General features: G+C 71.3%; 102 protein-coding genes (2 of these 102 running past the window's edge). 62 read left to right on the plus strand and 40 right to left on the minus strand.

Annotated elements, in window-relative coordinates:
* Positions 1–669 carry the 5' portion of a ketoacyl-ACP synthase III family protein gene (locus ACFPCV_RS04100; RefSeq protein WP_378054598.1) on the minus strand. 369 nt of this gene lie to the left of the window's left edge, so the window shows 669 of its 1,038 coding nt (coding positions 1–669); the start codon lies at positions 667–669; the stop codon falls past the left edge of the window.
* Positions 656–946, minus strand: coding sequence for a hypothetical protein (locus tag ACFPCV_RS04105; RefSeq protein ID WP_378054600.1), 291 nt, complete (start codon positions 944–946; stop codon positions 656–658). The genes ACFPCV_RS04100 and ACFPCV_RS04105 overlap by 14 nt, the downstream gene beginning before the upstream one ends.
* Before the next feature lie 683 nt (positions 947–1,629).
* On the opposite strand from ACFPCV_RS04105, the gene ACFPCV_RS04110 reads away from it, so the two are divergent.
* The 5 genes from ACFPCV_RS04110 to ACFPCV_RS04130 all read left to right on the plus strand — a co-directional run bounded on the left by ACFPCV_RS04110 (position 1,630) and on the right by ACFPCV_RS04130 (position 4,975).
* Complete coding sequence (locus ACFPCV_RS04110; RefSeq protein WP_378054602.1) at positions 1,630–1,935, plus strand: Atu4866 domain-containing protein; 306 nt, start codon at positions 1,630–1,632, stop codon at positions 1,933–1,935.
* Between the two features lie 68 nt (positions 1,936–2,003).
* The gene (locus ACFPCV_RS04115; RefSeq protein WP_378054604.1) at positions 2,004–3,050 is read left to right on the plus strand and encodes a Gfo/Idh/MocA family protein; all 1,047 of its coding nucleotides are present in this window, start codon (positions 2,004–2,006) and stop codon (positions 3,048–3,050) included.
* A gap of 68 nt (positions 3,051–3,118) precedes the next feature.
* Positions 3,119–3,691, plus strand: coding sequence for an RDD family protein (locus ACFPCV_RS04120; protein WP_378054606.1), 573 nt, complete (start codon positions 3,119–3,121; stop codon positions 3,689–3,691).
* A 157-nt stretch (positions 3,692–3,848) separates the two neighbouring features.
* Positions 3,849–4,238 carry a DNA polymerase ligase N-terminal domain-containing protein gene (locus tag ACFPCV_RS04125; RefSeq protein ID WP_378054608.1) on the plus strand — a complete coding sequence of 130 codons (390 nt, stop codon included), beginning with the start codon at positions 3,849–3,851 and terminating at the stop codon, positions 4,236–4,238.
* 107 nt (positions 4,239–4,345) lie between these two features.
* Positions 4,346–4,975, plus strand: coding sequence for a hypothetical protein (locus ACFPCV_RS04130; RefSeq protein WP_378054610.1), 630 nt, complete (start codon positions 4,346–4,348; stop codon positions 4,973–4,975).
* 104 nt (positions 4,976–5,079) lie between these two features.
* Here ACFPCV_RS04130 and ACFPCV_RS04135 read toward each other — a convergent pair whose 3' ends face one another.
* From ACFPCV_RS04135 to ACFPCV_RS04145, 3 genes are all read right to left on the minus strand, one after another.
* Positions 5,080–6,699 (minus strand): aldehyde dehydrogenase family protein, encoded by a 1,620-nt coding sequence (locus ACFPCV_RS04135; protein WP_378054612.1) that lies wholly within the window; start codon positions 6,697–6,699, stop codon positions 5,080–5,082.
* Positions 6,696–13,976, minus strand: a complete 7,281-nt coding sequence (locus ACFPCV_RS04140) for an SDR family NAD(P)-dependent oxidoreductase (protein WP_378054614.1) — start codon at positions 13,974–13,976, stop codon at positions 6,696–6,698. Before ACFPCV_RS04140 ends, ACFPCV_RS04135 begins: the two co-directional genes overlap by 4 nt.
* A 126-nt stretch (positions 13,977–14,102) precedes the next feature.
* Positions 14,103–15,308 (minus strand): oxygenase MpaB family protein, encoded by a 1,206-nt coding sequence (locus ACFPCV_RS04145; RefSeq protein WP_378054616.1) that lies wholly within the window; start codon positions 15,306–15,308, stop codon positions 14,103–14,105.
* A gap of 247 nt (positions 15,309–15,555) precedes the next feature.
* On the opposite strand from ACFPCV_RS04145, the gene ACFPCV_RS04150 reads away from it, so the two are divergent.
* From ACFPCV_RS04150 to ACFPCV_RS04175, 6 genes are all read left to right on the plus strand, one after another.
* Positions 15,556–16,719 carry a TetR/AcrR family transcriptional regulator gene (locus tag ACFPCV_RS04150; RefSeq protein WP_378055023.1) on the plus strand — a complete coding sequence of 388 codons (1,164 nt, stop codon included), beginning with the start codon at positions 15,556–15,558 and terminating at the stop codon, positions 16,717–16,719.
* A 138-nt stretch (positions 16,720–16,857) separates the two neighbouring features.
* On the plus strand, positions 16,858–17,268 hold the full coding sequence (locus tag ACFPCV_RS04155; protein ID WP_378054618.1) for a PRC-barrel domain-containing protein: 411 nt from the start codon (positions 16,858–16,860) through the stop codon (positions 17,266–17,268).
* 123 nt (positions 17,269–17,391) lie between these two features.
* Positions 17,392–18,069 carry an envelope integrity protein Cei gene (cei, locus tag ACFPCV_RS04160; protein WP_378054620.1) on the plus strand — a complete coding sequence of 226 codons (678 nt, stop codon included), beginning with the start codon at positions 17,392–17,394 and terminating at the stop codon, positions 18,067–18,069.
* An 84-nt stretch (positions 18,070–18,153) separates the two neighbouring features.
* Entirely contained in the window at positions 18,154–18,390 is a 237-nt protein-coding gene (locus tag ACFPCV_RS04165; RefSeq protein WP_378054622.1) for a hypothetical protein, read from the plus strand.
* 109 nt (positions 18,391–18,499) lie between these two features.
* Positions 18,500–19,003, plus strand: coding sequence for a DUF421 domain-containing protein (locus ACFPCV_RS04170; RefSeq protein WP_378054623.1), 504 nt, complete (start codon positions 18,500–18,502; stop codon positions 19,001–19,003).
* 34 nt (positions 19,004–19,037) lie between these two features.
* Positions 19,038–20,498 carry a peptide MFS transporter gene (locus tag ACFPCV_RS04175; protein WP_378054625.1) on the plus strand — a complete coding sequence of 487 codons (1,461 nt, stop codon included), beginning with the start codon at positions 19,038–19,040 and terminating at the stop codon, positions 20,496–20,498.
* Positions 20,499–20,529: 31 nt separating this feature from the next.
* Here the strand turns inward: ACFPCV_RS04175 and ACFPCV_RS04180 are convergent, their stop codons facing one another.
* Positions 20,530–21,387, minus strand: a complete 858-nt coding sequence (locus tag ACFPCV_RS04180) for a universal stress protein (protein ID WP_378054627.1) — start codon at positions 21,385–21,387, stop codon at positions 20,530–20,532.
* A gap of 266 nt (positions 21,388–21,653) precedes the next feature.
* Here ACFPCV_RS04180 and ACFPCV_RS04185 point away from each other — a divergent pair, with 266 nt between their 5' ends.
* Complete coding sequence (locus ACFPCV_RS04185) at positions 21,654–23,009, plus strand: sodium:proton exchanger (protein WP_378054629.1); 1,356 nt, start codon at positions 21,654–21,656, stop codon at positions 23,007–23,009.
* Between the two features lie 72 nt (positions 23,010–23,081).
* Here the strand turns inward: ACFPCV_RS04185 and ACFPCV_RS04190 are convergent, their stop codons facing one another.
* The 3 genes from ACFPCV_RS04190 to ACFPCV_RS04200 all read right to left on the minus strand — a co-directional run bounded on the left by ACFPCV_RS04190 (position 23,082) and on the right by ACFPCV_RS04200 (position 25,894).
* Entirely contained in the window at positions 23,082–24,107 is a 1,026-nt protein-coding gene (locus ACFPCV_RS04190) for an NAD-binding protein (protein WP_378054631.1), read from the minus strand.
* Between the two features lie 160 nt (positions 24,108–24,267).
* Entirely contained in the window at positions 24,268–24,495 is a 228-nt protein-coding gene (locus tag ACFPCV_RS04195; protein WP_378054633.1) for a hypothetical protein, read from the minus strand.
* Between the two features lie 223 nt (positions 24,496–24,718).
* Positions 24,719–25,894, minus strand: coding sequence for a cytochrome P450 (locus ACFPCV_RS04200; RefSeq protein WP_378054635.1), 1,176 nt, complete (start codon positions 25,892–25,894; stop codon positions 24,719–24,721).
* Between the two features lie 87 nt (positions 25,895–25,981).
* Between ACFPCV_RS04200 and ACFPCV_RS04205 the strand changes: the two genes are divergently transcribed.
* Positions 25,982–26,578 (plus strand): TetR/AcrR family transcriptional regulator, encoded by a 597-nt coding sequence (locus tag ACFPCV_RS04205; RefSeq protein WP_378054637.1) that lies wholly within the window; start codon positions 25,982–25,984, stop codon positions 26,576–26,578.
* 52 nt (positions 26,579–26,630) lie between these two features.
* On the opposite strand, the gene ACFPCV_RS04210 is transcribed toward ACFPCV_RS04205, so the two are convergent.
* Positions 26,631–26,912: a metal-sensitive transcriptional regulator gene (locus tag ACFPCV_RS04210; protein WP_378054638.1), complete on the minus strand. Its 282-nt coding sequence runs from the start codon at positions 26,910–26,912 to the stop codon at positions 26,631–26,633.
* 205 nt (positions 26,913–27,117) lie between these two features.
* Between ACFPCV_RS04210 and ACFPCV_RS04215 the strand changes: the two genes are divergently transcribed.
* From ACFPCV_RS04215 to ACFPCV_RS04320, 22 genes are all read left to right on the plus strand, one after another.
* On the plus strand, positions 27,118–28,071 hold the full coding sequence (locus tag ACFPCV_RS04215) for a M56 family metallopeptidase (RefSeq protein ID WP_378054640.1): 954 nt from the start codon (positions 27,118–27,120) through the stop codon (positions 28,069–28,071).
* Positions 28,072–28,110: 39 nt separating this feature from the next.
* Positions 28,111–28,470 (plus strand): BlaI/MecI/CopY family transcriptional regulator, encoded by a 360-nt coding sequence (locus tag ACFPCV_RS04220; protein ID WP_378054642.1) that lies wholly within the window; start codon positions 28,111–28,113, stop codon positions 28,468–28,470.
* Between the two features lie 126 nt (positions 28,471–28,596).
* A complete protein-coding gene (locus tag ACFPCV_RS04225) occupies positions 28,597–29,136 on the plus strand; it encodes a transposase (RefSeq protein WP_378054644.1) in 540 nt (179 codons plus the stop codon).
* A 196-nt stretch (positions 29,137–29,332) separates the two neighbouring features.
* Complete coding sequence (locus ACFPCV_RS04230) at positions 29,333–30,640, plus strand: family 43 glycosylhydrolase (RefSeq protein ID WP_378054646.1); 1,308 nt, start codon at positions 29,333–29,335, stop codon at positions 30,638–30,640.
* A 468-nt stretch (positions 30,641–31,108) separates the two neighbouring features.
* On the plus strand, positions 31,109–32,533 hold the full coding sequence (locus ACFPCV_RS04235; protein WP_378054648.1) for an ABA4-like family protein: 1,425 nt from the start codon (positions 31,109–31,111) through the stop codon (positions 32,531–32,533).
* On the plus strand, positions 32,533–33,006 hold the full coding sequence (locus ACFPCV_RS04240; protein WP_378054650.1) for an ABA4-like family protein: 474 nt from the start codon (positions 32,533–32,535) through the stop codon (positions 33,004–33,006). The genes ACFPCV_RS04235 and ACFPCV_RS04240 overlap by 1 nt, the downstream gene beginning before the upstream one ends.
* Positions 33,007–33,089: 83 nt before the next feature.
* Positions 33,090–34,538: an MFS transporter gene (locus tag ACFPCV_RS04245; protein WP_378054652.1), complete on the plus strand. Its 1,449-nt coding sequence runs from the start codon at positions 33,090–33,092 to the stop codon at positions 34,536–34,538.
* An 81-nt stretch (positions 34,539–34,619) separates the two neighbouring features.
* A complete protein-coding gene (locus tag ACFPCV_RS04250) occupies positions 34,620–35,390 on the plus strand; it encodes an alpha/beta hydrolase (protein ID WP_378054654.1) in 771 nt (256 codons plus the stop codon).
* 211 nt (positions 35,391–35,601) lie between these two features.
* Positions 35,602–36,654 carry a LacI family DNA-binding transcriptional regulator gene (locus tag ACFPCV_RS04255; protein WP_378054656.1) on the plus strand — a complete coding sequence of 351 codons (1,053 nt, stop codon included), beginning with the start codon at positions 35,602–35,604 and terminating at the stop codon, positions 36,652–36,654.
* A gap of 36 nt (positions 36,655–36,690) precedes the next feature.
* Positions 36,691–37,623, plus strand: a complete 933-nt coding sequence (locus tag ACFPCV_RS04260; RefSeq protein WP_378054658.1) for a DUF6772 family protein — start codon at positions 36,691–36,693, stop codon at positions 37,621–37,623.
* A 46-nt stretch (positions 37,624–37,669) separates the two neighbouring features.
* A complete protein-coding gene (locus tag ACFPCV_RS04265) occupies positions 37,670–37,996 on the plus strand; it encodes a DUF6385 domain-containing protein (RefSeq protein ID WP_378054660.1) in 327 nt (108 codons plus the stop codon).
* Positions 37,997–38,047: 51 nt separating this feature from the next.
* Entirely contained in the window at positions 38,048–38,977 is a 930-nt protein-coding gene (locus ACFPCV_RS04270) for an ABC transporter permease (RefSeq protein WP_378054662.1), read from the plus strand.
* Complete coding sequence (locus ACFPCV_RS04275; RefSeq protein ID WP_378054664.1) at positions 38,974–39,852, plus strand: ABC transporter permease; 879 nt, start codon at positions 38,974–38,976, stop codon at positions 39,850–39,852. Before ACFPCV_RS04270 ends, ACFPCV_RS04275 begins: the two co-directional genes overlap by 4 nt.
* 62 nt (positions 39,853–39,914) lie before the next feature.
* The gene (locus tag ACFPCV_RS04280; RefSeq protein ID WP_378054666.1) at positions 39,915–41,420 is read left to right on the plus strand and encodes an ABC transporter substrate-binding protein; all 1,506 of its coding nucleotides are present in this window, start codon (positions 39,915–39,917) and stop codon (positions 41,418–41,420) included.
* Between the two features lie 64 nt (positions 41,421–41,484).
* Entirely contained in the window at positions 41,485–42,477 is a 993-nt protein-coding gene (locus tag ACFPCV_RS04285) for an ABC transporter ATP-binding protein (RefSeq protein ID WP_378054667.1), read from the plus strand.
* The gene (locus ACFPCV_RS04290) at positions 42,474–43,289 is read left to right on the plus strand and encodes an ATP-binding cassette domain-containing protein (protein WP_378054668.1); all 816 of its coding nucleotides are present in this window, start codon (positions 42,474–42,476) and stop codon (positions 43,287–43,289) included. Before ACFPCV_RS04285 ends, ACFPCV_RS04290 begins: the two co-directional genes overlap by 4 nt.
* 51 nt (positions 43,290–43,340) lie before the next feature.
* The gene (locus ACFPCV_RS04295; protein ID WP_378054669.1) at positions 43,341–45,197 is read left to right on the plus strand and encodes a right-handed parallel beta-helix repeat-containing protein; all 1,857 of its coding nucleotides are present in this window, start codon (positions 43,341–43,343) and stop codon (positions 45,195–45,197) included.
* A gap of 75 nt (positions 45,198–45,272) precedes the next feature.
* Positions 45,273–46,937: a glycoside hydrolase family 13 protein gene (locus ACFPCV_RS04300; RefSeq protein ID WP_378054670.1), complete on the plus strand. Its 1,665-nt coding sequence runs from the start codon at positions 45,273–45,275 to the stop codon at positions 46,935–46,937.
* Complete coding sequence (locus ACFPCV_RS04305; protein WP_378054671.1) at positions 46,934–48,547, plus strand: FAD-dependent oxidoreductase; 1,614 nt, start codon at positions 46,934–46,936, stop codon at positions 48,545–48,547. The genes ACFPCV_RS04300 and ACFPCV_RS04305 overlap by 4 nt, the downstream gene beginning before the upstream one ends.
* 3 nt (positions 48,548–48,550) lie before the next feature.
* Positions 48,551–49,468: a dihydrodipicolinate synthase family protein gene (locus ACFPCV_RS04310; protein WP_378054672.1), complete on the plus strand. Its 918-nt coding sequence runs from the start codon at positions 48,551–48,553 to the stop codon at positions 49,466–49,468.
* Positions 49,461–50,723, plus strand: a complete 1,263-nt coding sequence (locus tag ACFPCV_RS04315; RefSeq protein ID WP_378054673.1) for a sulfatase family protein — start codon at positions 49,461–49,463, stop codon at positions 50,721–50,723. The genes ACFPCV_RS04310 and ACFPCV_RS04315 overlap by 8 nt, the downstream gene beginning before the upstream one ends.
* A gap of 3 nt (positions 50,724–50,726) precedes the next feature.
* Complete coding sequence (locus tag ACFPCV_RS04320) at positions 50,727–51,683, plus strand: formylglycine-generating enzyme family protein (protein WP_465251550.1); 957 nt, start codon at positions 50,727–50,729, stop codon at positions 51,681–51,683.
* Between the two features lie 123 nt (positions 51,684–51,806).
* Here ACFPCV_RS04320 and ACFPCV_RS04325 read toward each other — a convergent pair whose 3' ends face one another.
* The 3 genes from ACFPCV_RS04325 to ACFPCV_RS04335 form a co-directional block, all read right to left on the minus strand.
* The gene (locus tag ACFPCV_RS04325; RefSeq protein WP_378054675.1) at positions 51,807–54,212 is read right to left on the minus strand and encodes an RICIN domain-containing protein; all 2,406 of its coding nucleotides are present in this window, start codon (positions 54,210–54,212) and stop codon (positions 51,807–51,809) included.
* Positions 54,213–54,342: 130 nt separating this feature from the next.
* A complete protein-coding gene (locus ACFPCV_RS04330) occupies positions 54,343–56,073 on the minus strand; it encodes a ThuA domain-containing protein (RefSeq protein WP_378054676.1) in 1,731 nt (576 codons plus the stop codon).
* Positions 56,070–58,877 (minus strand): carbohydrate-binding protein, encoded by a 2,808-nt coding sequence (locus tag ACFPCV_RS04335; RefSeq protein WP_378054677.1) that lies wholly within the window; start codon positions 58,875–58,877, stop codon positions 56,070–56,072. The genes ACFPCV_RS04330 and ACFPCV_RS04335 overlap by 4 nt, the downstream gene beginning before the upstream one ends.
* A gap of 1,115 nt (positions 58,878–59,992) precedes the next feature.
* On the opposite strand from ACFPCV_RS04335, the gene ACFPCV_RS04340 reads away from it, so the two are divergent.
* From ACFPCV_RS04340 to ACFPCV_RS04380, 9 genes are read left to right on the plus strand one after another with little or no spacing between them, the layout of a single operon-like run.
* Positions 59,993–60,835 (plus strand): DMT family protein, encoded by an 843-nt coding sequence (locus tag ACFPCV_RS04340; RefSeq protein ID WP_378054678.1) that lies wholly within the window; start codon positions 59,993–59,995, stop codon positions 60,833–60,835.
* Positions 60,832–61,800: a polysaccharide deacetylase family protein gene (locus tag ACFPCV_RS04345; protein WP_378054679.1), complete on the plus strand. Its 969-nt coding sequence runs from the start codon at positions 60,832–60,834 to the stop codon at positions 61,798–61,800. Before ACFPCV_RS04340 ends, ACFPCV_RS04345 begins: the two co-directional genes overlap by 4 nt.
* A complete protein-coding gene (locus tag ACFPCV_RS04350; RefSeq protein ID WP_378054680.1) occupies positions 61,797–63,035 on the plus strand; it encodes an O-antigen ligase family protein in 1,239 nt (412 codons plus the stop codon). The genes ACFPCV_RS04345 and ACFPCV_RS04350 overlap by 4 nt, the downstream gene beginning before the upstream one ends.
* Positions 63,010–64,086, plus strand: coding sequence for a glycosyltransferase (locus tag ACFPCV_RS04355; RefSeq protein WP_378054681.1), 1,077 nt, complete (start codon positions 63,010–63,012; stop codon positions 64,084–64,086). The genes ACFPCV_RS04350 and ACFPCV_RS04355 overlap by 26 nt, the downstream gene beginning before the upstream one ends.
* The gene (locus ACFPCV_RS04360; protein WP_378054682.1) at positions 64,083–65,111 is read left to right on the plus strand and encodes a hypothetical protein; all 1,029 of its coding nucleotides are present in this window, start codon (positions 64,083–64,085) and stop codon (positions 65,109–65,111) included. Before ACFPCV_RS04355 ends, ACFPCV_RS04360 begins: the two co-directional genes overlap by 4 nt.
* Positions 65,108–66,379 carry a glycosyltransferase 87 family protein gene (locus ACFPCV_RS04365; RefSeq protein ID WP_378054683.1) on the plus strand — a complete coding sequence of 424 codons (1,272 nt, stop codon included), beginning with the start codon at positions 65,108–65,110 and terminating at the stop codon, positions 66,377–66,379. The genes ACFPCV_RS04360 and ACFPCV_RS04365 overlap by 4 nt, the downstream gene beginning before the upstream one ends.
* The gene (locus tag ACFPCV_RS04370) at positions 66,376–67,824 is read left to right on the plus strand and encodes an oligosaccharide flippase family protein (protein WP_378054684.1); all 1,449 of its coding nucleotides are present in this window, start codon (positions 66,376–66,378) and stop codon (positions 67,822–67,824) included. The genes ACFPCV_RS04365 and ACFPCV_RS04370 overlap by 4 nt, the downstream gene beginning before the upstream one ends.
* A gap of 11 nt (positions 67,825–67,835) precedes the next feature.
* Positions 67,836–68,930 (plus strand): glycosyltransferase, encoded by a 1,095-nt coding sequence (locus ACFPCV_RS04375; RefSeq protein WP_378054685.1) that lies wholly within the window; start codon positions 67,836–67,838, stop codon positions 68,928–68,930.
* Complete coding sequence (locus ACFPCV_RS04380; RefSeq protein ID WP_378054686.1) at positions 68,927–70,036, plus strand: glycosyltransferase family 4 protein; 1,110 nt, start codon at positions 68,927–68,929, stop codon at positions 70,034–70,036. The genes ACFPCV_RS04375 and ACFPCV_RS04380 overlap by 4 nt, the downstream gene beginning before the upstream one ends.
* Here ACFPCV_RS04380 and ACFPCV_RS04385 read toward each other — a convergent pair whose 3' ends face one another.
* Positions 70,037–71,272, minus strand: a complete 1,236-nt coding sequence (locus ACFPCV_RS04385) for a putative glycoside hydrolase family 15 protein (protein ID WP_378054687.1) — start codon at positions 71,270–71,272, stop codon at positions 70,037–70,039. It lies immediately after the preceding gene.
* The gene (locus tag ACFPCV_RS04390) at positions 71,254–72,675 is read right to left on the minus strand and encodes a sugar transferase (protein WP_378054688.1); all 1,422 of its coding nucleotides are present in this window, start codon (positions 72,673–72,675) and stop codon (positions 71,254–71,256) included. Before ACFPCV_RS04390 ends, ACFPCV_RS04385 begins: the two co-directional genes overlap by 19 nt.
* Before the next feature lie 311 nt (positions 72,676–72,986).
* Here ACFPCV_RS04390 and ACFPCV_RS04395 point away from each other — a divergent pair, with 311 nt between their 5' ends.
* Both ACFPCV_RS04395 and ACFPCV_RS04400 read left to right on the plus strand, forming a co-directional pair.
* Positions 72,987–73,820 carry a glycosyltransferase gene (locus tag ACFPCV_RS04395; RefSeq protein ID WP_378054689.1) on the plus strand — a complete coding sequence of 278 codons (834 nt, stop codon included), beginning with the start codon at positions 72,987–72,989 and terminating at the stop codon, positions 73,818–73,820.
* Positions 73,820–75,178, plus strand: a complete 1,359-nt coding sequence (locus ACFPCV_RS04400; RefSeq protein ID WP_378054690.1) for an FAD-dependent oxidoreductase — start codon at positions 73,820–73,822, stop codon at positions 75,176–75,178. Before ACFPCV_RS04395 ends, ACFPCV_RS04400 begins: the two co-directional genes overlap by 1 nt.
* Here the strand turns inward: ACFPCV_RS04400 and wecB are convergent.
* From wecB to ACFPCV_RS04415, 3 genes are all read right to left on the minus strand, one after another.
* Complete coding sequence (gene wecB / locus ACFPCV_RS04405) at positions 75,094–76,302, minus strand: non-hydrolyzing UDP-N-acetylglucosamine 2-epimerase (RefSeq protein ID WP_378054691.1); 1,209 nt, start codon at positions 76,300–76,302, stop codon at positions 75,094–75,096. The genes ACFPCV_RS04400 and wecB overlap by 85 nt on opposite strands.
* A gap of 67 nt (positions 76,303–76,369) precedes the next feature.
* A complete protein-coding gene (locus ACFPCV_RS04410; protein WP_378054692.1) occupies positions 76,370–77,440 on the minus strand; it encodes a PQQ-dependent sugar dehydrogenase in 1,071 nt (356 codons plus the stop codon).
* Between the two features lie 122 nt (positions 77,441–77,562).
* Positions 77,563–77,895 (minus strand): DUF8129 domain-containing protein, encoded by a 333-nt coding sequence (locus tag ACFPCV_RS04415; RefSeq protein WP_378054693.1) that lies wholly within the window; start codon positions 77,893–77,895, stop codon positions 77,563–77,565.
* Between the two features lie 258 nt (positions 77,896–78,153).
* Between ACFPCV_RS04415 and ACFPCV_RS04420 the strand changes: the two genes are divergently transcribed.
* The 3 genes from ACFPCV_RS04420 to ACFPCV_RS04430 are packed head-to-tail and all read left to right on the plus strand — an operon-like array spanning position 78,154 to position 81,874.
* Positions 78,154–79,110 carry a hypothetical protein gene (locus tag ACFPCV_RS04420; protein WP_378054694.1) on the plus strand — a complete coding sequence of 319 codons (957 nt, stop codon included), beginning with the start codon at positions 78,154–78,156 and terminating at the stop codon, positions 79,108–79,110.
* Positions 79,110–80,882 (plus strand): GMC family oxidoreductase N-terminal domain-containing protein, encoded by a 1,773-nt coding sequence (locus ACFPCV_RS04425; RefSeq protein WP_378054695.1) that lies wholly within the window; start codon positions 79,110–79,112, stop codon positions 80,880–80,882. The genes ACFPCV_RS04420 and ACFPCV_RS04425 overlap by 1 nt, the downstream gene beginning before the upstream one ends.
* A gap of 41 nt (positions 80,883–80,923) precedes the next feature.
* Positions 80,924–81,874: a zinc-dependent alcohol dehydrogenase family protein gene (locus ACFPCV_RS04430; RefSeq protein ID WP_378054696.1), complete on the plus strand. Its 951-nt coding sequence runs from the start codon at positions 80,924–80,926 to the stop codon at positions 81,872–81,874.
* A gap of 26 nt (positions 81,875–81,900) precedes the next feature.
* Here ACFPCV_RS04430 and ACFPCV_RS04435 read toward each other — a convergent pair whose 3' ends face one another.
* The 8 genes from ACFPCV_RS04435 to ACFPCV_RS04470 all read right to left on the minus strand — a co-directional run bounded on the left by ACFPCV_RS04435 (position 81,901) and on the right by ACFPCV_RS04470 (position 89,633).
* A complete protein-coding gene (locus ACFPCV_RS04435) occupies positions 81,901–82,920 on the minus strand; it encodes an ABC transporter permease (RefSeq protein ID WP_378054697.1) in 1,020 nt (339 codons plus the stop codon).
* The gene (locus tag ACFPCV_RS04440) at positions 82,917–83,543 is read right to left on the minus strand and encodes an ABC transporter ATP-binding protein (RefSeq protein ID WP_378054698.1); all 627 of its coding nucleotides are present in this window, start codon (positions 83,541–83,543) and stop codon (positions 82,917–82,919) included. Before ACFPCV_RS04440 ends, ACFPCV_RS04435 begins: the two co-directional genes overlap by 4 nt.
* Positions 83,544–83,564: 21 nt before the next feature.
* Entirely contained in the window at positions 83,565–84,716 is a 1,152-nt protein-coding gene (locus tag ACFPCV_RS04445; RefSeq protein ID WP_378054699.1) for a lanthionine synthetase LanC family protein, read from the minus strand.
* Positions 84,717–84,734: 18 nt separating this feature from the next.
* On the minus strand, positions 84,735–84,893 hold the full coding sequence (locus ACFPCV_RS04450) for a hypothetical protein (protein WP_378054700.1): 159 nt from the start codon (positions 84,891–84,893) through the stop codon (positions 84,735–84,737).
* A gap of 65 nt (positions 84,894–84,958) precedes the next feature.
* Complete coding sequence (locus ACFPCV_RS04455; RefSeq protein WP_378054701.1) at positions 84,959–87,436, minus strand: hypothetical protein; 2,478 nt, start codon at positions 87,434–87,436, stop codon at positions 84,959–84,961.
* Positions 87,426–88,250: a thiopeptide-type bacteriocin biosynthesis protein gene (locus tag ACFPCV_RS04460; RefSeq protein ID WP_378054702.1), complete on the minus strand. Its 825-nt coding sequence runs from the start codon at positions 88,248–88,250 to the stop codon at positions 87,426–87,428. Before ACFPCV_RS04460 ends, ACFPCV_RS04455 begins: the two co-directional genes overlap by 11 nt.
* Positions 88,251–88,280: 30 nt before the next feature.
* The gene (locus ACFPCV_RS04465) at positions 88,281–88,520 is read right to left on the minus strand and encodes a hypothetical protein (protein ID WP_378054703.1); all 240 of its coding nucleotides are present in this window, start codon (positions 88,518–88,520) and stop codon (positions 88,281–88,283) included.
* A gap of 24 nt (positions 88,521–88,544) precedes the next feature.
* A complete protein-coding gene (locus ACFPCV_RS04470; RefSeq protein WP_378054704.1) occupies positions 88,545–89,633 on the minus strand; it encodes a polyprenyl synthetase family protein in 1,089 nt (362 codons plus the stop codon).
* Between the two features lie 594 nt (positions 89,634–90,227).
* Between ACFPCV_RS04470 and ACFPCV_RS04475 the strand changes: the two genes are divergently transcribed.
* Together ACFPCV_RS04475 and ACFPCV_RS04480 are read left to right on the plus strand one after the other, a co-directional pair.
* Positions 90,228–92,120, plus strand: a complete 1,893-nt coding sequence (locus ACFPCV_RS04475) for a 1-deoxy-D-xylulose-5-phosphate synthase (RefSeq protein WP_378054705.1) — start codon at positions 90,228–90,230, stop codon at positions 92,118–92,120.
* Entirely contained in the window at positions 92,104–92,238 is a 135-nt protein-coding gene (locus ACFPCV_RS04480) for a hypothetical protein (RefSeq protein ID WP_378054706.1), read from the plus strand. The genes ACFPCV_RS04475 and ACFPCV_RS04480 overlap by 17 nt, the downstream gene beginning before the upstream one ends.
* A gap of 1 nt (position 92,239) precedes the next feature.
* Here ACFPCV_RS04480 and ACFPCV_RS04485 read toward each other — a convergent pair whose 3' ends face one another.
* Positions 92,240–93,286 carry a terpene synthase family protein gene (locus tag ACFPCV_RS04485; RefSeq protein ID WP_378054707.1) on the minus strand — a complete coding sequence of 349 codons (1,047 nt, stop codon included), beginning with the start codon at positions 93,284–93,286 and terminating at the stop codon, positions 92,240–92,242.
* Positions 93,287–93,522: 236 nt separating this feature from the next.
* Positions 93,523–93,822 carry a hypothetical protein gene (locus tag ACFPCV_RS04490; RefSeq protein ID WP_378054708.1) on the minus strand — a complete coding sequence of 100 codons (300 nt, stop codon included), beginning with the start codon at positions 93,820–93,822 and terminating at the stop codon, positions 93,523–93,525.
* A 289-nt stretch (positions 93,823–94,111) separates the two neighbouring features.
* On the opposite strand from ACFPCV_RS04490, the gene ACFPCV_RS04495 reads away from it, so the two are divergent.
* The gene (locus tag ACFPCV_RS04495; protein WP_378054709.1) at positions 94,112–95,500 is read left to right on the plus strand and encodes a serine/threonine-protein kinase; all 1,389 of its coding nucleotides are present in this window, start codon (positions 94,112–94,114) and stop codon (positions 95,498–95,500) included.
* A 101-nt stretch (positions 95,501–95,601) separates the two neighbouring features.
* Positions 95,602–96,627: a putative sugar O-methyltransferase gene (locus ACFPCV_RS04500; RefSeq protein ID WP_378054710.1), complete on the plus strand. Its 1,026-nt coding sequence runs from the start codon at positions 95,602–95,604 to the stop codon at positions 96,625–96,627.
* A 179-nt stretch (positions 96,628–96,806) separates the two neighbouring features.
* On the opposite strand, the gene ACFPCV_RS04505 is transcribed toward ACFPCV_RS04500, so the two are convergent.
* On the minus strand, positions 96,807–98,408 hold the full coding sequence (locus tag ACFPCV_RS04505; RefSeq protein WP_378054711.1) for an alpha/beta hydrolase: 1,602 nt from the start codon (positions 98,406–98,408) through the stop codon (positions 96,807–96,809).
* Positions 98,409–98,665: 257 nt separating this feature from the next.
* A complete protein-coding gene (locus tag ACFPCV_RS04510; protein WP_378054712.1) occupies positions 98,666–99,340 on the minus strand; it encodes a helix-turn-helix transcriptional regulator in 675 nt (224 codons plus the stop codon).
* 369 nt (positions 99,341–99,709) lie between these two features.
* On the opposite strand from ACFPCV_RS04510, the gene ACFPCV_RS04515 reads away from it, so the two are divergent.
* Together ACFPCV_RS04515 and ACFPCV_RS04520 are read left to right on the plus strand one after the other, a co-directional pair.
* Complete coding sequence (locus ACFPCV_RS04515) at positions 99,710–99,982, plus strand: hypothetical protein (protein WP_378054713.1); 273 nt, start codon at positions 99,710–99,712, stop codon at positions 99,980–99,982.
* An 82-nt stretch (positions 99,983–100,064) separates the two neighbouring features.
* Complete coding sequence (locus tag ACFPCV_RS04520) at positions 100,065–101,069, plus strand: aldo/keto reductase (protein ID WP_378054714.1); 1,005 nt, start codon at positions 100,065–100,067, stop codon at positions 101,067–101,069.
* A gap of 23 nt (positions 101,070–101,092) precedes the next feature.
* Here the strand turns inward: ACFPCV_RS04520 and ACFPCV_RS04525 are convergent, their stop codons facing one another.
* From ACFPCV_RS04525 to ACFPCV_RS04545, 5 genes are all read right to left on the minus strand, one after another.
* Positions 101,093–102,439, minus strand: a complete 1,347-nt coding sequence (locus ACFPCV_RS04525) for a serine/threonine-protein kinase (protein WP_378054715.1) — start codon at positions 102,437–102,439, stop codon at positions 101,093–101,095.
* 184 nt (positions 102,440–102,623) lie between these two features.
* Positions 102,624–103,199, minus strand: a complete 576-nt coding sequence (locus ACFPCV_RS04530) for a hemerythrin domain-containing protein (RefSeq protein ID WP_378054716.1) — start codon at positions 103,197–103,199, stop codon at positions 102,624–102,626.
* A gap of 5 nt (positions 103,200–103,204) precedes the next feature.
* Positions 103,205–104,419 carry a hypothetical protein gene (locus ACFPCV_RS04535; protein ID WP_378054717.1) on the minus strand — a complete coding sequence of 405 codons (1,215 nt, stop codon included), beginning with the start codon at positions 104,417–104,419 and terminating at the stop codon, positions 103,205–103,207.
* Positions 104,416–104,817: an STAS domain-containing protein gene (locus ACFPCV_RS04540; protein WP_378054718.1), complete on the minus strand. Its 402-nt coding sequence runs from the start codon at positions 104,815–104,817 to the stop codon at positions 104,416–104,418. The genes ACFPCV_RS04535 and ACFPCV_RS04540 overlap by 4 nt, the downstream gene beginning before the upstream one ends.
* Positions 104,818–105,066: 249 nt before the next feature.
* Entirely contained in the window at positions 105,067–105,621 is a 555-nt protein-coding gene (locus ACFPCV_RS04545; protein ID WP_378054719.1) for a Rho termination factor N-terminal domain-containing protein, read from the minus strand.
* Positions 105,622–105,785: 164 nt separating this feature from the next.
* Between ACFPCV_RS04545 and ACFPCV_RS04550 the strand changes: the two genes are divergently transcribed.
* From ACFPCV_RS04550 to ACFPCV_RS04570, 5 genes are all read left to right on the plus strand, one after another.
* A complete protein-coding gene (locus tag ACFPCV_RS04550) occupies positions 105,786–106,946 on the plus strand; it encodes a hypothetical protein (RefSeq protein ID WP_378054720.1) in 1,161 nt (386 codons plus the stop codon).
* 52 nt (positions 106,947–106,998) lie between these two features.
* Positions 106,999–107,376 (plus strand): DUF1622 domain-containing protein, encoded by a 378-nt coding sequence (locus ACFPCV_RS04555; RefSeq protein WP_378054721.1) that lies wholly within the window; start codon positions 106,999–107,001, stop codon positions 107,374–107,376.
* Between the two features lie 139 nt (positions 107,377–107,515).
* Complete coding sequence (locus ACFPCV_RS04560) at positions 107,516–107,752, plus strand: hypothetical protein (RefSeq protein WP_378054722.1); 237 nt, start codon at positions 107,516–107,518, stop codon at positions 107,750–107,752.
* An 18-nt stretch (positions 107,753–107,770) separates the two neighbouring features.
* Positions 107,771–108,052, plus strand: a complete 282-nt coding sequence (locus tag ACFPCV_RS04565; RefSeq protein ID WP_378054723.1) for a hypothetical protein — start codon at positions 107,771–107,773, stop codon at positions 108,050–108,052.
* 20 nt (positions 108,053–108,072) lie between these two features.
* Positions 108,073–108,570, plus strand: coding sequence for a DUF421 domain-containing protein (locus ACFPCV_RS04570; protein WP_378054724.1), 498 nt, complete (start codon positions 108,073–108,075; stop codon positions 108,568–108,570).
* Between the two features lie 50 nt (positions 108,571–108,620).
* On the opposite strand, the gene ACFPCV_RS04575 is transcribed toward ACFPCV_RS04570, so the two are convergent.
* From ACFPCV_RS04575 to ACFPCV_RS04590, 4 genes are all read right to left on the minus strand, one after another.
* Positions 108,621–109,559 carry an ATP-dependent DNA ligase gene (locus ACFPCV_RS04575; protein ID WP_378054725.1) on the minus strand — a complete coding sequence of 313 codons (939 nt, stop codon included), beginning with the start codon at positions 109,557–109,559 and terminating at the stop codon, positions 108,621–108,623.
* Between the two features lie 12 nt (positions 109,560–109,571).
* A complete protein-coding gene (locus ACFPCV_RS04580) occupies positions 109,572–109,751 on the minus strand; it encodes a hypothetical protein (protein WP_378054726.1) in 180 nt (59 codons plus the stop codon).
* A 450-nt stretch (positions 109,752–110,201) separates the two neighbouring features.
* The gene (locus tag ACFPCV_RS04585) at positions 110,202–110,732 is read right to left on the minus strand and encodes a hypothetical protein (RefSeq protein ID WP_378054727.1); all 531 of its coding nucleotides are present in this window, start codon (positions 110,730–110,732) and stop codon (positions 110,202–110,204) included.
* Positions 110,733–111,073: 341 nt separating this feature from the next.
* Positions 111,074–112,318, minus strand: a complete 1,245-nt coding sequence (locus ACFPCV_RS04590; RefSeq protein ID WP_378054728.1) for a cytochrome P450 — start codon at positions 112,316–112,318, stop codon at positions 111,074–111,076.
* Between the two features lie 332 nt (positions 112,319–112,650).
* Between ACFPCV_RS04590 and ACFPCV_RS04595 the strand changes: the two genes are divergently transcribed.
* On the plus strand, positions 112,651–112,905 hold the full coding sequence (locus tag ACFPCV_RS04595) for a hypothetical protein (protein ID WP_378054729.1): 255 nt from the start codon (positions 112,651–112,653) through the stop codon (positions 112,903–112,905).
* 548 nt (positions 112,906–113,453) lie between these two features.
* On the opposite strand, the gene ACFPCV_RS04600 is transcribed toward ACFPCV_RS04595, so the two are convergent.
* On the minus strand, positions 113,454–114,668 hold the full coding sequence (locus ACFPCV_RS04600) for a tetratricopeptide repeat protein (protein WP_378054730.1): 1,215 nt from the start codon (positions 114,666–114,668) through the stop codon (positions 113,454–113,456).
* Positions 114,669–114,752: 84 nt separating this feature from the next.
* On the opposite strand from ACFPCV_RS04600, the gene ACFPCV_RS04605 reads away from it, so the two are divergent.
* Positions 114,753–115,343, plus strand: the 5' end (the start) of a protein-coding gene (locus ACFPCV_RS04605; RefSeq protein WP_378054731.1) for an ATP-binding protein. It continues 660 nt past the right edge of the window; 591 of the gene's 1,251 nt are visible here — the first part of the coding sequence; it begins with the start codon at positions 114,753–114,755; its stop codon lies beyond the right edge, outside the window.

The raw sequence follows: 115,343 nt of genomic DNA on the forward strand, positions 1-115,343 counted from the left end.
CCACTGCCGCTTGCGGCGCCGGATGTCGATCGCCTGGTGCGCCGCGATGCTCGCCGTGCGGAACGGCTCGTCACCGCGTTGCAGGCCCTCCAATGACGGGTCGGTGAACGAGGCGATCGCCCGGATCCGCGCGATGCCCGGCCTGCGGGACAGGACCACGGCACTGCCGGCGTCGCCGTACACGATGCCGATGTCGGTGCTCCAGTGCGGGAAGCCGGGTGCGCCGAACCGGTCGCCCGCGGTGACCATCGCCGCGGCGTGGTCGGGACGACCACGAAGGACACTCGCCGCCAGGTCCATGCCCGCGACCGCACTGTTGCTCATCGCGTTGATCTCCAGTGTCAGCCCCGCCCCGGCGTCCATGCCCAGCTCGTGCCGGACGTAGGAGGCGGCGTGCCAGAAGTCGATGCCGGAGTGGTAGATCCCGGCGTGCAGGCACAGTGACGGCCACACCGCCTCCCCCGCCGTGACGCTGGCCTGCCGCAGGGCCTCCCTGCCCGCCCGCACGGCGAGCTCGGGTCCGTGCAGCTCGGCCACCGCCGTGGACTGCTGGCCGGTGCGGGCCGCTTCGTCCTCGGTGAACTCACCGGCCGCGAGCGGCACGGCGACGGGGGTCAGAGTGCCGATGTCGCAACCGATCCCGTTGAGATGCACGTCATCGAGCAGCATCCGCGGTCACCTCCTGCCACGCGAACACGGCGTGGACCTCCATGAGGTCGTCGTCGCGACGCGGCTGCGAGGTCGTGACACAACCCGAGGCGACGAGCTCGGCGACCACCGCGGCCGGATCGCCCCCCGCGAACTGGTGGAAACCCGTGAAACGGGTTCGCCCGGTGCCCGGTACGACCGTGGCCACGTGCGCCCAGCCCGTCTCGCGGTCCCAGCGGACGACGAGCCGGACCGCGGCCCCGGCAGAGGGGACAATGTCCGAACCATGGCGAAGCACTGGGGTCAACGTGGTGTCGAGCAACGAACTTCCCTTCCCGCACAGCGAACAGCGCGTCCGCACGGACGCGCTCAAAGGACGATGTGGACAGACCGGGCCCCCGCTGGTCCAGTCCGCCGGTGAAGGCGGGCCGCTTCGTCGGGGCCCGCCGGACGCGGCAGAACCTATCTCGATGATCATGCGGAAGCTCGGGCACACCCAGTACCGAAAGTGATCATCCCGGCTGATATGGCGACATCGACCGATCGCAGCCTTCCCTTGTGGCACACGACAGTCACGCCACCCGACCCGACACGTTCGTGTACGACTTTCACGCACAGTGATCATCACCGCAAGCCAGGAAGATCGACATACCGCATCCTGCTCACCACTGTCCTAGAAGGACAGCCCGGACGTCGGGCCACCTATCGGGTGACCACACTCCGCGGGTCCCCCGCGCGGGGGACCACAAGGCCAACAGTCCCGACCTCACCGAAGCCCTGCGGCGGACCGAGAAGCCGGGTGGGTGCCGCACACCCAGGAACGGCACGGCCTGTTCGCCGTCCCGGCGCCAGGCCATGCTCGGTGGCATGACAGGCCGCAGGTCGTTACTGGCCGCCGCCGTGGTCCTCGCCGCCAGCGCGGGCTGCGGGCGGACGGCCCGGGAGGTACGAGACACACCGGAAAGTGAGGAGGCGTCACCGATGCCCCAGCAGCAATCCCAGCAGAAGCACCCCTACGTCGGCATGTGGGTGACCGCGGACAACCACATCCGCCAGGAACTGCTGCCCGACGGCCGCTACGACGAGGCCCGCGGCCGGCGCGCGAGCGCCTACGTCGGCCGGTACTGGGTCGAGGGCACACACATCGAGTACAAGGACGACACCGGCTTCACCGCCGACGGCGAGTTCGACGGTGACGTGCTCCACCACGGCGGGTACGTGTTCTACCGGGAGGGCAGCCAAGCGCACCGGGAGGCCGTCGCGGCGACCGCGGTGCGCGGCGGCTGACCGCGACGTGCCGCGGATCGCACCCGGCCCGGGTTGCCCGCGTCCCTCGCGCCTGACAGGTTCCTCACATGCGCCCACTGCGAACGGCCGTCATCGGCTTCGGCACCGCCGGCCGGGTGTTCCACGCCCCCTTCGTCGACGCGAACCCGGACTACGAGCTGACCGCGGTCGTGACGGGCAACGAGCAGCGCCGGGCCGAGGTGCTCGCGCGGTATCCCGGCACCCGGATCGTGGACCGGGCGGAGACGCTGCTCGACCTGAGGCCGGACCTCGTGGTCGTCGGGTCGCCGCCCGCGTCCCACGCCGAGCTGGCGCACGTGTTCCTCGACGCCGGTGTCGCGGTCGTGGTCGACAAGCCGTTCACCGTCACCTCGGCGCAGGGGCGGGAACTCGTCGAGAAGGCCGGCCGGGCCGGTGTGCCGCTGACGGTGTTCCAGAACCGCCGGTGGGACGGCGACTTCCGCACGGTGCGGCGGTTGCTGGCCGACGGCGCGCTGGGCACGGTGTGGCGCTTCGAGTCCCGGTTCGAGTGGTGGAAACCGGACCGTGGTTCGTCGTGGAAGACCGAGACGCCCGTGGCCGGGGGCGGCGGCATCCTGTACGACCTCGGCACCCACGTCATCGACCAGGCCGTGCGCCTGTTCGGTGACGCGGTACCGGTGCACCACGAACTGTTCACCCGCGGCCCCGGCGCCGCCCCCGACGACGCTTTCGTCGTGCTGCGGCACGAAACCGGTGTCGTCTCGCACCTGTGGATGAACGGTCTGGCCGCGCAGACCGGGCCCCGGTTCCGGGTGCTCGGCTCGCGGGCCGGGTTCACCAAGCACGGCCTCGACCCGCAGGAAGCCGCGCTGCGGGGCGGTGCCCTGCCCACCGACCCCGGGTTCGGACACGAGCCGGAGCCCGCATGGGGCGTGCTGGGACTCGACGGCGCGACCACGGCGGTGCCGACGGAACCCGGTGGGTACGCGGAGTTCTACACGCTGCTGGCGGCCGCGCTGCGCGACGGCGCGCCGGTGCCCGTCGACCCGGCGGACTCCGTGCGGGTCATCGAGCTGATCGAGCAGATCTCGGCAGACCGGGCCGGTCTGTCCGGTTCGGACCCCTGGGCATAATGTGGCCGAGCGGCACGGCCGGGAGGCCAGTCGCGCAGCCGTGACCAGAGGACACCGCGGGAGCGCACGTGACCGTCGCCAGGCCGCACCGGCCACCGACCCCGATGGAAACCGCGAAGCAGCACGTCGAGCAGGCGCTCGGCACGAAGATCGCGAAACGACTCGACACGTACGAGGACGGGACCTTCTTCGTGTCGGCGGGCGAGTGGGCGCGGCTGCTGGCCTGGTTCGTGGACTTCCTCGTCTACCTGTTCTGCGCGGTGGGCGGTTTCGTCGCGCTCGCGGTCGCCAAACCCGACGTCTCCGACGGCGTGGCGGCGCTGGCCATGCTCGGTTTGCTGGTCGGCGTGCCCGTGCTCTACGGCCTGTTCTACGGCAACGGCCGGGTGCTCGGCGCGCTGCTCACCGGGACCCGGCTCGTTCGCGTCAGGAACGGCGACCGGATCGGCGCCTGGGCCTGCTGGGCCATGCTCGTGCGCACCCTGCTGTTCCCCATCCTGCTCGTCGCCCTGACGACGACCGGGTCGGTCGGCGTCGGGTCGCTCAGGAGGATCAGCGTCGACGACGCCGCCACCCGGCAGCTGCACGTCGCGGGGTTCCTGCGCCTCACCACCCCCGGCTCGGTCGACCAGCGCCGCTGAGCACCGGTCAGGACGTCCCTGGGCGTCGCGTGGCCAGTTCCCGCGCGGACGCGGTGCGCAGCCCGCCATGGGCGGCTGACCGGCCCGTGTGACACGGGTGCACGCATCCGGTGCTCGGTTAGGCTGGCGCGGACGCGATCACCTCGGGGGGCGTGGCATGGGTTCGGCGGCGGCACCACCACCTGATCAGCGGCCCGCGTTCGTGCTGCACGACCACCGGCGACCACGGCCACACTTCGACCTGCGACTCGAACAGGACGGTGTTCTGCGCTCCTGGGCGGTCCCGCGTGGGCTGCCGGACACGCCACGGGACAACCGGCTCGCGATCGCCGTGCCCGACCACGACCTCGACCACCTCCGCTACGAGGACGAGCACAAGAGCATCGCCGACATCGGGTGGTGGGAGGAACACGACCGGACGCCTCGCCGGTTCATCTTCACCCTGCACGGGCGGCGCGACGACGTGCGGTACGTCCTGATCGACACCGGCAGCGACTGGCTCCTGCGGCGCACGAACGACCAGGGACCCGGTCGCCCACTCCCCTGATGTGATGGCGCTGTTCCCACTTTCGAGTTAGGAATCGTTGTACCGCCTCACTTCTCCTGCTACTGAGAATCATGACGGTCACTCGACGATTGTTTGTCAGCGGCGCGATGGCGGCGCCACTTCTCGGGCAGCTGGGCGGTACCGCGGCTGCCGCGGGGTCGGCAGCCGACCCGGCGTTCGCCCTCCTCGACGGGCTGAGTGAGCTGCGGGTCACCGACCTCGCGCTCACGCGGCTCGCGTCGGAAGGGATCGCGATCCAGGCGGTCGAACCCGCCGTGCCGATCAGCGGTGCGGACGGCGCGGTGGTCGGTGTGCGGATGCCCCCGGAGTACGCCACCGGGACGATCGCGCTGACCGGCGAGCCCGGCACCGGCGGTGCGCGGCTGCGGGGCGGTGTCGTGCTGGTGTCCGCCGATGCGCGCATGGAGATCACCGGCATCCGTGGTTCCGTGCCGGACAACCGGGTTTTCGCCTTCCTGCAGGTGAACGACGAGTGGGTGGGCGAGCTGCCGCTGTACACCTGGGACCCGGCCGCGGTCCGGCTCAGTGTCCTGCCGGGGGCCCCGGGGAAACCCACCGTCATCAAGGGCAGCGGCATCCCGGTCACCGCCGCCCAGGAAGGGCTGGACGCGTTCGCCGAGGCTTTCGGCGCCACGTTGTTCGCCCCCACCGACGTCGTGTTCACCACGTCGGTCGAGGGCAACGCGTGGCCGCTCCCGTATCCGCCGAACAGTTAGTTCGGTGTCCACCACCACCCGCGGATGTCCTGAACGACGCTGTCGGGACGCTCGACGTCCCGACAGCGTCGTTCAGGACATCGCAGATGCCGTCGACGCGCCTTTCACAGCGCCAACCCCGGCTGGTGGCCGCCCGTGATGGCGTGCCAGGGGTGGGTGCGTGTGGTGGCGACCGCCACCGCCTGCAGGCGGCTCGCTCGCAGGAACGGATAGGCGGCTTCGCCGTGGGTGCCGCCGCTCTGGCCGGTACCGCCGACGATCGGCAGTCCAGGGACCTGTGCCGTGTGTGAGTCGTTGACCTTCAGCAGGGCGCCGTTGGCGACCTCGGTGGTGAACCGGTCGATCACGCCGGTGTCCGTGGCCCACAGGGAGTTCCGCAGGCCGTAGGGGTTGCCGTCGAGGAACGCCAGGCACTCGTCCAGCAGGTGCGGGCCATCCGCCGGCACGACGACGAACAGCATGGGGAAGAAGGCTTCCCCTCGTACGGCGGAGATCCGCTCCGCGGCGGCGAAACCGTCGACGCGGAGCACCGTCGGCTCGACGAACATCCCGTTCTGGTCCGGCTCGCCGTCGACGTTCGTCCTGGCGCCACCGCACATCCTCGTCGCCCCGGCGGCGACGGCGCCGGTCAACGTCCGCTGGAAGGCGGTCGCGCGCAGGACCGGGCTGAGGACGGTGTCCGTGTCGGCCGGGTCGCCGGGCCGCAGCGCACCGGCCGCCGTCACCAGACGGTCGAGCAGTTCGCCAGCGATGGCGGGATGGGCGATGACGTACTTCGGGCTGATGCACACCTGCCCCGAGCCGTAGAAGCACTCCACCAGCGCCGCGGTCGCGTGGTCGAGGTCGGCGTCGTGCCACACCAGCACACCGTCGTTGCCGGACAGTTCGAGAATCGGTTTCTTGCCCCGGGCCACGCATTCGCGTTCCAGGGCGAGGCCGTTCTCGCTGGAACCGAAGTAGTAGACGCTGTCGACCAGCGGGCTGTCGAGCCACTGGCGCATCGTGACCTCGTAGTCGGCGCACACCACGTTGAGCATCCCGGGAGGAGCGCCCCGGGCCTCGAGCGCGGGGATGACGACGGTGTGCAGGACGTAGCTCAGCGAACCGACACAGCTCCGGGGCACCCGGATCACCACTGCGTTTCCCGCGAGCATGACCATCATGGCCATCACGGCGAACAGCGGCGCGTTCGCCGAGGGATCGACGCACACCACGCCGTCGGGCTGGCGGCGCAACACGATCCGGTGCCGGGGCGTGCTGATCTCCTGCCGCAGCAACGAACGGGCGAGGTCCAGGTTGTCCTGCCGAAGGACGTCCAGCACCCCGTTGAAGACGGCACTCGCCAGCACCCGGGGGCATCCCTCGAGATGCATGATCGTGGCCAGTTCCTCGTGGTGCGCCAGGAAGCGTTCGTGGAGGTCCCGGACGTAGGACAGCCGCTCGTCGACCGACATCGCACGCAGCCGGGGCACGGCGGCGGCCGCCGCACGCAGGGCCGCCGCCCCGTGCTCCGGTGTTGACAACGCCACGGAGCATAGGACGTGCGGGTGTGCGTGCAGCTCCTCCTCCGTGCCTTCGCGAAGCAGGCGGTACAGGTTCGCGGTGTCCTGCCCGCCGGGTGCCAGGACGGCGCGCACACTCATGCCGTACGCCCGTTCCTCGGTGTCCACCCGCTCGCCGCCGATGTAGAGCGGAAAGTGGCGGACGGATGTCGTCTGTGTCATGTGGACTGGACGCGCCCTTCCTCTGCCTTGAAATGGGTGGCCAGCGACCGGGCCAGGTCGTCGATGCCGCCGCTGGAGATCACCCGCATCACCGGGATCTCCCGGCCCAGCCTGCGCCGCATCTTGGCGACCAGCTCGGCGCCCATCAACGAGTCCACGCCGACCTGGTCCAGCGGTTTGTCCCGGTCGATGCGCTCCGGCGCCACGGCGAGCACCTCGGCCAGCGTGTTCACGATCGTGTCGGCGGTGAGCACGATCGCGTCCTCGACCGACGCCTGCCGCAGGCGCTCGGTCAGGTCGTCGTACTCGTCGTCGGCGACGTCACCAGCCCCGACGAGCTCGCCGAGCCGTCGGGTGGTGAGATGCGGGTAGATCCGCCGCAGGAACTCGCCGTCGTGGCTCCACACCATGGCTACGTCGGGACCGCCGACGAGCTCGTCGAGTGCCGTGCGGACCTGCTGCGCGGACAGCAGTCGCAGGCCCGCTCGCGTCACGGTGCGCGTGAGGGCCTCGTCCCTGGCGACGAAACCGACCTCCCCGACGATGCCCCACGCGATGGCCTGGCCCGGCAGGCCACGTGCGCGCCGGGCCCGCGCCAGCGCCTCCAGGAACAGGTTGCCCGCGCAGTACGGTGCCTGCCCCGCGTTGCCGAACAGCGCGGCGACCGACGAGTACATCAGGAACAGGTCGAGGTCGTGTCCCCCGGTGAGGCGGTCGAGGACCAGCGCGCCCGCCATCTTCGGCGCGAGCACCGCCTGGAACCGCTCCGGGGTCAGCTCGGTGCTCAGCGCGTCGTCGAGCACCATCGCCGCGTGCACCACCCCGCGCAGCGGGGCGTCGCCGTCGTCGATCGCGGCGATCAGCGCTCGCATCGCGGACTCGTCCGTGACGTCGGCGGCGTGCACCGAGACCGTCGCGCCGCGCCCGGTCAGCTCGGCCACGACCTCCCGCGCCCCGGGCACCTGCGCACCACGCCGGTTGACCAGCACGAGGTGCCGCGCGCCGCGGTCGACCAGCCAGCGGGCGGTTTCCGCCCCGAGCCCGCAGGCACCGCCCGTGACGAGGTAGGTCCCGGCCGGGTCGCACGCGACCGTCCTCGGGGTCCGCCTTTCGACCGGGGGCCGCTCGTCGAACCGCACGATCAGCTTGCCGATGTGCCGGGAGTGCTGAATGCTGCGGAACGCCTCGGCGATCTGCCCGGTGGAGAACACCCGCTGCGGCAGCGGGCGGTGGACGCGCGCCCGCATCAGGTCGAGCAGCTTGTCGTACTCGGCCGCGACGGTTCCGAGGCGGTGCTTGCCGAGCTGGTCGATGTCGAGTGCGAAGTAGCTGATGTTGTTGCGGAACGCGTGCAACGACACGTTGCGGTCGCTGTAGATGTCCCGCTTGCCGAGTTCGACGAACCGGCCACCGAGCCGCAGCAGTTCCAGGCTGCGGCCGATGAACTCGCCGCCGAGGGAGTTGAGCACGACGTCGACGCCATGGCCGTCGGTCACCTCGAGCACGTCGGTGACGAAGCCCAGGCTCCGGGAGTCGAAGACGTGCTCGACGCCGAGCAACCTGAGGAAGTCACGCTTCTCCTCGGTCCCCGCGGTGGCGATCACCGTGGCGCCCACCGCCCGGACGCACTGGATGGCCGCCAGCCCGACCCCGCCTGCCGCGCCGTGCACCAGCACGACCTCGCCCTCGGCGAGCTGCGCGAGCATGCGCAGCCCGTAGTGCACGCTGAGCAGCGCCACGGGTGTGCCTGCCGCGGACACCAGGTCCAGCTCGGCCGGCACGGCGCCGACGAGGCTCTGGTCGACCACCACGTGCGAGGCGAGCGAGGCGGGGATGAACCCGTACACCTCGTCACCGGGACGGAACCGGGTCACGCCAGGTCCGACCTCGGTGACCACGGCCGCGCACTCACCGCCCAGCCGGGCACCCGTCGACCCCCGTTCCACCACCCAGTCCGGCAGCATGCCCACCGCGATCAACGCGTCCCGGTAGTTGATGCCGGTGGCCTTCACCTCGGCGACCAGCTGCCCCGGACCCGGCCGGGGCAGGTCGGTGGCCTCCCAGGCAAGCCGGTACGTCGGCCCCGCGGAGCGGGTGACGAGCCGGTAGGACGTGGCCGGGTCGTCGGCGACCGCCGGGGGCAGGTCCCGCAGCCGCGGCACGAACCGGCCGGCCGCGGTGAGCACGACCTCGTCCTCGTCCTCGGGTTCGAGCAGCTCGCGGACCAGCTCGGTGACCGGCACGTCACCCGCCAGCGCGACCCGCCGGATGCCGAGCCCGCCTGCTTCGGCGGCGGCCACGCGTGCGGCCCCCCACAGCGCGGCGTCCACCGGGGTGGTCGCCGGTGCCGGTTCCGGGATCGCGCCGGTGGCGCTGGTGACCAGCCACAACCGGGTCACCGTGCCCGTGTGCAGCTCGGCCGCCGCCGACACGAACGCGCGGATGGTCCAGAACCGGCGCGTCGTGACCGCCAGCGCGTCGGCCGGGTCGGCACCTGACTCGGCCAGCACCAGCACCACGTCGGTCGACGGCCCACCGAGCCAGCAGGCCGCGTCGGTGTGCGGGTCACCGCGCACCACGTCGGCGCCCTGCTCGGCCAGCGTGTCCGCGACCGCGGCGGCGACCCCGGTCCTGCTCCCGTCCTCCGCGACCACCACGAACCGCCCCGACGGCGCCGCCAGTGGGACGGGCGGCAGGGGCTCCGCCCGTGGTCCCCTGCGCGTGATCGCCACCGAGCACATGCCGGTGTCGACGACGTGCGGTGAGCGGAAACCGTTCGCCGCCAACAGCTCCCGCCACCGTGCCGGCGGCAGCAGCGGGCTCGTCGGACGCAGGTCGCGGTCGGTCATCGACCAGAACCCGGGCACCAGACCGAACGGCAGCGCGACCATCGGCAGGTCATGGTTCTCCACGAGCAGCAGGAGCCCGTGATCGGTCAGGGCCGCGCCCAGCGCGTGCAGCGCGGCACGGAGGTCCGCCGCCATGTGCAGGGCGTTCGCCGCCACGACGACGTCGAAGGTGCCCGGTTCGACGTCCGGTGAGTCCAGGTCGAACGTCCGGTACTCGACGAAGTCGTACCGGGCGAACCGCGCCTGGGCAGGCACCAGGAACGACGGCGAGGCGTCGGTGAGGACGTACTGCGTGCGCTCCGGTGGCAGCACCGGCAGCAGCGCGGCGGTGAGCGCTCCGGTGCCCGCGCCGACCTCGAGGACCCTCAGTGGCCGGTCCGGGGGCCACGCGGCCACCAGGCTCCGCATCGTCGCCGCCGCCGCCCCATGCGCGGGACGCGTGGTCGGCGACAGGCCGTGGAAGTGGGCGAGGGTGTCGCTGCCGTGTGTCGGCAGCAGGATCTCCTGCACGTCCCGTTCACCGCGCAACAGCCCGGCCAGGTGCAGGCCGGTGCGGCAGGCGAGGGTGAGGTCTGGGACGCGGTCGGGGAACTCGTCGAGCAGTTCACCCAGGCCCGGTCCGGTGACGTCGGACCGGATCGCCCACCGGGCGCGGCCCTGGAACTCGCCGAGCCACTCCAGGTGGCCGTGGTCGGCGGCGATGTCCAGCAGCAGGTCGAGCAACGGGACGAACTCGGGACGCACTCCCGCGGCGACGAGGTCGTCGGTGAAGAAGGTCGCCGCGCCGCCGAGGAGTTCGGCACACGCACCGGTGGCGAACGCGGCGGTCAGTGCGATCCGCCTGCGCCGGTACCTGTCGTGTCCTGGTTCCGGCGGCACCACCGGCTCCGGCGGTGTCCACGCCACCTCGGTGGCCGCGGCCCTCCCGCGCGGCGCGGCGCGCAGTTCGACGCGCTGGCGCCGGACGGCGTGCCGGTCAGCCACCTTGACGCGCAGGAACCGGCAGTCGAGCAGCTCCAGCAGCACCTCACCGGTGTCGTCGGCAAGCGTGATGTCGGCCGTCGCCGCCGTGCTCGAGACCGTCCTGGCGCGGAAGTGCACGACGCCGGTGGTGGCCGGTTTCCGCCAGAGGCGCGCGGAACCGACGGACACCGGCATGTACGCGTGCTCCTGCGTGACGTGGCCCGCCACCATCCTGCCGAGTTCGATCGCGGCCTGCAGACCGGCGTCGGTCCACGCCGGATGCGCGTGGAACCCGGTGGTGTCGAGGTGGCCGCAGTCGAAGTCGGCCAGCACCGCCATGCCCGCCACCCACGCCTGCCCGATCACCACGAAGTCCGGCCCGTAGCCCAGGCCGAGCTGCTCGCCGTCCGCGTAGAACGTCCGCCGGTCGACATGCGTGCCGTGCTCGGTGAACCGGGCTCGGAGCGCAGCGAGGTCGAGCGGGGCCGGTGGCGTGGCCACCCGGCGCCGGACCCTGCCACGCGCGTGGCCCTGCCAGACCTGACTGCCGGCCGCGCGGGTCGCCACCCGGAACACACCGTCCTCTTCGGACAGCGACACCTGCAGCTCTGGCAGCGCCATCTCGTCGTCCGGCTGGACCACCGGCTTGGTGATCTGCAGCTCGTGCACCTCGACCGGACCGTCGTGGACGAGCTGCCCGGCCGCCCAGCCCATCTCCAGGTAGCCGGCGGCGGGCATGATCGGGGTGCCCGCCGCCCGGTGTCCCGACAGCCATGGCAACCTGGCCGGATCCACTGTGGAGCGCCACGTCGGGTCCGCGACCGCGACCCGGTCGCCGAGCAGCACGTGGTCCGGCGGCACCGTGTTGCCGCTCCACGTGTACTTGTTGCCAAGCCAGAACCGCTCCCGCTGCCACGGGTAGCCGGGCAGCCGCACCATCCGGCCGCCATGCGGGAAGAAGCGGTCCCGGTCGAACGCCGCGCCCGCCGCCAGCGTGGCTTCGACCGCGGTCCGCAGCGCCCGGGGTCCCGGCTCCGACCTGGTGAGTGTCGGCAGGACGAGGACGGTGCCCTCGGCGTGCCCCTCGGCGGCCCGCTTCAGGTACGTCCGCAGCACCGGGTGCGGGCCGATCTCGACGAAGGTGTCGAAGCCGTCGGCGAGCAGGTGCTCGGTGGCCGAGGCGAACCGGACGGGTTCGCGGACGTTGCGGCACCAGTACCCGGCGTCCAGCTGGTCCCCGGCCAGGTGCTCACCGGTCACCGTCGAGACGAAGTCGACCGAAGCGGCCTTCGGGGTCAGGTAGGCCAGTGCGTCCCGCAACGAGGGCAGGAGCGGGTCCATCGCGGCGCTGTGGAACGGGTAGTCGAGGTCGAGCACGCGGCAGAACACGTCGCGGTCGGCGAGCACGCGCGCCAGGTCCCGCAGGTCCTCGTCGGGACCAGCGACGGTGACGTCCTGTCCGCTGTTGACGCCCGCGATCTCCAGGCGCCCGTCGTACCGGGTGAGGAGCCGCCCGGCCTCGTCCGGCCCGAGGTTGACCGCCGCCATCCGGCCGAGCCCCTTGGCGCGGGCCTGGGTCTCGCTGCGCACCACCGCCAGCTCGACGGCCTGGTCGAGGTCGTGGATCCCGGCGGCGTGGGCGGCGGCGATCTCGCCGGAGCTGTGCCCGTAGACCGCGTCCGGGAGCACGCCGTACTCGGCGAGCACGGCGGTGATCGCGGCCTGCACGGCGAACGTCGCGGGCTGGATCACCCTCGTGTCGTGCATCCGCGACTCGGTGGCCGGCAACTCGTCGCCGACCGTCCAGCCGACCCGCTGGCGCAGCAGGGCGTCGATCTCGGTGATGACGTGGGTGAACACCGGATCGGTGCCCAGCAGGTCGGCGGCCATGCCCGCCCACTGCGCGCCGTGCCCGGAGTAGACGAACGCCACCCGGCCGCGCTCCGCGGCACGCCGGGCGGGCACCTGCTCGGCCAGCCGCTCGCGTGCCCGCTCCGCGTCGGCGGCGAGCACGACCCGCCGGTAGGGGTGCTGGGCACGCCGGTGCCAGGAGGAGTAGGCGACGTCGGCGAAATCCGCGCACCCGGTCAGCCGTTCGTCCATCCTTGCCACCGCGTCGGCGAGTGCCTTCCCGGTGCGGGCCGACACCACCAGCGGCACCTCGCGGTCGGCGGCGGTGCCCGCACCGGGGACAGGGGGCTTCTCCAGCACGATGTGGACGTTCGTCCCGCCGAAGCCGAACGAGTTGATCCCCACCAGCCGCCCGGCCGAGGGCAGTGCCGTGGGCACCGGGGTCAGCGCGAGCCCGTCGAAGTCGATGTCGGTGCTGCGCGGCGCCGCGTTCGGTGTCGGCGGGACCATGCCGTGCCGCAGTACGAGGATCGCCTTGCACAACCCGGCCATGCCCGACGCGGGTTCGAGGTGGCCGAGGTTCGCCTTCACCGAGCCGATCGGCAGCGGTCCACCGGTGCGCGGCACGCCGAGCGCCCTGCCGATCGCCCGGCACTCGATCGGGTCACCGATGGGTGTCCCCGTGCCGTGCGCCTCGAGGTAGGCCAGGTCGTCGGGGTCGAGCGCGAACCGGTCGTACACCTGGCGCAACAACGCCTCCTGCGCGTCCGCGCTCGGCAGCACCAGCCCGGTGGTGTGCCCGTCGCTGTTCGTCCCCGAGCCCGCGACCACCGCGTGCACCCGGTCCCCGTCGGCGATCGCGTCGGCGAGCCGCTTGAGCACCACCACCCCCGCGCCCTCGCCACGCACGTAGCCGTCCGCCGCGGCGGCGAAGGGACGGCACTGTCCCGTCCGCGACAGGAAGCCCGCCTTGGCGAACCCCACCGTGGTCAGTGGGTTGAGCAGGACGTTGACGCCCGCGGCGAACGCGACCCGCCCGTTGCCTGCGCGCAGGTGCTCGCACGCCAGGTGCACCGCGTTCGACGACGAGGCACACGCGGTGTCCACCTTCAGGCTCGGACCATGCACGTCGAGGTGGTAGGACAGCCGGTTCGCCGTGTTGGACAACGCGGCGCCGGAGTTGGTGTACGGGCCGATCGTGCCCGGCGTCCCGAAGTGCTGCCCGCCGTAGTCGGGCGCGGACACGCCGACGAACACCGCGGCGTCCGTGCCCGCCAGCGACGCGGGGTCGATGCCCGCGTCGTCGAGCGCCTCGAAACCCAGCTCCAGCACCAGCCGCTGCTGTGGATCGATGCTGACCGCCTCGCGCGGGCTGATGCCGAAGTACTCGGCGTCGAAGCCCGCGATGTCGTCGAGGTAGCCGCCCTGGAACGTGTAGGACTTGGCGGGCCGCATCTGGTTGGTGTCCCAGTACCGCTCGACGTCGAACCGGTCCGGCGGCGGCTCGCCGACGGCCGTACGGCCCGCCGAGAGCAACGACCACAGCCCGTCGAGGTCATCGACCCCACCGGGGAACCGGCATCCCACACCAACCATCGCGATCTCATCGGCCACCTGGCGATCTTCCACCGGCCGGCGGCATCCCCCGGAACACCGGACCGCATTCACCCGAATTGCGAACCCGTCGGGTGTACGTGGCCGCCGCGAACACCGTCCGAGGTGGGAGGTGGCCGCCGCGGCTCAGGCTCCCGGCCGGTTCCCGGTTGGAATCGTGATGGGTGTGGTGGTCGGTGAGGTGACCTTGTTGAGGAACAGCATCGCGAGCGCGCGGATCAACTGGTCGAACAGGTAGAAGCCGACGGGCATGACCGGCAGCAGCCCCTCCCGGAACGCGACGTACGCCGGCCACCCGGTGCGGACGAGTGCCGCGGCCGCGTGGTCGCGGCGCAGGCCGAGCCAGTCGCCGATCGCGTCGCTGAGGACGTAGCGCACGAACTCGTTGAGGAAGCCGCGGGTCACGCCCAGGTCGACCTGGGCGGTCAGCCCGAGCAGGTCCTCCGCGAGTTCCCTGCCTTCCCGCGTCGGGGCGAGGACCGGGGTGAGCACCTGCTCCGACTGCGCGTGGGCGGCGGCCCACGTCCTGGGGATGAACTCCTCCCGCACGCCGAGCAGGTGCATGGCGACCTGCCACGAGTGCAGGAAGGCCGCCTCGTCCTGGGCCGACATCGGGACGCGCCACTCGCGCAGCTTCTTGTGCACGAAGGTGCCGAGACTGTGGAAGGTGACCAGGATGTCGCCGTTGCTGATCGGGATCCGGTTCGGCTCGTCCGCGACCGCGATCCAGTGCGGCGACCTCGGCAGCAGATGGCGCACCGCGGCGTGCACCAGGCGCGTCTTGTTCGCCGTGACCACGAACTGGCCGGCCGGTTCGAACCCGTTGTGGTCGCTCAGGTCGTAGCCGAACGTGAACGTCTTGGCGGCGCGATCCTGCATGTCGGCACCGCCCGCCGACCAGTAGACCGACTTGGCCTCGCGCGGGATCACCGTGCTCATGATGCCGCTGCCGAGGCCGTACAGCATGAACAGGTAGGTGTCCTTGCGCCGGTTGAAGTCCGCGGCGAGACGCAGCTTGGCAAGGTCGGCCCAGGAGGGCAGCCTGCTGACCTTCTGGAGGTAGGTGGAGAGGCCGCCCGGCAGGCCGCCGGGCACCGGGTCGCCGTTGTTCACCCACGACCGGATCGCGGTGTTGACCGAGGGAACCTGGCCCGCCTCGAGCACCGCCGCCATGATGCGGTCCACCTCGTCGTCCCAGACCCACCACGGGTCGGCGCCCGGCGCGGCCGGGCCCGCGGCCGCCGACGCCCAGGCAGGAGCCGCGCTCGCCGCGCTCACCAGGCCCAGTGCGACACCAAGGGACAGGACATTCCTTCTGCTGAGATTGCTCATTAACTTACCTGGCTTCCTTGGTAGGCGAGGTAGCAAACCAGCCGGTTCCCAGATGATCACGGTGCGTGATTTCTCATTAACATATCGAGCGAATTGCGCACCGGCAAGGGAATCCCCGACCTGAATCGGTCCGCACCTCGGCGCTGGTCCCGCGCGGCTCCGCGCCCGGCTCGGTCACCGAGCGGCGGTCGCGTGGTTGACTGGCGCGCATGGCCCTGTTCCCGCGTACGCCGACCCGGGCACCGAGGTGACCGCCGAACCGACCGCGGCCGTTCGACCGCGCAACCGCAGGCAACTCATCGTCGAAGCGGCGGGCCGGGTGTTCAGCGAGCACGGCTACCACTCGGCGTCGATGGAGGAGATCGCCGCGAACGTCGGCATCACCGCGGCGGCCCTGTACCGGCACTTCCCGAACAAGTACGCGTTGTTCGCCGAGTGCGCGAACGTCATGGCGGACCGGCTCGTCGCCACGCTCGACGAGGTGCCAGGGGAGGCGTCCGTGGCGGACGTGCTCGCCGCCATCACCAGGGCCACCACCGCCCATCGCGCGTCGAGTGGCCTGTACCGGTGGGAGGCTCGGTACCTCAACCGCGAGGACCGCCGGGTGCTCGGGGCGAAGTTCGCGCGCGTCGTCGGCCGGGTGACCGACGTGGTGCGGCGCGAGCGGCCACTGCCCGGCGAACACCTGCGCGCCGTGGCCGCCCTCGGCGCGATCGGGTCGATCACGATGCACCGCACCTCGATCGCACAACGCCGGGTCGAGGAGCTGCTGGGGTCGGCCGCCATGCGGGTGGTCGCGACCGACCCCACGGCGGCCACCGGGAGCGCGCGCCTGGTCGAACTGCCGACCCGGCCCGTGCCACGCACCCGGCGCTCGGAAATCCTCGCGGCCGCCATCCCACTGTTCGAACGGGACGGTTTCGCCAACGTCACGAACGGCAGGATCGCCGAGGCCGTGGGGCTGGTGCCCTCCGCGCTCTACCGCTACTTCCCCGGCAAAGCCGACATCCTGGCGGCGGCCTGCCTGCAGGCCGCCGCACTGCTGAGCCAAGCAGTCGAACAGAACCTCCTCGGCGTCGCCGACCCGCACGACGCCCTGGTCGCGCTGACGGCGACCTACGTGGCGTACAGCTTCGAGCACACCGCGCTCACGAGCGTCGCGAACGCCGAACTGGTCGGCTTGCCCGCCAACCTGCAGCGGCCACTGGTCATCGCGCAGCGCGAGCACATCGCCGTCTGGGAGCAGCAACTGCGGTCGGCACGTCCGGAACTGGATTCGCGCCAGGCCAGGGTGCTCGTGCACGCGGGCTTCGGCGTGGTGGTCGAGGCAGGCCGCAGGCTGCGCTGGCAGGACAGCCCAGGCCACCGCGACGCCGTGGCCGCCCTGCTCCTTGGCGCGCTGGGCCTTTGAGCCGACCCCGGCCACGACGGGAGGCCGCTGCCGGTGGTGACCGCGTCGAGGTGCGCAACCTTGCGATCGGGTGACGGCGGGGTTCCCGCACCGGCTACCGGGTAGGCCCCGCTCTGGGCTACCGAAGGGAGCATTGCGATGAACGAGGCAGCCACGCTCGTTCGGCTCGATGACACCGACCTGGCACTCGCCGACTCGGGCGACGACGTGCGGGGGCGGACCGTCGTCGACGCCAACGGGGACGAGGTGGGTGAGGTCGACGGGCTGATCGTCGACCTCGATGAGCGGCGGGTCCGGCTGCTCCAGGTCGCCTCCGGCGGGTTCCTGGGCATCGGCAAGCAGATGGTTCTCGTCCCGGTCGACGCGGTCACCGCCGTCGACGACACCGTGCACATCGGCGCAGAGCGCGAGCACGTCGCGCGGGGGCCCGCCTACGACCCTGAACTGGTCCTCGACCCGACCACCACGACCGGGTTCTACGACTACTACGGCTTCGCGCCGTACTGGAGCGCCGGCTACATGAACCCCGGGTTCCCGTACCGGACATGACCGTGCCACGCCTCCGGTGGGAGCCGCGAACTTGCCGTTTCCTGACATCCGCGGTCGGTGCGTGTCCCTCGGCGGGGGGCCGGGTACGTGCGGAGGGGTGGAACGCCGACCGGGGAAGGACACATGGGGCGGACAGACGAACCTGCCGGTGCCGACGTGATCGAGGACGGAAGGCCGCGGTCGCGCAGGCTGCTTCCCGGGCTCGTGACGATCTTCGCGCTCGCCGTCGCCGCGACGGTCGTGTGGGTGGACGTGCTGCGGTCGGAGACGCCCGTCGACAGGGTGCGCTGCCCACGGGCGCCGGAGGCCGCCCACCTGACACCGGTGCCGCAGGACACGCTGCGGGCGGTCACCCCGGCGCCACCGGGGCGGGTCGCGGTGCTCGTGCGGAACTCGACCGACCGCCAGGGGCTGGCCACCCGGGCCGCCGCGCGACTGGAACTCCTCGGTTTCGCAGAGGCCGCGCCACCGGACAACGACCCGGTCTACCCGACGGACACCATGGAGTGCGTCGGCCAGATCCGGTTCGGTGCCGACGGGCGCGCCGCGGCACGCACCATCCGGCTCGTGGCACCGTGCGCACAACTGGTCCGCGACGACAACCGCACCGACGGTGTGGTCCACCTCGTCCTGGGCACCCACTTCACCACCCTCACCCCCACCAGCGAGGCACGCGACGCACTCCGCACCCTGCGCGCCGGGGAGGACGACCCGGCCGCGCACGCGGGCGGGCTGCAGTCGATGTCCGGCACCGCGACGTCGGCCCCGCTCCCGGCCCCCGCACAGCCGCCGGTGTGCTGACCGCCCTGGACAGGGCTTCGCGTGCACCCGCTTCCGGCCACGACAACCGCGTGGTCGGCTCGGCAGGCTGAAAGGAGACATCCCGTGCGGGACAAGGCCACACCAGACCAGAAGACCCCGGACGAGAGGCTGTTCCCGGCGAAGGTGACCGCCGCGATCGGAAGCGTGATCGTCATGATCGGGTTCTTCGTCATCACGTTGACGCGCGGCCCCAACGACGTCTACACGGTCGTGGTCGGGGTGATCACGGTCGGGCTCGCGGCGGCGGTCGCGGCCACCCTGGTGCGGAGGCACCGACGGCGCGCGGGCCTCCGGCGATGAACCCCGGGCCACCGGTCCCACTCCGCGGTCATGCGTTCGCACCTTGCGGGTTCCTGACCTTCCCCGGCCGGGAGCGGGTAGACAGCGCGTGACCGGGTAGTCGTTCGCCATGTTCTTCGACACCTGGTCCGCCGTCGGCAGGATCGCGCTCGTCGGCACCATCGCGTTCGTCGTCGTGGTGGCCATGCTCCGCCTGTCGGGCAAGCGGACGCTCGCGAAGATGAACGCGTTCGACCTGGTGGTCACCGTCGCCCTCGGCTCGACCCTCGCGACCATCCTCCTCTCCCAGCGGGTCGCGGTCATCGAGGGCGTGACCGCGTTGGCCGTGCTCGTCCTGCTCCAGTTCCTCGTCGCGTGGCTGGCCGTGCGGTCGACCACCGTGAAGAAGGCCGTCAAGTCGTCACCGACCTTCCTCGTCCGCCGGGGACAACTGCTCACGGCGGTGCTGCGCGACCACCGGGTGAGCGCGGAGGAGGTGTACCAGGCGGTCCGCGCCAACGGGCTGGGCGACCTCGAGTCGGTCGACGCGGTCGTCCTGGAGACCGACGGCAGCTTCAGCGTCATCACCGTCGGCAGCGCCGGGTCCCGCGGCGCCCTCGCCGACGTGCGGTGAGCCCGCCGGCCACGGTCCACCGAAGGAGGCAGCGATGAGCGCCAACGCCGAGACGGCGAAGCAGGAAGACGGGTTCTTCGGTCATCCCCGGGCCCTGGGCACCCTGTTCGGGCTGGAGATGTGGGAACGCTTCTCCTTCTACGGCATGCAGGGCATCCTCACGATCTACCTGTACTACGCGGCCACCGACGGCGGTCTCGGGCTGCCGGAGGGGACGGCGACGAGCATCGTGGGCGCGTACGGCGGCCTGGTGTACCTGTCCACCGTCGTGGGCGCGTGGCTCGCCGACCGGGTCGTCGGCTCCGAGCACGTGTTGTTCGCGAGCGCGGTACTGATCATGCTCGGGCACATCTCACTCGCCCTGCTCCCCGGGTTCGTCGGCCTCGCGGTCGGGCTGTGCTGCGTCGCGTTCGGCAGCGGCGGGCTCAAGGCCAACGCGACCTCGCTCGTCGGCGGCCTCTACCGGCCGGGCGACGACCGCCGCGACGCCGGGTTCTCCCTGTTCTACCTCGGCATCAACCTCGGCGCCTTCGTCGGCCCGCTGCTGACCGGCCTCGCCCAGCAGCGCCTCGGGTTCCACTACGGCTTCGCGCTGGCCGCGATCGGCATGGCCGCGGGCCTCACCCAGTACATGTTCGGCCGCAGGAAACTCAGCCCCGACGCGAACGTGGTGCCCAACCCGCTGCCCGCGGGCAGGCGGCCGCTGGTCGCCGCGGCCGCGGTGGGTGCCCTCGCCATGGTCGTCGTCCTCGTCATGACCGGTGCCGTCACACCGGCGAACCTCTCCACGGTCACGGTCGCCGTGATCGCCGTCGCGGCCGCCGCCTACTTCGTGGTCATCCTCACCAGCAAGCGAACCGACGCCGACGAACGCAGTCGCGTGACCGGCTTCATCCCCATCTTCCTGGCCAGCTTCGTGTTCTTCGCGCTGTTCCAGCAACAGTTCACCGTCGTGATCCTCTACGCCGACCAACGACTGGACCGCACACTGTTCGGCTGGGAGATGCCCGTCGCGTGGGCGAACTCCATCAACCCGATCTTCATCATCCTGCTCGCGGGCGCCTTCGCCGCCCTGTGGACCAAACTCGGTCCCCGCCAGCCATCCAGCCCGGTCAAGTTCGCGCTCGGCACCATCGTCATGGGCCTCGCCTTCCTGACGTTCCTGCCCTGGTCGGGCGGCACCGGCAACTCCACCCCGCTCCTCGCGCTGGTCGGCATCCTGCTCCTGTTCACCGTCGCCGAACTGCTGCTCTCCCCCGTCGGACTGTCGCTGGCGACCAAACTTGCGCCCGCGGCGTTCCGCACCCAGATGGTCGCCCTCAACTTCCTGTCCATCGCGCTGGGCACCGCCGTGGCGGGCAGCCTGGCGAAGTACTACGACCCCACCGACGAAGCGCCCTACTTCCTCGCCGTCGGCGGCGCCGCGATCGTCTTCGGTGTGCTGCTCGCCATCGCGAGCCCCCTGATCCGCAAGCTCATGCGCGGGGTCCGGTGACCGCCCCGCCGCTTCCCGGTCCGCGAGGACCTCATGGCACGACGGCGACGGAGCACTTCGCGTGGTGCAGCAGCGTGTGGGCGGCCGAGCCGGTCAGCAGCCTGCGGAGGACACCGTGGCGACGGTCGCCGACCGCCACCAGCGGCGCATCGGCCGAGAGGTCGAGTGCCGCCAGGTGTGGCTGCGTGCCCGCGGCGGCCACGTCCACCCGCACCCCCGGGTACCGGCTGCGCGCGTCCGTCAGCCACCCGCGCACGGCAGCCGGGACGACCCGGCCCGCGTGCACGACCGTCACGCTCGTACCCCACCGGTGCGCCATGTCGCACGCGAAGGCGAGCACCCGTGCGCTCGTCGCCCGATCGTCGACCATGGCCACGACCGGCGCGTAGCCCGTCACCACCGCCGCCTGCTGCACCGGCGTCAGGTCCCGGACGGCGACCACGACGCGCCTCGTGGTGCGGATCAGCTCCGCCCCGGTCGAGCCGAGCAGCAACCGCGACACGGCACCGAGATCCGACACCCCCACGGCGACGACGTTCGCGCCGACGAGGTTCGCGTGCTCGGCGAGCCGGGAGTGCGGCCTGCCGTCGTGAATCGCGCCGTGCGCCTCGAGACCGGGGGTGGCGGCGCGGCACGCGTCGATCTCGGCGACCACCTCGTCCTCGATGAGGCATCGCTGGTCCTCCGACGGCCCGCTGAGCCCCGGCGGCACCCATCCGGTCGCCACGGTCGGCGGCACCGGTTCCACGACACGCACCACGTGCAGCGGGCAACCGCGGACCGCGGCCTCGGCCGCCGCCCAGCGCACCGCGCACCGGGCCCGGTCGGTCCCGTCGAACCCGGCGACGACGCCGTGCCACAGGTCCACCGTCCGCTCCGCGGGAAACATGAGCCACTCTCCTCCCGAGCCACAGGTCTCGGACGTGAGGTACCCACCATGCGACGGCAAGGGCGGCACCGAACCTTGCGACTGCCTTACCAATCCGACACGAGCGCGGCGGCACGTCGCGGAATACCCGGCTCGGCCCCCGGGTAGCCATGTCGAGAACGTAGTCCGGCGGGCCGAGCACCCGAGCCGAGAGGAGACCCCGTGCACGCGTTGCTTCGCGGAGTAGTCGCAGGTGGGGCGGCCGTCCACCGGGCACGCGGGTAGCCATGCCGCACTCGTCCGACGTCGAGCGGCGGCCCTCTTCCGCGACCGGTGAACGGCGTGGACCGCCCGTCCAGCTGCCGTTCGCGGTGACGGCGGCCCTTCCCGGTACCTACCTCGGTGCTGCCGGGTACCTCGGTCTTCCGCATCCCGACCTGGCCGCTCCCCTGGCCGCGGCGGTGTTCGGCATCGCGATCATCGGTGCCGCGTTCGTGCTGTCGTGGGCGGCCGAGGCGGCGCAGGTCGACATCAGCGCGGGTCTCGCCATCGCCGTGCTGGCGGTGGTCGCGGTGCTGCCCGAGTACGCCGTCGACCTGGTGTTCACCTACCAGGCCGGGCAGCTCTACGCCGAGCAGGGCACGTGCGTCGCAGGGGATGGCGGTGCGAACCCGTGCTCGCTGGCGCTGGCGAACATGACCGGCGCGAACCGGGTCCTGGTCGGGTTCGGCTGGCCCCTGGTCGTGCTCGTGGCCAGCATCGCGACGCTGCGCGCGCACCGGGAGAGCAGGTCGACCCATCCCGGCCGCGTGGCACTCGCCCCCGCGATGTCGGCGGAGGTCGTGTTCCTCGGCATGGCGACGCTGTACTCGCTGACCCTGCCGCTGCGCAGCTCACTGACCATGATCGACGCCGCGGTGTTCGTCGCGATCTTCGCGGGCTACGCGTGGCGGCTGTCCAAGGCACCGACCGAGGAACCCGACCTGGTCGGCGTGGCCGCGTGGCTGGGCCACAAGCCGAAAGCGCGGCGCCGAGGCACCGTCATCGGCCTGTTCGCCGTCGCCGGCCTGTTCATCCTGGCCACGGCCGAGCACTTCGCGGAGAACCTGGTCGACACCGGCAAACACCTGGGTGTCGACGAGTTCCTGCTGGTGCAGTGGGTCGCGCCGCTCGCGAGCGAGTCACCGGAACTGATCGTGGCCTGCCTGTACGCGGTACGGCTCAAGGCATCGCACTCGCTTGGCACGCTGCTGTCCAGCAAGGTCAACCAGTGGACACTGCTGGTCGGCACGATCCCCATCGTGTTCGCGCTGTCGGCCACCACGACCGACGGGCTCCCGCTGGACACCCATCAGCGTTTCGAACTGCTCATCACCGCGGCGCAGTCGCTGTTCGCGGTCAGCGTCCTGGTCAACCTCGGGCTCACCGCCAGCGGCGCGGCCACCCTCTTCGTCCTGTTCGCCGTCCAGTTCACCGCGAGCATCGTCCTGCCGGCCGACACCAACCGCGTCATCATCGTCGTCCTGTCCGTGCTGTACGCCGTACTCGCCGTTGGCCAGTTCGTCCGCAGGCGACGCGACACCGCCCGCATCGTCCGCGACGGCATCGCGACCCCGTTCACCGACCTCACCGACGGGCGGTGACGCCGCCCGCACCGGGCCGACCACCGCGTGTCCCTCGGACCGCGGTCGCGTGACCTGCCGCGGCGCGAGCACTCACGTCCGCAGTGCTTGTTCGACCTGTGCCGCGGTGAGCGGCCGCGGGCTGACGTAGTACAGCACCGAACCCGCGGGCAGTTCGGTCTGCCACGGCGGGTTGACGAGCAGCCGGCCATCGGTGCGCGCGGCGAGCACGATCGCACCGTGCTCGCGCCCGAGCGCGATCTGGCACCGCTCGACGAGCACCGGTCCCAATGCTCCCGGCAACCGCATCGAGTAGGTGTTGGCGCCTCCGAAGGTCATCAGCTCCGCGTACACCTCGGCGATACCGGGTGTGGTCAGCTCCTCGGTGATCATCCGCGGGGTGTGCCACTGCACGCAGCGGATGTTCTCGTTGATCCTGCGCAGCAGGGTCGCCCGGTCCATGTCGCGCAACGGAACGACCAGGTGCACGTCCGGGTTGACGTGGTGGACGGTCACCGCGATCGCGAGTGCCTCGTTGTCGTCGCGGGCGTCGATGAGGACGGTGGCCGCGGCCGGCACGGCGGCGCGGCGCAGCGTCTCCTCCTCGGTCAGGTCGCCCCGGACGAAGTCGATGCCGTGTTCGGGCATCGGATGGGTACCCACGTCGTCCCACGCGCACAGCACGACCGTGCAGTCGTCGGTCAGCAACTGCCCGACGATGCGTTCGGTGCGCCCCGGCACGTAGCCGAGCACCACGACGTGATCGGACGCGGTCACGTCGATCGCCCCTTGCATGCGCAGTCCCTTCGCCTGTTCGATGACCGAGGCCAGCTTGGTGAACACGGTCGTCAGCGTCGCGATGCCACCGATGATGACGTAGGAACCCACCACGTGGCCGAGACCCGTTTCCGGGAAGAAGTCGCCGTAGCCGACGGTGGCCGCGGTCACCACGAAGTACCACCAGTAGTTGCCCGGCTCGACCAGCGCGCTTCCGGCGGGCTCGGCGAGGACCATCAGCGGCCAGCTCGTCACGAAGACGAAGACGACCACGGCCATCGGGGTCGCCCACTTCGTGAGCACCGACAACCGCGCCAGCAGCCGCGAAAGCAGGAACGGCACGCTCACACTCCCGTCAACATCGCACCGCGCCCACCCCGGCCGGTGGGCGTGCCGACCGGACTTCCCGGCACTCCGCGGGCAAAGATGCCGCAAAGACGCCGTTCACGCAAACGACCATGACGCGGTCCGCGTGATCTGATCCACAGTGGATGAGCCGGGCTCAGCGGTCCGGTCTGCCCAGCCCGACCAGTGCGAGCCCGACCACGGCGACACCGACGACGGAGTCGTTCACCGTGGCCCGGAGCGGGACGTCCCCGGCTTGGTACTCCAGCGCGAACGGCGCGATGGACAACCAGACACCGAACGACAACAGGCCCGCCAGCACCCATGTCCGCACGGATCCGGCGCGGGGAGCACGAACCCTGCTGCGAGCCTCGCGCGTCGGCATGACCCTCCTCTGTCGGTCTGCTTCCCACCAGTCATAGGGGGTCCTCGGGGTGGGACACCACTCCACGCGAGCACCTGGCAGTGATCGTCAGGCAACCGTCAGTTCGGATCGAACGGGCTCCGGGAGGTCCTGGCGGCGCGCTTCCGTTCCCGGGCCGTGGTGTCGTCGGCGGTATCCGGCGCACCTCCGTGCCGCGCCTCCGGACCACGCCTTGTACGCGTGCTCACCAGCGCACCGGGAGTGCGGCCAGGCCGCCGGTCAGGACGTCGCGCCGCATCGTCAGCTCCTCGACGCCGACGGCGAGCCGCAGGGTCGGGAACCTGGCGGCGAGCTGGGTGAACACCACCCGCAGCTCGGTGCGTGCCAGCGGCGCGCCGATGCAGTACCGCATGCCGTGCCCGAACGTGAGGTGACCGGCGGCCGGGCGGGTGACGTCGAACCGGTCGGGATCGGCGAACACGGCCGGGTCGTGGTTGGCCGCGCCGGTGTCGAGCAGCACCAGGTCACCCGCGCGGACGGTCACGCCGTCGACCTCCAGATCGCTGCGGGCGTAGCGCGGGATCCCGCCGCCGCTCCTGGCCGGTGCCCGCAGGATCTCCTCGACCGCGCCGTGGACCAGACCCGGCTCGTCCACCACTGCCCGCCACTGCCCCGGGTCGGCCAGCAACAGCAGCGCGCCAAGACCGATCTGCACGACCGTGGTCTCGTGCCCGGCGAACAGCAAAGCCATGGACAATCCGGCGGCCTCCGCGTTGGAGACCCCGTCCTCGGCGCACAGCCGGGAGATCACGTCGTCGCCCGGCTCGGCCCGCTTGGCGGCGACCAGTTCCTGGCCGTACCCGAACAGTTCGCCCAGCCCCCGCTCGGAACGGGCGTGGTCGCGGGTGTTGGCGGCGTCGGCGGTCCAGGCCCGGAACTGTTCGCGGTCGGCGTAGGGCACGCCGAGCAGCTCGCAGATCACCAGGATCGGCAGCGGCACCGCGAGCGCGGCGTGCAGGTCCGCCGGCGGGCCCTGCTCGGCCAACTCGTCCAGCAACTCCGCGGTGAGGGCCGCCACTCTGGGGCCGAGGGCACGCAGGTGCCGGGGTGAGAAGTGCGGCTGCAACAGGGATCGCATCCGTGCGTGGTCGGTGTGCTCGGTCGCGAAGTCGCCCAGCGGGCCACCGAACAGCGCCGACTCCCCCGACCGGGCCGCCGTCTCCGGCGCCGGGTGGGCCCGGCCCAGCCGCTCGTCGTCGAGCAGCCGCCGCACCTGTGCGTGCCCGGTGACCAGCCACGCCTCGTCACCCACCGCCGTAAGGACCCGGTGGATCACACCCTGGGACCGCAACTCACGCAGCCCGGGCGCGATCAGCAACGGATCCACCTGCTCGAACGGCAACCGCACCGGGGCACTCATCGCGGCCTCCAAGGTTTCGTTCCACTTGTATAAGATGACTTGAACAAGTTACTTGTATAGTCGCCCCTTGACAAGAGGAGGTTCTCGATGGCACCCGAGCGGGTCCGGCGCATGCCCCGCGCACAGCGGCGCGAGCAACTACTCGACGCGGCCACCCGCGCGTTCGCCCGCACCGGGTACACCGCCACCAGCCTCGAGGACGTGGCCGCCGAAGCAGGCATCACCCACGTGATCCTGTACCGGCACTTCGAGTCGAAGAGCGACCTGTACCGGGCGGTGCTCGACCGCGCCTGCACCAGGCTCGCGGACGCGGTCGGGGCCGAGAACTACGACGAGAACAGCATCCCGGCACTGCTGCGCGCCGCGGCCACCGACCAGGACGGGTTCCGGCTGCTGTTCCGCCACGCCGCCAGGGAACCGGAGTTCCGCGACGTGGTCGACACGATCCGGTCGGCGTCGACCGACATCGCCCACCGCCACCTCGACGACGCGATCCCCACCGGCCCATGGCAGGACTGGGCGGCACGGCTGATCCCGGCCCTCACCCTCGAAGCCGTGATCGCCTGGCTCGACGCGGGCCGACCCGACCTGGAGCAGGCCGCCGGGCGCATCCAGCACGTCATCGACGGGGTGGTCCAGGCCGCGCGGACCGAAACGAGCGACCCGCGGACGAGCAAGCCCTGATCCGCGAGGCCGACAGCGCCCTTCGATGCGGGCACGCCGGCCGGCCGGTGCCTCAGGAACGGACCAGGCGGGCGATCGCGTCGCTCGCCTCACGCACCTTGACCGCCGCGGTCTCGCCACCCTCGGCGACCGCCTGCGCGACACAATGCCTGAGGTGCTCGTCGAGCAGGCCGATGGACACCGCCTGCAACGCCTTGGTGGCGGCCGAGATCTGCGTGAGCACGTCGATGCAGTACTCGTCGCTCTCGACCATCCGCTGCAGCCCGCGGATCTGGCCCTCGACCCGCCGCAGCCGCGCCAGGTAGCCATCCTTGTCGTCGCTGTATCCCCGCATGCCTCTCCTCACCCCCGCGAATGTCCGAACCCTATACCCATATGGGGTATGAACGCCAGGAGAGGCACGTCACCAGCACCGACGGCATCGGGAAGGAGGGGCCGGATGGTCCGTCCGCTACCGTGAGCCGCGTGCGACCGGGCATGGCTTCACGCGCGCGGCAGGCTGTGCCGCCGCGCGCGCTGACGCGCTCCAGGGGCCGCACATGACCCCCGCCCTGGCACTGCTGGCCGGCGCGGTCGTCGCCGCGTGGCTCGTCCCACGCCTCCTCCACCGGATGGACCGCCGACGCCGCGACCCCGTCCCGCTGATCACCACCTGGTTCGTGTCGATGGCGGGAGTGCTACTGGCGGCCGTCGCGGCGGCACTGGTGTTGCTGCTGCCCGACCACGGACCGAGCGGACGGCTCCTCGCCGCGCTCCACCACTGCTGGTCGGCCGTCCAGCACGGCTCGCCGCCTCGCGTCGAGGAGGCCGCGGGCATCGTCGGCATGACGTTGCTGGCCGCATTCGCCTGCCGGCTGCTGGTGGTCTCGGTACGCGGCCTCCGGTGGCGCACCCGCAGGTGGCAGGAGAACCTGGCGGTGCTGCGCACGGTCGCGCGCCCGACCTCCGGGTCCGCCGACGTCCTGTGGCTGGCACACGAACGACCACTGGCGTTCAGCATGTCCGGCCGTCCCGGCGTGGTGGTCGCCACCGACGGGCTCGCCCGACACCTCGCCCCCGACGCGGTCGCCGCGGTGGTGGCGCACGAGCGCGCACACCTCTCCGGCCGCCACCACCTGCTGGTCGCCACGGCCGACGCTCTGCACAACGCGTTGCCTTTCGTGCCGCTGTTCCGCAGGGCGCCACAGGCCATCCGCGAACTCGTCGAACTGGCCGCCGACGTCGCGGCCGTACGGGCGTGCGGGCCCGCCGCCGTCCATTCCGCACTGCTCAAGGTGACCCGGCACGACATGCCGGGCACGGCGCTCGCGATGGCGCAGGACGCGGTGGAGCTGCGTCTGGCCCGCCTCCGCCATGGCACCGCGCCGCCCGGCGGGCTCCGCCGGGCGGTCTCGTGTGGACTGGCCGGGATGGCCGCGACCACGCTGCCGTTCCTCACCGCCTTCGGCATCCTGATCGGCATCGCCGTCCTCACCTGCCCGCTGACCGGCTGACGCGCGCACCCCTACGATGACGCCGAACAGGGAGGTCGAATGCACGGTCTCGGCGAACTGGAAGCCGCGGTGATGGACGTGCTGTGGCGGGAAGCCACTCCGCTCAAGGTGCGGGACGTGCTGGAGCGGCTCGACACCGGACGACAGCTCGCCTACACCACGGTGATGACCGTGCTCGACAACCTGCACCGCAAACAGTGGGTCGAACGCGAACGGCAGGGCAAGGCATACGTGTACGAGACGGTGACGACCCGCGAGGAGGCGGCGGCCCGCGCGCTGCGCGACATCCTCGACACGTCCGGCGACCCGCACAGCGTGCTGATGCACTTCGTGGCATCGGTGTCCGACGAGGAAACCGACATCCTGCGCGGTGCGTTGCGCAAGAAGCGCCGCCGCTGACCCATACCCTACCCTGGTACGGAAAATCTACGAGGTAGCCTAGTAGCAGACCAGGACGTGGCGGTAGCCTCCGACCTACGGTGCGCGATAGTAGATGTGCTCCGCGCTCAATGGTTGGAGGAGTGCATGGCGACCCACACCTTCCACGTCAGGAACATGCACTGCGACGACTGCGCCACCCTGATCGACGACACGCTCCGGGCACTCCCCGGCGTCCGCGACGCGCGCGCGGTGCTGCGAACACACGAGATACGCGTAGAGCTGGACCCGCGAAGGACCAGCCCGGACGCCGTGAGCGCGACGATCACCGAACTGGGCTTCCAGACGAAGACACCGCCCACCTCCTCCTCGGTCCAGCCTGCCGAGCCCGTCGAACCGCAGGTGTCGGACCCGGCGTGGCGACTGGTGGAGCCGTTGCTGCGGGACGGAAGACCGAACCGCACCAAGGGCGCACGTGACGAGCGGCAACTCTTCGAAGGCATCGCCTACAAGCACCGGGCGGCCGTGCCGTGGCGGGAGGTCCCCACGACGTTCGGGCCGTGGCAGACGCTGTACGCGCGCTCGGCGCGCTGGCGGTCCGACGGCACGTGGACGAAGGTCGCCGCAACCGCGCGACGCAGCCCCTTCGCCGCCGAACTCGCGTGGATCGACTCCGTCGGCGACTGACTCCCTGCTCGACCGGCTGGCCGGTGCCGGGCGCGCCCGGCGTTGCGACCCGACTGCGACCTGGCGTGCCGTGAACGCGTCTTTCACGGACACCGGAGCCGCGGCCGTTAATCCGTTCGCGGGACAACTCTGGTGTTCCCGGACGGGGTCCGGTACGTCTCGAAGGAACGGGATTGGCCAACCGGTGGGAGACGAAGTGAATCGGTCACGTTTTGTTTCCCTCCCGCTGGCGATCGTGGTGGCCTGCGGGCTCGCCGCGCCTGCCGCCGCCGACGTTCGGACGGTGCCGCCGCCGGCGGTGATCGGCCAGGACTTTCCCGACCCGGAGGTGCTCCAGGTCGGCGGGACCTACTACGCCTACTCGACCAGTTCGTCCCCCGGTCGCGTGCCGTACGCCACCGCGCCCGCGCCGACCGGGCCCTGGACCGTCCGCGGCGACGCGCTGCCGCAGAAACCGGCATGGGCCGGCAACGGCGGGTTCTGGGCGCCGGACGTGTCGCGGCGCGCGGACGGTCGGTTCCTCATGTATTTCACGGGTCCGAGCACGGCAACGGGGCGGATGTGCATCGGCGCCGCACTCGCGGACAACCCCGCCGGGCCGTTCGTGCCGACCTCCGGGCAGCCACTCGTGTGCAACGCGTGGGAAGGCGGCGACATCGACCCGTCGAGCTTCGTCGACGGGAACGGCGCGCGGTACCTGCTGTACAAGAACGACGGCAACGCGATCGGTCAGCCCACGATCATCTGGCTACAGCCGACCGCCGCCGACGGCGTGACGTTCACCGGCAACCGGGTGGAGCTGCTGCGCAACAACCGGCCAGAGGACGAGGGCGTGATCGAGGCGCCGGTGCTGGTACGGCGGCCGTCGCACTACGTGCTGTTCTACTCCGCGGGCGTCTACACCACCGGCAACTACCACACCAGCTACGCGGTCGCCGGCTCGCTGACCGGTCCGTACACCCGCGCGTACCGGCCGCTGCTCACCACGGCTTCGGTGGACGGGACCGTCAACGGACCGGGAGGGGCGGACGTGGTCGGCACCCGCATCTTCTTCCACGGTCACCTGCCCGGCGGGGGCCGCGGCATGTACACCGCACCCCTCGGCTGGGCCGACGACTACCCGGTGGTGCGGGGCAGCCGCGTCCGCTACGAAGCCGAACGCGGCACACTCAACCACGCCCACGTCCGCAACGGCGCGGCGGGCGCGTCGCAGGGCGCGGTGGCCGCCGGGATCGACCACGCCGACAGCTGGGCCGACACGACCGTGTTCGCGGCGGCGGCGGGGAACCACACCGTCCACATCGGATATGCGGCGGGCTACGGCGACGCCCAGCACACGCTCACCGTGAACGGCGGCGCGGCACTGGTGGTCAACTACCCGAACCGCGGGTGGGACAACTGGACGCAGGTGTCGGTCGACGTCCACCTGGCGGCCGGCTTCAACACCGTCCGGCTCCAGTTCCGGAGCCGGTGGGCGGAACTCGACTACCTCGAGGTCGCGTAGCGCCCGCTGCACGGCAGGAACACCGCCGCCTCGATTCGCGGGGAACCACCGCTGTTCCCTGTCGCGCTGCCGAAAGCAAGTCGACCGGCGATTACCGTGCGGGAATTCCCGGGTGATTCCGTGCGACCATCCCCGATTTCCCGCTGATTTCTTCTGGCGCGCCGGACAGCCGCGCGCACCGCCTCGGCGGCAATCGCGCCAATCCGCCGGATCACACACAATCCGGACGGAACCAATTCGTCCAGTACAACCCAGGATTTCGACTCACGTCCGACCACGGGTCCAGTTCTGGCTTACTCGCCGGTGGGTGAACAGTGGGCGTTTCGATGAACAGGCAATGGGATCCTGGTGACCATCGGCACGGCGCAGCGTGCTGGGGAAGTGCAACTACGCAGGCACCGTTCGAGGTGGTACTGGTCCGCCGAGGAGGTACTCGTCCCGATGTCGTTGGCATTCATCCTGGTTTTCATGGCGTGCGCTTCACCCTTCTGGACATTGATGATCGTGGCCCCGGGGTGGAAGTGGACCAAGCGGATCATGTCGTCACCCTGGAGCGTGACGCCGCCCCTGATCTTCTGGTTCGTTTTCGCGCTACCGAGAATGGCGGAGTTAATTCCCGCGGTCCTCAAACCCACATTGGGCGGGTGGCAGGCGCTCATCGCCGATCCGGCCGCGCTGACCTTCGTGTGGGCACAGATCATCGCGTGGGACCTGTTCATCGGGCGGTGGATCTACCTGGACAGCCGCAAGCGGGGCATCAACCCGCTGGTGTCCAGCCCCATCATCGCGCTCGCGATCGGGTTGTCGCCGATCGCGGTGCCGCTGTACCTGCTCATCCGCAACCGGCCAGGGCTCCGGTTCACGGTCTTCGAGCCCGAGGCGCGGGCAAGGACCACGATCCCGGCGCACCTCGCGGACGCCGGCCCCGTCCGCAGGGCCGTGTTCGGCTGGCACCGGCCGCTGATGGTGGCGACCGGGTTCTCGTTCGTGGTCTGCGCGATCTCGCTGATCGGGATGGCCGTCGACGACCGGGAACTGCTCGGCCTGCCGATCTGGGCGAAGGCCGCCAAGTTCGGCCTGTCGTTCGGGCTCTACACGCTGACACTGGCGTGGATGCTGTCCCTGCCGCGACGGCACGTGAAGCTCGGCCAGAAGCTCGGCACGATCGCCGCCGTCACCACCATGATCGAGGTGGGGATGGTCGCGCTGCAGATCATCCGCGGCACGCGCAGCCACTTCAACATCGCCACCGCGTTCGACACCACCGTATGGGTGATCATGGCGGCGGTCGTGCTGGTGTTGTGGGTGGCGAACCTGCTCACCGCGGTCTTCATCTGCCGGGAGCGGATCGCGGCGGCACCGGAGCTGTGGGCGTGCCGGCTCGGGACGGTCATCTCGCTCGCGGGCATGGCGGTCGCGTTCTTCATGACCACCAGCACCGCCGACCAGCGCACACAGACGCCGCGGCTCATCAACGGCGCGCACTCCGTCGGCGTACCGGACGGCGGGCCGGGCATGCCCGTCACCAACTGGAGCACCACCGGCGGTGACCTGCGGGTGCCGCACTTCATCGGCATCCACGCACTGCAGGCGGTGCCGCTGTTCGCCATCCTGCTCACCATCCTGGTGGTCAAACTCCCGGTGCTGCGCGACAGCCTGGTGCGCGTCCGTCTCGTGTGGACCTTCTCCGGCTTCTTCGCCGGGATCTTCCTGCTGACCACCTGGCAGGCGCTGCGCGGTCAGTCCGTCATCGCGCCGGACGCGGCCACCCTGGTCGGCGTCGCGGTGCTCGTGGCCGGCACGGCGGTCGCCACCACGTGGTCGTTGCGCAGGCAGGCCGAAACCATGCCGGAGGTACCGGCGCAGAAGGACGTTGAGGAGGTACTGGTCTGATGTCGACCTCGACCGCGTTCGTGCTGGTCTTCTTCGTCGGAGCCGCACCGTTCTGGACCCTGATGATCGCGGCCCCGAACTGGCGCGTCACCCAGCGGGTCATGTCCAGCCCCTGGAGCGTCACGCTCTCGCTGGTGTTCTGGTACATCTACGCGATCCCGCGGCTGCTCGACCTGCTGCCCGCGGTGTTGCGGCCGACGCTGGAGAAGTGGCAGGAACTGACCGCGAGCCCCGAGGCGCTGACGTTCACCTGGGCGCAGATCATCGCCTGGGACCTGTTCGTCGGCCGCTGGGTGTACCTGGACAGCCGGGAGCGCAACATCCACCCGGCAGTCATGGCGCCGATCCTGCTGCTCACCATCACGCTGTCGCCGATCGCGGTGCCGCTGTACCTGCTCATCCGCAAGCCCCTCACCCGGTCGACGCCCACCGAGGCGATCGTCGAGCCCGCGATCCCCGTCGGGACGCGCTGAGGGCCGGCCGTCCGCCGGGTCACCGCGGCGCGGTGACCCGGCGGGGTCTTGTTCCCGGCCGACCCGCACCCACTGGAGGAACGATGGCGAACCAGAAGGCACTGCCTCCGTACTGGGCGGTGGTGCTGACCGCGTCCGGCGCGAACTTCCTCGCGATGCTGGACTCCACGGTCACCATGCTCGCCGTGCCCGCACTGCAACGGGACTTCCCGTCCTCGTCCCTGCCCGAGCTGGCACTGGTCGTCGGCGCGTACGCGGTCCTGTTCGCCGCGCTGCTCGCGCCGGCGGGCCGCCTCGCGGACACCATGGGCCGCAAACGGGTCCTGCTCGGTGGTGTCGCACTGTTCACCATGGCGTCCGTGCTGTGCGCGCTGGCGCCCACCGTGCCGCTGCTCGTCGCGGCAAGAGCCGTGCAGGGCATCGGCGCCGCCGTCATGGTCCCGGCGTCGCTGTCGGTGCTGTTGCTGGACACCCCGCCGAAGCGGCGGATGATGTCGATCTCGTTGCTGAGCGCGGCCGGTGCGATCGCCGCCGCGGTCGGCCCGAGCGTTGGCGGGCTGCTCGTCGAGGCCTTCACCTGGCACGCGGTGTTCCTCATCAACGTCCCGCTCGGCATCGCCCTGATCGTCGTCGGCGCGAAGGTCCTGACGCCCACGCCCGCCAGGTCCGGGCTGCCGGACCCGGTCGGGGTGCTGCTGCTCGTCCTCGGGGTCGGCGGGCTCACCGTCGGCATCACCAACGGGTCGAGCTGGGCGTGGACCTCCGGGCGCACGCTGGTGTGTCTCGGCGCGGGGGCCGTGTGCGTCTGGCTCGCCGTGCGCCGGTCGCTGCGCCACCCCAGCCCGGCGGTCGAGCTCTCGCTGTTCCGGCGCAACCGGATGTTCACCTCGGCGAACCTCGTCGCGCTGCTGTACGGCACCGTCATGTACACGTGGCTGCTGGTCAGCGTGCTGTTCCTGACCGACGTGTGGCAGTACTCGGAGCTGGCCGCGGGGCTCGCGCAGACCCCCGGCGCGGTCGTCGCCGCGATCGCGGCGGTGGTCATGGGCAAGGTCATGGGCCGGTTCGGCGGGCCGAGGTACGCGGCCGCGGTGGGTATGACCGCGCACGCGCTCGTGCCGGTGATCCTGTTCGTGTTCCTCACCGAGGACAGCGCGTTCGCCGCGCTGTGGCTCCCCTGCAGCGTCCTCGTCGGGTTCGGGATCGGCGCCACCATGACAGCCGTCATGACCGCCGGTGCGATGTCCGCGCCGCCGACGGAGTTCGCGAGCGTGAGTGCTGTCAACAACACCGCCCGCCAGATCGGCGGGGCCCTCGGCGCCGCCGTCGTCGCGACCATCCTACGGACCACGGCGGTCGGCGACGAGGCGGGCGGCGCGACGCTGGACTCCTATCTGGACGTCTACGCGTTCTGCCTGGTGCTGACGGTGGTCGCGATCGCGGTGGCCGTGTTCGGGCTGAGGACGCGGGGGCCGAGCGCGTCCGTGCCCACCGAGGACGCGAGGAGGACACCGGCGCGAGTGGCGGACTGACACCTGTACGAGGCGGCCGGGGCACGACATGCCCCGGCCGCCTCGTCGTGCCCGTGACCGCACTGCGCATAATCGACGATCGTGCGGAAGATCCCCTACCGGTCCGTCGGCGGCAGGACGCTGTTCCTTCGCGTGTCGGCACCGGCCGAGCCACCAGGGTCGCCGGTGCCGGTGGCCGTGTTCTACCACGGCGGTGGCTGGGTGAAGGGGGACTGGACACAGTTCCGGCCGCAGGCCGAACGCCTCAACGCGCTGGGCATGCTCACCGTCCTGGTCGAGTACCGCACGGCGGGTCCCGTGGCGGCGACCGAGGACGCGGTGGCCGCCATGAACGCGGTTTTCGAGATGGCCCCGGACCTCGGGGGCGACACGGAGCGCGTCGTGGCGATCGGCGGGTCGGCCGGTGGTCACCTGGCGCTGGCGACGGCCGTGCTCGACCTGCCGAACACGAATCCCGGCCATCGCCCCTCGGCCCTCGTCCTGCTGAACCCGGTGACGAACACGGCCGGTGAGTTCCCGCTCGGGTTCGGCCGACGGCATTTCGACGACGACGAGCACGCACTGCGTTATTCACCGTTGCGGCACGTCGGTGCGACCACCCCGCCCATGCTGGTCATGCACGGCACGGCGGACACCGCCGTCCATTGCGACAACTCCGTGGAATTCGTCGGGACCGTGCGGCTGCACGACGGGTACGCGGAGATCGTTCTGTACCCTGGCCAGCGGCACGGGTTCTTCAATCCGCGTGACGATGATCCTTCCGGGCCCGGCGACGGGAACGGTACTTACTTCGACCGGACGACGCGGGAAATGATCCGGTTCATCCAGCTCACGGTATTCGAAAAACCGTAATCCAAAGACCTCCTCCCCCACCTCGGCGGTGCGTCGGGAAGCACACCGGTGGTGACCCGGAGCGACGACCGGCGCGGCCACGCCGTCCGTGCCGTGGCCGCGCCGGGCTCGTGGTGCCCCGCCGCGAGCCGTGCCCAGGGCTCTTGACGACGCGTGACATCGGCCCGTAACGTCTCGCCCCATCGGAAATCAATACGTATTAAGGACGGCAATGGCAGGCCAACGACGGTCCCCGACCCAGGTAGACGTAGCCCGTCGCGCCGGCGTGTCCCAGGCAACGGTCTCGCTGGTCATCAGCGGTGGCACGTTGGGAAACCAGGTCGCGGAGAGCACGCGGCAGGCGGTGCTCCAGGCCGCCGCGGAGCTCGGGTACCGGGTCAACGCCGTGGCGCGCAGCCTCAAGGGTGGCCGCAACCGCATGCTGGGCCTGTACACGTTCGAGCCGGTCTTCCCGGTGGACCAGCGGGACTTCTACTTCCCGTTCCTGCTCGGGGTGGAGGAGGCGACCGCCGCGTTCGGGTACGACCTGCTGCTGTTCAGCTCGGCGGGCTCCGGTGGCGACCGCCGGATCTACGCCGGCGGGGTCAACAGGCTGAAGGTGGCCGACGGGTGCGTCCTCCTCGGCAGGCACCTGCATCGCGACGACCTGGCCGAACTGGCCAAAGAGGACTTCCCGTTCGTGTTCGTCGGGCGCCGCGAGGTGCCCGGCGTGGAGTTGTCGTACGTCGCCGCCGACTACGTGGGCGCCACGAGCGAGATGGTGCGGCACCTGGCCCGGCTCGGGCACCGGCGCCTGGCCTATCTGAAGGTGACCGACGACAGGGAATGGACCCGCGACCGCGAGGCCGGGTTCCGGCAGGGCCTCGCGGCCGCCGGGATCCCCGACGACCAGGTCCGCGTCTTCGCGATGGACGAGAGGGCCGCCCTCTCCGCGGTTCGCCTACAGGAGTGGCTCGCGGCGGGGATCACCGCGGTCCTGGTGGAACCCACCGACGACGACGGCGCGATCGTCGCACTGGAACACGCGGCCGCCGAAGCGGGCGTGCGGATCCCGGACGACGTCTCGGTCGCCGTGCTCGGTGACCCGCCGCTGAGCGAGGCGACCGCACGCGACTGGACCCGGTTCACCCTCCCGCGCGAGCAGATGGGCCGCGAAGCCGTCCGGATTCTCCTCGAACTGCTGAACGACGACATGGGCGCGCGACAGCTGTACCTGGACTGCACCCAGGTCACCGGTGACTCGGTGGCAGCGCTCCCCGAATAGCTCGCACAGCCGAACCTCACCTCTGATGGAGGCACGATGCAACGGGTCATCTCCTATGAACGCGGCCTGGAGAAGTTCAAACCGCTACGCAACGTTGTGACCTACGACGACTTCGACCACGGTTTCAACGGCTGGCTGGACCTGACCCCGAACTTCGTCAACGACGACTACCGCCACCACCCGTCCGAAGTGGACCTCGCGAGCTGGGCGCCGACCATGCTCAGTGCCGCGCCGATGCGGTTCGCCGCCACCCACGGGTCGATGGAAGGCACGTACTCGCTCAAGCTGAACACGAAACCGGTCGCCAACCGCTACGAGGAGAAACCGGCGAACGGAAGCATGGGCGTCGCGCTCAAGCGACTCTCCAACTTCGACCCCACCATGCGGTACATCCAGATGGAGGCGTGGTACGCCTACACCCCGCAGCAGGACCGGCTGGGGTTCGGCGAAGAGGACATGCGCGCGTTCGGGTTCTACTTCGACCTGCAGGATCCCGAGTACCGCTGGATGCCGGGCGTGCGCTACGTGAACTCGGTCAACGGCGAGCTCACCAAGAAGTGGCAGTACTGGAAGGTCGCCGACGGAGTGACCAAGAAGGACTGGTGCTACGGCCGCGAGGACGGCTGGCAGCGGCCGGGTATCGACAACCTGTGGTACGGGCGCCGCTTTCCCGACGGCTCGGCGGATGCCTTCCAATGGGTACCCGACGGTGCGCAGGACCTCCTCTACAACGAGAGCCCTGACAAGATCAACTGGTTGTACTTCCGGCTGCTGGTCGACTACCGGCGGCGCGAGTACGTCGAGTTGCAGAGCATGGACCGGACCTTCGACCTGCGCGGACTCACGCCGACCCTGTCCGAGCCGTACAAGAGCATCAACAACCTGATAAATCCCATCTTCTTCGTCGAGACCGACACGAACCGAAGCGTCAACCTCTTCCTCGACTCCGTCGTGTACTCCACGGAATGAGATCGTCCAGCCCCACGGACAAAGCCACTCGAGAAGGATCCGATCCGTGCTCACCTTCGCCACTTCGGTAATCGAACGCCGACTGCAAATCAGGACGGCGCACACCACCCACCCTTTCGAAGCCGGCTGGGCCGGCGAAGCGGTCTTCTTCATCCAGGCCGAGGGAACGCACCCGGAGTTGTCCATCCAGGCGCAGATCTCCCCGGACGGGCTGCACTGGGTCGACCGGGGTGCCCCCTGTGTGTTGTCACCACAGGCGGCGATCACCGCCATCGACCTGGAGAACTTCGGCGGATGGCTGCGTCTGGCCATCACCGGGGCGACGGGGGAACAGCCCGCGACCGTCCTGGTTCACCTTGCACTGAAGGGATGACCCGTAGCAGAGCAGCTTCGGGTTCGTTGCGATCGAGAGGAGGGCGGTTTGATGCTTCCCCAACTCGGGCGTCGACTCGGCCTCATGGTGTTCACCGTGTGGGGCGCGGTCAGCCTCACCTTCGTGATCCTCCGGCTCGCGCCGGGGGATCAGGCCACCGTGCAACTGGGGCCGGACGCGACCGCCGCCGATGTGTCCGCGTTGCGCGTGGAACTCGGCCTCGATCGGCCGATCTTCGTGCAGTACCTGGACTATCTCGGCTCGGCGGTCACCGGTGACTTCGGTGAGTCGTACCGGTTCCGCGAGTCGGCGATGACGGTCATCCTCGACCGGTTCCCGGCCACCGTCCTGCTGGCGCTCACCGCCACGGTGCTGGCGCTGACGGTCGGTCTGCTCCTCGGGATCATGGCAGGCCGTTCACCAGGACGGCTCACCGACCGCGTGATCTCCGGTGTCACCCTGGTCATGCAGGCCATACCGCCGTTCTGGTCGGGCATCATGCTGATCCTGCTCATGGCGTTGACCCTGCGGCTCCTGCCGAGTGCCGGGTCCGGCGACCTGGAGCACCTCGTGCTGCCCGCGGTCACCCTCGCGATCCCGTTCACCGCCCTCGTCGCGCGGATCACCCGCAGCAGCGTCGCGGAGGTCACGGCCGAGCCGTACATCCTGACCGCACGGTCGAAGGGCCTGTCCGAGCGCGCCGTGCTGGCCCGCCACGCCGTGCGCAACTCGGTGATCCCGGTCGTGACCATCGTGTCGCTGCACATCGGCACCCTGCTGGGCGGCGCGGTCATCGTCGAGCAGGTCTTCGCGTGGGAAGGGGTCGGCTCACTGCTGGTGAGTGCGGTCGGCAACCGTGACTACGCCATCGTCCAGGGCGCGACCGTGCTGTTCGCCATCGTCGTCGTGACGATGAACCTGCTCGCCGACGTGCTCAACTCCCGGCTGGATCCCCGAATCCGAGCGGGGGTCACGACATGACGACGATGGGACTGGTGCACACCCCGGTCGTGCCGGTGCGCACCGGGCGGGCCGCGGTACGCCGGATCGTCGGAGCCTTCCCGGTCGTGCTCTTCGGCTTGTATGTCGTCGCGGGCGTGTTCGGTCCGCTGTTCGTCGACTACTCCCCCGTGGGCGGAGATCTCGACGACCGGCTCCTGTCCCCCGGCTCGGTCACGAGCGATGGCAGCACGGCCGTGTTCGGCACCGACGCGCTCGGCCGGGACCTCTTCGGCCAGGTCCTCTACGGCGCGAGGACATCCGTGTTCATCGGCACGCTCGTCGTGCTGTTCAGCGGACTGGTCGGCATCGTGGTCGGTACCGCCGCGGGCTACCTGCGCGGCAAGACCGATCTCGTGGCGTCGCGCGTCATCGACGTGCTGCTCGCCTTTCCCGGCATCCTGCTCGCCATCGTCATCGCCGGGGTGTTCGACCGGAGCCTCGCGATCGTGGTCATCGCGCTCAGCGTCACCAACTGGATCGGCTTCGCCCGCCTCTCGCGGTCGATGGCCATGACGTTGCGGGAGCGCGACTGGGTCAAGTCGGCGACGGTGATGGGAGTCCCGCACCGACGCATCATCGCGCGGCACATCCTGCCGTTCATCGCCGGTCCGACACTGGCGCTGGCGACCACCGAGTTCGCGGGCGCCATCCTGGCCGAGGCCGCACTGAGCTTCCTCGGGCTCGGCCTGCCGTCGGCGTCGGTCTCATGGGGACAGACGATCGCCTCGGGCAAGGAATACCTCGCAAGCGCCTGGTGGATCGCCGCCATTCCGGGAATCGCCCTCGCGGTGCTCGTCATCTGCGTCGGCTTCACCGGCGACCGGCTCACCCGCTACTTCGGCCGAAAGCAATAGCGAAACGGCAGCAGGCCGCATCCCGCTACCACCCCCGAGCACAGCTCAGTGAGGAGCAAGGCATGAGATCCCTACGGCATTCCGCGATCGCGGTGACAGCACTGGTGGGCCTGGTCGTGACGACGGCATGTGGCGCCGACTCGACGGACGGTGGCGGCGATGCGGGCGGAGGGGAGATCGCGGTCGCCGGTCAGTTCCCCACCGAATCCATCGACCCGAACGGGCCGCTGGCCATCGACGGCGGCACCCGCGTCGCGGCGGTGCAGTTGTACAGCCCGTTGCTGCAGACGATCGGCCCTGGCGAGTTCGAACCCAAGGCCGCGGAGAGCTGGGACAGCAACGACACCGCGACGGAGTTCACGTTCACGTTGCGCGACGGGATCACCTTCTCCGATGGCTCCCCGATCACCGGCCAGGACGTGGCCACGTCGTTCGAGCGCACGGTGGCGGCCGACAGCCCGTTCTCGGCGAACTTCGTCGACGTCGGCGTCACGGCGACCGACGACACGGTGACGTTCACCCCGGCTGCCCCCGACCCGGCCCTGCCGGCCAAGCTGACCGGGGTCATGATCACCCCGGCGGGTGCCACCGAGGACAGTTATCTGGACAAGCCGGTGACGTCCGGCCCGTTCAAGGTGGAGTCGTTCACCCCTGGCGGCGACCTCGTCATGGTGCCCAACGACAAGTACTGGGGGGACAAGCCGAAGCTCGACCGGCTCACCATCCGGTCCATTCCCGAGGTCGCCGCGCGGGTCACGGCCCTGAAGACCGGTGAACTCGACGTCATCTGGGGCATCTCCGACGACCAGGTGACGCAGCTGAACGGCAACTCCGAGGTCCAGGTCGTGTCCGCGACCGGTTCCGCCGTCATCACCATGTGGATGAACGCCTCGACGCCCGCGTTGGGCAAGGCCGAGGTGCGGCGCGCCCTGTGGCAGGCGGTCGACTTCGACAAGAAGATCAAGGCGCTCTACCCGGAAAGCGGTGCGCCCGCGGACTCGGTCGTCGCCCCCACGGTGTTCGGCTACGCACCGCAGGAGCCCGTGACCTACGACCCCGACGCGGCCAGGCAGGCGCTCGTCGACGCCGGGTTCGACTTCGACACGACGTTGCGCTTCCACTTCTCGCAGGCGCAGTTCCGGCAGTGGGTGGACTCGGTCGTGTCCGATCTCGCGGCCATCGGTGTCAAGGTCGAAGCGCTGGAGAAGGAACAGGCCGTCTACACCGAGGACCTGCTGGCCCTGAACTGGGACATCAACATCCAGCAGGTCGGCACGCTCGGGTTGGACGCCTCGTACAACCTCGGCAGGCTCTACACCTGCGCCGCGGAGCGGACCGGGTACTGCAACCCGGAGCTGGACAAGATGCTGAAGCGGGCCGGGACCGCCAACGACCCCGCCGAGCGGGAGGCGGCCTACGCCGAGGCGACCGAGCTGATCTGGAACGAGGCGGTGGGCATGTACCCGATGTTCGTCAAGAACCTCTTCGGCACCCGTACGTCGGTCTCCGGCTTCGAACCGGACGGTGAGGGACTGCCGCGATTCGACACGGTTTCGGTTGATGAGTGACAGGCGCCCCGCGCGGCCCGGCACGGCCGTGATGCCGGGCCGCGCACCGGAGGGAGCTCGGCGAGTGGCCGCTGGGCCCCTCCGGGTCCGGGGTCTGACGATCGCGCTGCCCGGCCCACGTGGCATGGCCGACGTCGTCGACGGTGTCTCCTTCGACATGGCCGAAGGGCGCACGACCGGCCTGATCGGTGAGTCCGGCAGCGGGAAGTCGCTCACGGCGATGGCGCTGGTGGGCCTGATCCCCGACACCGGGGTGGCGAGCGGGCAGGTACTACTGGGTGAGGAGAACCTGCTCACCGCCGGCCGGGCACGGCTCCGGCAGGTCCGCGGTGCGGAGATCTCGGTCGTGTTCCAGGACCCGTCCACCGCGCTCAACCCGACCATGACCATCGGTGACCAGGTCGGCGAGATCCTGCGGGGCCGGGGTCTGTCCAGGAGCCAGGCGCGGGAGCGGGCCGCGGACCTGCTCGACCACGTCGGAATCCCGGACGCGGCCGGACGCGTCGGCGCCTACCCGCACGAGTTCTCCGGCGGGATGCGGCAACGCGCGATGATCGCCCTGGCGCTGGCCGGCGGGCCGAGGTTCGTCCTCGCCGACGAACCGACGACCGCGCTGGACGTCACCGTGCAGGCCAGGATCCTCGCCCTGCTCGGCCGCCTCCGCGACGAGGACAACCTGTCCATGCTGCTGGTCAGCCACGACCTGCGGGTGATGTCGCACGTCGCCGACGACCTCGTCGTCATGTACGCGGGCCGGGTCTGCGAGCGCGGCGGGGCGAAGGCGGTGCTCAACCGGCCACTCCACCCCTACACCGACGCACTGGTGCGCAGTGTGCCCTCGGTGCGGGTCAGGTCGGCGATCGCCGACCCGCTGCCTGGCAGCCCCGCCAACCCGTTCGACCGGCCGGCGGGCTGCCCGTTCAACCCGCGCTGTCCGCGCGCGGAGGACCGGTGCAGAACGGAGGTGCCGCCGTTGCGGGAGGTCGAGCCTGGGCGCTTCAGCGCCTGCCATTTCGCGGAGCAAATATCGGGCACAGTCGCGGAGGAACCGCGATGACGACCGCCACCGGGCTGCGGATCACCGATCTCACCGTGACCTATCCAGGGCCCCGCACCAGCGGATTCGGTCGACGGTCCCCCATCGCCGCCGTACGCGGCGCGAGCCTCGACGTCGCACCGGACGAAACCGTCGCGCTGGTCGGTGAGTCGGGGTCGGGGAAGTCCACGATCGCCCGCGCGGTCGTGGGGCTCGTGGCGGCCTCCGGCGGTGCCATCGAGTTCGACGGCACGTCGCTGACGAGCCGGCGTGACCGGTGGGCGCGGAGGAACATCGCGATGATCTTCCAGGATCCCCGCTCCGCGCTGAACCCGCGGATGTCGGCCGAGGCCTCCATCAGCGAGGCGTGGCAGGCACACCCCGAAGCGGCGCCGGAGGGCGTGCGCCGTGATCCTCGGCGGCGCCGGGCGGCCGTGGTCGACCTGCTGGCCCAGGTCGGGCTCGATCCCGACGTCGCGGGGAAACGCCCGACGGCGTTGTCCGGTGGGCAGTGCCAGCGGGTGAGCATCGCCCGCGCGCTGGCGCTGCGTCCTCGGTTGCTCATCTGCGACGAGGCGGTGTCGGCGCTCGACGTCTCGGTCCAGGCACAGGTGCTGCAGCTGCTGGTGAGCGTGCGCGAGGCGCGCTCGCTCTCGATGCTCTTCATCACCCACGACCTCGGCGTCGTGCGCCAGGTCGCCGACCGCGTCGCGGTCATGCGCCGCGGCGAGCTGGTCGAGAGCGCCGACGTGCAGACGCTGTTCACGGACCCACAACACGACTACACCAAGGAACTTCTCGCTGCCGCCGTCGACCTCGACGTGAGCGGCTGACTCCACGGCACGTCCTCGTCCGCAGACAGACCACCGTAAGGAGAAGGACACATGTCCGATCGAATCAACAGACGCGCGATGATCCGCACCGCCGCGGGTGCGGGTGTCGCAGGTGTCGGCGGGCTCGCACTCGGCGGCTCGGCGCAGGCCGAGTCGGCACCACCGAGCCTGGTCAACGCCGATGGCTCCCCCGTCCTCACGCCCCAGCAGTTCGGCGCGGTCGGTGACGGAGAAGCCGACGACACCGCCGCCATCCAGGCCGCGATCGACGCGGCCGGTCCGCAGCTGAACAAGATCGTGGTGTTCCCGCCAGGGCAGTACAAGGTCACGTCGACCCTCGTGGTCCCGGACAACGAGTACGAGTTCCCCGACTCGAACCTGAACCGGTTCGTGATGCGCGGATACGGCATGTTCGGTGAGGAGCCGTCGAAGATCCGCTTCCACCACGACGGTGTCGGCATCCGGTGGGAGGCGTCACTCGGCGGAATCCACGGCATGGCGTTCGACGCCCCGCAGAAGACGTCGAGCAACGTCGGCATCCACGTCGAAAGGTCCGCGAACACCGACGACACCGACATCACGATCGTCGAGTGCTCGTTCCTGCGCTTCAACCGCGCGGTCGTGAGTGTCGGCCGCGGCTTCCTGTTCACGAAGAACAAGGTCGCCGTCTGCACGACGGGCGTCGACATCTCCTGGCCCACGGAAGGGACGGCGGGGGGAAGCGGCTCCGTCCACCTCCCGCCCTACGGCCTGCGCAAGTGGCTCATCACCGACAACCACTTCCACTCGAACTTCGACGCCATCGTGTTCAACGCCGCCCCCGACGCCGACTTCCGCGGCGCGGTGATCAGCAACAACCTGCTCGACATCGGCCGCAGGCTGTTCAAGGGCAGCCTCACCAACTCGACCATCAGCGGCAACGTGGTCGAGAACGGCACCGGGAACGCGATCATCCAGATCGACTCCGGCGGCCACAACCTCACCGTCACCGGTAACGTGATCGGCGGGTTCGACACCACGCCGGGGGCGTGGGAGCCGCCCCGCTACGCGATCCTCTTCGCCAGCGGGGTGTCCGCGAGGAACGTCACGATCTCGGCCAACTCGTTCAACTGGATCCGCGGCTCCGCGATCGGGTTCGAGCAGTCCGCCGACAAGGTCGGCATCACGGACAACTCGTTCGACAACTGGAACCTGAGCAAGTCGACGGTCCACGGCGCCGTCATCGTGCACGCCGACGCCACCCGGTTCGCGATCATCGGCAACGTCTTCTCGGCCAATCCGAGGCCGGACGGGCTGCCGGTCCGGGTCACCGGCACGCTGGGCGGGTCCAACGTGGTCGGCAACGTGTCCACACAGGACGCTGTGGTGGCCGCGGGGGCGATCGGCGCCGACTCGTTCGTCGAGTCCGAGCCGGGCCGGTTCACGAGGGTCGAACTGGCCGCGGCGAAGGACGCCGCGGTGCGCGTCCTCAGCACGGCAACGGAGGGTGTCGCGGCGGGCAACACCTACGGCGGCTACCTCGTCCAGAGCGCGCTGCCGGACGGGTCGGGACCCGGCGTCAAGGGCGGCGTCGAGGTGGTCGCGGTGAACGCGTCCGGTTCGGCGGCCACCAACCTCCTGTGTGCCACGAACTCCACGAACGAGGTGGTCGCGTTCCAGGCCAGCGTGGCGGGTCTCGTCCCGCCTGTGGACAACGCCCGGGACATCGGCAGCGCGGACGCGAGCATCCGGACGGTGTTCGCCCACAGCACCAGCCTGCGTCCGTACAAGGCCGGGAAACTGCCCCCTGCCGCAGACGCGCGTGGCACGCTCATCAGCGTGGACGACGGTCATGACGGCAAACCTTGCCTGGCCATGTCCGACGGCAAGTCGTGGCGCCGCGTGCCCCTGGGCAACTCGATCGCATAGCCCTGACCGGGGCGCGGAAGCCGCCGGGCCTTCGCGCCCCGGTCACCACCGAACCAGGAGATGGAACCTTCGAGCATGGGTGATGATGTGACCTCGGCACCGTGGTGGCGAGACGCGGTGATCTATCAGCTCTACATCCAGTCGTTCGCCGACGGCAACGGCGACGGCATCGGCGACATCGCCGGGCTGCGCGGCAGGATCGGTTACCTGTCGAGCCTCGGCGTCGACGCCATCTGGATCACGCCGTGGTTCCGCTCACCACTGCGCGACGGGGGCTACGACGTCTCCGACTACCGCGCCATCCATCCCCGGTACGGGTCCGTGGCGCAGGGCCGGGAGCTGATCGAGGAATGTCACGGCGCCGGGATCCGGGTCGTTCTCGACATCGTCCCCAACCACACCTCGTCGGACCACCCGTGGTTCGCCGAGGCGCTGCGCTCGGCGCCCGGCTCCGCGGCGCGGAGCCGGTATCACTTCCGCGCCGGCCGGGACGACGGACAGCGTCCGCCCAACGACTGGCTGAGCGTGTTCGGCGGTCCCGCCTGGACACGGGTCGATGACGGTGAGTGGTACCTGCACCTGTTCGACTCCTCGCAGCCCGACCTCGACTGGGACAGCGAGGAGGTGCGGTCGGAGTTCGAGGACATCCTGCGGTTCTGGTTCGACCTCGGTGTCGACGGGTTCCGGATCGACGTGGCCACCGCGCTGGTCAAGGCGCCGGGGCTACCGGACCTCGGGTATCCCGACGGCGCTTTTCTCGCCGACCTGACCCGCCCGGACCACCCGCACCGGGACCGCGACGAGGTCCACGACATCTACCGCCGCTGGCGGAAGCTGGCCGACTCCTACGATCCGCCGCGCATGTTCGCGGCGGAGGCGTGGCTCGACGACGCGGACCGGCTGTCCCGGTACGTCCGGCCCGACGAGCTGCACACCACGTTGAACCTCCACTACCTGAAGTCGGCGTGGGCCGCGGCGGACATGCGCCGCGCCATCGACGCCTCGATCGCGGCGACGTCGTCGGTCGGGGCCCCCACCACCTGGGGCCTGTCCAACCACGACGTCGAACGGGTCGCCACCCGGTACGGCCGTGCCGACACCAGTCGCCGCGCCGGTGTGTCCGGGCCGGATCTTGGCCCGGTCGACGAACAGCTCGGCCGCCGCCGGGCACGGGCCGCGGCACTGCTGACGCTCGCACTGCCCGGCAGTGTGTACCTCTACCAGGGCGACGAACTCGGGCTGACCGACGCGGACGTGCCGGAGCACGCACGGCAGGACCCCATCTGGTTCCGGTCCGAGGGCAGGCGCCCCGGCCGGGACGGCGCCCGGGTTCCGTTGCCGTGGACCGAGGACGGCAGCTCGTTCGGGTTCGGTGACAACGGGGCGTGGCTGCCTCAGCCCGCGGACTGGGGAACCCGTGCGGTGTCGGTCCAGGACGGCGACGACTCGTCGTTCCTGGAGCTGTACCGGACCGCGTTGGCACTCCGGCGCTCCCACCCGGCGCTGGGTGGCACGAGCGAGGTGCGCTGGTGCGACGCGCCACGCGACGACGTTCTGGTGTTCACCCGCGCGCCCGGCTTCGGCTGCGTCGTCAACTTCGGTTCGGCACCGGTGCCGAACCCGCTTCGCGGCCGCGTCCTCCTGTCCAGTGACAACAGCGATGTCGATGGCGAGATCCAGCCGGACGGCGCGGTCTGGCTGGCGCTCGACCCCACCAGCGAGGAAAGCAGCACGACGTGACGGATGAACATGGGACCAGCACGGACGTTCTGATCGTCGGGGGCGGTGTCGGCGGTGTCGCCGCGGCGCTCGCGGCGTTGCGTCGTGGCCGGTCGGTGATCGTGACCGAGGAGTACGACTGGCTCGGTGGCCAGCTCACCAGCCAGGCCGTCCCGCCGGACGAGCACAAGTGGATCGAGCAGTTCGGCTGCACACGCGGCTACCGGGCGTTCCGGGAGGGCGTGCGGGACTACTACCGCACGTGGTACCCGCTGACGGGGCCCGCGCGAGGGCAACCGGACCTGAACCCGGGGCTGGGCCGGGTGAGCCGCCTCTGCCACGAACCGAGGGTCGCGGTCGCGGTGCTGGAGGGAATGCTGGCGCCGTACCGCTCGGCCGGGAAACTGCGGGTCCTGACCGGTCACCGTGCCGTCGCCGCACACGTCGACGGCGACCGGATCACGGCCGTGACGGTCGCGTCCCGCTCCGGTGAGGAGTCGACCATCGAGGCGCCCTACGTCCTCGACGCCACCGAACTCGGTGACCTGCTGCCACTGGCGGGCATCGAGCACGTCATCGGCTTCGAGTCGCGGGCCGAGACCGGCGAGCCGAGCGCGCCGAGCGAGGCGGCGCCGCTCAACCAGCAGGCGTTCTCGTGGGTGTTCGCGGTGGAGCACCACGACGGCGCGGACTTCACCATCGACCGCCCGGACACGTACGGCTTCTGGCGGGAGTACCAGCCCGGCTACTGGCCCGACCGCATGCTCAGCCTCACCGCGCCGCACCCGAGGACGCTGGCCGCGACACCGAGGACGTTCGTGCCGCACCCGGAGGCAGGCCCGATCGTCGCCGACCAGAGCAAGGACGGTGGCGACCTCGACCTGTGGCTGTTCCGTCGAATCTTCGCGCGGGAGCAGTACGCGCCTGGCTTCGCTGCCAGCGACGTCACCGTCGTCAACTGGCCGATGATCGACTACCTCCCTGGCCCGCTGATCGGGGTCACCGACGACGAGCGCGTCAAGCACCTGGAGGGCGCCCGGCAGCTCTCGCTGAGCATGCTCTACTGGCTGCAGACCGAGGCGCCGCGGCCCGACGGCGGCACCGGCTGGCCGGGGCTGCGCCTGCGGCCCGACGTGATGGGCACCGACGACGGCCTGGCCATGGCGCCCTACATCCGCGAGTCCCGCCGGATCCGCGCGCACACCACGATCGTCGAGCAGGACCTGTCGGTGACGGTGCGCGGCGACGCGGGCGCGGTGGCGTATCCGGATTCGGTGGGCGTGGGGATGTACCGGATCGACCTGCACCCCTCCACGGGCGGCGACAACTACCTCGACGTGCCCAGCAGCCCGTTCCAGATCCCCCTGGGCGCGCTGCTGCCGGTGCGGATGCGCAACGTCCTCGCGGCGGGCAAGAACATCGGCACGACCCACATCACCAACGGCTGCTACCGGCTTCACCCGGTCGAGTGGAACATCGGCGAAGCCGCGGGTGCCCTGGCGGCGCACTGTCTCACGAACTCGCTTACACCGGAGCAGGTCCGAGCCGACTCCCGTCTGCTCGAGACGTTCCAGAGCGAGCTCGTCGCCGACGGGTTCGAGCTGGCCTGGCCCGAGATCCGGGGATACTGAGTCATGATCGACGGGTCCGCACTACTCGGCGGGGTGACCGTTCCGCTCGTCACCCCGATGGACGAGACCGGCCGCCCGGCCGCGGAGCACGCTTCGGGGCTGCTCGCGGCGCTGGCGGCTGCCGGGGTGGAGAAACTGATGCTGCTGGGCAGCAACGGCGAGGGTCCGCTGCTGCCGACGTCGGTGATCGGGCCGTTCGTCGACGGGGTGATCGCGCGGTGGCGGTCGCTGACCGGCGGCGGCGTGGTCACGGTGAACATCACGGCGGCGGGCACCCGCGAGGCGCTCGAACGGGCCTCGATCGCGGCGAACGCCGGCGCCGACGCGCTGGTCATGAGCCCGCCGATCTACTTCCACCACCGCGAGGACGAGATCCTCGCCCACTACGCGGCCCTCGCCACGGCCGGGCTGCCGGTGATCGCGTACAACGCACCGCGCTACAGCAACCCGCTGACCCGCGACCTGGTCGGCGCCCTCCGCGACCTCGACCACCTCGTCGGGATCAAGGACAGCTCCGGTGACCTCGGGTTCCTCGCCGACCTCGTCGAGCTGAGCAGGCCCGGCTTCGCCGTCGCCCAGGGCGCGGAGACCCAGCTCGACGCCGCCCTCGGCCTCGGCGCCGAGGGCATCGTCCCCGGCGTCGCCAACATCGCCCCCGCCCTGTCGCTCCGGTTGGTCGCCGCGCACGAAGGCGGCGACCACGACGAGGTGCGGCGACTCCAGACGATGCACACCGAGCTCACCGGGCTCCACGCCATCCGCCGGGGAACGGCGGGGGTCAAGGCGGTCCTGGCACTGCGGAACCTGTGCCCGCCCCACGTGGCGCCACCCCTGCTGCCGAGCGGGCCAGCCGAGCGCGACGCGTTCCTGGACTTCGTCGCCACGCACGACGGCCACCTGCTCCGGGAGCACCATGAGTGACCGGCACACCAAGCCGAACATCGTCCTGGTGGTGATGGACGACCTCGGCTACGGCGACCTCAGTTGTATGGGGAACACGATCCTGCGCACCCCGCGCATCGACTCCATCGCCGACGACGGGGTCACCCTGCGGCACATGTACGCGACCTCGTCGGTGTGCACCCCGTCGCGCGCCGCGTTGATGACCGGCCGGTATCCGCAACGGGTCGGGCTGCCGAAGGTGCTGTCCCCCGAGCACGGGACCGGGTTGTCGTCCTGGGAGTACACGCTGCCGCGGATGCTGCACGACGCCGGTTACCGCACGGCGATGTTCGGCAAGTGGCATCTCGGGTGCCGGCCGGAGCACTACCCGACCCGGCACGGCTTCGACGAGTACGCCGGGCTGCTCTACAGCAACGACATGCATCCGGTCGAGATGTTCGAAGGGGACCGGATCTCCTCCGCCGACGTCGACCAGGCGACGCTGACCAGCACCTACACCGACCACGCCATCGACTTCGTCACGCGCAACGCGGACGTGCCGTTCCTCGTCTACCTCGCGCACACGATGCCGCACATCCCGCTGCACGTCGAGGACGAGTTCCGCGGCCGGTCGGCAGGCGGCCGGTACGGCGACGTCGTCGAGAGCCTGGACCATCACGTCGGCCGCCTTCTCGACACCCTCGGCGACCTCGGACTGGCCGACGACACCGTCGTCATGGTGACCAGCGACAACGGGCCGTGGTTCGAGGGCAGCACCGGGGGGCTGCGTGGCACCAAGCTGCACACCTACGAGGGCGGCATCCGGGTCCCGTTCGTCGCGCGATGGCCGGGGCGGATCCCGGCGGGCTCGGTGTCCGACGAGCCCGCGTGCCTGTTCGACCTGCTGCCGACACTGGCCGCGCTGGGCGGCGGCGCGGTGCCGAGGGACCGGCCGGTCGACGGTGTGGACATCTCGGCCGTCCTCACCGGCGGGCAGGCGCCGACGCCGCGAACGCTCTACTTCTTCCACTGGTGGACGCTCAACGCGGTCCGGGAGGGCCCGTGGAAGCTCCACCTTGACCGGCACCCGCGTGACCTGAACCGGGCGCAGGGCAAGGAACTCCCCCAGCTGTTCAACCTCGAACTGGATCCGGCGGAGAGCTACGACCTCAGCCACGGCCACCCTGAGGTCGTCGAGCACCTCGCCGGGCAGGCGGCACGTTTCGAGGCCGAGATCGCCGAGCAACGCCCCGCCGCGGAGGCCCGCGCCGGGGGCCGGGCGACGGTGGGGTGAACGATGCCCGCGTGTTGCGGACCTGACCGGCAGACCACCGGTGCGCCCATGCCCGTCGAGCCGCCGGTGCGGTCGCCGTCGGCGGACACCCGGGGGATGGTGCGGATCGCGGGCGGTCCGTTCCGGATGGGCGGCGCCGACGAGGACGCCAACCCCGGGGACGGCGAAGGCCCGGTGCGCACAGTGACCGTGTCGCCGTACCTGATCGACGAGACGGCCGTGACCGTCCGCCAGTTCGCGACGTTCGTGAAGGCCACCGGCTACGTCACCGAGGCGGAGCGGTTCGGCTGGTCTTTCGTCTTCCACCTGTTCGTCGGAGCGGCGCAGCGACGGCATGTGCGGGACGCTTCGGTGCCCGGCGCGCCGTGGTGGCTCGCCGTCGACGGCGCCGACTGGCGCCACCCGGACGGCCCTGGGTCCACAGTGGAGGGACGCCAACGGCATCCGGTGGCGCACGTGTCGTGGCACGACGCCGCCGCGTACGCCGCGTGGGCGGGCAAGCGGCTGCCCACCGAGGCCGAGTGGGAACTCGCCGCCCGCGGCGGTCTGGACCAGGCCCGCTACCCGTGGGGTGACGAGCTGGCGCCCAGGGGCCGGTGGCGGTGCAACATCTGGCAGGGAACGTTCCCCACCGACAACACCGGGGAGGACCGGCACATCGGCACCGCACCGGTGAAGTCCTTCCCGCCCAACGGAAACGGCCTGTACGAGGCCGCAGGCAACGTGTGGGAGTGGTGCGCCGACCGCTGGTCGTCGACCTGGCACACCGAGGACCGCGACGACACCCGCATCGACCCGCAGGGCCCGCCGGCCGGCGACACCCGAGTCATCCGCGGCGGCAGCCACCTCTGCCACCACAGCTACTGCAACCGCTACCGCGTCGCCGCCCGCACCGCCAACACACCGGACAGCTCCTCCGGCAACACCGGCTTCCGCTGTGCCGCGACGCCTCCTGGCTGAGGTGACGGCGGTTCGGTGCTCGCGAGAAAAGCCCGGCCATGCCCCGAAAGCGTCGTTCGGGGCAGGTGCGGTGCCGTCGTGGCCACCGGCCGCTGGGAGCGAGACCGGTGGCCACGACATCTGTCAGGCCGGGAGGGCCCAGCGTTGGTTGGCCGCGCCGTTGCAGTCCCAGATGTGGATCTGGGTACCGTCCGCCGTGCCGTTGCCAGACACGTCGAGGCACCGGCCCGACTGCGGGTTCACCAGCGACCCGTTGGCCTGCACCGACCAGACCTGGGCATCGCTGCCGTTACAGGTCCACAGCTGCACGAGGGTGCCGTTGGCGGTGCCGCTGGTCTTCACGTCCAGGCACTTGCCCAGTGCGCGGAACGTCCCGTCGCCGCCGATGGTCCACTGCTGCGCGGCGGTGCTGTTGCACGTCCAGATCTGGATCTTCGTCCCGTCTGCCGTGGCGCTCCCGCTGATGTCCAGGCACTTGTTCGTCGCCGCGCTGACCACCGGGCCGGTCCGGCTGCCGCCTGCCCCGACCATCGCGTTGAGCGTGTACCAGGCCTCGGTGCTCCACAGCGACTGCCCGGACTCGGACGAGAACGGGCGCGGTGACCGGAGGTGCACCACGCGGCCCGGCTGCAGACCGGGGACCGCGAGCCGGACCTTCTTCCGGTCGGTGGACAGGGTCGCCGACGCCACGGTCAGCGTCTGCTCGTCGACCTTCGGGCCGCCGTAGGCCGCGGTCGGCACGTACCGCCACTGCGTTGCCTTGTACTTGGCCGCCAGGTTCTGCGCCGTGCCCGCCGACAGCGGCTGGGTGTACTCCAGCTCGAAACCACCCTCGACCGCCCGCATGGCCACGATGTCGAACGCGCCCGTGCCGGTCGGGGCGAGCTTCTGCAGGCCGTAGGCGAGCTTGCCCTCCTGGCCCCAGTTGCCGCCGCCGTGGATCCCGCCGGTGTAGATGGCGCCGTCGGGACCGAGGCTGATGCGGTTCACCCCGGACTCCAGTCCCTGCGTCATGCGGAACACGGCGCCCTGGTACTCGCCGTTCACCTTCTCCAGGAAGCCGCGCTGCAGCCCGCCGTAGGTGACGTCGCCGAACACCAGCTGCCCGGCGAACGGACCCGACGTGAGCTGGACGGGGTTGCTCGGCGAGTTCGCGATCTCGTTCTGCGGCAACCACAGGACCGGCTGCGTCACCGGCCGCCCGTCGAACGGGCCGTCGGGGTTCATGTAGTGGTTGAAGAACCGGTCCTGTTTGACGTGCACCAGCTTCGACGACGGCAGCCAGCCACCCTGGTTGTCCGTGACGAAGATGCCACCCTCCGGTCCCCAGCCGATACCGTGCGGCGTCCGCAGGCCACCGGCCACATAGGACACCGCACCGGTCGCCCTGTTCACCTTGATCGTGGTGCCCCGGTTCGGCGCGGGCTGCGGATCCGTCGTGGCGCCACCGTAGTTGATGGCGACCGACAGGTTCAGGTAGAAGAACCCGTCCTGGTACAGCAGGCCGAACGCGAACTCGTGGAAGTTCCCGCCGAACGGCCACGTCGCCACCGCGCGGTAGTTGTCGGTGACCTCGTCGCCGTTGGTGTCGTTCAGCTCGACGAGCCGGTGCTTCTCCGACACGTACAGCTTGCCGTCGACGTACTTGATCCCCATCGGCTCGCGGAGGTTGCTCGCGATCTTCTTCGCCTGCACCTGGGCGGGGCTGGTGTTGCCGGTGACGCCACTCATCAGGTACACCTCGCCGAACTGGTTGTTCGAGCCTCCCCAGGTCGCGATCGCGAGGCGGCCGTCCGGCAGCCAGTCCATGCCGGTCACCTGCGGCTGGAACCCGGCCGGGCGCAGGCTGGTCAGCGTGTAGTTCGGGTGCACGGCCGTGAGTGGCAGGCCGTCGCCCGGTGAGTCGGCGCCGCCCTCGCACTCCTTGCGGCCCGGCGCGGTCACCCGCACGACGTCCGCGTCCGTGCTCAGCACCGAGTTCGGCACCACGACGAAGCCCGAAGCGCCCGGCGGCTGCCACTGCAGCGTGATCTGCTGGTCCACCGTGTTGTCGAAGTGCTCGATGCGCAGGGCGTGGTAGCCCGTGGTGAGCTGGACCGAGCCGTCCTTGGCGGTCGGCCCGTGCAGCCCGTCGTGGTCGATCACGACCCGGTCGTCGAGCCACAGCCGGGACCCGTCGTCACTGGTGAGGCGGAAGTTGTAGGTGCCCGCCGTCGCGACGTCGATGTTGCCGGTGACCTCGGAGACGAAGTGGTCACCGACGCCGAAGTCGGTCGTGGCGGTCCAGTTGATCGTGGGCATCAGCTTGTCGACGTTCGGCGTCTGCCCCGGCTTGAGGTTGCACAGTCTGCTCAGCGACGTCTGCAGGTCGAAGACCCGCAGTGTCACACCGGGTTGCTGCGGTGGAACCGCCGCGGCCTGTGCTGGCGCGACGAGCAGGCCTGCCACGGCGACGAACAACGCGGTGGCGGCGACGAACAGCCTGTGGCGGCGCGGCGGTCTGGTTCGGCGGTGAACCGGCGATCGCATGGGATTTCTCCTTGGGGACCGTCAGGACGGCATGGTCCGGCTCGACCACTCCGTCCGGAGTGGACATACGGGGATCTCGCAGGGGGCGCCCGCCACGCCTGCGCGTGGCGGGCGCGTCGTCACCGTCCGGTCACGGCAGGGTCCACTTCTGGTTCGCTCCGGTGTGGCAGTCCCAGATGTGCAGTTGCGTGCCGTCCGCGCTGCTGTTGCCCGAGGCGTCCAGGCAGCGACCGGACTGCGGGTTGCGCAGCGTGCCGTCGGCCTGCGCCGCCCACTGCTGGGCACCGGTGCCGTTGCAGGTCCACAACTGCACGATCGTGCCGTTGGCCGTGCCGCTGCCCTTGACGTCGAGGCACTTGCCCAGCGCGCGGAGCGTGTTGTCCCCCGGCAGGGTCCACCGCTGCGCGCCGGTCCCGTTGCACGTCCAGAGCTGGACCTTCGTGCCGTCCGCGGTGTTGGACCCGCTGATGTCCACGCACTTGCCGCCGAGACCCCTGATCTCACCGGTGCGTGTGCCATCACCACCACCCAGTTCCTTGACCCGGATGTCGCGGAACGAGGCGTCGTCGCCGTTGCCGTGGTTCTGGAGGCCGACGTGGCCCTGCACCAGGCTCCGGTTCGGGTCGGTGTTCGTGAAGTCGTTGACCTTCACACCGTTGAGGAACACCTGCACCCGTTCGCCCTCGACGAGCAGTTCGAACGTGTTCCACTCCCCCGGCGGGTTGAGCGCCGCGTCCCTGGCCGCGATGTCGGCCGACTTGAACCCGTACACCGCGCCGGTGGTGCGGTCGGCGGCGTCGGTGGCGTCGATCTGGATCTCGTAGCCGTTGTTCACCGCCGACCACGGGTCGCTGCTCGCCGGGAACCCGATGAACACGCCGGAGTTGTCGTCGCCCGCGAGTCGCCAGTCCATCTTCAGCGAGTACGAACGGAACTCCTTCGCCGAGTACCACAGCATGCCGAGCCCGCCGAACGAGGTGAGCGTGCCGTTCGCGAGCGTGAACCCGCCGGGGCCGGCCTGGCTCCACCCGTTGGTGTTGGCACCGTCGAACAGCGGCGTGTAGCCGGTCTCCGGGCGGCAGTCCGCGTCGGTCATGCCCGCCGCGTAACGGATCCCGCCGAGCAGGTGGCTGCGGAACGAGGGCTCGGTGTAGCTCTGCTCGGTGTGCCCGCCCGCGGTGTACCAGGAACGGCCGCCCTGGTAGGTCTTGCACCAGGCGATCGGGTGGTCACCCATGTTGCCGCCCGAGTAGGTGCCTTCGTCCAGCCGCGCGAGCACGTGCGCGTCGCCCCGCGGATTGGCCTGGAAGTTGTACCACTCGTCGGTGCGCACCCAGTCGTCGCCGAGGTGGGACGTGGACGCGTGCGCACGGTCCTCGACCCGCAGCGTCGCCTGCTGGATCGCGGGGTGCGAGTGGAAGTAGGCGCCGACCACACCGCCGTAGAACGGCCACTGGTATTCCGTGTCGGACGCCGAGTGCACGCCGACGTAACCGCCGCCGGACCGCACGTACGACTCGAACGCGGTCTGCTGCCCGTCGTTCAGGACGTCACCGGTGGTCAGCAGGAAGACCACCGCGCGGTACTGGGCGAGGTTCGTTCCGCTGAAGGCGGCGGCGTCCTCGGTGGCGTCGACGGTGAAGTTGTTGGCCGCGCCGAGATCACGGATCGCCTGGATGCCGTTGGGGATGGAGGAGTGCCGGAAGCCGGCGGTCTTGGAGAAGACCAGGACCTTGTAGGCCGGATCAGCCGCCGGGGACCACCCCGGCGCCAGCGCCAGCATCACCACCACCGACATGGCCAGCGCCAGGAAGGCGGTACGCAGTCGGGATCTTGTCGGAGTTCTGGGGATTCTGGTCATGGCAGGGTCCATTTCTGGTTGGCTCCGGTGTGGCAGTCCCAGATGTGCAGTTGGGTGCCGTCCGCGCTGCTGTTGCCCGAGGCGTCGAGACAGCGGCCGGACTGCGGGTTCCTGATCGTTCCGCCGGGTTGGGGCACCCAGAGCTGTGCGCCGGTGCCGTTGCAGGTCCACAGCTGCACGACGGTGCCGTTGGCCGTGCCGCTGCCCTTGGCGTCGAGGCACTTGCCCAGCGCGCGCAGGGTGTCGTCGCCGGAGACGGTCCAGCGCTGGGCCGCCGTGCTGTTGCACGTCCAGAGCTGGATCTTGGTGCCGTCCGCGGTGGCGGCACCGCTGACGTCGACGCACTTGCCGCCGAGGCCCGTGATCTGGCCTGCGCGGGCACCGGTGGCGAAGGTGAACTCGTCCACGTCGAACAGCGAACCCGCGCCGCCGGAGAACACCAGGTACAGCGTGGTCGTGCCGGACGGCTGGCCGGACAGCGTGGTGGTGACGTCGGTGAACGTCTCCCAGCCGCCGGTCACCGGCACCGGGACCGAGCCGAGCAGTGTGCCGGTCGCGGAGCCCGCCCGCACCTCGATCGTGCCGCCCGCACCACCGGAGGACACGCGGGCCGAGAACGACGTCGCGTTGGACAGCACGTAGGGCTGGAACGCGATCCAGTCACCGTTCTCGATGTGGCCGACGGTCTTCCCGCCGTGCGCCGGGCCGTGGTCGACGACCTGGACGCCGTTCGACGAGCCGTAGTGCTCGGCCTGCCTGGTCCTGGGTTGCGTCACGTGCTGGGTGTGGGTGGTGATGCCGCCGTTGTCGGTGTACTCGGCGTCCCAGACCCCGTAGATGTTGGCGTTCGGGTCGTGCTCGCCGTCCGTGGGTGTCTGGATGACACCGGAACAGCCGGTCGCCTCGGTGAGCTTGTGGCCGTGCGAGTCGTGCCCGAGGATGTAGCTGATCTTGACCCGGGCACAGTCGATCGCGCCGTCCTCCGGGTCGGTGACGCTGATCCGGAACGGGACCGCGTCGCCGAAGCTGAACAGCTGCCCGTCCTGCGGCAGGTTCACCGTCACCTTCGGCGCCGTGTTGCCGACCGTGATCTGCACGCTCGCCGTCGCGGTCTTGCCCGTGCTGTCGCGCACCGTCAGCGTCGCGGTGTAGGAACCGTTGGCCGAGTAGGTGTGCGACGGGTTGGCGGCCGTGGACGTGCCGCCGTCACCGAAGGTCCACGAGAACGTGATGGCGTCGCCGTCCGGGTCCGACGAGCCTGCCGACGAGAAGCCGACCGTCAGCGGCGCGGTGCCACTCGTCTTGTCCGCCGCCGCCTTCGCGACCGGCGCGAAGCCGTCCGCGACGTGCTCGATCCGGTACAGCGCCGAGTTCTCGTCGCCGGCGAACCAGCCCGTGCCGTAGTCCAGCACGTACAGCGCGCCGTCCGGGCCGAAGGCGGCGTCCATCACCTGGGTGCCGGTCCACGGGAACGGGTTGATGGCACCGGCCGAGCCGTCCGCGTTCACCGCGACGTCCTTGATCCAGCGCCTGCCGAACTCCGTCGCGAAGAAGTGCCCGTCGTAGGACTGCGGGAACTTGACCGCGGAGTTCAGGTTGGGGTCGTACCGGTAGACCGGGCCGCCCATGGGCGACTCGCTGCCGCAACCGAACGCCGCCAGCGAGCACCCGTCGTACTTCAGCCACGCCGGTTTGGCACCGGGCAGCTTCTGCTGTCCGGTGTTGTGCGGCGAGTTGTTGGTCGGCCCGCTCGCGCAGTCGAACTTGCCGCCGGAGGCCCCGGTGGCGAAGTTGTGGTCGTTGTAGGTCTCGTTCGTGGTGTTCGAGCCGGTGCAGTAGGGCCAGCCGTAGAAGCCGGGCCCGGTGATCCGGTTGAACTCGACCTGCCCGGCCGGCCCGCGTGTGCCGCTGGCCGAGCCCGCGTCCGGCCCGTAGTCGCCGAGGTAGACCACGCCGGTGGCCTTGTCGACGTTGAAGCGGAACGGGTTGCGGAAGCCCATCGCGTAGATCTCCGGCCGGGTGTTCTGCGTGCCGGGTGCGAACATGTTGCCCGCCGGGATCGAGTAGCCCCCGTCGGCGTTCACCTTGATCCGCAGTAGTTTCCCGCGCAGGTCGTTGGTGCTGCCGCTGGAGCGCTGGGCGTCGAAGGCCGGGTTGCGGTTGGTGCGTTCGTCGAGTGGGCTGAACCCGTCGGAGGCGAACGGGTTGGTGTCGTCGCCGGTGCTCAGGTAGAGGTTGCCCGCGGCGTCGAAGTCGATGTCCCCGCCGACGTGGCAGCAGATACCGCGGCTGGCCGGCACGTCCAGGACCGGCTTCTCGCTGGACAGGTTGAGCGTGCCGTTGGTGTTGAGCACGAACCGGGACAGGCGGTTCACGCCGTTCCAGGCGGCGAAGTCGGTCCCGTCTGACGGCGCGTCACCGGCCGGTGTGGACAGTGGCGGCGCGTAGTACAGGTACACGTGTCGGTTGGTGGCGAAGTTCGGGTCGGCCGCGATGCCCTGCAGGCCTTCCTCGTCGTGGGAGTAGACGGTGAGCTTCCCGGACACCGTGGTGTTGCCGGCGGCGTCGGTGCGGCGGACCGTGCCGTCGCGGGAGGTGTGCAGGACAGAGCGGTCGGGGAGCACGGTCATGGACATCGGTTCGCCCATTTCGCCCGCCCCTTTGGCGAGCGTGACCTGTTGGAACTCCGGTGCCGCCTCGGGTGCGGCGACGGATGCGGGAGGGGATGGGGACAGCGTCGCTGTGGCGGCGACGAGCAGAGCGGCCGAGCCGAGATGGATGAGAGCGCGCAGGGATCTCAGCATGTCGCGTCTTTTCCTTTCAGACGTCGATGTCTGACTGGACCGATACTGAGCGGAGCATTCAAAAGGTAGCGACTTTCGAACATCAACGACAAAAGTTCGCTGAATCGGAGCAAACTTTGTCCGAGGCTCAACAAAATTAGCGCCAGCCAGTCACCCGTCCGGTCCAGTCGACTAGGAAGAACGGCAGCAGCGCGCCAAGCCAACGGACGCAGGACGGTCGAGCGGGCACACTTCGTGCGGCGGCCGATCGAAGTCGGCTCCGTCACCCGGGCGGATCTCGCGCACTGCTTGGAGGACCGGGCAGGTGGCCGGTCGACGATCGGCGCTGGATTCCGTGAAGTTCGCGTGAGGTGAGTCCGGTGCGGGGCGTCGGCGGGTGGTTCGGTGCTGTGACGCGCTTTCAGAACAATCCACCAGGTTCTGCTCGTTGGTGGTGGGCGGTCGTGTGGGGTAGGGGTCTTTGCCGGTCGGTGCCGGCTTCTTGTGGGGTTGTCCTCGCCGGACGGGCAGGTCTCCGGGGTGACTGTCTGGTGGTCTTTGTCCTCGCCGGACGGGCAGGTCTCCGGGGTGGCGAGGAGCATGTCGGCTGCGGTTTGGGCGGGTCTGCCTGCCAGGTCGACGGGATGGCAGGGAGCCCCTTGGTGGTGGGCTTACGCCACCGTCAGGGTTGCGTGGGCAGGGCCCGCTTCGCGGGCCCGGGGCGCGTAGCGCCCTGGCTTTGGCGCTAAGGCGCGTTGACGGCGTGGCAATGCCCTGAAAGGCGCGTTCAGGGCGCTGAGCGCCCTGAAAGGCCCATTCACGGCACCGGTTGTGCCGTGAGCGCGCCTTTCACAGCACCGGGCCCGCCTTGCGGGGTGCCTGCCGGGCGTTGCGGGTCCGGCGTCCGCACGACACCAAGGGCGATTTGACCCGACTTTCCTTGTTACATCTCGGAAGGGTGATCATCACTCCACTTTCGAGTGTGCTGCTCGCGCTTGGTTGCCACAGACGGTCAGAAGGTTAGCCGCTATGTCCTTCTGACGGGTTTGGAAGATCCGGACCGTACGATTCGCCTCCGTCGAAGCGACGAACGCTCGAAAAGTCGGGCGGTGCGGGTATTCCCAAGGGGTTGTTGCGTGCTCGGACACATCGAACTCGCGGTGTCGACCGCGATGTACGGGATGGGAATCGTCGCGCAGAGCGTCGCGGCCCGGCGCGCTGACCGGCCCGGGACCGGGCTCGGGCTGCTCGCCCGGTTGGCCACCGACCGGCTGTACCAACTCGGGTTCGCCGGTCAGGTCGGCGGTTTCGCGCTCGCCTTCCTCGCCCGCGCGGAACTGCCGCTGTACCTGGTGCAGGCCGGCACCTCCTGCGCCGTCGGCATCGCGACCGCGTTCGGGGTGCTGGCGCTTGGCTGGCGGGTCCGTCCCGTCGAGGTCGCGATGCTGGGGGTGCTGGCCGCCGGGCTCGTACTGCTCGCCACCGCGTCGGTGCCCTCGGTCGCGCACGACATCCCCGCCGGGCTGGGATGGGTCCTGCTCGGGTCGCCCTTGCTGGTCGGCCTGGCCGCGACCTGGGCCTGTCGGCGGGATTCGGTCCTGTTCCTGGCGCTGCTGGCCGGTTCGGCGTTCGCGGTGGTCGCGATCAGCGGCCGGTCGCTGGCCGACGAACCGCTGCACCAGCTGCCGCTGAACCCGCTGACCTGGCTGATGTTGCTGGCGGCGCTGCTCGGCCAGGCGTGCATGTCCGTGGCACTGGCCAGGGGATCCGCGACCTCGACGGTGGCGACGATGGACGCCGCCACCATGGTGCTCACCTCGGTGGTCGGCATCGCCGCGCTGGGTGACCGGATCGCGCCGGGCAGGGAGTGGTCGGTCGTGCTCGGTCTCGCGTTCGTCGTGCTCGGGGTGCTGGTGCTCGGCTCGGCCGCACGCGTTGCCCCGGTCGTGGCACACCGGCCCGCGCGGGAGGCCGTGTGACCACCCCGCCGATCGCCAGCGTGTCGCTCGACCTGGACAACCTCTGGGCGTACCTCAAGACCCATGGTGACGCGGAGTGGGAGCGGATGCCCAGCTTCCTGCCTGCCGCCGTGCCCCGGCTGCTGGAGCTGTTCGGGGAGCACGGCGTGACCGGCACGGTGTTCGCGGTCGGCGCCGACGTCGAACGCGAGGACGGTGCGAAGGCGGTCGCCGCGTTCGCCGCCGGGGGCCACGAGGTCGCGAACCACTCCTACCGCCACGAGCCGTGGCTGCACCGGTACTCCCACACCGAGCTGGAGACCGAGCTGGCGCGGACCGAGGAGGCGATCGTCGCCGCGGGCGCGCCGGCGCCGGTCGGCTTCCGCGGCCCCGGTTTCAGTGTCTCGTCCGCGCTCGTCGAGGTGCTCACCGAGCGCGGCTACCGCTACGACGCGAGCACGCTGCCCACCTGGACCGGTCCCCTGGCCCGTGCCTTCCACAACCGCACCGCGCCACCGGGGGACCCCCGCCGCGACGAGCTGTTCGGCGGCTTCTCCCAGGTCTTCGCGCCCAACACCGCATACCGCTGGCGGACCTGCTCCCGCGCGGAGCTCGTCGAGCTGCCGGTGACCACGATGCCGCTGCTCCGCGTCCCGGTCCACGGAGCATACGTGTTGGCGCTGCACCAGATCTCGCCGCGGCTGGCCAGGCGCTACTTCGCGACGGCACTGCGGCTGTGCCGGGCACTTGGCGTGTCCCCGTCGCTCCTGGTGCACCCCACCGACGTGCTCGGCGCGACGGAGGCGCCGGGCATGGAGTTCTTCCCCGGCATGGCGGTGCCGACCGAGCGGAAGGTCGCGCTGCTGGGCTGGATGCTGGCCACCGTGCGTGCGAGCTTCACCGTCGTCGGCACCGGCGAGCACGTCACCCGCGTGCGCCCGCTGCGCCGCGATCGGGACGTCCGAGGACTGGATCGCGGCAGATGACACCGCGGGCCGTCGTTGCGCCGGTCGGCACGATCGGCCGGGAGACCCGGCTCCTCCGCGTGCTCGCCTGCGCGACCGTGGCACTCGCACCCGTCGAGGGCTACCTCACCTCGGTGCACGGCCAGCTCGCGAAACTGCCGCCCGCGTTGCTGATCGTCGCGTGGGCGGCGGTCCGCCTGCGGCGCCGGGAAACGCCGCGGCCGCACCCGGCCCACGCGGTCCTCGGCGCCTTCGCGGTGCTGGTGCTGGCATCCGCCGCCGTGCACGCGGACGGACCGTTCACCGTCGAGTACACGGCGCGGTGGCTGCCGTTCGTCGCGGTCGCGGTGGTCCTGATCGACGTCGCGGCGACGGAGGTGCCGGTCAGGACACTCCTGGTCGCCGCGGTCGCCGGCGCCACGGCGGCCGGCGCGGGGGCGCTCCACAGCCTGGCCGTGGCCGGCGCGGCACGCGCGACCGGGCCCCTGTCCGACCCGAACGACCTCGCCTTCGTCCTGGTGACCGCGTTGCCGCTGCTGGTCGCGGTGCTGCCGGCCGAACCGGCACCGCGCCACGTCCTCGCGGTCACGGTCGCGGCCGCCGTGCTGGTGGCCGGTGCCGCGGCGACCTTTTCGCGCGGTGGGGCGCTGGCCCTCGCGGCGGCGGTCGGCTGGCTGGTGCTGCGCCGCGCGCTGTCACCGAAGGTGCTCGCCCGCGCGGCCGCCACGGCAGCGGTCACCGCGGGGGCCGCCCTGCTGCTCGCCGGACCGCACCTGGCGCGGTCGTTGCGGGAGAAGAGCTTCATCGCCGGATCCAATGTGGACACCAGGGAGCTGCGCTGGCAGGCCGCCGCGCGCATGCTCGCGGAGAACCCGGTGCTGGGCGTCGGCCCCGGCGGGTTCCGAGCCGAGTACGCCGCCGCGTCCCACAACGCCGAGATCGCCGAGCAGACACCCGTGGCGCACAACATGTTCCTCGAGGTGGCCGCCGAACTGGGCCTGCCCGCGTTCTGCCTGTTCCTCGCGCTGATCGCCATCGCGGTGGTGGCGAGCGAACGCGTGCTGCGGTCGGCAGCGGACCACCGGCCGATGGTGGCGGTGCAGGCGAGCCTGATCGCGGTCGCGATCGGGGCGGTTTTCCTGTCCGAGCAGTACTACCTGCCGCTGTGGCTGCTGATCGCCGTCGCGGTCGCGGCCGCGCTGCGTGCTCGTGGAGAAGGGAGGAGCGGCGATGCGGGTGCTCCACGTGATCAGTGAGATGGGCAGCGGCGGCGCCGAGACGCTCGTCGCGGGCATGGCGATGGCGAGCGGTTCCGTCGGTTGGGAGTCGGCGGTCGCCAGCGGCGGCGGGCATCGCGCGGACGCGCTGCGGGCCCGCGGTGTGCCGACGTACACCGTCCCGGTGGCCCGGCGCAGGGCCACCGGCGTACTGCGTGCGGCCGCGGCGGCGCGGTCGGCGGTCCGGCGGTTCGGCCCGGATGTCGTGCTGGCGCACAACGTCTCGGCGACACTGGTGGCCCGGCTGGCGGTCGCGCCGGGCCGCGCGCTGCCGGTGGTGACGGTGTGCCACGGGCTCGCCGACGCGGACTACCGCGGTGCCGCCCGGATACTCCGGCACACCGCGCGGACCGTGGTCGCCGTCGCCGACGCGACGGCCGACCGGCTGCGGGCCGCCGGTCTCCCCGATCCGGTGCTGATCCCCAACGCGGTCTTCCCCCAGCAGGCGACGGCCGACCGCGCCGCGGTCCGCGCGGCACTCGGCGTGCCCCAGGACGTGCCGGTGGCGCTGTGCGTGGCCCGCATGGAACCGCAGAAGCGGCACGACGTCCTGCTCGACGCCTGGGCGGCGCTGCGCGGCGACGCGGTTCTGCTGCTGGCCGGGGACGGCAGCCTGCGCGCCGAGCTGGCACACCACCGCGCCCGGCTGGCCCTCACCGACCGCGTCCGCTTCCTCGGCACCCGCGCCGACATACCCGACCTGCTGGCCGCCAGCGACGTCACCGTCCTCACCAGTGACTGGGAGGGCATGCCGATCGCGGTACTGGAGTCGATGGCGGCCGGCCGCCCTGTGGTGGCCACCGACGTGTCCGGGGTGCGCACCGTGCTGGGGAACGGCGGGCTCGTCGTGCCGCGCCGCGACCCCCGGGCGACCGCCGAGGCGCTCGGCACCTTGTTGTTCGACCCGGCCGCCAGGGCCACCGCCGCGGCCGCGGGGCTCGCCGCCATCCGCAGCGGGCACGACCCGCACAAGTTCATGAGGTCCTACGACGAGCTGCTGCGGGCCGCGATCCGAAGGAGACGACGGTGAAGACCACCACCACCACGAAGAAGCGACCGCCGAACGGCACCTCGGTCCGCAGGTCCCCGGGCACCGGTGCGAAACCGGCCACCCCGGAACCGGCGGCCACCACAACGGCGAGCGCCACCACCAGCACCGCGACGACTGTCCACACGGCACTGTCGGTCCTGCGGCGGCCGATCGTGGCGGGTCTCGTGGCCGCCGTGCTCGTCGGCGGGCTCGTGCTGCTCGTGACCTGGCTGCGGGGCGACCGGTTCGAGGCCAGGGTCGGGCTGCTGGCCGGTCCGGCACCGGACACCGCCGCCGGTTCGCAGTACGGCGAGGTCGTCTCCCTCACCCTGCCCGCGCTCGTCGAACTGGCGCGCAGCCCCTCGGTGATCCGGGATGCCGCCGCGGCCACCGGGCTCGCGCGGGACGAACTCACCGACGGCGTCTCCGTGGAGCTGGTGCCCGCGTCGGGGCTCGCCCGCCTCGCGGTCACCGGACCGTCGCCCGAGCAGTCCGGTGCCGCGGTCACCGCGATCGCGCGCGCCATGATCGACGCCGACCTGCTGGCCCCGGCGGGTGCGCTCCGGCTGCTCGACGAGCGGCCCGACGTCACCAGGGTGGCTCCGGACCGGCCGCTGGGCCTCGGGTTGGCACTCGCCGCCGCCGCGGTGGCCGGGGTGTCGGCCGGCGCGCTGCGGCACCTGCGCCGGGGTCCGGCCGGCGAGCCGGCCGTGCGCAGAGCCCTTGCCGCCGCCGGCGTGCGGCAGCCGGTGACCACGCTCAGCGCGGCCGACCCGGAGCTGACCGGACGACTGCGCACGCTGTGCGACGCGGCCGCCCGGCCCGTCCGGGTGCTCCCGGCGGCGCCGGACCTCGGCGAACGGGCCGAGGAGCTGGCCGCCCGGTTGCCTGACACAGCCGGCGAACGGGAGGCGTCGGACGCGGTGGTACTGGTGGCCCGCGCCGGCGGGCGGCAGGAGGAACTGGCGGTGGTGGCGGGCGTGCTGCCCGGCGACGTCGTCGTGGTCGCGGTGGTCCTGGCGTGAACACCAGGTCCCGGATCGCGTTCGCCGTCGCCGCCGTGGCCGGGGCGTTCGGCGCGTGGTGGGCGCTGCGGCCGTCCTGGCAGGTACCGCTGCCGACGGCGGCGACCCGGGCCGAGGTGCGGATGCAGGACTTCCGCGACGCGCTCTACTTCCCCGTCCGCGAGTTCCTCTCCGGTGGCAACCCGTACGACCCGGCCGCGATGTTCGCGCACTGGCCGGTGCGGCAGAGCTTCAACCTGTACCAGCCCTACCACCTCGCGCTGCACCTGCCGTTCGCGCTGCCCGGCTACCGCGCCGGTGCGCTGGCCTTCGCCGTGGTCTCGTTGCTGCTGCTGGTGGTGCTCGCGGCCATGGCGGCGAGCCGGATCCGGTCACGGGTGCCGCTGGCGCTGGGTACCGCGGCGCTGGCCGCCCTGCTGGTCCTGAGCCAGGTCGGCAAGGCCCAGCTCTACCTCGGCCAGGTGAACCCGCTGGTCGCGGTCGGCGCGGCCGGCGCGTTGCTGACCCGGTCCAGCCATCCGCGCCTCGCGGCGGTGGCGCTCGCGCTGGCCTGGCTCAAACCGCAGTTCGGCCTGCCACTCGCGATCCTGCTGTTCGCCAGGGGTTCGCGGCGGGTCGCGCTGTCGGGCACGGCCGTCGCGGCGGTCGCGAGCCTGCCGGTCGTAGCGCTGCTGGTCGCGCGGGGCGGCGGCCTCGGGCCGTTCCTCGACACGATCGCCGCGAACCTCGCCCACGCCACCGGCACCGACTACGGCGCGGTCGACTCCCCCACCGCTCAGCGCGTCGACCTGGCGGCGGTGCTGTTCCGGCTCACCGGCTGGCTGGCGCCCGCCGCGGAGCCGCTGGCGCTGGCGGGCGTCCTCGCCGTGAGCGTGCTGCTGGTGCGACGGCTCGACCGGGCCGGGGACGCCGACGCCACCGCCGTCGCGGACCTGCTGACGTGCCTCGCCGTGGTCGTCGCCGTCGTGCACCAGCCGGGTGACGTGCTGATCGCCGTGCCCGCGGCGACGCTGGTGGCGGTGGTGTGGTGGCGGCGCAGGCGGGAGCACCGCTGGCCGTTGGCCGGGTTCGCGGTCGCGGCGCTCGCCGTCCCGTTCGCGCACGTGCACGTCGTGGACTCGGCGGTGCGGGCACTGTTCTCCGTGCGGGCGGCGGTCACCCTCGACGGGGTGGCCGTCGTGGCGGCGTGGCTCGTGCTCGTGGTCTTCGCCGCCAGGCACACCGCACGGGCGGCCCGGCCGGAGTTCGTCGCGGGACGGGCCGGGTGACCACCGGCATCGGCGGCCGCGCGGTCCGCGGCACGCTGTGGCTCGGGCTGGTCAACCTGGTGAGCAAGGGCAGCCAGGTGGTCGTCACCCTGGTGCTGGCGGCCACCCTCACCGAGGGCGGCCTCGGCTCGGTGGCCCTGGCCGTCGCGGTGGTGAACATCGGGCAGGTCATCCAGGCGATGGGTGTCTACGACGTGATCGGCCGCACCGAGCGCGACCCGGACCGGGTGGCGGGCACGGTGCTGACGTTGAGCGTGGCCACCGGGCTCGGGCTCGCCGTGGTGCTCGTGCTCGTGGCGGCGCCGGTCGCGGCCCTGGTCGGCGCACCGGACGCGGCCCCGCTCGTGCGGCTCGCGGCGGTCAGCCTCCCCTTCACGGCGGTAGGCGGGGTGCAGATGGCCGTGATGCACCGGCGGCTGGACTTCCGCCGCAGGCTGGTGCCCGACGCGGGGAGCGCGGTGCTCGGCGCGGTCGTGACGGTCGTGCTCGCCGCGACCGGCGCCGGACCCGTCGCGCTGGTGGCGGGCCTGTTGTGCACGGCGGTCGCGCAGCCGGTCCTGGGCACGCTGGTCGGGGTGCCGCCGCGCCCGTCGTGGGACGCCGGGGCCGCCCGCGAGGCACTGGGCTGGATCGCGGTCGTCGGGCCCGCGGCGCTCGTGGCGATCCTGCTGGTGAACGTGGACTACCTGGCGATCGGGCACGTACTCGGCCCGGCGGCGGTCGGGGTGTACTCGCTGGCCTACCGGATCGCCTGGGTGCCCTACATCATGGTGGCGATCGTGGTCGCCGCGGTCGCGTTCCCGGTCTGCGCCAGGCTGGTGCGGGAGGGCAACCGCGGCGCGCTGCCCGCGGCCACCGCCCGGTTCACCCGCGCGACGCTGGCGGTGACCGGCGGCCTGTACCTGGTCACCGCGCTGCTGGCCGACCGGGTGGTGCTGCTCGGGGAGCGCTGGGCACCCGCCGCGCCGGTACTGGTGCTGCTGTGCGCCTACGGCCTCGCCATCAGCCTGCTGCAGACCTGGTACCAGGTGCTCAAGGCCGCCGGGTACGCGCGGTGCTACCTCCTGCTCGAGGTCACCCACCTCGTCACGCTGGGCGGCGCGCTCGTGCTGGTCACCCGGTCCGGCATGGTGGCGGTCGCCGCCGCGCAGGCCACCGTGGCGTGGTCGCTGGTCGTGCTCGCCTGGTGGGTGCTGGCGCGGCGGGCGCTCGCCTTCCCGGCCGCGGAGCTGGCCGGGATGGCCGCCGCGGTGCTGGGTGCCGCCGTGCCGTGTGTGGCGGTCGCGGTCCTCGCCGACCGGTTGTTCGGGCCGCGGGAGACCGTGGCGGGGGTGCTGGCCGAGGCGCTGGCGCTGGCGCTGGCCTACGCGGGCGGTTGCCTGCTCACCCAGCGGGCCGCGGTCCGCGAGCTGCGCGCTCTGGCGCTCTCCGGGGGTGTGCGGTGAAGGTCGCGCACGTGACCCAGCCGGTGACCGCCGGGGTGGCCAAGGTGGTTCTGCAGCTCGCCACGGCGCAGCACGGCCGCGGCTGGTCGGTCACCGTCGTCTGCCCACCGGGGGGCTGGCTCGCCGACCGGGCCCGCGCGGCCGGGATCGACGTGCGTGCCTGGCGGGCGGGCCGCGGTCCTGGACCGGCCACGGCGAGCGAGGTGATCCGCCTGCGCCGGATCCTCGACCGGCTCGCGCCCGACGTCGTGCACCTGCACAGCTCGAAGGCCGGTCTCGCGGGCAGGCTCGCCGTGCGCGGTGCCCTGCCGACGATCTTCCAGCCACACCTGTGGTCCTTCCAGTCCGCCAACGGGCCGTTGCGGGCGGCGGCCGTGGCGTGGGAACGGTTCGCGTCCCGGTGGACCCACCAGCTCGTGTGCGTCAGCGACGACGAGCTGGCCGCCGGCCGGGCCGAGGGGGTCACCGCGGCTGCCGAGGTGGTCTGCAACGGCGTGGACACCGACCGTCTGCGCCCTGCGGACCGGTCGGCCGCCCGCCGGGGGCTCGGTCTCGCGGAGCACGCGCCCACCGCGGTGTGCGTCGGCCGCCTTGCCGCGCAGAAGGGACAGGACCAGCTGTTGTCCGCGTGGCCCGCCGTACTGGCCGAGGTCCCGGCGGCGCGTCTCGTGCTCGTCGGGGACGGGCCGCTCGCCGAGCGCTGGCAGACCACCCTCCCCGTCGCAGCGCACCACTCCGTGCGGTGGTGGGGACACAGCGACGCGGTCGCCGAGCACTACGCGGCCGCCGACGTGGTGGTGCTGCCCTCCAGAGCGGAAGGGATGGCCCTGGTGCCGCTCGAAGCGATGGCCTGCGCTCGCCCGGTGGTGGCCTTCGACGTCGGCGGGGTGCGGCAGAGCGTCGGTGGCGCGGGCGCCGTCGTGCCCCCCGGTGACGTGGTCGCGCTCGCCGGGGCGATCGCCGCCCGGCTGGCCGACCCCGCGCTCGCCGCCCGCGAGGGCCTGCTCGGCCGCCGCCGCGTCGACGACCTGTTCGGCGGCGACCGCGTGCACGAGCGGATCGCCACGCTCGTCGAGAAACTCACCGACCCGGAGGTGGCACGATGACCCGCCGCATGCGCATCGCGTACGTGCTGACCCAGGACCGCGGCGGCCCGGTCGACACCACGGTCGCCCTCGCCGCGGCGCTGCTCGCGACCGGCGATGCAGACGTGCGCGTGTTCGGCCCGGTGCCGAGCCGCGGCGCCGCGGCGATCACGGCGCACCACGTGCCGGTTCTGGTGGCACGCAAGGGAGATCTCCGCGCCGGACGGGCGGCGCGGGCCGCGGTGCGCGCGTGGCGCCCGGACGTGGTGCACGCCCAGGACCGCCGGGCGGGGCTGGTGAGCGCGCGTCTCCGCGCGTGTTGCCCCGTGGTGCACACCTACCACGGTGTGCCGGACGATCTCACCGAGCCGTGGTTCCGCGGTGCCCCGGCCGCACCGGGGCCCTCCCCCTACTCCAGGGCCGTGCTCACCGCGGACGCCGTGCTGGCGAGAACCGTCACCCGCACGGTCGTGCCCGCCCCCGCGATGGGTGAGTTCCTGCGCAGGCGTCTCCTGGTACCCGGCCGCCGCCTCACGCACATCGACAACGCCGTCCACCTGCCCGAGGCGCGACCGCCCGCCGGGCCGGTGCGCAGGCTGGTGTTCGCCGGTCTCCTGGTGGCACGCAAGGGATTGCTGCCGCTGCTCGACGCCCTGGCCATGCCCGGTGTGCTGCCACCGGACGCGACGCTCACGGTCATCGGCGACGGCCCGCAGCGGGCGGCGGCGGAACGGTCCGCGTGCCGGGCGGAGCTGGCCGGCCGCGTGCGGTTCCTCGGGTTCCGCGCCGACGTGCCCGCCTTGCTGTGCGAACACGACGCGCTCGTGCTGCCGTCCACGATGGAGCAGCAGCCCCTCGTCGTCGCCGAGGCCATGGCCGCGGGCAAACCGGTGGTGGCCACCGACACCGGCGGTGTCGCCGACATGCTGGACGTGCCGGGCACGGTCAGCAGGCTCGCCCGGCCCGGTGACATCGCGGGGCTCGCGGCACGGCTGCGTGAGCTGTTCGCCGACCCGGACCCCGCGCGTGCCGGGCGGCTGCTCGCCGCACGCGCGCGGGAACGGTTCGCCCCGGAGGTGGCGGCGCGCCGCCACCTCCAGCTGTACCGGGAGCTCACCGGCCGGTGATCATCCCGCCGGTCTGACCAGCACCGCGCCGTCCGCGGCGGCGAGGTCCATCTGGGACACCGGATTTCCGGTCAGGTCGACCAGTCCGGCGGGCGGGGTCACCGGCACCGCGACGGCGGTGGGGTTGACCGCCACCCAGCCGTTCGTGAACTGGCGGGTCCAGACGCCGGTCGACTGCCGGGTCGCCGCGTCGACAGCCTCCCCGAGCCCCGAGTCCTGCAGCTTCGACCACTCGGGATTCAGGTAGGTCGGCGTGGTGGCCGGGGTCCAGCAGGTGTACGGCCCGGCCAGCAGGGCCGCGCTCGCATAGCCGGCACGCTCCTCACGAGCGCTCCGCGTGCGGGTGAGCAGCAGCAGCCAGGACTCGCCGAGCGCCGCCTGTGCGCGCAGTTCCTTCCACTCGTTGCCCTGGAACGTCAGCAGCTCACCGGTACCGCCGTCGTCGCGGAAGCCGAAGTTCTCCTCCATCGCGCCGCTGAACCGGGAGTGCGCCGTCCACCGGCCGGGGATCAGGCGCGTCTCCGACACGTTGGGCACGAACATCTTCCCGGCCTTCTGCAACGACTCGCCCGCCATCGTCAGGAACGCGTCGAGCCCGTCACGCAGCAGCCGGTCGGTCTCCTCGGCGTCGGCGGTGCCCGCGAGGACCGCGGACGAGTAGTGGCTGAGCGAGTTGAAGTCGTTGTCCGCGAGGACCCCGTCCCAGCCCTCCCTGGTGACCTCCTCGGTCACCGCGGTGGTCCATGCCTTCTGGTAGGCGGCGGTCCACACCGTCATCTGCCAGTGCTTCGGGTAGCCGCGCCACTCGATGCGCCCGCCCTTGTTGTCGAGCGCGAACCAGTCCGGGTGCTTGTTCTGCGCGGCGTGGTAACCGATGCCGCTCGGCAACCAGGTGGCGTCGGTGTTCCCGTTCACGGCGCCGGGATAGTTGCGGGTGCTGGACAGATCCTTGTACACCAGGATCTTGATCTCCGGGTTCAGCGCGCGCAGCTTGCGCATCGCCGCGGTCTCGGTGGCGTTGAGGACCACCACGTCGTAGCGCTCGGCCGCGATCTCCAGGTCGGCGGCCGTCGGCGGCTCGCCGATGCCGTACCACCACGCACACGGCGCGAGCGGTTTCGGCGGCGGCGCGCTGGTGTCCGTCGCCCAGCCGGGCGTGCACGAAACCACGAGAACCAGCGCGGCGGCGCCGGCGAGAACACCGCGCGCTCGCCGGTTCAACGCTTTCGCCGGCACACCAGTTCACCCACCGTCAACAACACGATTTTCACATCCAACCACAAGGACCAGTTCGCGATGTAGTAATTGTCGTACCGGGCCCGGTCGGCGATCGAGGTGTCGCCGCGCAGCCCGTGCACCTGGGCGAGCCCGGTCAATCCGGTCGGCACCCGGTGCCGGGCCCAGTACAGGTCGTGAATGGCGGAGAACTCGCGCACGAAAGCGGGCCGCTCGGGTCGTGGCCCGACAATGGACATGTCACCACGCAGAATGTTCCACAACTGCGGCAGTTCGTCCAACGACGTGCGGCGCAGAAACCGGCCGACCGGGCCGACCCGCGCGTCGCCAGCGACCGACCACCGGCTCTGGGAGTCGTCCACGTCGCCGATGCGCACGCTGCGGATCTTGTAGAGCAGGAACGGGCGGTCGTCCATGCCCACCCGCACCTGACGGAAGATCACCGGGCGGCCGCTCTCCACCAGCACCGCGAGCGCGCACAGCGCGATCACCGGGAGCAGCGCCGCGAGCGCCACCGCGGCGAGCAGCACGTCCAGCCCGCGCTTGACCCACCAGGCCGGCCTGCTGGTCGGCGCACTCCTCAGCCGGACCAGCGGGTAGCTGCGCAGCCGTTCGATGTGCGGCCCGTCCTCGTGCAGCTCGAACATCCTCGGAACGACGAGCGTGGTGCAGCCGAGGCGGTGGGCGGCGATCGCGGCGTCGACCACCGGGGAGTCACGGGCGTGGGAGAAGGCCAGCACGACGGTGCCTGCCCGCAGCCGGGTGATCGCCGTCGACAGGTCCTCGTCGAGCAGCTCGACCGGCAGGGACGCGGCGTCGGGCTGGGGTTCCGAGTCGACGAAGGCCACCGGCCGCAGCCCGAACTCGGGGTGGCGCAACATGGTCCCGACGAGGTCGACGCCGACCTTGCCCGCACCGACCACGATCGTCCGATCGCAGCGGCCGAGCCTGCGCCGGCACCAGCGCCCGAACGCGAAGACGGCCAGGCGGGCCGGTTCGCCGATGACGGCGAAGGCCAGCACCGCCGACTGCACGGCCGTGGTGGTCGCCGGGTCCTGCCCGGTGAGCAGCGCGACGCACGTGAGCAGCGCGAAGGCCGTCATCGTCGAGGCGACCGACCGCGGCAGGTCGTGCAGCCACGACAGCCACAGCCGCCTGCGGTAGAGCCTGCTGCTCGCCCGGACACCGAGCAGTGTGGCCGCCAGTACCAGCGCCGCACCCCGGTGGGCCGAGACGGCCGTGGCCGCGGCGGCGACCGCCAGCACGTCGACGGCGACCAGCAGCACCGCGACGGCGTTCACCCGGCTCAGCACGTCCGTGACCGCCACCCTGTGCACCAGGCCGCGCCGGGCCGGGCCGCGCTTCGCCGTCGCGGTGCCGGCCGGCCACATTTCGGTCAGCACGGTTCACCCTTTCGGGTCACGCTCGGCCGACCCACGCTCATGCCATCGCGAGCACCCGTTCGAGTACACCCGAAAGAGACCTTCGGTGACAATGCCGGACCTTTTCCGCGCAATTGCGGCCCGTGCAATCTGTTCGAGGTCAAGTTATTACTCCCTTGAGCGAATCTGGTTGTGCTCACGCCGGCCTTTCAGCGCCGCCACGGCCAGATTTTGACAAAACTGCGGGGAAAACGTCCAGGTGACACGAGAACTGCCGGTCCCGGATTGATAATTTTGCTGCCGCCCGAACCAGAGCGACAATGAGGGGTCCCGTGGCACTCGAAAAGGTCGAGGTGCTCGACACGCAGAAACCGGCCGCCCTGCCCACGGCCCGCACGGCACCGGAGCCGACCATCGGCAGGGCGCACGTCGTGCTGCCCGCCTACAACGAGGCGGCCGCGCTGCCGCCGCTGTTCGGCAGGCTCGCCGAACTTGCCAGGACCGAGGAGCTGACGGTCTGGGTGGTGGACGACGGCTCGACGGACGCCACCGCCGAGACCGCGGGCACCGGAGCGCCCGGCCTCGACGTGCGACTGGTGCGCCACGAGGTCAACCTGGGCCTCGGTCAGGCCGTGCGATCGGGGCTGCGCGCGGCGCTGGCGGCAGCGGACGAGGACGACATCGTGGTCGTCATGGACGCCGACGACACCCACGACCCGGCGCTGATCACCCGGCTCCGCGCGGAGATCTCGGCGGGCGCGGACGTGGCGATCTGCTCGCGGTTCGTCGCGGGCGGGGACGACACCAGCGCCCCCTACGGCAGGCGGCTGTTGTCCCGCGGTGCCGCGGTGCTGTTCCGTCGCACGCTGCGGCTCGACGGGGTGCGGGACTTCACCAGTGGTTTCCGCGCCTACCGGGTCAGCCTGCTCGACCGGGCCACCTGTCACTGGGGCGAGCGCCTCATCGAGGAACAGGGATTCGCCTGCATGGTGGAACTGCTGCTCAAGCTGCGCCACTGTGGACCGGTGATCAGCGAGGTGCCGCTGTGCCTGCGCTACGACCGCAAACCGGGCGCCAGCAAGCTCAAACTGGGGCGGACGGTTCTGCAGTACCTGCGGCTGCTGCTGCGTGACCGGCTCGCGCCCGCGCCCTACCGGACGCTGTGATGGCCGGGACGAACCCGACGGGCCGGCATGTCGCGGTCCTCGGCGGCGGGATCTGCGGCCTGGCGACCGCGTACCGCCTCACCAGGAGCGGGCACCGGGTGACGCTGATCGAGGGCAGTGACCAGCTAGGCGGTCTCGGCACGTTCTTCGCGTGGCGGGACGGGTGGGTCGAACGGTTCTACCACTGCGTGATGCCGTCCGACGACGAGCTGCTCGGCCTGCTGGCGGAGCTGGGTCTCGCCGACGAGGTGCGCTGGCGCAGGACCGAGATGGGCATGATCGTCGACGGCCGCCACCACGCGTTCAACACCGCGCGGGACCTGCTGCGGTTCACGCCGCTGGGGCTGCCCGACCGGATCCGGTTCGGTGTGGTGTCCCTGCTGTTGCGCGGGCTCGGCCGCGGCAGGGACCTCGACGACACCCGCACCGAGGACTGGTTGCGCGGGCTCTACGGCAACGCGGTGTGGGAAACCCTGCTCGCCCCCATGTTCGGCTCGAAGTTCGGCCACTCCTTCGGGGACGTACCCGCCCTGTACCTGTGGCAGCGGCTGGGCCGCGAACGCAACGTGGCCACGCGCGGCTACCCGGCCCGCGGCTACAGGTCCGTCATCGACGGACTGCGAGCCGCCATCGAGGCAGGCGACGCGACGGTGCGCCTGTCCACACCGGTCGAGCAGCTGTCCGTTGTGGACGGACGAGCGAGCGTCACGCTGCCGGGCGGGGAGATCGTCGAGGCCGACCAGGTGGTGTCCACGCTGCCGCTGCCACAGCTGCGGCAGCTCGCCGACGACGACCTGGCCGCTCGCCTGCCGACCGTGCGGCTGCCGTACCAGGGTGTGGTGAACGCCCTGTTCTTCCTCCGCAGGCCACTCGCCGGACACTACTGGACCCCTGTGGTGCGGTCGGGAACCGAGTTCGACGGCGTCGTGGAGATGTCCGCTCTCGCCGGGACAGCTCCTTACGGCGGCAGGCACCTGGCCTACGTCATGCGGTACACCGACCGGGAGTCCACGCTCTACCAGGAGGACGGCGACAGTATCGCCGCGCGCTGGACCGGGCAGCTGCGCACCCTCTACTCAGGACTGCCGCTCACCGATGACGACATCGACGAGGTCCACGTCTTCAAGGCACCCTTCGTGGAACCGGTGTACCCCCTCGGCTACCTGCGGCAGCGGCCACCCGTCGAGCTGCCCGGCACCCCGGTGCTGCTGGCGACGACCGCGCACGTCTATCCCAGGGTCACCAGCTGGAACTCGAGCGTGCGCCTCGCCAATCAGGTCGCCGCCACCATCGACCGCGCCGCGGTCAGCCCCCGGACCGCGGCCGCGATGCGTGCCGAGGGCGAGCCCTCCCCGTAGGGCGACGGGATGCCGGCCAGCCGGGCGCGGTGACCTGCCACGTCGTCCAGCCACCTGACGACCTCGCTGTAGATCCGTGGTCCGGCCGGTACCAACGTGCCGAACGTCCCTTCGATCTCGGGGCGTTCGGTACTGCGCCGCACCACCACGACCGGGCGCTTGAGCACGCTCACCTCCTCCTGGATCCCACCCGAGTCGGACACGACGACCGCGGCGCCGCACACCAGGCCGAGGAAGGCCGGGTACGCCTGCGGTTCGATCACGCGAAGCCCGTCGAGCAGCGGAAGCATGCCGAACTGCTCGATCCGCTTGCCCGTCCTCGGATGCAGTGGCAGGACCACCGGCAGCGGCAGCCGGGCCAGCTCCCGCAGTATGCACGCGAGCCTGCCGGGTTCGTCCACGTTCTCCGGCCGGTGGATGGTGGCCACGACGTAGCCGTCCACCACCAGGCCCAGCGCACACAGCGCCGCGCGCTGTTCGGCGGCGGTGGGGACGGCGGACCGCAGTGCTTCGACGACCGTGTTGCCGGTCACCGCTATCCGGTCCACCGCGACCCCTTCGGCGAGCAGGTTGTCCCGGTTCAGTTCGGTCGGCGCACAGCAGAGGTCGGCCAGGTGGTCGATCACGACGCGGTTGTGCTCCTCCGGCATCAACCGGTCGTAGCTGCGCAACCCGGCCTCGACGTGCACCAGTGGGACGTTGTTCGCGTTGGCCGCCAGCGCTCCGGCCAGCGCGGAGGTGGTGTCGCCCTGGACGAAGACCGCCGACGTCGGGTGGTTCGAGAGGATCTCGTCGACCGCCGCCACCGACAACCCCAGCTGCCTGCCCCGACCGGCACCGCCGCAGGCAAGCTCGTGGAACCGGCCCGGCTCGGCGATGTCCTGCCGGATGAGCGAGTACATCGACGTGTCGTAGTGCTGTCCGGTGTAGACGACCGCAGCTCGCCTGCCGAAGTACCGGATCAACGGCGCGAGCTTGATCAGCTCGGGCCGGGTGCCGCACACGAGCGTGGCCGTGTCCCCGTCGTTCCGGTCGGGCGGGCCGGCCGATCCGGCGCGGTCCAACTCCGGCGCGATCCGCCGCCCTGCCACGGGAAGCACGGGAAGACCAACGCTGAAACCCACGTACAGCATCCTTTCGACACCTGACACGTGTTCAGGTCACTGCGGTTTCCGGTGCCAGAACGGCGGATTACGCGCCCTGCGGGAAGCGCGGCGGCAGGACGATCAACCGGTCGTCGCCCAGGCGTGTCACGCCGACGCCATCGGTGTTGTTGGTGAGCAGCCACATGGCACCGTCGGGCGCGACCACGATGTCACGCATCCGCCCGTACGTGCCGACGAAGTGCGAGACGGGCCTGCCAGGACGGCCGTCACCGCCGAGCGGGATCTGCCAGAGCCGTTCGCCACGCAGCGCGGCGACCCACAGCGAACCACCGGCGAACGCGACGCCCGACGGTGACGCCTCGCCCGTGCGCCAGGTCAGCTCGGGGTCGGTGAACCGGGGGTCGATCGACGGTCCCTCGGCGTGCGGCCACCCGTAGTTGCCGCCCCGCCTGATCCGGTTCAGCTCGTCGAACGTGGCGTCGCCGAACTCGGTGGCGTAGAGCCGGCCTCGGAGGTCCCAGACAAGGCCCTGGACGTTGCGGTGGCCCAGTGTCCACACCACCGAGCCCGGGAACGGGTTGCCCGGTGCCGGGCGGCCTTCCGGTGTCATCCGCAGGATCTTCCCGCCCAGCGAGGCGGGGTGTTGCGCGTACTCGGGCCGGAAGTTGTAGCCCGTGGTCGCGTACAGCATCCCGTCCGGGCCGAACTTCAGCCTGCCCCCGTTGGCGTCGTCGGCGACGGGAATGCCCGCGAGCACGGTCTCGACGCCCCTGATGCCCCCGGCCGTGCCCTCGTCGTAGCGGAAACGGACGATCCGGTTGTCCTGAGCGGCGGAGAGGAAGACGTAGACGAACCGGTCGACGGTGAACCGCGGCGACACCGCCACCCCCAGCAACCCACCCTGCGAGCGGGGCACCACCCCGGGCACCACCCCCACCAGGGACACCCGGCCGGTCGGCATCACCCGCAGCAGCCGGGCACTGGCCCGCTCGGTCACCAACGCGTCCCCGCCAGGGAGGAAGGCGATCGCCCACGGGGTACGAAGCCCCTGGACGATCGCCCTGGCAGGCCCGTCCGCGTGTGCCACGAGCGTGCCGCAACCCAACGCCGAAACGAGCGCGCACAACAGCGCGACGGCGGTCCTGCCGAAGTTCATGGAGCCATAGTTCAGCAACCCCGGCCCAGGATCGCGGCGGAACGCGCAGGTGCACCCGATTCGGTGAAGGCGCGGCGGGGCCGCGTCAGCCGCGAACCCCGCCGCACCTCACGTCGAAAGACTCACCGCCGACCGTGCGACGGTGTCTGGTCGGCCTGGCCGTGCCGCAGGGGCGCCGTGGGCTCCGCGGCGGTGGACTGGTCGACGGGCGAGCGGCCGGCCGGCCGGGACGCCTCGGGGATCGCCCGCGGGTCGCCGGGCGACGGTTCCGCACCGCCGCGCAACTCCGCCAGCCGTGCCCGCAGCACCTCCAGGACCGGTACCCGGTCACCGTGCTCGCGTTCGTGGTCGACCAGCACCCGCAGCTCCGGTTCCGCCAGTGAACGCACCCGGTGGCGCAGCTCGGTGAGCGGCAGGTGGTCGTAGTCCGGTACAGGCAGTTCGTGTTGTGCCATCGATCATCCCTCCAACGGACCGGCTACCCGCCCAGCTGCCGGCGAAACGACGCGGACCCGGCGGTGAGCCACACGCCTCGGTGGTCGTTGCGCCTTCGAGGCCGTCGCGCGCGTCGACCGCCGGCTCCGGGAGGGCGGGCCGGTATTTGTCCGGCGTGGACAAGACGGGAACCTGCTTTTCGTACTCCGGTGAGTGCTTTCTCCCCCGGTGTCCTGTTCGTTCTGCGTCCCGGCACGGGACCTGGTGACCATGGCCAGGTGCGTGCGAACCCAGACCAGGGCAGTTCCCCGCCCCCGCGAGAACTCTGTCGTCGTGACCTGCTTGTCCGTGCCGGTCTGCTCGGTGCGGCGGTGGCCGCCGGTGGGGTGTGGTCCGCCCCCGCCGCCACCGCCGACGTGCCGGAGGCGCTCGAACCGCTGCTGGAGCTGGTGGCCCGGCCCGCGCTGAACCTCCTCACCCAGGACACCTATGGTGGCCTCGCGGCGTTCGGGGTGCCGGGACCCGACCGGTACTCGGTGGCGCAGGGGCTCACGAGCCCGACGCCCGGTGGGGTCGCGGCAGGCGCGCCCGCACTGCTGCAGCACACCCTCGACTTCTTCCTTTCGTGGCCGGACTCCTACGTACACGCGTTGACCGCGGCGTTCACGACCGGGGTCAGCGAGTTGCCGATCCCGTCGTCCCTGTTGGGCGGCCTGCTCGCGCCGCTAGAGGCGGTGGGCGCCACCCTCGACGACGTCATCCGGTCGGCGCTGCGCAACGACCGGACGCTGCCGATCTCGCTCACGCTGGCACTGCTGATGAACGTGGCCGCCACCCAGGTGCGCCCCACCGCGGTCGTCGGTCCGGTGGCCGGCTCGCCCTTCGCGAACCTCAGCCACGCCGAGAAGGCCGCGGCGTTCCAGCGCATCGAGCAGGCCGACCCCACGCTCGTCGGGCTGATCGACGCACACGCGCCGGAACCGTTGAACGAGGGCGCTTCGGGACTGCTGCGTTTCGCGGGCGGTCTGCTCCTGACCTTCTGCACCTTCACCGCCTACACGGAGTTCGCCGTGTTCGACCGCGGCAGCGGGCGAGCGGTCCGCAGGCCGGTCGGCTGGGACCGGTCCCGTTACATGCCCGGTCGCACCGTTCCGGCCGACGGCTGGGCCGAGTTCCTCGGCTACTACCAGGGACGTCGCGCGGTCGAGACCGCGCCCGAGTTCGGAGCGAGCTGATGCGTGACGCGATCGTGGTCGGAGCAGGCGGCGGTGGGCCGGTCCTGGCGAAGGAACTCGCCGGGCGGGGCCTGGACGTGCTCGTGCTCGAGGCCGGACCGTTCCACCGTGATCCGGAACGCGAGTGGTCGCGGTACGAGAACGACTGCAACAACCCCGCCGACGGCTACTTCCGCTTCGGCTCGTCGGACCGGTTCGAGCAGCCGCCGTGGTACCGCGAACAGCCGCAGTACTCGTTCGTGTTCCAGCTGGCCGGGACCGGCGGCACCACACAGCACTACTTCGGCAACTCGCCGCGCGCGATGCCCGGCGTGTTCGCCGGCTACACCGGCGCCGACCGCGCCGCCTACGACGTGGCGCACCGGTTCCCGTTCGGCTACCGGGACCTGATCCCGTACTACGAGTGGGTCGAGGCGACACTGCCGGTGCAGACCGCCGCGATGGGCACCAAGGAGGCCCTGTTCTTCCACGGGTGCGAGCGCGCGGGGCTCCCGGTGAACACCACCAAGGACATCCTCCGCGAGAGCTTCCGCCCGCAGGAGAACGCGATTCTGCAACCGGGTGGCACGGCGGGCCGCACCGACGACAGCGCCCGCCTGCTGTTCCCGCAAGCCACCGGCTGCACGTTCTGCGGCTACTGCTTCCAGGGCTGTCTGGAACCGCGGCGGGCTTCGAGGAACCTGAAGGCCAAGCGGCAGACCGACAACTCCTACGTGCCCATGATGCTCACCGCCCACCGGTGGGGCGGCAGGCGGGCCACGCTGGTCCCCGACGCGTTCGTCACCGAGGTGCTGACCGAGCAGCGCGGCGGCCGCACGGTCGCGCGCGGGGTGCGGTGGCGTGACACGCGCAGCGGCGCCGTGCACGAGGAAACCGCGGCGGTCGTGGTGCTCTCCGGTGGCTGCACCGAGAACCCGCGTCTGTGGCTGAACAGCGGGTTGCCGAACCCCAACGGCTGGGTCGGCCGCGGCTACACCGACCACGCCATCGACTGGGTGATCGGCGTCTTCGACTCCTACACCGGCAACTCCAAGGGTGCGGCGTCCTCGGCCCGCGCGGACTTCCCCGGCCGCGGCGCCATCGAACAGGTCGGGCTGCCACCCGCGTTGCAGGCACTCAGCCTCGGCCTGTCCGACAGCGGTGTCCGCGGCGCCTACGACAACGGTCGCGGCCCGGTCGGCGCCTGGGACGGCCGCGCGGGGCGGGTCGTCGGCGCGGAACTCGAGGCTGTCCTGTCCGATGTGGACCGCCTGGTCAACGTCCTGGTGCTGACCGACGACGACGTCGAGCCGGACAACCGGGTCCTCCGCTCGGTCTTCCCACCCGACGAGCACGGCCCCATCCCGAAGGTGGTGTTCGACCAGCGCACCCGCAGCCTCCGGACCCGGCGCAACCGGGAGTTCCTGTGCGACCGCGCTGCCACCGTCCTGCGCGCCGCGGGCGCGCGGACCGTGCTGCGGATGGACTTCCCTCCGGTACCGCTGCACGTGCACTCCACGATGCGCACGGGTACCGACCCGGCCGACTCGGTGCTCGACGAGCACGCGGAAGCACGCTGGGTCGACCGCCTGTTCGTCGGCGACAACTCCGCGCTCGCCAACGCGCTCGGCGGTCCCAACCCGACGCTCACCACACAGGCACTTGCCACGCGCACCGCGGAACGCATCGTGGCCAAGTACTTCGGCGGCGACCCGTGGGTGCGCTCGGAGACCCCGGTGAGCTCCCTCGACGACCGCGTCACCCAGGGCGTCCTGGACGGCGCCCTGGACTGACCGTGTCGTTTCGCGGGCTCGGTGCCGGGTAGCCGACGGCCATGGTGACACGAGCAGTGGTGATCGAGGAGTTCGGCGGCCCGGAGGTACTCACCCTCAGCGAGGTCGAACGGCCGGCGCCGGGGCCGGGCCAGGTGCTCGTCCGGGTCATGGCCTCGGGCACCAATCCGGTCGAGGCGAAGATCCGCCAGGGCAAGGCCATCCCGGACCTGCCACTGCCCGCGGTGCTCGGCGGCGACGTCTCCGGGGTGGTCGAGGCCGTTGGCGCGGGGGTGTCCGGCCTGTCCCCCGGCGACGAGGTCTACTACACGCCCGAGATGAACTCCCGAGCCGGCAGCTACGCCGACTACAACGTGGTGGCCGAGGACATCGTCGCGCAGAAGCCGCGCAACCTCAGCCACGTCGAAGCGGCCGCGATCCCGCTGGCGGGCGGCACCGCGTGGGAGGCGATCGTGCGCCGCCTGGCCGTCCGGCCCGGCGAGACCGTCCTCGTCCACGCCGGCGCGGGCGGGGTCGGGTCGTTCGCCGTGCAGTTCGCCGTGGCGGCGGGCGCGCGGGTACTCGCGACCGCGGGCCCCGGCCACCGGCAACTGCTCACCGACCTGGGCGCCACCGCCATCGACTACAAGAGCGAGGACGTCGTCGACGTCGCACTCGGCCACACCGGCGGCACCGGGGTCGACGCCGTGCTCGACCTCGTCGGCGGCGAGAACGTGGTGACCAGCGCGACCGCAACCCGGCCGTTCGGCAGGATCGCCACCGTGCTCGCCCCCTCCGGCGATCTCACCCCGCTCTACCAGCGCAACCAGCACCTGCACGGCATCATGCTCACCCGCGAACGCCGCCGTCTCGACGAGATGACACCGCTGTTCGAACGCGGCCAGGCCCGTCCCGTCGTCGCCGAGGTGCTCCCCCTCGAGGAGGTCCGCCGCGCCCACGAGCGCCTCGACTCCGGCCACGGCACCGGCAAGACCGTCCTCGACCTCACCTGACCCACCTCGGCGGCGGGATGGCCGCCTCACCGGCGGTCGCCCGCCGTCGCCGGGGTGTTCGCCAGCCCCACCGGGCTGCCCGGCTCGATGAACTCCAGGGCCAGCCGGCTCACGGGGACGACGGCGGGCTCCTGCGGTGGGTCCGGCTGTGGTCCCAGGTCGTGGGGGCAGTCGTGGACCACCACGGGACCGGTCGCCGAGTGGATCCGGAGCCTTCCCTCAGGGGTCAGGCTCACCACGACCGTCGCGGAGCGGTCCTGTTGCGGGCGCGACATCGCCGAGTCCACCCTGGCGATGTGGTCGCGGGTGCGGCGGTGGAACACCACCAGGCCGATCACGGCCGCCCCGGCCAGCCAGAGCAGCCCGAGCAGGAAGTAGCCGACCGACAGGTCACCGGTGAACGCCGCGCCGACGGCGTTCTGCATGGCCCCGTAGGTGGGCAGCAGGGTGACCGCGCCGGACCGGCTCGACGGGGCGATGATCGGGTTCTGCACCATCACGTCGACCAGGCTGATCATGATGATGAGGAACATCCCGGCGAGCTCGGTGCGGAACAGGACGCCGAGCAGGATGCCGATGCCGCCGTAGGTGAGCCCGCTCAGCGTGAGGCTCAGGTAGAACTGGACGACGAGGTCGGGTGCCCAGAACAGGACCAGCACCACCGTCGCGTACAGCGAGACGACCGCCGCCGCCAGCGCGAGCGCGATGAGCTTCGCGAGCAGCAGCGCGGACCGCGTGTAGCCGGCGAGGACGAGGCGGCGGTCGAAGTCGCTCGACCGCCGCACCGCCGAGAACATCATGAACCCGACGATCAGCGTGACGGCGTTCATCGCGCCGGAGACCATCGAGAGCCGGTTGGCGTCGAGCGTGACCGCGCGACCGGTCACGTTGTGGTAGAAGGACACCTCGCCGGCGGGGATGATCACGTGCACCAGCGTCAGCCACACCGGGATGAACGCGACGACGAGCGCGAGCGCGACGCGGTTGCGCGCGTGCTGGGCGATCTCGTACCTCGTCGCGTCGGACAGCGACTCGTTCCCGTTCACGCGCCGGTCACCTCCTCGATCACGGCCGACTCGTCGAGCTGCCCGTCCCGCAACCTGCGCAGGCGGTCGAACCGCTCGATGTCGTGCGCGATGTGCGAGATGATCAACACGGTTCTGCCCCGGTCCCGCAGTTCCCCGGCGATGTCCCAGAAGTTCAGGTAGTTGTCCCAGTCGAAGCCCTGGTAGGGCTCGTCCATCAGGACGATGTCCGGGTCGTGCATGAGCGCGATCGTGAGGTTCAGCTTCTGCCTGGTACCACCGGACAGCAGGCCCGCCCGCGTGCCGCGGTGCTGGTCGAAACCGAGCCGTTCCACCAGTTCGTGCGCGTGCAGCAGCCCGGGCAGCCGGTAGGCGCGCTGGAAGAACCTCAGGTGCTGCTCGACGGTCAGGTCGTCGTTCAGGACGATGTTCTGCGGGCAGTAGCCCAGCGTGCCGGCGTAGATGATGTCGCCGCGGTCGGCGGGCAGTTCGCCTGCGAGGATCCGCAGCAGCGTCGACTTGCCCGCGCCGTTCTCGCCGATGATCCCGAACAGTTCGCCCGGCTGGAGCTCGAACTCGATCCCGGACAGGACCGGCCTGCCGCGGAACGCCTTGTGCAGGTCGACCACCCGCAACGGATTCATCGTATGTCTCCTGTGGACTCGCTAGTACATGGCAAGACATGACAGCCAGCCACGGTCGCCACCCGCCGCGGTGAGCAGTGCGGCGAGCACGCCGGTGGCACCGGTCAGCAGGCCGGCGTCGAGGCGCGTGACCTCGTCGAGCCGGCCGGTCAGGTGACCGGTCAGGTCCTCGCGCAGCGCGGCGGCGGCCGGCAGCCCGGCGTGGCGGGCGAAGGCGTCGGCGACGAGCAGCACGCCTGCCGCGCCGTGGCACACGGACAACGGGTCGTGGTCGAGGTGGCGGTCCGGGTCGTAGGCCGCGCACAGCGTGCCCATCGCCTCGGTCGCGGCCGCGCACAACAGGTTCCCGTCCGGATTACCGCTCCGGACGAGCGCGTGCCCGGCCGCCCACAGCGCCCACCCGACGCCTGGCGTCCCGTAGCACCAGCCCTGCCTGCGCACCTCGCCGCCGTGCTCGGGTGCGGGCACCCGCTCCGGCCACGACGCCACGTCGAGGGCGTCCACGAACCGCTGGGCCGCGAGCCAGGTCGCGAGGCTGTGCACGGCGTCGGTGACCCGGTGGTCGCCGGGCAGGCGCGGCACCACCACGCTCAGCGCTGCGAGCGGCCCGGCGACGCCGTGCGCGAGCCCGGTGACGACACCGCCTTGCGCCCACCCCGCGAGCGGATGCCCGGCGAGCGCGCCGATCCGGAACCCGGTCGCGCTCGTGGCGAGGTCGACGAGGTGCGTGACGGCGGGCATCAGCCACTCCCGCCGCACCGGCTGGGTTCCGGTCAGCTGTGCGAGCACCACGCCGGCGGGGCCGCCGACCACGTCGTAGTCGTCGAACCCCACCGCGGCGGCACGCCACCGGCACGGGGTGGCCGCGATCGCGGCCGCCGCCCGTTCCGCGGCCCGTTCCGCGCACGGGCGTCGGCCAGCGACGAGCCGCAGCCCGGCGAGCATCCCGCTCGCACCGCCGAACAGCCCGAGCCCGCCACGGCACCGGGTGCCCGCGCGCAGCCAGGCGCGGCTCGCCTCGTCCGGCACCTCGCCGTCGGGCACGAGCGTCGCGAGCACGATCGGCCCCAGGTCGGGACCGGTCGTGCTCGCGACGGCTGAGGCGGTCCAGGAGGCGAGCACGTGCTCAGCGGCACCCACCAGATCCGACGTCGGTCCCGCCGACACTCTCATGTCCCCGCCTCCGTCGGCTCACCAGCAGTGGTACCAGGAGTGACCGCCGCCGCAACCGAGGCTGCACAGGAGCAGCGACGGGGTCTGCGCGTCGTCGACCACCGTGACCTCGCTGATGTGGGTGTCGAGGTTCGCCACCAACTCGTCCAGTTCCTCGAGTTCCATCGTGGACTGCATCGTGTGTCTCCTTCGGTTGTTCTGACCTGCGTCCCACCGGAGTCCCCGGTGGTGCTTGTGGGGGGTCAGCGCGCCGCGACGGCCACACCGTCCACAATGGACGGTTCGGGTTCGAGCCAGGCACGGGCCGCCTCGTCGGCGAGCCGGTCCGGGCTCACCCGGTGCGGCAGGCGCAGCAGGACCTGCGCGGCGAGCGGCTCGCCGGCCTCGTCGCGCACGGTGAGCTGGTCCGGGTTCGGCGACATCTCCTCGAGCACGAGGGCCGTCGCGGCGGGATCGGCGAGCACCCGGTCGAACACGCGGAGCGCGGTGACGCTGTCCAGGTCGACCGGCCGGGGGCGGCCCGCGCCGCGCACCCGCAGGAAGTTCCAGCGGGGGAGCCCGCTCGCCGCGCGCAGCCGGGCGAGGGCCCGGACCCGGTCCTCGGCCTGCGCGCCGGGGCGCGGCAGCTCCTCCCGGTGCAGGACCACCGACCGGGGCGCGAGCACCAGGCCGCTGTCCACGACGAGCCGGGGCAGGCACCGCCTGCCGGGGAACGCGGTCATGGGGTCCCCGGGCAGGAACGGGGCCGCCAACTCGCCGACCGGCGCCGCCGCGGTGAGCAGCGCCAGCACGACGTCCCACGGCGGCGGTGGCACCCGGGTCGCGTGGCAGAGCGGCCACAGCGGGCGCCCGGACCGGTCCTCGGCGACCAGCCGCTCGCCGTCCCGGCGCAGGGTGATGTGTGCGAGCGGCAGGTACCGCCCGGTGGCCCGGTGGTCGCCGAGGTAGGTCGCGGAGTCCGCGTCACCGGTCCACACGGGGGTGTAGTGGGGGCGGCGCACGGCGTTGGCGCCGCGCGTCCCGTTCGGGGGCACGAGCACCTCGACCACCTCGGCACCGCAGCGTGCGGCCGCCAGGTTCAGGAACGTGCGGTACGCGTCCACGTGCGAAATGTCCTCGTGCAGTTCGCGCAACGCGTCCGCGAACCGGGCGTCCGCCACACCCGCGGGGAGCACCGCCTCCAGAACCGCGAAGGGGTGCCCGCCAGGCAGCGGCCGGACGAGGCAGTCGACCGGCCACGGCCTGCGCCGCGCGGGCGGCGCCCCGATGCCGTCGAGCACGGCGGGCGTGAGGTCGACCTCGTCGAGGTCGGCGTGCTCGTCGAGCCAGGCGCACAGCCGGTGGTGGGGCGTGCCCGGCTCCGGGCGGCGCCAGGCCGGGTGGTGGCGCTCGGGCGGCTGGGGCGAGCGGCCGTCGAGGAACCGCGCGACGAGCTCGGTCACGGGACACGGACGCGTGTCGACCATGGCGAGCACCGGGTGCGGTCGAGCGGGCGGCGCGACCACGGCCTGCACCCGCCCGGCCTGGGCGACCAGCTCGGTGAGCCGGCCGAGTGCCGCGTCCGGCACATGTCCGCCGCCGCGCCGGTACACGTCCACGAAGCCACCGCCTGCGCCGTTGCGCGCGGGCTGCTCCGCTCGCGGCTGGGCGTACCAGCGCCGCAGGCGGGACTCGGGACACGTCGAGGCCTGCACGACGCCGAGCCGCACGAGGTGGTGCAGGAAGCGGCGCACCACGACCCTGCCGCTGTCGTCCTCGGCAGGCGCGAGCAGGGCGGCCACGTCCGAGGCACGCACCACCCCGCCCCCGAGCACCTGCCGGACGACGTCGACGGGCTGGGTGCGGCGCACCCGCACGAACCGGGCGCCTGCCTCGCTGTCCGGGTCGGCGACCCAGCAGGACAGCCGGTCGTCGTCGACCCAGTGCAGCCCCGTCATCGACAGCCACGCGTCGGGCAGGTCGGCTGCTCCGGACAGGGCCCGCCGGTGCTCGCCGATGTTGTCGACGGTGTGGACGGCGTAGTCCGCGACGTGCGCGTCCGCGAGCAGCCGGTCGCCGGGGCCTGGCCCGGTCCGCGCGACGGCGACGTGCCCGAGCCAGCCACGCGGCGTGGTCTTGCACGCCGCCCTGGCGAGGATGCGCAGCAGGTAGTCGGCCCGCTGCCGCATCCGCTTCCCGGTCCATCCGGGGTCGTCCCCGAGCCGCTCCTCGATCTCGGCCGGGAGGTTCGGGGCCGCGTCCGTCACGACCCGGAGCGCGCCGGGGCAGCTCGTGACCAGCTCCCACGGCAAAGTCGCGATGCGCGACCTCTCCTGCGCGATGGCCCTGGACAGCCGCCGGTCCTCGGCCGCGAGGTCCCGCGACCACGCGGCGGCGCGCAGCAGGTCGCCGGTGAGGCTGTCCTGCCCGTCCAGTACCGCGTTGACCACGGCGAGCCTGCGGCAGTCCGCCGCGTCGACCGGCTGTCCGCGCAGCAGCACCCGCCGCGTCGCGACCGCGAGACCGCGTACCGGGGCGGGCAGCTCCGGGTGCGGCACGAACTCCGCGGTCAGCCGGTCGGCGAGGCGGGCCGCGAACCCGGCGTAGTCCAATTCGGACCGCTGCCGGGCCCGGATGCGCTCGAACAGAAGGGGGTTCCCCGCCCGCGCGAGCACTGTGACGGGAAGGCCCGCGACGCGCAGCAGACCGACCGGACCGGTGAGGATGCCGTCAGCACACATCGCGGCGGCTCCAGTCGACGGCGGAGAGCGCCTCGGTGAGCAGGGCCTGCCTGCCGAAGCTGAGCGCGCCCCGGTTCCAGTGGAACACCACGTACCACGCCAGGGCCTCGTCCACGTCTCCGTCGCGCAGTGCGGCGGCCCAGGCCGCCGCGAGCGGGGTCACCTGCGCGGCGTGCGCCGCGGCGAGCCGCCGGACCTCGTCCTCCCGGAGAGCGCCGGGCCGGTGCCACCAGGCACGCAGCCCGGCCACGACGGCCGCCGCGCCGGTCACCTCTCTCGGGACCAGCCTGCCCGCCGCGGCGATCCGGGCCCCGATCGCCTGTTCCCGCCCGCTGTCGACGGCCATCGCGTCGAACACCGCGCGCAGCATGGCGAGCGAGAGCGCCCATGCCGGCGTCTGCCGCGGCCGGGCGTGGAACTCCAGCCAGGTCACGGCGTCCACCGTGAACATCCGGTGCGCGTGGTCCATCGGTCCCGGACCGCCGAACCGGGCTTCCTCCGGCTCGTAGACCCCCGGCTCGACGCCTGCGACGAGTCCGGTGGCGCACCAGCCCCGCACCAGCCCGCGAAGCTCGGCCCGGACGATGGCCGCCCGCCCCGGCGCAGGGGCGAACCGCGCCCGGATGCCCGGTGGTTTGTGCATGAAGAAGAAGTCCTCGACCACCTGTCGAGCACGCCATTCCCGCACGAGTGCGGCCAGGTCGCCGAACAACGCCCGCGGTGGCGAGCCGGTCGGCGCGAGACCGAGCTGGACCCAGTGGCCGGTCACCGGTCCGTGCCGCTGGGGCAGGACCTGGCCCACGGGAGCGCGCATGTCGTACTCCAATCGGACAGGACGGGAGGGTCAGCTCTTCGCCGGCGGCTGCACCATGAGCCAGCCGCTGTCACACTTCCAGCCGCCCGGCGTCAGCACGCCCGTCTGCTCGCCCAGCGCGCCGGCCTTCATGCAGTAGGTCTGGGTCCCGAAGTAGAAGACGGGAATCCACTGGGGCGTGGGGGGCTGGGCCTGCGCGGCCGCGGTGGGCGCCGCGCCGAGGGTGAGCAGTCCGGCGATGGCCGATGCCACGATGGTCTTCCTGATCATGTTCTTCTCCTCTGTGTTGGGTTTTCAGTGATCGCGTGCGCCCACCTGTTCGGCGAGTTCGGTCAGTGCCCGGCGGACGGGGCCAGCGATCGGTGCGGCGGCCAGTGCGGCCAGTGCCTGGCCGATCCGCGTACTGACGAGCCGCTCGACGGCCGTGTCGGCGCCGGTGGACCGGACGATGCCGCGCAGTACCTCGGCGCCGGACTCGTCGAGGCCCGGGTCGCCGTGCAGGGCACGCAGCGTGCCCCGCTCGGCCGCGGAGGCCCGCTGCCAGGTCAGCGCCATCAGCACGGTGGCCTTGCCCTCGCGGAGGTCGTCCAGCGCGGGCTTGCCGGTCCGGGCCGGGTCGCCGAGGACGCCGAGCAGGTCGTCGCGGAGCTGGAACGCCTCGCCGAGGGGGCGGCCGTAGGCGGTGCACGTCCTGAGCAGCGCCCGCTCGCCACCGGCCAGCGCGGCACCGAGCTGCAGTGGCCGCTCGACGGTGTACCCGGCGGTCTTCAGCCCGATCGTGCGCCACGCCCGCGAGAGCCAGTCACGTTCGCCGGGCCTCTCCAGGTCGAGGTACTGCCCGGCCATCACCTCGGTGCGCATGGCGTCGAGCAGCGGCCGCGCCGCTGCGAGCCGCGCCGGGGCGAGCCCGGCGGCGTGCAGCAGCTCGTCGGACCAGACCAGGCACAGGTCGCCGACGAGGATGGCGGCGTTGACGGCGAACCGGCCGGCCGCCGCGGGGTCCGCGCCGTCCTGGCAGAGCGCCGCCAGCCGCACGTGCATGGCGGGCCCGCCCCTGCGCAGCTCGGAACCATCCATGATGTCGTCGTGGATCAGGGCGAAGGAGTGGAACAGCTCCAGCGCCGCCCCGATCCGCGCGACCGGGGGCGCGTCCGGTTCGCCGCCCGCGGCGAGCCATCCGCAGTGGCTGAAGACCGGGCGCAGGCGCTTGCCGCCTCCGACGTACTCCCGCACCGCGGCCACGACCGGAGGCAGGCACTCGTCCGGCGCCTGCGCCGCCTTCGTCGAGAGGAACTCGTCGAGCACGGCGTCGACACGGGTCCGGGCAGCTCCGATGATGCGTTCCGCCTCCGACGTGACCGGGGCCGGTGCCGTGCTCGTCATCGTTCCTCCGTATTCGTCCGGCTATTTCCAACCGAACGTAACACCGGCGCCGGGACCACTGAGGAATTAATACAAACCGGGGACCGGATGCTCGTCCTTCGCGGGACGATAATCACCGGACAGGGCTGTCAATGCGCCGTTCCGCCACGCTGGGTGGCGGACAGGAACCCCCCGTCGGGGCGTGTTCACGGAGTGCCACCTGGGTAACCTCACTGCGTGATCATCGGAAGTCAGCCAGGTCACGGGGGCAGATCCCAGCGGCCCGGTCCCAGCCCTTCGAGTGACCGGACCCCGCTCACTCACCTTCCCCCTTGAGTTCCGGGAACCGGTCCGTATGGTGGAGCGCATCCGTACGTCTCCGAATTGTTCGGATGATGTCCCACGCATTCCATAAAGTCTTCACAACTGCCCACGGCCTATTTGTCGCCAATTCCTGAAGGTGGGACAGATGACCAGTCCGGAGCCAGCCGGATCAGCCCTCCCCCGTGCCAGACGCGTCGTGCCGGCCGCGCCGAGGTCGATCTGCGCGGGGGCGGAGCACGTGACCGCGGTCGAGGACGCCCGCTTCAACCCACCAGCGATCGGAGCCCCTCGGTGATCGCCCCGCTGCTGCCGTCCTACCCCGCACCGGCCCTCGACCGCCTGCGCGACCTGGCCGACCTGCGTGCGCTGCCAGCCGAGGACCTGCCGGGACTCGCCGAGGAGATCCGCGACGTGGTGGTCTCGACGGTCACCCGCACCGGCGGGCACCTCGGCCCCAACCTCGGCGTCGTCGAGCTGACGATCGCACTGCACCGCGTCTTCTCCTCACCGGAGGACGCGATCGTGTTCGACACCGGCCACCAGAGCTACGTGCACAAGCTCCTCACCGGGCGCAGGCACGAGTTCGAGCAGCTGCGCCAGCCTGGCGGGCTCTCCGGCTATCCCAGCCGCGCCGAGTCGCCGCACGACCTCGTGGAGAACTCGCACGCCTCGACCGCACTGTCCTATGCCGACGGCCTCTCCCGGGGGTTCGCGCTGTCACCGGGACGGCACCGGCACGTGATCGCCGTCGTCGGCGACGGGGCGCTCACCGGCGGGATGTGCTGGGAGGCGCTCAACAACATCGCGACGGCCGACCGGGCGGTGGTGATCGTGCTGAACGACAACGGCCGCTCCTACGCGCCGACCGGCGGCGCGGTGGGCCGCCACCTCGCGGACCTCCGCGGTGCCACCGGCAAGTTCCGGATCTCGGTGTTCGAGAACCTTGGCATCACCTACGTCGGTCCGGTCGACGGCCACGACATCGACGAGCTCGAACGCGCGCTCCGCAAGGCACGGGCGCTGTGCCGCCCGGTGGTCGTGCACTGCGTGACGACGAAGGGCAGGGGCCACGAACCCGCCGAGATCGACGAGGCCGACCGCATGCACGCCGTGCCGCCCGCGCCCAGCACCGCAGCGGGCACCGCCTCGGCGCCCACCGCCGCCCGGCCGCCCGCGTGGACGTCCGTCTTCGCCGACGAGATCGTGCGGCTCGGCAGACGAAGGCCCGACCTGGCCTGTCTCACCGCGGCCATGCTGCGGCCGACCGGCCTGCACCGGTTCGCCGAGGAGTTCCCGGAGCGGGTCATCGACGTGGGGATCGCCGAGCAGCACGCGGTCACCTGTGCGGCGGGCCTCGCCATGGCGGGCATGCACCCGGTCGTCGCCGTGTACGCGACGTTCCTCACCCGCGCCATCGACCAGGTCCTGCTCGACGTGGCCCTGCACCGCCTGCCTGTGACGTTCGTGCTGGATCGGGCCGGGGTGACCGGTGACGACGGGCCGAGCCACCACGGCATGTGGGACCTGTCGCTGCTCCAGGCGGTGCCGGGGCTGCGCATCGCGGCACCCCGCGACGGCGCACGGCTCCGGCAGCTCCTCGCCGAGGCCGTCGCGGCCGACGGGCCGACCGCGCTGCGGTTCCCGAGGGGCACGACCGGGCCGGACGTGCCGGAGCTGCGCACCGAGGGCGGCGTCGACGTGCTCTACGAGACCGACCGACGGGACGTCCTGCTGGTCACCATCGGACCGATGGCGGCGGTCGGGGTGCGTGCGGCGCTGAAGCTCGGTGAGCACGGCACCGGTGTGACCGTGTGCGACCCGAGGTGGGTGAGCCCGCCCGGCCAGGCGCTCGTCGACCTCGCCGCCCGGCACCGGCTGGTCGTGTCCGTGGAGGACAACCTCCGGGTCGGCGGCGCGGGCGCCCACCTCGCACTGGCCGTCACCGCGGCCGGCGTGCGAACGCCGGTGCACGCGCTCGGCCTGCCCGCCGAGTTCCTCCCCCACGGCCCCCGCCCGGACATACTGCGCCGCAACCGGCTCGACACCGCGGGACTCACCAGGACCATCACGGCACTCATGGCTGGAGTCACCGGTGCCGCCCGCCACACCGGGCACGCCGAGCCCACCGGCCGCACACCGCGGGTCCCGTCACCTCGCGATCGGGAACGTGCCGGTCGGCGGTGACGCACCCGTCGTGGCGCAGTCGATGGCGCGGGAGGCCGTCCTCGGGGTGGCGCCGGTGCCTGAGCACCGGATCGTGGCGACCCCGATCGAGGAAGCACTCGCCATGACCGGTGAGTGAATCACCCGGCCAGCCGTTCCCACCACCAGGAGACGGCCGGGTAGGGCAGCGGGTCGGGGTTCGTGTCGTGCGGTTCCTCGCTGATCTCGACCCGCAGTGGGCCGCCGCTGAGATACCGGGGAACGTTGCCCGCCCAGTCGATGTTGCCGCGGATGGCGTGGCCGAGACCGGCCAGATAGGTCCGCAGCTCCGCACTCGCGGTGGCGCGCACCTGGTCCCGCAGCTCCAGGAAGCGGATCATGGCCCGGTCCCGGATCGAGACGGCTGCGTCGAGCGCCGCGGCCGGGCTCAGCCCGTCGTGCCCGCGGAGGACGCTGAGGATGTTATGGGCGGTCTGGTTCTCGACCAGCTCCTTCCGGAAGGAATGCAGGTCGTTGTCGAGCGAGGCGATCAGCTGCGTCATCTCGGTGAGCGCCCGGACCGCGGGAGAATCCATTTCCCGCGACGGGACCTCGATTCCGTTGGCGATCTCCAGCAGTTCGACCGTCGGCGGTCCACCGGCGCTGCCGGCGCGCATGGTGAGATATTCCTGAACCGTGGGCATGCGCCCGGCAGCACAATTCCCGATCTGCCACGCCACGCAGTGCAGCCAGTGCCGGTGCGCTTCGACGAACCGCCGGAAGACGGTGGCGGTGACCTGGGTGCGCATCCGCGCGGCGATGTCGTGCAGCGCCGCGGCGTAGGGCTCGGCGGGGCGGACGGTGCCCTCCATGGCGCGCTGCACCATCCCTGACAACGCGAGGAACGCGGACGGGTCCATGCTGTAGGGCCCGCTGTCACACCGGGCGTCGTCGAAGGCGAATCCCCAGTACACCCACAGCGCGGCGGTGAGGATGTGGGTCGGCACCCCGTCGGGGGCGAAGCGCGCGTAGAACTCCGCGCTGTGCGTGCCGAGCAACCGGTCCCGCTCCCGGTCCGTCCGGTGCAGGTGAACCCGGTCGAGCCACTCGATCGCCACCGCCTCGATCTCCCCCACCGCCGGGTGGACAGCGGCGGGAATCGGACAGAAGAACGGCGGGGGAACGACGTCGACATCCACGAGGGTCACGGTTTCTCCACATCTTGGAGCGGCTTTGACGGCCATTCTAGGAGAATTCGAAAGGGAAACCGTGGCGTGCACACGAAAACGTGAACGTGCGGTTGACGGATCGCGTTCGGTGACGTTCACCGGCGTTCTTCGTCACTGTTCCGGGCCTGTAATCACCGTCCTCGACGTAGCGGCCCCGCCGGTGGTGACGGAGCCCGCGCGGCCATCGTCGACTTGCCTGCGCCGTCGCCACCCGGTCAGGTGGTCCTGGCGATCTCGGAGCGCGCGAGCGCGATCGCGTCGGTGACCCGGCTGCGGGCGACCCCCAGCCGGCGTGCGAGTTCGGTGGCGCCGATGGGGTCCGGGCCGGTGTTGGCCCGCAGCAGCGCGTGGCGGCGCTCACGGGAGAGGACGGCCTTGGTGACCTCGATCAGCTCCCTGCAGGCGCGGGCCCGCTCGACCGGGTCGAGATCGGGGAGTTCGGCGAGGGCCTGGAGCAGCTCGTCGAGGGCGACTGGTTCGCCGCCCCGGGAGGGACGGCCTTTGGCGGTGGTCATCGGTTCGGCTACTCGTTTCGGTCCGCGTCGGCGTTGTCGTCGACGATCTCGTACAACTGTACCCCCTAAACAGGGCAACGGCAATCCTAGGGAGTACACCGTCAGCAGCCAGCCGGTCCGGATCGTGGCCGTCAGGACGGCCACGAGCGGCCATGTTTAGTTTCCCCTCGAAGTTGACACCCTTGGGGCGGGAGGCACCTGGCGAGAGCGAGTTGCTGTGGCACCTGAGATTGGCCTGCCGGCCGATGAGACCGTCCGTGCGAACGAGAAAGGCGACGAGGGGCAACTGGTGGCTGGGCGTTATCGCCTTGTCCACCGGCTCGGGACTGGCGCGATGGGCGTGGTCTGGCAGGGCCACGACGAACGGCTCAACCGCGCGGTGGCGGTCAAGAAACTGCTGCTGCATCCCGGTCTTCCGGCGGACAAGACCGCCGAGGCGGTGGCCCGCTGCCTGCGTGAGGGCCGGATCGCCGCCAAGCTGCAACACGCCAACGTGGTCACCGTGTTCGACGTCGTCGACGAGGACGGTGTGCCCTGCCTCGTCATGGAGTACCTGCGGTCGCGCAGCATGGCCACGGTCATGGCCGAGGAAGGGCCCCTCGCGCCGGACGAGGTGGCAGGTATCGGTGCGCAGGTGGCCACCGCGCTCGCGGCCGCGCACGCCGCGGGCATCGTGCACCGCGACGTCACACCGGGCAACATCCTGCTCGGCGACGACGGCTCGGTGAAGCTCACCGACTTCGGCATCTCCCGGGCCGCCGACGACGGCACGGTGACCAGGACCGGCCTGTTCGCGGGCACCCCCGCCTACCTGGCGCCGGAGGTGGCTCTCGGCGGTGAGCCCACCCCGGCCTCCGATGTCTTCTCGCTGGGCTCCGCCCTGTACGCCGCGATCGAGGGAGAACCGCCGTTCGGCCTTTCCGCGAATGCTCTCGGCCTACTGCATGCCGTGGCAGGCGGCAGGATCAACCCGCCGCAGCGGTGCGGCCCGCTGACCGACGTGCTGACCGCCATGCTGGCAGCAGACCCGGCAGTCCGTCCGACGGCCTCGACGGCAGCGGATCTGATCGCCGCCGTCAGCCGGGGCGAGGTTCCGGAGTCGCCGCTGCCGGTCGTGGTGGCCGCACCGACCACGCCGACCCCACCGGACGGTTCGGAACCAGCGGACGACGGCATCACCGGGTCCACCGAGCTGATCCGTTCGCCCGCGCCGGAACCGAGTGCGCCCGCTGCGCCGCAGCACGTACGTGGACCCCTGGTACTCGCCGGAGCCTTCGTGGTCGCACTGGTCGCCGTGGGCCTCTGGCTGCTGGGCAGCAGCGCGGGCCTGGATCCGGCGGACGAACGGGTGCCGGCGAACGGGACCATCGACGGCAGAGCGACACCGACGCCGGTGTCCGCACCGGTGGCCCCGGTCGCGGTCGAGCAGACGGACAGGGGCGAACGGACCGACACGGGCGAGGGGCGGACCCCCAAGGCCGACACGAGGCAGACCGGCACGCCGACGACATCCACGAGCAAGTCGCCGCAGCCGACCCGGACGGCCTCGACCACCCCGCCGCCGACCACGACAGACAGCGCACCGGCGTCGACGACCACCGTCACGTCACCCCCGCCGACGACCAGCAGCGAGCAGACCACCACGGCACCGCCCTCCACCACCGCCAACGCGGACTGAGGAGGACGACCGGCCGCTCACGACGCACGCGACCGGCCCCGGGGGTCCGGTGTCGCGGGTCGGCTACCCAAACGTCGCCCGACCCGGCACGATGGCGTGTCGTGACCGACTGGACCGGCTTGACGAAGCAACTGCTCGAGGGTGTGCGCGACTGCGACGCGGTCTACCGCCCGACGAACTTCTGGACGCCGGGGCTGCGAGACATCCTCGCCGACCTCGAGCAGCGGGGCATGGAGGGGTTCAAGTCCTGGCCGACGGCCGGCTACTGGTTCTACCCGAGCTACCACACTCCCCTGCCGCCCCGGACCTTCGAGAAGACCTTCAAGCTCGCGCTCAAGGAGAACCCGGACCTGTCCAAGTTCTCGTGGATCCGCACGACGAACGGTTTCCACGAGGCGCGGCGGGACTTCGACGCCGCGCGGCTGACCTGGGACCAGTCCCGCTGGCCGTTCGACCTGGAGGGCTTCGGCGAGAGCGCGGTCGGGCAGCCCCCTCGGCACTACGCGCTGACCGACGAGGACTCGGTCCGGTGGGGCAAGCCGTACCTGAACTACCTGCTGTGTCTCGCCGCGCTGTCCCGGCACGTAGACGAGCCGCCCCGGCACTTCCTCGAGATCGGCGGCGGCTTCGGTGTGCTCGGCGAGATCCTGATGCGGCGTGACGAGCAGGCCCGCTACGTCAACCTGGACATCCCGCCGCTGCTCACGGTCTCCTCGTTCTACCTGACCACGTTGTTCGGCGACCGGGTGCGGATCCCGGACGCGCTGGACGTCGCGGGCCCGTTGGACCCGCCCGCGTCCGGCTGCCTGCCCAACTGGCGGCTGCCCGACGTGCGCGGCCCGTTCGACGTGTTCGTCAACTCCTTCTCCTTCCAGGAGATGGAGCCGCACGTGGTCGACCACTACGTCGGCATGGTGGCCGACCTCGGCGTGACCCACGTGGTGTCGCTGAACTCCCGCGAGGGCAAGCGCCGCGCCACCAGCGACACCGAGGGCGGTGTGCTCGACCCCGTCACCTCCGACCGGATCGTCGAGATGTTCGGCGAGCGGGGGTACACCGTGAGCGGCCGCTACGGCAGGCCGCTGATCTACAGCGCCGGTGAGCTGGTGGTGCTCAAGCGCACCTGACCGGCACGGACACCGCGCTGGAGGTGACCTTCCAGGACCCGAGACACGCCGAATGGGCGCCGCGGCGGTCGCCACCCGCTACGAAGGGATCTCCTGAGTTCGATGGGCGGTCCAGGTCCGCTTCGGGCATGGCACCGGCCGGCGGGAACTGTTCCCACCGGCCGGTTCTCACGCCGAGATCAGCTGCCGATCGCGGTCCTTGCCTCCGCGGCCGGGTCGAACGGGCGCACGTCCGGGTAACAGACCGAGCCGGGGCCCGGCACCTTCAGGTCGACCATGTACTCGGCGGCGATCTTGTCGACGCAGGCACTGTCGCCCAGGATGCAGTGGCCGAAGGAGTCGACGCTCACCAGCCGCGCGTTGCCCAGCTGCCTGGACATCCGCTTGGCGAACTCGTACTGCGTGGCCGGGTCGTAGTAGTTGCCGACCACCAGCACCGGGTTCGGGGTGCGGGTGTTCCACGGGCCGCGGAACGCGTCCGGGTGCTTCACCGGCCAGGTCGGGCAGATCGCCGGGTCACCCCAGGCGAGGTAGCGGCCGAAGGAGCGCATCTGCCGCTCCCAGCGGTCGGCGATCCCCGGCATGTCCTGCTGGGTGTTGTTGAACGGCTTGTCCGAGCAGTTCACCGCGGCGTAGGAGTCGTCGGAGGTGTACGGCGCGTCCGGCGGCGCGTCCCGCGTGGCCTTGCCGGCACCGGCGATCAGCTCCTTCACCGCCGCGAGGTCGACCGGGGCCGACCTGCGCTGTGCCGAGGGGTGGCTCGCGTCCCACACGGCCTGCAGCAGCTCGGCCAGTGCCCGGAACCTGGCCGGGCTGTAGAGCGCGCTGGCGGTGGTGCCGACCAGCGTGGCCTCGTCCACCTCGGTGCCGTCGGGCAGCGTGACCGTGGCGGTGTCGCGCAGGTAGTCCAGCGTCCGGTCCCACTTCGTCCTGGCGTCACCGGAGAACGCGCACGCGTCCCCGACGCGGTCGCACTCGGTGAGGAACCCGTCCAGCGCGATCTCGAACCCCTTGGTGCGCTGGCGGTCGTACTCGACGCCGTCGAGCAGGCGCAGCGTCGGGTCGACGTTGCCGTCCAGGATGATCGCCCGCGACTTCTTCGGGAACATGTTCACATACGTGGCGCCGAGCAGGGTGCCGTAGGAGAAGCCGATGTAGTTCAGCTTGTCCTCGCCCGCGGCGGCGCGCAGCACGTCGAGGTCCTGCGCAACGTCCTCAGTGGACATGTGGTTGATCAGCGGGCCCGCGAACCGCTTGCAGAACTTGCCGTAGTCCTTGTTGGCCTTCAGCGTCGCCGTCTCCTCGGCCGAGGTGATCGGCAGCGGCTCCATCCGGCCGAACACCGCGTCGGCGTCCTCGTCGGTCGCGAAGCAGCGCAACGGTGTGCTCCGCCCGACCCCGCGCGGGTCGAAGCCGATCAGGTCGAACCGGTCCTGGATGGGCCCGTCGAGCCGGCTGGTGGTCGGCCACCGGTAGCCGCTGCCGCCGGGACCGCCCGGGTTCAGGAACACCGCCCCGACCCGGTTCGCCTGGTCGTTGGCGGCGCGCTTCATCAGCGCGATGTTGATCGTGCCCTGCCTGGGCCGCTCGTGGTTCAACGGCACCGCGTAGTTGCCGCAACTGAACTTGTCGCGCTCCTCCGGGGGGACGTTGGCCAGGTCCTGCGCCGCGCACTCGCCCCACTCGATGGGCGCGACCTTCGCCTGCGCCGAAGGCGCCGCCGCGGCCGGGCTCGCCGCCGCGGGCACCACCAGCCCCGCTACACCTGTCAACAGTGCCATGCCCAGCACGGCACCACGTCTTGTCGATCGCGTGGATCTCACGTCGAGACCGCTCCTGTTCTCCCGATGAGAGTGGCGATGGGCCACCCCACCGGGCGAACACTCACACAAGCGAATGCCGACCGGTATCGGCGAATCAGGCGTTTTCACTGCGACATTCGGCCGCCGACTTTCGTCGGGTGCCGACTGCGGCGACAGGACAGCCACTGGACCGCACTCGGTTTCCTCAGTCCTCCCACACCCGGTGCCGGGGCAGCTCACGGGCCCTGGTCATCCGCAGCCAGCTTGATCAGGGCGAGGCGGTTGGTCAGACCGGTCTTGGCGAGCAGGCTCGACACGTGCTTCTCCACGGTCCGGCGGGACACGTGCAGACGTTCGGCGATCTCGTGGTTGGCCAGCCGGACGCCGAGCAGGCACAGGACCTCGTACTCGCGTGCCGTCACACCGGCGAACCGCAGGCCGTCCGGGACGTCCTGCACCCCCGGCCTGCGCTGGGCCACCCGGAAACCCGTCTGCCGCAGCACCGCGCGGCACGCACCGGCCACCGCGGGGATCCCGGCGTCGTGGAAGTACTGCTCGGCCGCACGCAACCACCGCTGTGGCTCGCCCCATCCGTCGCGGGCAGCGGCCGCGCCGACCAGGCGCAGGCCAAGGTGGCGGGCGACCGGGTACAACTCCCCCGCTTCCTGGCTCGCCGCCAGGCACGCCGTCGCGTTCTCCGCGTCGCCGTGCTGTCCTGCCAGCACGGCGGCGGCCAGCAGGGCGAAGTGGCGGTCCCAGCGCAGTCCGGCCGCCGGCAACGAGGTCACCCGCGTGTACTCCGCCCAGGTGAGTGTTCCGTCCAGCGCCCGCAACAACAACGAAAGGCCGTGCCGCCCGGTGAGGTGGAACGTCGTCGGGTTGGCCTGCTCGGCACGCAACGCGGTTGCCATGTGCTCGCGTGCCTGGTCCGGGTCCTCCGCCAGCCGGCCGGACCTCGTGGCTGAAGCCCATCGTGGGAGGGCACCTGTACAGACCCTGAACGTCCGGGGCCCCGGCACCGACCGGGTGCACCGGCCACCGCCGCGGCGATCCACGACGTCGAGGGGCCCGACGCGAATCCGTGGGCCTGGTGGGAACGATTCCCGCCACGGCGACAAGAACTCGTCGGAACAATCCGATCACCCGCTTCACGAGAATGGCAGAAGCAGAAATCGGCATCCCTCGGCCGGGTCACACACCTCTCACCGAGTGACCGGCGGGTGGTGTGAACCGTGGTTTCCGCAGGCGTGAAGCCCGTCGGTGCCGGGTACCACCGCGGCATGAGTGAACCACTGGACCTTGGAGCCGGCGACCTCGACGAGGCGAAGGCGCGCGAGGAGCACGACCTCGACCGGCCGGAGGAGTTCGACCGCAGCACGGGCGTCGACGAGCGGACGGAGACCAGGGCCGCGCTGCTGCCGGAAGAGGAGGCGGCGGGCAGCGCGGACCCCGAGTCACAGGCGCGGGAGGTGCTGCGGGACTCGGAGGTGCGCACCGAGGTGCCCGGCGCCGCGCCCGGCACCGTCGCGGAACGGCGGCCCTCTGGCCCCTGATCCACGCCGCACCGACCTCGTCGTCGCAGATCGTCGTCCGGCACTTGAGCTGGAGCGCGCTCCAGGGCCTAGCTTTCACACCATGGACTATCGATTCCTCGGCAGGTCGGGTCTTCAGGTGAGCGAGTTGTGCCTCGGCACGATGATGTTCGGGGAGCGGACCGACGAGCAGACGAGCCACCGGATACTGGACGCCTTCGCCGAGGCGGGCGGCAACTTCATCGACACCGCGGACGTCTACGGGCGGGGTCGTTCCGAGGAGATCCTGGGTAGCTGGCTCAGGACGCGGCGTCGCGAGGACTACGTCGTCGCGACGAAGGCGTTCGGCGAGATGGGACCGGGACCCAACGAGCGTGGCCTGTCACGCAAGCACATCCTCGACGCCGTGCGGGCCAGCCTCCGCAGGCTCGGCACGGACCACATCGACCTGTACCAGTTGCATGTCTGGGACGACGGCACGCCACTCGAGGAGTCGCTTTCCACCCTCGACGGACTGGTGCGGGCGGGAACGGTCCGCTACCTCGGGGTCAGCAACTTCACCGGTTGGCAACTGCAGAAGGCCGTCGACGTCTCGTTGCTGCGTGGCTGGGAAGCCCTGGTGTGCCTGCAGCCGCTGTACAACCTGCTCGACCGGGAGGCCGAGTGGGAGCTGTTCCCCGTCTGCCGTGGGGAGGGCCTCGGCGTCATCCCGTGGTCCCCGCTGCGGGGCGGCTGGCTGGCCGGCGCACACCGGCGCGGTGCGACCGCCCCGGTGCCGGGCACTCGCGTCGAGGAGGCGGCCGAAGCCGGGACGATCCCGTGGAGCGGCTACGCCACCGAACGCACCTGGCGGGTGATCGACGAGGTGTCCGCGATCGCCACCGAGACCGGGCGCACCGCGGCACAGGTGTCGCTGCGTTGGCTGCTGCAACGCGCGCCGGTCACCGCCCCGATCATCGGCCCACGCACCCTCGATCACGCGCGGGACAACCTGGCCGCCGTCGACTGGGCCCTCACGCCCGAACAGGCGGAGCGCCTCACCGCGGCGAGCGAGACCGAGACACCGCCCTACCCGTACGGTCTGCTGTCCGGCTTCGTCCGACGCTGAGCACCGACATCACCTGGTCCAGGTCAGCCACAGCTGACGGTGCGCTCCGGCGACGAGGTGCCGTCGAGGCGCCGGACGAACGACTCCCCGCCAACGACAGCGCGCTTGTCGCACGCCTGTTGTATGTCGGGGAAAGGGCCGTAGTAGACGGCGTAGATGTCGGCGTCGTCGAGTCGGTGCCGGAGCGAGTGGCATCCGGTGGTCGGGGCGTGCAGGTAGTTCGCGTCGGGATTGGCGTCGAGAAAGGCCTGGACGTCGCGTCCGTACTTGCTCGGGTCGACCGCCGAGCCGACGATGAGGAGGTAGCTGCCGTCGCAGTCCGGCGTGCTCAGGGGAGCCGAGACCGAAAGGTCCGCGTCCGGGAGCTTCGTGCCGGACGGTGCTGTCGTCGTGGGCCCCTGGTTCGCGGTCTCGTCACCACGCCATTGCGGCAGCCAGATCAGTGCTGCCGCCGCCGCCAGTACGACCGATCCCGCGAGCGCGGCGCCGACGAGCCAGCCACGGTTTCTGCGCGGTGCTCTCCGCTGACGGGCGGGCACGGGCATCGGGTGTGTGCCTGGTACCGCCTTCGTCGCAGGGGGCTGCCGCAGGGCGAACCTGGCCGCCGAGGCCAAGGCCGTCGCACTCTCGTACCGCTCCTCGGGCCGCTTCGCCATCCCGGTGGCGATGACGTGGTCGAACGCAGGCGACACGTCGGGCCGGTGTCCGGTGAGCGTGGGTGGTTCCCGGTTGAGGTGGGCCTGCATGAGGGCGAGCGGGTTCTCGTCGGGGAACGGCGGGGCCCCGGCGAGGCACTGGAACAACAGGCACGCCAACGAGTAGACGTCCGACCGGTGGTCCACCCGGCCGTCGGGCAGGAGACGTTCCGGTGCCATGTAGGCAACGGTGCCGATCGGGATACCGGTGCGGGTGATGTCGGCGGTCTTCGCCATCGAACGAGCGATGCCGAAGTCGACGAGGTAGACGAAGCCACCGGCGTCGATCAGCACGTTCGACGGTTTGACGTCGCGGTGGACGAGCCCCTCGGCGTGCGCCGCGTCCAGCGCACCGGCGACCTGGCCGATCACGTCGACAGCGGCCGAGGGCGACATCGGCCCGCGAGCGGCCAAGGCCGCGCTCAGGTCCTCCCCGTCGACCAGGCGCATGTCCAGATACAGCCGGCCGTCGATCTCGCCGTAGGCGTGGATGGGAATGACGTGTGGCTCCCGCAACCGGGCCGCGGCACGCGCCTCCCGGTCGAACCGGCGCCGGAACTCGGCGTCGTCGGCCAGGTGCGCACCGAGCAACTTGATCGCGACCACTCGATCGTGCTGAGTGTCGTAGGCCCGGTGCACCTCGCCCATGCCCCCGCGCGCGATCAACTCTTCCATCCGGTAACGCCCGAACTGCCACACGAGGCCCACTCCAGATCACGACCACCCAACACCCGCGCTCATCCTATGGAGGAGGAAGCAGGCAGGGATGGCGGCCGCGGCCACGCGTGCTGCTCGGTGGCCGTAATGCGGAACGAGACTCCGGTGGGCGGGTGGGGCAGCCCCCCACCCGCCCGCCGGTTCACTCCTTGTCCGACATCGCCTTGCGGAGGGTGTCCCGAGCGCGGTCGAAGACCGCGAGCACCGGACCGGCGACGAGGTTCTCCGTCGCCGTCTCCGCCCCCGGGTGCGGGTGCGTCGGCGCGGTCTTCTCCGCCGCCCGCAACGCGGTGGCGAGGGTCCGCAACCGGTCGGCGTCATAGTGCTGGCGCAGGTAGCGGAACTCGTAGACTTCCTCGTGGTGTGCGTGCTCGAGTACCGACATGCGCAGCGTGTCCAGCAGGCTCCCGAACTCCTCGCTGTCGGGGTCCAGTTCCTCGAGCCTGCTCAGCACCTCCTTGGCTTCCCGTTCCTCGGCCAGCCGGTCGTCGACGACACCGTCACCACCCGCGATGGCCGTCCTGGCGAGCGGGTGCACCACCTCCTCCTCCGCGGTCTCGTGTACGGCCAGCAGCCGGACCAGCCGCGCGAACGCGTCCCGCCGCCCGGCTCCGGCGGTGGACTGCACCTCGATGAACAGGTCCCGGATCTGCTGGTGCTGGCCCAGCAGCAGGTCGACGACGTCGTGCGTGGTCTCGACCTGGTCCTCCACGGCCATCCCGGTCAGCTCCTCTCGGCGTGCTGCTCCCGCAGCCGCTCCACGGGGTGCTCGCCTTCGGTGGAGAGCCGGTAGTCGTCGCCGAACTGCTCCCGGTGCATGTCGATGACCCGCTCGCTTGGCGGCTCCTCGCCACCGTGGATCTCCTCCTGCATCCGCTCGAACCGTTCGTGGGCCTCACGGACGTAGCCGGTGCCCAGCGTGGTCAGGTCGATCTGCGTGTCCAGCAACTCCCGCAGATACGCCTTGTTGGGCTCGAACGTCACCGGCTGGGGAAGCTCGGGTGCCACGACCTCCTCCGGCTGGCGGCCGTCGTGCTGCCGCATCAGGTCGCAGGCCACCCGCAGATGTTCCAGCTCCATGTTGAGGTGCAGCTCCCAGATCGCCTTGATCCGGGGGTCGGACTCGGTCTCCATGAACGAGTAGTACAGGTAGCACTCGTTGTACTCGTGGTTGACCAGCCGTTCCCACCACGTCTCCCCCGGGTCCACAAGGGACTCGTAGTGGGTGACGTGTTCCTCCTCGATCAGGCCGATCTCCTGGTAGAGCTGGCGGGCGATGGGCTCCATGTACTCGGGGCCCACGTTCATGTAGAAGTTCATGGTCTGCTGCTCGGCCGACATGATCGTCAACGCGTGCAGCTTCGAGATCGGCTCAGCGGTGTTGCGGTCGTAGGGCTCACGCACGTTGTCGTGCGGGTGCCGGTGGTGGTACTTGGTGGGGCGGCCGGGAATCACCTCGGTCAGCCCGTCGACGATCTTCTCCGCCTTGCGGTGCTGCACCATCTCGTACAGGTTCGAGTAGCGGTAGAGGTGGTCGAAGTCCTCCAGGACACCGAACTGGTAGGCCTGCTTGAGGTACGGGTCCGGCTCCATCCTCGCCACCCACGCGGTAAGGTCCACCGCGACCTGCTCGTAGGCGATCGTGGTCTCCAACGCCGAGGAGACCCCCGGCAGCAGCCAGTTCACCGACTTCTGTTGCTGCTGCTCGAGGTAACGCACCTCGGCCAGCTTGCGTTTCACCTCCATGTCCGGGCAGTGCCGCGCGAACTGGTGGCTGAACAGCAGCGCCTCGACCTCGATACCGTTCATGGTGATGATCCGGCACCGGGTGTACGGATCGGCGTTGTCCGGATCGATGGGCGAGACGTCGAGCTCTCGCCAGTTGCGCAACTGCTTGTCCAGGGGAATGCCGCGGTGTTCCAGGGGGTTGAAGGTCATGAGACCCCTCTTCTCTCGAGTTGTTGTGCCGCCGGCCGGAAGGAACCGGGCAACGAGGGACCGCACACCGTCGCGAGCGCGTCGTCCAGTGTCGGCCACGCTCCCCGCAGGAGGTCGGCGTCGGCGAGCTGGATCGGCTTGGCCACCTCGTAGCGGGACACCACGAGTTCCACGGCCACCCGGCGCCGACGGGCCTGCCTGCTCACCGACACCAGGACCCCGGCTGCGCCCTCGTCGAACGTCATCACGTTCGACAGGTCCAGCAGGAGCACGGACGGCGCTGTCACGACGTGCTGGGCCAGGCAACGGATCAGCGGCCCGTGGGTGGCCGGGGTCAGCGCCCCGTCCACCGCGAGCACGAGCACCCCGGGGTCCGGCGTGCTTGACTCGACCCTCAAACCGTTGCAGGACAACACAGTTTCCCACTCGCCAGTACGTACAACCGTCGTCATCCCAGGTCCTTCCCTTCTCCGCATGCCCGGGCACGACCGGATCGGTTGCGTGCACGGACAGTGGTGCTCAGATTCCCGTGGGCAAGCAACCGAAACCACTCGCCACAGGAAAGACCGCGCATGACGGATTCGTCATACGGATGGGTGGAGACGTCTGGCGCGGTGCCCGGTCGCCTGCACGAGCATCAGAGCTCCTCAGGCGTCCTCACGGCCGGGGTTCTCCAGCCGGAAGAAGTTGCTCTGCGAACCGTCGCCGCGCTCCTCCTGGTAGATGAAGTTGAGCCCGCGCTCGTCGAAGGTGGCGAACCACTCGTCCCACTCGACGTGCCGCAGGTCCTCCCCGCCGTACCCGGGGAAGTCGAACCGCAGCACCCCGAGGTGGTCGTCGTGCTCGGTGCCCTCGACCGTGGCGGGCGCGGCATCGCGTTGCTCGGCCCACTGCCGGATCACCTCGTGGCCGGTGGTCACGAGGCTGCGTCCCGGCCGCTCCGGATCGTCGTCGGGGGAGGTGATCTCCTGCGAGTACTTCAGCGATTTCGAGGACTCGGGGCCGGTGCGCACGCCGCCGCTCTCGCCCTCCTGGGTCGCGGTCGCGACGGCGTGCACGAGTTCCTCCTTGCGCATGTCCGACGCGCCGGAGACGTTCAGCTCCCTGGCCCTGGCCCGCAGCTCGTCGGCCTTCATGCCGCGCAGCTCGGTCTCGTCCACGTCCGGTGTGTCCGGTGTCTGGTTTCCTGGTTGTTCAGCCATGCGGGCCGCGTACCCTCGGTTGCTGCCGGCATTCGCCGCGCCAGGAGAACCGCCTGTGTGAGGGACCAGAACTGGTGTCCCGCTGGTCAGGGACGGCAGAAGTTTTCCGGCCGCGTCACCGGGTAGTGCCATGACATCCGAAATCCGACAGCTGACTGGATGGCATGACCGCCGAACATGAGACGCCCGCAGGCGAACCGGAGGCACAGGACGAGATCGTCGTCGGCCTGCTGACCGACCCCGACCTGCCCGCCGCTCTGGCCGACCACCTGGGAGCCGTGCTCCCGGACGAACTCGGCGAGCGCTGCGGAACGGGCAGGACGTGGCGGGTCGAGGTCGTCCAGGACCCGTTCGAGTCGATGTACCCCGACTACCGCAACCTGGTCGACAAAGCCCGTCACCACGTGCACGGAACCCGCTGGGACATCTCCGTCTGCATCACCGACCTGCCCACCCGCCGAGGGTCGGACGTCGTGGTCGCCACAATCGACGAACAGGACAGGGTCGCGGTGGTGTCGCTGCCCTCTCTGGGTGGGGTTTTCCTGCGCCGGAAGCTGCGAGCGCTCGTCGTGTCGATCGTCGAGCACCTCGCGGCGCGCGGACACGACGGGTCCGCCGCCACCGCCGCCATGCGCGCGGCGCTGTCATCGAACGCCGGGCGCCTGGTGCGCCCCGCCCCGGACGACACCACAGTGGACGTCGTGCGGCAGGGCAGGCTCGCGACACCGCGCCTGGTGGCCGGAATGGTGCGGGCGAACCGGCCGTGGCAGATGGTCCTCGGCCTGTCCACCGCGCTCGCCGGCGCGATGACCGGCGTGGCGTTCGGGGTGCTGTACTCGTCCATCTGGGCACTGGCCACCTCGCTCAGCATCCCGCGACTGGTCGCGATCACCGTGGGCGCGATCAGCGCGATGGCCGTGTGGCTCGTCGCCGGGCACCACCTGTGGGACGACGGCAACGGATCGATGGGCACCCGGCCTCCTGAGGTGCGGTTGCGCAACGCCAGCACGGTCACGACCGTGGTGGCGGGCACCACGATCTTCTTCCTCGCGCTGTTCGCGATCGCGGTCATGACCGTGTTCGTCGTCGTGCCACCCTCCTACCTGGCCGAGAACGTCGGCAGCGCAAGCCCGCGCAGCTACCTCACCATCGCGCTGATGGCGACCGTCCTCGGCACCATCGCGGGCGCGGTCGGTTCCGGTCTCGAGGACGACACCACCGTGCGCCGGGCCACCTACGGCTACCGCGAACACGAGCGCCGGCAGCGGGCAGAGCACGAAACCGACAACCACACCACCCCCATCAGGCAGTTCCGCCGCGACTGAGCACCACGTCAGCCGTCGCGCGCCTGCCACGGACCGGGAGGGACGACGTGTCGTGAACTTCGCCGACGTCATGGAAATCATCGGCACCACGATCGACGCCGCGGGCGTCGCGGTCATCGTGGTGGGAGCGCTCGTCGGCACGATCCGGTTCCTGCGGAGCCTGGCCGCCCGGCAGGACTTCACCGCCGGTTACCGCCGCTACCGGCAGGGCCTTGGCAGGGCGATCCTGCTCGGCCTCGAGTTCCTGGTGGCCGGGGACATCATCCGCACGGTCGCGATCTCGCCGAGCTACTCCAGTGTCGGCGTGCTCGCGGTGATCGTGGCGGTGCGGACGTTCCTCAGCTTCTCGCTGGAGGTCGAACTGGAGGGCCGCTGGCCGTGGCAGGCCCGCCGGGACCGGGAGACGACCCAGGGTGCCGGGTCGGCGTGACCGCGCCTGCCACCGCTTCTCCTGGTCCGGCTCGGCATGTCGGCCAGCCCGCGTGAGGTCACCAGAGTGACCGCTGCCGGCGTGGCCCCGTACGGATGACAGCAGGTTTGGGGCCGCGCGGCCCGGGAACCACGAGGCGATGAGCAGCAGGGGGGAGAGCGACCCGGTTGATTCGGACGTGGCGAAACTGGTGGGCGAGGACCGTGTCACCCAACGGCGGGAGTGGCTGGTCAACCGCGTCGCGTGGATCGTCACGACGCTTGTCGTGCTCGCCGGTCTGCTGGGGCTGTGGGGCGGCGGTCCGCTCAGCGAAGCCGAGGCGACCGGCGCCGAGGGGCAACTGCGGGTGAGCTACGAGAGGTTCGTGCGCCACTAGGGCGCGACCCAACTCGAAGTGCGGGTCGAACCGGGCCTGGCCGCCGACGGCACGTTCCGGATCGGTGTCGATCAGGACTTCCTGCTGAACAACGAGGTCACCGCCACCACACCCGAGCCGGACTCGGTCAGCGTCGACGGGCGCTACCTCGTCTACGAGTTCCCCGCTGAGCCCTCCACCGGCATGGCCATCCGGTTCGACCTGCGTCCCAGCCTCGACAACTGGGTGGGTGTGCAGCAGGGGCAGGTGCGAGTGGCCGCCTCGTCGCCGGTGCGGTTCTCGCAACTGGTGTACCCGTGAACCGGGGCTGAGGAGGTGCCATGGACAGCGTGTTTCGCGCGCTGATCATCTACCTGGTCATCGTGGTGTTGTTCCGGATGATGGGCAAACGGACGATGGCCGAGCTGTCGACCATCGACCTGGTGCTGCTGCTGATCATCAGCGAAGCCACCCAACAGGCGCTGCTCGGCGACGACTTCTCGGTGACGACGTCGATTCTGGTCGTCGCCACGCTGGTGCTGCTCGACCGCGCCGCCGACATCCTCAAGTTCCACTCCCGCGGGTTCTCCAAGGTCACCGAAGGCACCCCCTTGGTGCTCGTACAGCACGGCAGGCTGCTCATGGACCGGCTACGCAAGGAACACATCGCCGTCGAGGACGTCCTCGTCGCCGCCCGCAGCTCGCAAGGGCTGCTGAAGCTGGAACAGATCGAGTACGCGATCCTGGAGACCTCCGGCACCATCAGCATCATTCCCGCCAGTGAACGCACTGCCCTGGACCGAGAAGCGGACCACCGGGACACCGACGAGGGCCGTTGACGCCCGACCTGGGCTCGGTCGTCTGCATGACCCCTCCGGAACCGCGCCGGTCACCTCGGCGCGGGCGGCAGATCCGAGGGCACCAGATCCGCGCGCAGCCGGTGGATCCGTGGCCGAAGGCGCGAGCTGAACGTGACGACCGTGGCTTCGGCTTCCGCTTCGACGACCAGTGTCGGCTCGACCGGCTGATACTCGGTCCCCCGGTGGCCGAGGACGGTCGTTGGCAACCGTCTGCGCGGCTCACCCGTCGGGCGTACCCACGCGGCAGTCTGGTCCCGGAGCTGCGGCGGCAGGGGCAGCGAGAGCCCGATCGGATGAAGGGCTCCATCGGTGCAGGGCCGGGCCAGCACCAAGGCCTCCGGTCGGGCGACGGGGCCGGCGACACCGACGACCACGGCGTCCACCATCACCTTCTGCCGGATCTTGACCCAGTCCCCCGTTCGCCCGGCCTGGTACGGCGACCGGCACCTCTTGGCGACGACCCCCTCGATCCCCAGGTCAGCGACCTCGGGCCGCATCCACTGCGCCGCGAGGGCGAGGTCCCCGGTCGAAGGCGCCAGCTGCAGTGGCGGCACGGCCGAGGAGAACACGTGCACGAGCCGCTGCCGCCGCACCACGTGCGGTGCCGCGCGCAGGTCCTCGCCGCCCTGCGCGAGCAGGTCGAACCCGATGAAGTACACGATCACCCCCGCCTCCACCCGTGCGCGGGGCATGACGGCCAGCGACCCGAAGTCCAGTCGCCCGTCTCGCAGCGCCACCAGCTCGCCGTCGACCACCACATCGCCGACCACGCGCGCCGCGGCGGCGATCTCGGGGAACCGCCGCGCCAGGTCGTTGTTCCGCCGCGACTGCACGATCCCGTCGGCGGCGAACAGCGCCGCCCGCCACCCGTCGAACTTCGGCTCGTACACCCAACCCGAACCGGGCGCGGGAAGCTCACGGGCCTCCCGAGCCAGCACCAGCCCGACCGGCGGGCGCAGCACCGCCACCGCGGCGCTCCCCTACCCGTCCGCCTCGCACGAGCACCGGATCCGCAACGCCCAGTAACCGTCGTCGCGCGGCACCCACTCGCCGACCCGGATCGAACGACCGGCATCGTCCTCGACCTCGACGAACCGAGGCCCCTCGTGCGACGGCGGCCCGTCGAACACGATGTTGATCGCCCTCGCCTCGTCCGCCATGTCCGCTCACCTGCTCGCAGTGTCCCAAGTAGACATACTGCGCTCAGGAGGCGCGGACCGCACCTCGAAACCAGCCTCGCCATCCTCATTGGACCGTCGGCGCGGCTCCGTGGTCGGCGCTTGGTCTGGAGGGCGTTCGCTGGTCTCGTCGGATCCCTGGTCCGGGTTGCCTGTTTGGTGGGTTTGGTCCTCGCCGGACGGCAGGTCTCCGGGGTGGCGGAGGGGCTGTTCGCGGCGGTTTGGGCGGGTCTGCCTGCCATCCCGTCGACCTCCCTACGGGCTATCACACCGCGCCAAGGGGGCCGATTCCCGCTTCGCGGGGTCGGGCGCGGAGCGCCCTGGTTCGCGTTGACGGCGTGGCAATGCCCTGAAAGGCGCGTTCAGGGCGCTGAGCGCCCTGAACGGCCCATTCACGGCACTGCCATCCTGCGGCGGGTGCGGGCGGGCGCGTTACCTGTTACGGGTGCCGCGCGGCAGTGGCCCCACGTTCGCGTGGCGGCCGGGGCGCAACGCGGCGTGCCTGCCACCCGGCCCAGGTCCGCTCCTGGCGGCCAGTGCGTCGGCGACGGCACCGGTGGCGACGGCGTACACGGTCTTGTGCAACAGGTCCACCACCAACTCCTTCCGGGGCCACGTCGGCGGCGGGGCGCCCACCCCGGTCATGTTCTCGAGGATCTGGTCGTTGGTCAGCCGGACGACGGCGAACTTCGCCGACGCCCATGGCCCGCGCAGTCCGGCGTGCGCCATCACCGAGCGGAGCACACCGAGCACGATGCCCTGCCCGAAGTGCATCGCCCAGTTCACCGGCACCGGCTGCCGCCCCGGCCGTTCCCGCATCCCGGTCAGCCGCTGCAGCACCCGCGCGGGGACGTGCGAGTCCGGGCGTCGGGTCAGGCCCTGCTCCACCTTCTCCCCCAACGTCATCACCAGCACCCCGGCACCGCCTGCGACCAGGCCCTCCCACAGGGCTCGTCTCATCATGCGCCCGGATACCCCGCCGCCCGGGGTCTACCCGCGACGACACCGGCGTCGCGTTCGGTCGCCCTCCTGCCAACCGGCCATCGGCGGGTGCGACCCCGGCCGGACAGGAGCAGAGACTCGCGGGCTGCGACCCGCGCGCGGGTCATTCCGCCGCGTCGTCCTGCTGCTGTTCCCGTACGCGGGCCTCGGCCTCTTCGCCTTCCTCGCGGCCGCCCTCGGCGGGTTCTTCCGGGTGCTCGGTACGTCCTCGGTCGTGTGCCATGGGGGTGGGTGCCCGGTTCTGGGTCGCTCAACCGAGATGGCATCCGGCTCGCCGTTTCGGCACCCCCTGACCGATCCCGTCAGGAGCTGACCGGGCGGCCGGGGGCGAAGACGAACCCGCTCCTGATCCGTGCCGGGACGCGGTGCAGCGAGATCGTCAGGTCCTGCTCGGGCACGTCGTGGTGCAGGCGGGCCAGGCGCACCGCGAGGGTGCGCAGGACCGAGACCGTCGAGGGTTCGCCGGGGCAGCGGTGGTTGCTGTGGGGATCACCGGCGCCCTGCGGCACCAGCTCGAACGGACCGATGTCGTGCCCCATGAAGCGTTCCGGCCGGAACGTGTACGGGTCGCCCCACAGCTCCTCGTCGTGGTTGTGGCCCCACAGGTCGAGCAGCACCATCGCGTGCCTCGGGATGTGCTCGCCGCGCCACGTCAGATCCCGGGCCGCCCGGCCGCCGACGAACGGCGCGAACGGGTAGAACCGCCGCAGCTCGTGGGCGAAGGCCGTGGCGAACCCGGTGTCCCCGGCCAGCAACCGCTGCCGGTGCTGCGGCCACCGGTGCAGTGCGTGTCCCGCATAGGCGACGAACCAGCAGACCGCCACGGTCGGGCGGATGACGTTGAGCAGTTCGACCGCCGCCAGCCGGGGCGACAGCTCCTCGCCGTCGACCTCCCGGTGCCTGCTCACCACCTCGAGCGCGGAGCCCGCGGTCGGACTGATGCCCCCGTCGCGGACACCGGTCACCAGCCGGCTCAGCCAAGCCTCCCGCCTGCCCCTGGCCAGACGGGCTCGCCAGTGCCGGGGACCGGGGGTGGCGAAGCCGTCGACCATCGCCACGAGGTCCCCCGCGACGGCCGGGACGTCGGGCTCGGTGAGCGGTATCCCGGCCCAGCGGCACACGCCGCGGGTGATCATCCGGCTCGCCTCGTCGAACAGCACCACCGGCCGTCCCGGCTCCCACGATGCCGCCGCGTCGTCCCACGCGGTGGCGACCATGCCGGCGAGTGTCTCCGCGGACTCCCTGGTCACCACCTCGAGGAAGATGTTCTTGCGGGCGCGGTGCCGGTCACCGTCGAGGGTGTGCACCGCACCCCGGCCGAAGAGCGTGTTCTGCACCGGCCACGGAATCGCCGTGTGCCTGCGGATGTGGTCCTCGTCGTAGAAGAATCGCGCCGCGTCCGGGCCGCACAGGCCCACCGCGCGCTGACCCAGCACCCTGGTCCGCGCCACACCGGACGCGGACCGCTCCCGGCGGACGGGAAGCCAGCTGTAGCCCTCGAGCAACGCGGCCATCGAACTGTCGAGCACACCACGGGAACGTCGCATGCGAGGCGGTGTGCCCCGCACGGACACCGCCAAACGAACGGAGGCAGGCACCACACCCGCTGCCCCGAGGGGACCGTGGTTTGCCCCTGTTCACGGCGGGTACCTCTCCGTCCGCCAGGAGGGACGCCGCGAGCCAGACGTCCGGGCCGGGCTCCTGACCAGGGCAACGACTCGGGCCGACGAACACCTTGCCGGTCCTTCCCGGGTGGTGGCGGGCCGAGGCGGGAGCGGACCGCCACCACCCACCCCGGGTCCTGGGCGGCAAGGCAGGTGACTCACCCGCGACGAGTGGGCAGACACGAAGCAGAGGCTGGACGGAAACGGGGGCAGGCATGAGCACGGTGGACGTCGATGACGTACGGCAGCTGCTGGACTCCGACCAGGAGGACCCGGTCATGGTGCTCCGGCAGGGCAAGCCGCTGGTGATCCCCGCTCGCGAACAGGAGGCGGAGGAGTACCGGGGAACGTTGTTCCTCACCTCCCGCCGGACCCTGCTCGACCAGGCCGGGCAGCAGGGCACCTCGCTGCCGGAGATGCAGCGCCTCGCCGTCACCCTCAGCGCGATGGCGGACCAGTTGGGCGCCTGACCCCGACGACGACCGGGGGCGTCATCTTCCTGGCGTCTCACCAGCTTTGGCCACAGGGGCACGGGCCGGCGCCGTTCCTTGCCGGGCAGTCCGGCCCCGCGCACGTGGTCGGCCGTCCGTGCGGGGCCGGTGGTCCACCGCATGAGTGGGTGCGGAGTCGCGGTGGTCGAGCACGGGTGGGAGGAGCCGGTCGAGCCAGTGCGGAAGCCACCAGTTCCACCGGCCGAGCAGGACCCATGGTGGCCGGCACGAGCAGGCAGCGGACGATGGTGACGTCGACGACGATGGCAGTCGTCACACCGAGACCGAAGATCTTGACGGTCGGGTTGTCGACCAGGACGAAGCTCGCGAACACGCACACCATGATCAGGCCGCGGAGGTGATCACGCCGCCGGTCTCGGCGAGGCCGCGGCGCACGGCGACGTGGTTGTCGCCGGTGCGGACCCAGTGTTCCTGGACCGCGCCAGCAGGAACACCTCCACGGAACTCCGACGGCAGGCACCACCGCCACCACGCTGTCGCGAGCAGATGCGGAGGGGACGAACGGCTCAGCTGAACGCGCTGAACCAGAGCGCGGCGACGCCGGTGAGGAGCAGGACCGCCACTGCGACGGTCGCGCCAGGTGCGGCGACCAGCACGGCCGCGACCGCCATCGCGCCGACGAGCGCCGCCGCCGCCGCGCCGATGCCGACCACCTTGCGCGGACCGGGATCGAGCAGGTGCGCCGTCCCCGTGGCCATCGCCCACAGGCCGAAACCGAACGCGACCGCGGTCAGCTGCGCGGGCCCGGTCACCACGCACGCGACCGCGGCGACGGCGAACACCAGGAACCCGTACGTGGCGCGCTTGGCGTCGCGGGTCAGCAGGTGGCGGTCCCTGCCGAGCAGCAGCACGCAGTTCATCAGCGGCTCCAGCGTCCAGCTCAGCAGCGCGAGCGCGGCCACCACGACGATCAGGACCGTGGCCCACGCCTGGTCCTCGTACGGCCGCAGTACCCGGGTGAGGACGAACGGTGCCAGCAGCACCGCGATCCGCACGCCCTTGGGCAGCGTGTCCAGCCACAGGCCGAACCGCAGCAGCCAGCCGTACAGGGGGTTGCGGGTCTTGAGCGCGGTGGACAGACCGTCGCGGCTGTAGGAGTCGTTCGGGTCGAGGCGCAGGGCGGCGCGGTGCGCGGCCACGGCCTCCTTGCCGCCGCCCCGGTGCAGCGCGATGACGCCACGGACCCGGTGCGCTTCGGCGTTCTCCGGGTCCAGGCGCAGCGCCTCGTCGACGGCGGCGGTCGCCTCGTCGTACCGGCGCAGCCGGACGTGGGTGGCGGCCCGTACCGCGTGGGCCTCGGCGTTCTCGGGATCGAACCGGACGGCCCGGTCGATGCTCGCCAGCGCTTCGGTGTCCCGCTCCAGTCCGAGGAGGACACCGGCTTCCTGCAGGTGCAGCGCGGCCGCCTCCGGGGCCAGCGCGAGCCCGCGCCGGATCACGTCGTGTGCTTCCGGGTACCGCTCCTGCCCGGCGAGGGAGGCGGTGAGCACGGAGTACGCGGGCACGTACCCGGGATCGGCCGCGAGCGCGGACCGGCCGGTCTCCACGGCCTCGTCGTACCGCTGCTGCCGCCGCATCGCGTCCGCGAGCAGTGTGATCGTCATCGGGTCGCCGGGGTCCGTGGTGAGCGCCGTGCGGAGGTGCGTCTCCGCCTCCCTGGCGCGGCCGAGATCGAGCAGCGCGACGCCACGCTGCAGGGCGGTCTGCACGACCTCGCTCATGGTGCTCCCCCTCCGAGTTCGCGCACACGGTAGAGAGCACCGACTCCGCCGGTCAACAAGGAAACGTCCGGTACCGTGCCGCACGTGACGCACGATGCGGTGATCGCGGCGCTGATCGACACGCTCGCCGCCGACCCCGGCAACCATCCGGTACGGCTCCACCTGGCACAGTTGCTGCTCGACGCGGGCAGGGCCGGGGACGCGCTGAGCCACGCGACCACCGTGCTGGCAGGCGAACCGGACAACACCACCGCCCTGCGCACCGCGGCCGCGGCCGCGAAGGCAGCCGGGGACGAGGCGAGGGCCACCTCGTACACCCGGCTCGCGAACGCGCTGCGATCAGGAGAACCGGCCGCGCCGGTGGCACCGGGTACCGCGGCCGCCGCGATCCCGGACACCGCCGACGAGCTGCTCGGCCGGTGGTCGGACTCCGAGCCGGTCGCCGAACCGGAGATCGGCACCCTCGGCACGGCAGGCGTCACGCTCGCGGACGTCGGCGGCCTCGACGACGTGAAGAAGCGGCTGCACCTGTCGTTCCTGTCGCCGCTGCACAACCCGGAGCTGCGGCTGCGGTTCGGCAAGTCGCTGCGCGGTGGCCTCCTGCTGTGGGGACCGCCCGGCTGCGGCAAGACGCTCATCGCGCGGGCGCTGGCAGGTGAGCTCGGCGCCCGCTTC

The organism is Actinophytocola glycyrrhizae, from assembly GCF_042653545.1.
GTDB lineage: Bacteria > Actinomycetota > Actinomycetes > Mycobacteriales > Pseudonocardiaceae > Actinophytocola > Actinophytocola glycyrrhizae.

Bases quoted from the DNA above. Each gene is read 5' to 3' on its own strand.
- ACFPCV_RS04110 (WP_378054602.1), top strand. From the start codon at position 1,630: ATGCCCCAGCAGCAATCCCAGCAGAAGCACCCCTACGTCGGCATGTGG.
- ACFPCV_RS04115 (WP_378054604.1), top strand. From the start codon at position 2,004: ATGCGCCCACTGCGAACGGCCGTCATCGGCTTCGGCACCGCCGGCCGG.
- ACFPCV_RS04125 (WP_378054608.1), top strand. From the start codon at position 3,849: ATGGGTTCGGCGGCGGCACCACCACCTGATCAGCGGCCCGCGTTCGTG.
- ACFPCV_RS04130 (WP_378054610.1), top strand. From the start codon at position 4,346: ATGGCGGCGCCACTTCTCGGGCAGCTGGGCGGTACCGCGGCTGCCGCG.
- ACFPCV_RS04135 (WP_378054612.1), bottom strand. From the start codon at position 6,699: ATGACACAGACGACATCCGTCCGCCACTTTCCGCTCTACATCGGCGGC.
- ACFPCV_RS04145 (WP_378054616.1), bottom strand. From the start codon at position 15,308: ATGAGCAATCTCAGCAGAAGGAATGTCCTGTCCCTTGGTGTCGCACTG.
- ACFPCV_RS04155 (WP_378054618.1), top strand. From the start codon at position 16,858: ATGAACGAGGCAGCCACGCTCGTTCGGCTCGATGACACCGACCTGGCA.
- cei (WP_378054620.1), top strand. From the start codon at position 17,392: ATGGGGCGGACAGACGAACCTGCCGGTGCCGACGTGATCGAGGACGGA.
- ACFPCV_RS04170 (WP_378054623.1), top strand. From the start codon at position 18,500: ATGTTCTTCGACACCTGGTCCGCCGTCGGCAGGATCGCGCTCGTCGGC.
- ACFPCV_RS04175 (WP_378054625.1), top strand. From the start codon at position 19,038: ATGAGCGCCAACGCCGAGACGGCGAAGCAGGAAGACGGGTTCTTCGGT.
- ACFPCV_RS04180 (WP_378054627.1), bottom strand. From the start codon at position 21,387: ATGTTTCCCGCGGAGCGGACGGTGGACCTGTGGCACGGCGTCGTCGCC.
- ACFPCV_RS04185 (WP_378054629.1), top strand. From the start codon at position 21,654: ATGCCGCACTCGTCCGACGTCGAGCGGCGGCCCTCTTCCGCGACCGGT.
- ACFPCV_RS04195 (WP_378054633.1), bottom strand. From the start codon at position 24,495: ATGCCGACGCGCGAGGCTCGCAGCAGGGTTCGTGCTCCCCGCGCCGGA.
- ACFPCV_RS04200 (WP_378054635.1), bottom strand. From the start codon at position 25,894: ATGAGTGCCCCGGTGCGGTTGCCGTTCGAGCAGGTGGATCCGTTGCTG.
- ACFPCV_RS04205 (WP_378054637.1), top strand. From the start codon at position 25,982: ATGGCACCCGAGCGGGTCCGGCGCATGCCCCGCGCACAGCGGCGCGAG.
- ACFPCV_RS04210 (WP_378054638.1), bottom strand. From the start codon at position 26,912: ATGCGGGGATACAGCGACGACAAGGATGGCTACCTGGCGCGGCTGCGG.
- ACFPCV_RS04215 (WP_378054640.1), top strand. From the start codon at position 27,118: ATGACCCCCGCCCTGGCACTGCTGGCCGGCGCGGTCGTCGCCGCGTGG.
- ACFPCV_RS04220 (WP_378054642.1), top strand. From the start codon at position 28,111: ATGCACGGTCTCGGCGAACTGGAAGCCGCGGTGATGGACGTGCTGTGG.
- ACFPCV_RS04225 (WP_378054644.1), top strand. From the start codon at position 28,597: ATGGCGACCCACACCTTCCACGTCAGGAACATGCACTGCGACGACTGC.
- ACFPCV_RS04235 (WP_378054648.1), top strand. From the start codon at position 31,109: ATGGCGTGCGCTTCACCCTTCTGGACATTGATGATCGTGGCCCCGGGG.
- ACFPCV_RS04240 (WP_378054650.1), top strand. From the start codon at position 32,533: ATGTCGACCTCGACCGCGTTCGTGCTGGTCTTCTTCGTCGGAGCCGCA.
- ACFPCV_RS04245 (WP_378054652.1), top strand. From the start codon at position 33,090: ATGGCGAACCAGAAGGCACTGCCTCCGTACTGGGCGGTGGTGCTGACC.
- ACFPCV_RS04255 (WP_378054656.1), top strand. From the start codon at position 35,602: ATGGCAGGCCAACGACGGTCCCCGACCCAGGTAGACGTAGCCCGTCGC.
- ACFPCV_RS04260 (WP_378054658.1), top strand. From the start codon at position 36,691: ATGCAACGGGTCATCTCCTATGAACGCGGCCTGGAGAAGTTCAAACCG.
- ACFPCV_RS04270 (WP_378054662.1), top strand. From the start codon at position 38,048: ATGCTTCCCCAACTCGGGCGTCGACTCGGCCTCATGGTGTTCACCGTG.
- ACFPCV_RS04275 (WP_378054664.1), top strand. From the start codon at position 38,974: ATGACGACGATGGGACTGGTGCACACCCCGGTCGTGCCGGTGCGCACC.
- ACFPCV_RS04280 (WP_378054666.1), top strand. From the start codon at position 39,915: ATGAGATCCCTACGGCATTCCGCGATCGCGGTGACAGCACTGGTGGGC.
- ACFPCV_RS04290 (WP_378054668.1), top strand. From the start codon at position 42,474: ATGACGACCGCCACCGGGCTGCGGATCACCGATCTCACCGTGACCTAT.
- ACFPCV_RS04295 (WP_378054669.1), top strand. From the start codon at position 43,341: ATGTCCGATCGAATCAACAGACGCGCGATGATCCGCACCGCCGCGGGT.
- ACFPCV_RS04300 (WP_378054670.1), top strand. From the start codon at position 45,273: ATGGGTGATGATGTGACCTCGGCACCGTGGTGGCGAGACGCGGTGATC.
- ACFPCV_RS04310 (WP_378054672.1), top strand. From the start codon at position 48,551: ATGATCGACGGGTCCGCACTACTCGGCGGGGTGACCGTTCCGCTCGTC.
- ACFPCV_RS04315 (WP_378054673.1), top strand. From the start codon at position 49,461: ATGAGTGACCGGCACACCAAGCCGAACATCGTCCTGGTGGTGATGGAC.
- ACFPCV_RS04320 (WP_465251550.1), top strand. From the start codon at position 50,727: ATGCCCGCGTGTTGCGGACCTGACCGGCAGACCACCGGTGCGCCCATG.
- ACFPCV_RS04325 (WP_378054675.1), bottom strand. From the start codon at position 54,212: ATGCGATCGCCGGTTCACCGCCGAACCAGACCGCCGCGCCGCCACAGG.
- ACFPCV_RS04330 (WP_378054676.1), bottom strand. From the start codon at position 56,073: ATGACCAGAATCCCCAGAACTCCGACAAGATCCCGACTGCGTACCGCC.
- ACFPCV_RS04335 (WP_378054677.1), bottom strand. From the start codon at position 58,877: ATGCTGAGATCCCTGCGCGCTCTCATCCATCTCGGCTCGGCCGCTCTG.
- ACFPCV_RS04350 (WP_378054680.1), top strand. From the start codon at position 61,797: ATGACACCGCGGGCCGTCGTTGCGCCGGTCGGCACGATCGGCCGGGAG.
- ACFPCV_RS04355 (WP_378054681.1), top strand. From the start codon at position 63,010: ATGCGGGTGCTCCACGTGATCAGTGAGATGGGCAGCGGCGGCGCCGAG.
- ACFPCV_RS04380 (WP_378054686.1), top strand. From the start codon at position 68,927: ATGACCCGCCGCATGCGCATCGCGTACGTGCTGACCCAGGACCGCGGC.
- ACFPCV_RS04400 (WP_378054690.1), top strand. From the start codon at position 73,820: ATGGCCGGGACGAACCCGACGGGCCGGCATGTCGCGGTCCTCGGCGGC.
- ACFPCV_RS04410 (WP_378054692.1), bottom strand. From the start codon at position 77,440: ATGAACTTCGGCAGGACCGCCGTCGCGCTGTTGTGCGCGCTCGTTTCG.
- ACFPCV_RS04415 (WP_378054693.1), bottom strand. From the start codon at position 77,895: ATGGCACAACACGAACTGCCTGTACCGGACTACGACCACCTGCCGCTC.
- ACFPCV_RS04425 (WP_378054695.1), top strand. From the start codon at position 79,110: ATGCGTGACGCGATCGTGGTCGGAGCAGGCGGCGGTGGGCCGGTCCTG.
- ACFPCV_RS04430 (WP_378054696.1), top strand. From the start codon at position 80,924: ATGGTGACACGAGCAGTGGTGATCGAGGAGTTCGGCGGCCCGGAGGTA.
- ACFPCV_RS04440 (WP_378054698.1), bottom strand. From the start codon at position 83,543: ATGAATCCGTTGCGGGTGGTCGACCTGCACAAGGCGTTCCGCGGCAGG.
- ACFPCV_RS04445 (WP_378054699.1), bottom strand. From the start codon at position 84,716: ATGAGAGTGTCGGCGGGACCGACGTCGGATCTGGTGGGTGCCGCTGAG.
- ACFPCV_RS04450 (WP_378054700.1), bottom strand. From the start codon at position 84,893: ATGCAGTCCACGATGGAACTCGAGGAACTGGACGAGTTGGTGGCGAAC.
- ACFPCV_RS04455 (WP_378054701.1), bottom strand. From the start codon at position 87,436: ATGTGTGCTGACGGCATCCTCACCGGTCCGGTCGGTCTGCTGCGCGTC.
- ACFPCV_RS04460 (WP_378054702.1), bottom strand. From the start codon at position 88,250: ATGCGCGCTCCCGTGGGCCAGGTCCTGCCCCAGCGGCACGGACCGGTG.
- ACFPCV_RS04465 (WP_378054703.1), bottom strand. From the start codon at position 88,520: ATGATCAGGAAGACCATCGTGGCATCGGCCATCGCCGGACTGCTCACC.
- ACFPCV_RS04470 (WP_378054704.1), bottom strand. From the start codon at position 89,633: ATGACGAGCACGGCACCGGCCCCGGTCACGTCGGAGGCGGAACGCATC.
- ACFPCV_RS04490 (WP_378054708.1), bottom strand. From the start codon at position 93,822: ATGACCACCGCCAAAGGCCGTCCCTCCCGGGGCGGCGAACCAGTCGCC.
- ACFPCV_RS04505 (WP_378054711.1), bottom strand. From the start codon at position 98,408: ATGGCACTGTTGACAGGTGTAGCGGGGCTGGTGGTGCCCGCGGCGGCG.
- ACFPCV_RS04510 (WP_378054712.1), bottom strand. From the start codon at position 99,340: ATGGCAACCGCGTTGCGTGCCGAGCAGGCCAACCCGACGACGTTCCAC.
- ACFPCV_RS04515 (WP_378054713.1), top strand. From the start codon at position 99,710: ATGAGTGAACCACTGGACCTTGGAGCCGGCGACCTCGACGAGGCGAAG.
- ACFPCV_RS04520 (WP_378054714.1), top strand. From the start codon at position 100,065: ATGGACTATCGATTCCTCGGCAGGTCGGGTCTTCAGGTGAGCGAGTTG.
- ACFPCV_RS04525 (WP_378054715.1), bottom strand. From the start codon at position 102,439: ATGGAAGAGTTGATCGCGCGCGGGGGCATGGGCGAGGTGCACCGGGCC.
- ACFPCV_RS04530 (WP_378054716.1), bottom strand. From the start codon at position 103,199: ATGGCCGTGGAGGACCAGGTCGAGACCACGCACGACGTCGTCGACCTG.
- ACFPCV_RS04535 (WP_378054717.1), bottom strand. From the start codon at position 104,419: ATGACCTTCAACCCCCTGGAACACCGCGGCATTCCCCTGGACAAGCAG.
- ACFPCV_RS04545 (WP_378054719.1), bottom strand. From the start codon at position 105,621: ATGGCTGAACAACCAGGAAACCAGACACCGGACACACCGGACGTGGAC.
- ACFPCV_RS04550 (WP_378054720.1), top strand. From the start codon at position 105,786: ATGACCGCCGAACATGAGACGCCCGCAGGCGAACCGGAGGCACAGGAC.
- ACFPCV_RS04560 (WP_378054722.1), top strand. From the start codon at position 107,516: ATGAGCAGCAGGGGGGAGAGCGACCCGGTTGATTCGGACGTGGCGAAA.
- ACFPCV_RS04570 (WP_378054724.1), top strand. From the start codon at position 108,073: ATGGACAGCGTGTTTCGCGCGCTGATCATCTACCTGGTCATCGTGGTG.
- ACFPCV_RS04580 (WP_378054726.1), bottom strand. From the start codon at position 109,751: ATGGCGGACGAGGCGAGGGCGATCAACATCGTGTTCGACGGGCCGCCG.
- ACFPCV_RS04585 (WP_378054727.1), bottom strand. From the start codon at position 110,732: ATGATGAGACGAGCCCTGTGGGAGGGCCTGGTCGCAGGCGGTGCCGGG.
- ACFPCV_RS04590 (WP_378054728.1), bottom strand. From the start codon at position 112,318: ATGCGACGTTCCCGTGGTGTGCTCGACAGTTCGATGGCCGCGTTGCTC.
- ACFPCV_RS04595 (WP_378054729.1), top strand. From the start codon at position 112,651: ATGAGCACGGTGGACGTCGATGACGTACGGCAGCTGCTGGACTCCGAC.
- ACFPCV_RS04600 (WP_378054730.1), bottom strand. From the start codon at position 114,668: ATGAGCGAGGTCGTGCAGACCGCCCTGCAGCGTGGCGTCGCGCTGCTC.